Here is a 113,240-nt window from a genome sequence, read left to right as displayed (position 1 = left end):
GCAACATCTCCGACAAGGACTTGCGCGCCGCCCAATCCAAACTCGCCGACTGGCGCTTCGCCCCCAATGGCACCGAGGGCTATGCCAAGGCCGAAGTCACCGCAGGCGGCATCGCCACCGCCGAGCTTTCCAGCCGCACGATGGAGGCCGCCAAGGTCCCCGGCCTCTATGCCATTGGCGAGGCGGTCGATGTGACCGGCTGGCTCGGCGGCTATAACTTCCAATGGGCCTGGGCCAGCGCCCATGCCTGCGCCGAAGCGCTGGCCGAGGCCCATTGGGCGTAAGGAAATTGCGCGAAACCTTCCCCCGCGGCAATTCCTGCCGTTCGCGTCAGGTTGCTTTGCCGTTCCATTACGCTTAGCCCTAGCACCAGAGCCCGAACACGGGCCGAAGCCGCCCCGCTGGAGGGGCGGTCAGCGGGAGAGAACCTTGCGTCAGTTGCAAGGCATGGATTCCTCGTTCGTCGCGCTGGAATCGCCGAATTCGCCGATGCATATCGGCTCTGTCCTGATCTACAATCCGGCGACCGCCCCGGGCGGGTTCGTGCGGTTCAAGGACATTCTCCAGTTCATCGGATCGCGGATGCAATTGTCGCGCACCATGCGCCAGCGGCTGGTGCGGGTGCCGTTCGATCTCGATTATCCCTACTGGGTCGAGGATCCGGACTTCGATCTCGAATATCACGTCCGCCATGTCGCCCTGCCCAAGCCGGGGGACTGGCGGCAGCTGTGCATTCAGGCGGCGCGCATCCATGCCCGCCCGCTTGATCTCAATCGCCCGCCGTGGGAGTTCACCGTGGTCGAGGGGCTGGACGCGGTTGAAGGCTATCCGCCCGGCTGCTTCGCCTTCGTCACCAAGGTCCACCACGCCGCAATCGACGGGATGAGCGGGATCGACCTGATGGAGGCGCTCCACACCCTCACCCCCGACGCGCCGCCGCCATCGAAGCCCGATACGTGGAAGCCGGAGAAGATCCCCGGCCCGGTGGAACTGCTCGGCAAGTCCTATTTCAACGCGCTGCTCAATCCGCTGAAGCAGGCGCAGGTCGCGGCCAAGGCGGTGCCGGGGGTGGCAGGCGTGATCCGCGGGCTGATTTCGAAGGACTTCAAGCTCAGCACCGATCTCGTGCCGCCGCGCACCCGCTTCAACCGCACGATCTCGCCGCACCGGGTGGTCGAGGGGCGCACCTTCGATCTCAAGGAATTCAAGGCGATCCGCGCGCTGCTGCCGGAGGCCAAGGTCAATGACGTCGCCATCGCGGTGATCGGCGGGGGTTTGCACAAATACCTCAGCGCCAAGGGCGATCTGCCCAAGGCGACCATGACCGCGATGGCCCCGATCTCGGTGCGCGCGTCGGACGAGAAGGGCGACATGGGCAATCAGGTCGCCGCGATGATCGCCCCGCTCGGCACGCATATCGCCGACCCGGCGGAGCGGCTGGCCTATGTCTATGGTCAGACCAACAATTCCAAGGCGATGACCAATGCCCTGGGCGCACGGCGGATGACCGAGGTGAGCAAGGTCAACCCCTTGTTCTACATGGCCCTGGGCGCGCAGCTGTTCAGCCGGGTGAGCCTCGCGCACCGGCTGGCGATGCCGTTCAACACGGTCGTCACCAACGTCCCCGGCCCGCCGGTGCACATCTATTCGAGCGGCGCACGGCTGGAGAGCATGGCGCTGTCGCTGATCTGCCTTACCGACGGGCTGGGCCTTGCCCATGTCGTCCAGTCCTATGTCGGGGAGGCCTATATCAGCTTCACCGCCTGCCGCGACATCATGCCTGACCCTGAATTCTATTCGCAGTGCCTGCAGGACAGCTTCGACGAGTTGCTCGCCGCCGCGCGGGTGCTGGAGGCCGCACCTGCTGCCACGACCAAGCCTGAACCCAAAGCCAAACCCAAACCCAAACCCAAAGCAACCAAGCCCGCCGCCACCAAGCGCCGCGCCTCGAAGGAGAATGCATGATGGCCAGCCTTGCGATGAACCCGGCGGACACCGCCCCCCGTAAGGCCGAGCCGCCGCACCGGCTGTGGACGCTGATCGAAGGGCGGGCGATGCTGGAGCTGGGCCTGCTCTACGCCTCGCGCCCGCTGATGGCCTCGCTGCCCAAGGGGGATGGCCATGCGGTGATGGTGCTGCCGGGCTTCATGGCCTCGAATTCCTCGACCGTGCCGATGCGCAATATCCTGAAGCGGCTGGGATATGATGCCCACGGCTGGGATTCGGGGCGCAATATCCGGGTCGACAATGCCCTGATCGGGCGGCTGGAGGCGCAGCTCACGCGGCTGTTCGAGACAAGCGGGCGCACAGTCTCGCTGGTCGGCTGGAGCCTCGGCGGGGTGCTGGCGCGCGAATTGGCCAAGCTCCATCCCGAAAAGGTGCGGCTGGTGATCAGCCTCGGCAGCCCGATTTCGGATGATCGCGGCCACACCAGCGCGGCGCGGCTGTTCGAACTGCTCAACGGCAAGGAGCCCGAGCCGATGAAGGGCGGGCGGTTCCGGGGGCTGGATGAAGCCCCGCCCGTGCCCACCACCTCGATCTTCACCAAGACCGACGGGGTGGTCCACTGGCGCGGCAGCGTGCAGCACCCGGACAAGGCGGCTGCCGAGCAGCCGACCGAGAACATCCAGGTTCACGCCAGCCATTGCGGGCTTGGCGTCAACCCCAGCGTGATGATCGCCATCGCCGACCGGCTGGCGCAGGCCGAGGGGCAATGGACGCCCTTCACGCCCGCGCTGATCCACCAGTGGATGTTCCCGCGCACCAGCATCAGCTGACGCGCGGGACGCTGCGGCCTCAGAACAGCTTTCTGAGGTCGATCCCGAGATAGAGCCCGAGCGGGTCGATCACGAAGGGCTGGTAGTTGACCGGCGTGTCCCCGTTGCTGTCGCGCACGCGGCGCTGCGCGTCGAACAGGTTGTCGGCGACAAGGCTCACGCGGAAGTCCTTGAAGACGCCCTCGTTCTTGCCCGTCACTTCGCCCATGTTGGCAAAGATGCGCAGGTTGAAGGTCACCAGGTCGTCGAAGAACAGGTCGGTCGAACCGGGCAGGCCCGATCCGTCGAGCCGGGTTTCGCCGGTGTAGATGCCCGAGAGGCGGAAGCCCACGCCCTTGCCGAACAGGCCCGCTTCGAGCCGGCTCGAATGGCGCGGCTGGCCGAAGGCGCCGGTCGCCTGCCCGTCAAGCTGATCGAGCGGGGCAATACCGGGCGCGATCAGGATCTCGTTGTCGAGTTCGATCGTGTGGGTCAGGTTGAAGAAATAGCGCCAGCCCTGCATCTGCCGCCCGCCTGCGAGCGGGTTGAAGGCCGGGCCGCCAGCGGGCGCGCCGCCAGCCGCAGCGGGCGGGCCGCCTGCGCCTTGCGGTGCCGCCGCGCAGAAGCGCTGCTGGAACTGCGCCAGCGCCTCGGGCGGGATCGTGCCGTCGGGCAGGCGCGAGCGGTCGAGCGCCATCTTGATGAAGGCGGGATCGACGCCGGGAAGCTCGGCCGAGACGTCCTCGCCCCGGTCGATCTTGGCGACCAGCGCGGCGATGGCAGCCGTGCCATCGGGGCCGCAGGCCCGCGCGCGGAAGCCAGCGAATGGCGGGGGCGTGCTGCCAGCGCTGGCCGGAGCATTGGGATCAGGGGTGATGGGCACAATCGTGACGCGCTGCGTGCCGGAATCGGTCGCACCGCCGGGCGCGCCGCCCATCATCGCCGGGTCGATGCTGCAAATCCGGGTGCGGAATTGCGCCAGCCGGGCCGGATCGATTGTGCCGTCTGCCCCGCGGATCCGCGAGAGCATCGGGGCGAGCCGCGCCGGGTCGATCCCCGGAAACTCGGCCGAGATATCCGCGCCGCTGTCGATCGCGGCGACGAGCTTTTCGAGGAAGGCCTGCCCGTCATCGGCGCACAGCCGCGCGCGGAAGGCCATGAACTGTTCGCGCTGCTCAGGCGTGGGTGCCGCGCCGCCGGGGCCAAACCGGCCCCCGCCCGCACCGGCTCCCGCGCCTGCGCCTGCGCCCGCAGGCGGAGCGCCGGTGGTCGGCGGTGCAGGCTGGGCCGCCGCCGCTGCCGGAGCGCCGCCGCCCCCACCGCCGCCGCCGCCAAAACGGCCACCACCCGGCCCGCCCTGCCCTTCAGCCGGTGCGCCGATGCTGCCATTGGTCGAGAAGGTGAACTGCAACCGGTCTGCCCTGGTCGAGGCAAAGCTCACCGAGCGCCGGTCGACCCGGATCACCCGGCCCGATGCGTCGCGCGTGATCCGGCCCGGGAAGGCCGCTTCAATATCCGCGGTGATCTGCGGAAAGGCGCTGACCACGTTGTCGGAGCGGTTGCGGATGTAATCCACCGCCAGGCGCGAGCCTTCCCAGAAGGGCAGCTCCCAGTTGGCCGAGAACTTCCAGTCGCGCTGGGTTTCGGCCGGCAGGTCAGGATTGCCGCCGGTCAGCACTTCGGCCAGCACCGTCTCGCCGCGCACGAAATCGAACACGGGGACGTTGAAATTGGTCACCTGCGGATTGCCGAGCGCCGAGATCGACGGCGCGGATTCGCGCCAGATATAGGTCGCCGAGAGGTCGAGCCCATCGACCGGCTTCCAGGTGATGCCGGCGTTCCAATCCCCCAGCGTGCCCGCATCGCTCAGGTCTTCGAACCCGGCCTGAAGGTTGAGCGTGAAGTCGCCGAGCGCATCGAGAAACTCGTCGCGCGTGCTGGTCAGCGGCACCACCAGGTTGGTGCCGGTCGAAATGCGCCGACGGGTCAGCGCCGCGCCCGTGGCAGAGCGCGTGTCGCTGCTTTCGATGCGCTTCCAGTCAAAGCCGAGATCGAAGGTCGCCAGCACCTCGCCTGCAGGCAGTTCGGCGAGCGGGCCTTCGAGGGTCGTCTGAGTCTCGGTCGAGATGATTTTGCTGCGCGCCACATCGAAACCGTTGGCGGTGTCAGTCGGCAGCGGGCCATTAAGCGCGAGCGTGCCCGCCGCCGCCGCATCGCGGAACACCTGCAGCTGCGTGGACGAAAGCCGCCGGTCGATTTCGGTCTCGCTCTCGCTGTAGGAACCGTCGAAGGTGGTGGTGAGGCGGAAGGCATTGATCGGCTGATTGATCGATCCTGCCGCCGAGACCGTGTCGCTCGACGTGCGCCGGGCGAGCGGGGTGTCCGCCCCGAAGGTGCGCAGCGCGCTCGCGCCGCCGGGCGAAGTCAGCGTGACAGTATTGAGACCGTCGAGGCTGCGGCTTTCATTGCGGGCATAGTTGAGGTTGGCCGACAACGAGGTGCCGCTGTCGATGATCGCCTTGGCCCAGGAGACATTGGCGTCGAGCCCGAAGCTGTCGGCCAGCAGGCTGCGGAAATCGGCCTGATCGGGATCGCCTGCCACCAGCGACTGCGAACCATCCGTCTGCGGAATGTCGCGCTCGGCCTCGGTCAGCAGGGTCGTGTCCTCGATCTGCACGCTGGCGTTGATGCGCCCGCCATTGGCAATCTTGAGGACGCCGAGCCGCTCTTCGTTGCGGCTGTATCCCCCGCGAGAGGGTGCCTCGAATTCGAGGTCGGCCTGGCGGTTCGAATAATTGTCCTTGAGGATCAGGTTGATCACCCGGCGATCGGGCGGAAAGCCGAAACGCTGGGCGACTTCCTCGGGGAACACCTCGACCCGCGCGAGGGCTTCGGGCGGATAGTTGGCGAATTCGCGGAAATTGCCGATGCGGATGCCGTTCACCAGAATCACCGGCCCGCCGCCGCCACGCCCGCGTGCCGAGCCGGTGCGCGCGCTGATCTGCGCGATGAGATCGGTGATCGAGGTCACGCCCTCGGCCGCGATCGCTTCTTCATTGAGTTCGAGCAGCGGCGCCTGATCGACAAACAGCTGCCCGCGCAGCCGCCCCGACCGGACGATGATTTCGCCGCCAGTTGCCGTCGAGGTGTCGCTTGCGGAATCGGGTTCTTCTTCCTCCGGCTGCGCAGCAGGTTCAGGCTGCGGCTGAGCGATGGCCGTGGTCGCAGCGGCAATCGGCAGGGCCAGCCCCAGCGCGACAGCGCAGGTGCCAGCGCGCAACGCCGCGCGGGAAAGCGGGGAGAGGTTCATTGTGTCCCTTCGAATCAGTCTGGCGGCGACAGCCTGTGGCTGCCGGCCCGCGCATAATCATGTCTGCAAAGAATTGCGAATAAATCGCATTCTCAGCATTTTTTCTTGTCTTCCGGCCACTAACGCACGAGCCTTCCCTTTTGGTTCCCGCATCGCTAAAGCGCGGCCAGCAATCGACGGGCGTATTGTGCGCCGCAACCGACTTGAAGGAATTACATGGCCAAGGAAGAACTCCTCGAAATGCGCGGGCGCGTGGTTGAGTTGCTGCCCAATGCGATGTTCCGGGTGGAGCTTGAAAACGGCCATGAAGTGCTCGGCCACACGGCGGGCAAGATGCGCAAGAACCGCATTCGTGTGCTGGTCGGCGATGAAGTGCTGTGCGAACTCACGCCCTACGATCTCACCAAGGCGCGCATCACCTACCGCTTCATGCCGGGTCGCGGCGGCCCCGGCCCGCAGTAATTGTCTGCGGCCCAGATGGGCGCAGCGCACCTGACACTGGCATCGGCATCACCCCGGCGGCGCGAGCTGCTGGGGCGGCTCGGCCTTGCGCCCGATGCGGTGGTGCCGGCCGATATCGATGAGACGCCGCTCAAAAGCGAACTCCCCCGCGCCTATGCCCTGCGCATGGGGCGCGAGAAGGCGTTGGCGGTGGACGCCCCCGGCTTCTTGCTGGCGGGCGACACCGTGGTGGCGGTGGGACGGCGCATCCTGCCCAAGACCGAAACCGAAGCAGAAGCCCGCGCCTGTCTCGAATTGATGAGCGGACGGCGGCATCAGGTGCTCTCCAGCATCGTCCTGCGCGCGCCCGACGGCACCTTGCGCGAACGGCTGGATGAGACGGTAGTGTGCTTCAAGCGCCTCTCGTCCGAGGAGATCGCGGCCTACCTCGCAGGCGGCGAATGGCGCGGCAAGGCGGGCGGCTATGCCATCCAGGGCGCCGCAGAAGGCCTGATCGCATGGATAAGGGGCAGCCATTCGGGCGTGATGGGCCTGCCGCTCTATCACACGCGCGCGCTTCTCAAGGCGGCGGGTTTCCCCATTGGCTGAGTGGCTGATCGAGCAGGGGATCGCGGAAACCCGCGCCTTGCTGATCGAGGGCGAGTGGGTGCTGGCCGCCAAGGTCATGTGGCCGGGTGAGATTGCCGCAGGCACGCGCGCAACCGGCAGGCTCACCGCCAAGCTCAAGGGCACCCGCCGCGGGGTCGCGCTGCTGGAGGGCGGCACCGAGGCGCTGGTCGATCACCTGCCGCCGCAAGTGACCGAGGGCCAGAGCCTCGACCTCGTCATCACCCGCGCGGCGATTGCCGAGCGCGGGCGATTGAAGCGCGCGCAGGCGCGGGTTGCCGGTGCTGACACCGCGCCGCCTGCCGCCGCGCTGCCCGAAGGCCGCATCGTCCGGCGCTTCCCCGCAGGCTTGTGGGAAGAGGTGTGGCACGCGGCGTCCTCAGCAAGTCTCGACTTTTCCGGCGGGGAGATTCTCGTCAGCGTCACCCCCGCGATGACGGTGATCGACATCGACGGGGTCGGCGCGCCGCGCGACGTGGCGCTCGCTGCCGTCCCCGCGATTGCGCAGGCGCTGGCGTGGTTCGACCTTGGCGGCAATATCGGGATCGACTTCCCGACGCTCCCGACCAAGGAGGATCGCCGCGCGGTCGATGCGGCACTGGACGCCGCGCTGGCGGATTGGCCGCATGAACGCACCGCGATCAACGGTTTCGGCTTCGTGCAACTGGTCGCGCGGCTGACCGGCCCCTCGCTGCGGCACCGATTCGCCACCGCAAGGCTTGGCATGGCCGCGCGCATGGCGATGCGGCGCGCCGAACTGGCAGCGGATGACGGCATCGGCCGCGTGCTTGAACTGCGCGCTCACCCCGCGCTCAAGGCCAAGCTGAAACAGCCCTGGCTTGACGAACTGGCACGCCGAACGGGGCGCGAGGTGCGGATTGCCGCCGATCCCGGTCTTGCCATCGAAGCCGCCAATGCCCAGCTTCTGGACACATGACCCTCGCCTCCAAACCCTGCCCGATCTGTCGCAAGCCGCGCCACCCGGACCACCATCCGTTCTGCTCGGCGCGCTGCCGCGACCGCGATCTGGCGCGCTGGTTCTCCGATTCCTACGCCGTCCCCGGCCCGCCCGCCGACCCGGAGGAACTCGCACAGGACAGCTGGCGCGAGCAGGATTGAGACTGCGCGCAATAATCCTGCCGGGCTGCGACAAATCCCCTTGCCAACCCCCGCCGCCTTCGCCATAGGGCCGCTCTCATTTGCTCGCCGGGCCGCTTGGCCCGTCGCTCGCAGCGAATGCCCGAGTAGCTCAGGGGTAGAGCAGCGGATTGAAAATCCGCGTGTCGGTGGTTCAAATCCGCCCTCGGGCACCATTCGCTGAAAGGGCCAAACGCCCAAGGGGAAAGTGCCGATGTCCCGCCGCACCAAGCTTTACGAAGGCAAGGCCAAGATCCTTTACGAAGGGCCGGAGCCCGGCACGCTGATCCAGTATTTCAAGGATGATGCGACCGCCTTCAACGCCGAGAAGAAGGGCACGATCAACGGCAAGGGCGTGATCAACAATCGCATCAGCGAGCATGTCTTCACCCGCCTCGCCCACATCGGCATTCCGACCCACTTCATCCGCCGCCTCAATATGCGCGAGCAGCTGATCCGGCAGGTCGACATCATCCCTCTGGAAGTGGTGGTGCGCAATGTCGCGGCAGGGTCGATCTCCAAGCGCCTCGGCATCCCCGAAGGCGAGCCGCTTCCGCACACCCTGATCGAATATTACTTCAAGGACGATGCGCTCGGCGATCCGCTGGTTGCTGAAGAACACATTGCCTGTTTCAACTGGGCATCGAACGAGGAGATGCACGACATCTCCTCGATGGCGATCCGCATCAATGACTTCATGTGCGGGATGTTCGCCGCGATCGACATTCGTCTGGTCGACTTCAAGCTCGAATTCGGCCGGCTTTACGACGGCGATTACAGCCGCGTGATCCTCGCCGACGAGATCAGCCCCGATGGCTGCCGCCTGTGGGACATGGCAACCGGCGAGAAGCTCGACAAGGACCGGTTCCGCCGCGATCTGGGCGGCGAGGAAGAGGCTTACCGCGAAGTCGCCCGCCGCCTCGGCCTGCTGAACGGCGATGACACCGGCCCAGGCGAAGTGTTCGACCTGTCCCACGCGCGCTCGCGTCTGCGCGGGCCGCCGCCGCTCAAGAAGTAGGCCGCTCAAGAAATAGGCTGACAGGCCGGTTTTGCGCGCTAGTCTCTCAGGTGTCGCCAATGACCCGAGAGAGACGCCTGATTTCCATGCGGAATTTCCCCCTTGCCGCCGGCCTGCTGCTGGCGCTGTCACCGCTTGCCTTCAGCACCGCGCTTGCCGCGCAGGATGCCCCCGCCGCCGAAGCGCCCGCCACCACCACGACCACCACCCCCGCACCGGTCTGGGCCTTCGAGACGAGCGATGTGCCGGTCGATCCGGGATACACCTTCGGGCAGCTTCCGAACGGGATGCGCTATGTCATCCGCCAGAATGCCACCCCGGCGGGCACTGCGCTGGTGCGGATGCGGATCGATTCGGGCGCGCTGGAGGAAACCGAGACCGAACGCGGCCTCTCCCACTATCTCGAACACATGGCCTTCAACGGATCGAAGGGCATCCCCGAGGGCGAAATGGTCAAGCTGCTCGAACGCGAGGGGCTGGCCTTCGGCGCCGACACCAATGCTTCGACCGGGTTCGAGGCGATCACCTATATGCTCAACCTGCCCCGCAATGACGAGGCACTGCTGGGCACCGCGCTGATGCTGATGCGCGAGACCGCGAGCGAGCTTACCATCACGCAAGGTGCGGTCGATCGCGAGCGCGGCGTGATCCTGGCAGAGCGGCGCGACCGGGCGGGCTTTCAGCAGCGCAATTTCGAGGACAATGTCGAATTCCTCGCCCCCGACGCGCGCTATGGCGACCGCATCCCGATCGGCACGCTGGAGGTGCTGGAGAAGGCCACGGCAGAGCAGATCCGGGCGCTCTACCGCCGCACTTACACCCCCGCCAACACGGTGCTGGTGGTGGTCGGCGACTATCCGGTCGACGTGGTCGAGGCCGCCATCAAGGCGCGCTTTGCCGACTGGGCACCGGCCCCTGCCCCCGCCGAGCCCGAGGTCGGCCCGATCGATGTGACCGCCAAAGGCAAGACCGACATTCACCTCGATCCGGCACTTGCCGAAAGCGCATCGATCAGCCGCCTTGCGCCGTGGCGCGACGAGCCCGACACCATCGCCAATCGCCGCACCGATCTGCTGCGCAGCGTCGGCTATGGCATCATCAACCGGCGCCTTGCGCGCCTTGCCCTTGCAGGCGACGCGCCGTTTCGCGCCGCGAGCTACGGCACCGGCGACATCTTCGAGGAAGCGCGCATCACCAGCCTCGGCATCAGCAGCGCAGATGGCGAGTGGAAAAAGGGGATGCTGGCCGCCGTGCGCGAGGTCAATCAGGCGCTGACCTACGGCTTCACCCAGGCCGAGGTCGACGAACAACTCGCCAATATCCGCACATCGCTGGAGAACGCGGTGAAGTCGGCCGACACGCGCAGCAATGCCGTTTTCGTCGGCGGCGCGCTCGGGCTGGCAAGCGACGAGCGGGTGCCGACCACGCCCCAATGGCAGCTCGCAGAATTCGAGCGCCTCGCGCCGGAACTGACCCCGCAAGCGCTTTGGCAGGCCGTGAAAGCCGACGCTGCGCCACTTGAGGAGCCGCTGATCCGGTTCGAGGGTCGCTCTGCACCCGATGGCGGCGAGGCGGCCCTGCGCGCGGCCTTCGACGAAGGCATGGCGCTCGCCATCGCCGCGCCCGCTGACACCGGTCCGCTGGTGTTCGGCTACAGCGATTTCGGCACGCCCGGAACGATCGTGTCCGATACGCTCGAGGAACGCCTCGGCATCCGCCGCATCGTGTTTGCCAATGGCGTGCGGCTCAACCTCAAGCGCACCGATGTGCGCAAGGATCGGATTGCCTTTTCGCTCGCGCTCGACGGCGGCAACCTGCTGAACACCAAGGAAGCGCCGCTGGCGACCTATCTGGCGGGATCGCTGGAAGGCGGCGGGCTTGGCAAGCACAGCCGTGACGAGCTGGCGACGATGCTGGCAGGGCGCAGCGTCGGTTTCAGCTTCGGGCGCGATACCGACGCCTTCACCGCCTCGGCCATCACCACCCCGCGCGATCTGCTGTTGCAGATGCAGGTCATCGCCGCGCTGATCACCGATCCCGGCTACCGGCCCGAGGCGGTCGAGCGGTTCCGCAAGGGGATCGACAACTTCTTCAACACCCTCACCTCCACCCCTGCCCGCGCGCTGGCGGCGGCGCAGGGCGGGGTCATCCACGATGGCGACCCGCGTTTTGCCCTGCGTCCCAAGGAGGAGTTCTTCGCGCTCGATTTCAACCAGCTCAAGGGCGTGATCGGTGACCGCCTGCAATCGGGCGCGATCGAGATCGGGCTGGCGGGTGATCTCGACGAGGGCGAAGCGATCGCGGCGGTCGCATCGACCTTCGGCGCGCTGCCCCCGCGCGAGGCGGAGTTCCAGCCTCGCCCCGAAGCGCGGATCGTCAGCTTCACCAAGACCCGCGGGCAGAAAATGCTGACCCATCAGGGCGAGGCCGATCAGGCGCTGCTCAATTGGGTCTGGCCGACCACGGACGACAGCGATCAGGCGGAAGCCCTGCGGCTCAACCTGCTCGCCCGGATCGTGCGACTGGAATTGACCGACCGCTTGCGCGAGCAGTTGGGGCAGGCCTATTCGCCCTCGGCGGGCTCTGACACCAGCGAGCATTATCCCGGCTTCGGCACCTTCACGATCAGCACCTCGGTCGCGGTCGATCAGGTCGAACCGAGCCGCGCCGCGCTTGCGCAACTGATCGCCGACCTGCGTGCCGGGCCGCTCGATCCCGATATCATCGAACGGGCGCGCAAGCCCTATTTCGAAAGCTATAACAATTACCTGAAGGATCTGGGCGGGTGGATCACCCTCGCCTCGCGCGCGCAGAGCGAGCCGGAGAATATCGCCGAATATTTCGACGCGCCCGGCATCATGGCCGCGATCACGCCTGAGGATATTCACCGGATGGCGCTGAAATATCTGGTGCCCGATGGCGCGGTCGAATTCACCGTGCTGCCCGAAGGCGCCGCTGGCGCCGCGCCTGCAGCGGAGAAATGAAAAAGCCGGCAGGTCGCCCCCTGCCGGCTTTCCCCGTCTGGTGTTCCGCCCCGGATCGGGGCGGCCCTCCCTTTAGGTCTTAGTACTTCACGCTCACCATCGCGCCGATGATGCGCGGATCGTTCACGAAAGCGGTGTTGTTGTTGAAGTCGATCACGCCGAGCACGTTGTCCTCGTCGGTGATGTTGCGCGCAAAGGCGGCAACTTCCCACTGGCCGTTATCGCCCGCATAGCCGATCTTCAGACCGCCCTCGATCCGGCTGCCGGCGTTGAATTCGCGGCTTTCGTAGAGGAGGAAGTTGGTCTCGCCGAGATAGACCCAGTCGGTGAAGATGAAGAACTCACCCGAATTGCCCACCGGGATGCTATAACGCGCGGTGAAATCGCCGCTCCATTCGGGTGCGTTGGGGAAGGGATTGTTGTTCACCAGCGCGCGGGTCGCTCCGCCCAAGGTCACGGTGCGGTCGGTCACAGTGCACTGGAAGCAGGTGCCCACCGCAAGGGTCGAATCCTTGATCGCGGTGTTGTTGTAGGCGACCCCAAGCGTCACCAGAAACTCGGGCGAGATCTGGAACGCGCCGTCCATTTCCACGCCCCACGCTTCGCCCTTGTTGGCGTTGATCAGCTGCACGAGATTGCCCGCGCCGCCCACAGCCGTGAACTGCGGATCATCGACGGTGTAGTAATAGGCCGCGCCATTCAACCGCACGCGGCGGTCAGCCAGCTCGCTCTTGAAGCCGACTTCGTAGGAGGTGATGTTCTCCGACTGGGCGACCGAAGGCGCGCTGAAGAAGGCGACGTCGCGGCCCTGGATGGTCGGGCCGCGGAACGAATTGGCGACCTTGGCATAGACGCTGGCGTTGTCGGTGACGTCGCCGAACAGGCTGATGTCCCAGTCGATGTTTTCATCGCCCACGCTGCGCGGCTGCGGCGCAGCGCCCGAGAGGACAACGAAGTCCTTTTCGTCATCGGTGTAGCGCAGGCCGCCGGTGACGCGCAGCTTTTCGGTCAGCTGGTACGACACCTGCCCGAACAGCGCCCAAGCCTCGTTGGTGTGATTGACGGTGACCGGCGGCGGGAAGGTGAAGCCGACCGTCGAGACGTCGAAATCGCTGTCGAAATAGAAGCCGCCAACCTGCCAGCTGAGCGGGCCGTCGCCGTTGGAGGCGAGGCGCACTTCCTGCGTGGTCTGCTTGAGGTCGATCGAATCCTGCGTGTCCGAGGGGAACGGGATCAGGCCCGGCCCGCCGCCGCCCGGCAGGAACACCGCGCCAAAGCCGCCGTCGATGTCGCCGCGGCTGGAGCCTTCGGAGGTCCAGTGGCTGGTGATCGAGGTCAGGGTCGCGCCGTCGAATTCGTAGGACGCGGTCAGCGTCGCGCCGAACTGCTGGTAGTTCGCCTTGTTCCCGCCCCCGGCATCATAGAACACCGTGTCGCGATCATAATTGGCGTTGAGGTTGTTGTTGCCCGGCCCGAGGATGTTGGCGCGGAAGAAGGTCGAGGAACCGGCAAGGTCGCGGAAATTGACCGCGGCAAGGATGCTCGCCCGCTCAGTGGGGGTGAACAGCAACTGGCCGCGCACCGCGACGTCTTCATAGCCGCCGAGCGAATTTTCATCGCCGGTGAAGCCGTTGCTGATCCAGTCGCCGCGGCTCTGGAGCTGGGCCGAAACGCGGAAAGCGAGCACATCGGGCACGATCGAGCCGCCTACCGCGCCGCTCAGGGCGAAGGTATCAAGGCTGCCGAACGACAGGGCGGCATTGACGCTGGTGTCGTGGCTGGGCTTGACCGAGTCGATCTTGACGATCCCTGCCGGGGTGTTGCGCCCGAACAGCGTGCCCTGCGGCCCGCGCAGCACTTCGACGCGTTCGACATCGAAGATCGGGAAGCTCTTGAGGGTGACGTTTTCCATCACGACATCGTCGAGCAGCACCGAGACCGGCTGCGATGCGGCGAGATCGAAATCGGTGTTGCCGAGGCCGCGGATGTAGAAGCGCGGGGCGACGCGGCCGTTCGAGCTTTCGACGTTAAGGCCCGGCGCGGTGCCGGCCAGCGCGGTGATATCGGCCGTGGCGCTGAAGATCGCGGTGACGCGCTCGGCATCGAGGATGTCAGCCGAGACGGGCACATCCTGCAGGTTTTCCTCGCGCCGGTTGGCGGTCACGATGATGGTGGCAAGCTGTCCGTCAGCCTCGGTCGCGGCAGCCTCATCCTGCGCGGCGGCAGGTGCGGCAAGGCCGAAGGCGGCAGCGGCGAGCACGGTCGAACCGGCCCATACGGCACGAATGGCAGAAAAGCGGTGTGTCATCGAACAACCCCCTGGTTTGGACGAATGGAGAGTGGGTGGAGCGCGCGGTGACATTTTTGCGCGATTCGCGCGAGGCGACAGACCCATGTTGTTGCGTGGATGTCGCCACTGGACGGCGTTCTTGTGGCAGTTGTTGCAACAAGGTTACATTCGTGCAGGTCTCGCGACAGGAATGTGACACCATCGCGAACCAAGACCGCTACCCCTGCCGGTGCACAAGCCCCATCACCGCGATTGCGCCTGCCCGCCGGGACGCTATAGCGCTCCGCCAACAGGCCCGACCAATTTGGAGCATCCAGCCATGCAAGTGCGCGTCCTTGTCCGACTGAAGCCCGGCGTGCTCGACCCGCAGGGCCGCGCGGTTCACCATGCGCTCGAGGGGCTGGGCTTTGAAGGGGTCGAGGATGTCCGCATCGGCCGGTTGATCGAACTCGATCTGGCCGATGGCACCGATCACGACACGATCAAGGCGATGTGCGAAAAGCTGCTCGCCAACACCGTGATCGAAAGCTTCACCATTGAGGGTGCAGACTGATGGCGTTCCGGGCGGCGGTCATCACCTTCCCGGGATCGAACTGCGACCGGGACATGACAGCGGCGCTGGAGGCAGTGTCCGGCACGCCTGCGATCCGGGTCTGGCACGGCGATGCCGACCTGCCCGATGGGCTTGACCTGATCGCATTGCCCGGCGGCTTTTCCTATGGCGACTATCTGCGTTCCGGCGCGATGGCGGCGACCAGCCCGATCATGCGCGCGGTTGTCGCGGCAGCCGAGCGCGGCGTCCCGGTGCTGGGCGTGTGCAACGGCTTTCAGGTGCTGACCGAAGCCCGCCTCCTGCCCGGCGCGCTGCTGCGCAATGCCGGCCAGCGCTTTGTGTGCCGCACGGTCGGCCTGACGGTTGAGGGCACCGCTTCGCCCTTCATGGCGGGCTACCAGCCGGGCGAGACAATCCGCATTCCGGTGGCGCATCATGATGGCAACTATTTTGCCGATGCCGAAACGCTCGACCGGATCGAGGGCGAAGGCCGGATCGCCTTCCGCTATGCCGAGCCTGTCAACGGATCAGCGCGCGACATTGCCGGGGTGCTCTCCGCCAATGGCCGGGTGCTGGGCATGATGCCGCACCCCGAAAGGGCGATCGAACCGGCGGCTCATCCTTCGCTTGGTGGTGCGGACGGGCGGCGGCTGTTCGAGAGCATCCTCGCCGCGCTTTCGGCCGCAGCCTAGGCGCGGCGTTCGCGGAGCTGCCGGAACAGCCCGCTGGCGTCGGCGGAGGTCATCGGCCGGCCGAAATAGAAGCCCTGGATCTTGTCGCAGCCGAGGTTGCGGATCAGCTCGGCTTCCTCGCCGGTTTCCACCCCTTCGGCGGTCGTGGTCATGTTGAGGCTCTTGGCCATCGCCACCACCGCGTTGATGATTGCGAGGCTCTCCGCGCTCCCCTGCGCTGCCCCTTGCACGAAGGTGCGATCGACCTTGATGGTCGAGAATCTGAGCTTCCTCAGATAGCCCAGCGAGGAATAGCCCGTCCCGAAGTCGTCGAGCGCCACCGAGCAGCCCAGCGCCATCACCTGCTCGAGCGCATTGCGCGCCACACTGGCATCGCGCAGGAAGATGCTCTCGGTCACTTCGATTTCGAGCCGCTCGGGCTTCAGACCGGTCACGGCCAGCGCCTCGACCACCTCGGCATGGAAATCGGGTTCGAGCAGCTGCTCGGGCGAGACGTTGACGTTGACCTTGACGTCCTCGGGCCAGTTGCGCGCTTCCTCGCAGGCCTTGCGCATGACCCATTTGCCGATCGGCACAATCAGGCGGGTGTCTTCGGCAAGCGGGATGAACTTGCCGGGGCTGACGAAGCCGTGCTCGGTGCTGTTCCAGCGCACCAGCGCCTCGAAGCTGACCACCTTCTCGCTCCGCGCATCGACCACGGGCTGATAGTGCAGCACCATCTCGTCGCGCCCCAGTGCCTTGCGCAAGGCGACTTCGAGCTGGCGGCGCTCCTCGGCCGACGCGTGGAGTTCCGGCTCGAACCGGCAATGTTCGCCGCCGCCGCTGTCCTTGGCGCGGTAGAGCGCGAGGTCGGCGTTGCGCATCATTTCCTCAACGCTCGCCCCGTCACGCGGGCCTTCCGCCGAACCGACGCTGGCGCCGACATAGAGCGTGTGGTGATCGACCTGATAGGGCTCCGACAAGCGTTCAATCACGCGGGTAGCAAGGCTGCCGATCACGCCGGGCGTGCTCGCGTCACGGATCACGATGGCAAACTCATCGCCGCCCAGACGCCCGCACAGCTGGTTTTCACCCATGAGCGATTGCAGCCGCGCCGAAACCTGCGCCAGCAGCTTGTCACCGGTCATGTGGCCCAGCGAATCATTGATCGACTTGAAGCGGTCGAGGTCCACCATCAGCAGCGCGCAGCGCGTGCGCCACTGCACCGCATAGCGCAGCGCCTCGCCCAAAGCTTCGGTCAGCTGCAAGCGATTGGGCAGCTGGGTCAGCGTGTCGTAACGCGCCAGATAGGCGATCTTTTCCGAGGATTTGCGTTGCTCGGTGACATCCGATCCGACCCCGCGGAATCCGGTGAAGCGGCCCTGCTCGTCACGCATCGGGGTGCCCGACAGCTCCCACCAGCGCTCCTCGCCCAGGATCGAGACCTGCACCAGCATATTCGAGAAGTTCTCGCGGTTCTTCAGCCGCTCGGCGAGATCGTGAAGGCTGGGCGGGAATTGCCCGCTTGCCCAGCTTTGCCCTGCAATCATCTCAAGCAGGGGCTTGCCTTCGACGTCACTCTGCGCACGTCCGAGCGCAAAGGCAAAGCGCGGGGAGACAGAGCGAAGCCGCCGCGCAGGATCGACCTCCCACAGCCAGTCGGCCTCGTTCTCCTCGAACTCGCGCAGCAGCAACGAGACCACCGCTTCCTTCTCGGTCACCGCCGCCTCGGCCAGACGCGCCTTGAGGAAGATCGAGCGCACCTGGATCGTGGCGACCAGGCTCGAGATCGTGAACAGGATCGCCGCGCCCATCGCGTGCCATTCCCCCGCCACGGCAAGGCTAAGCGCCGCGCCCAGCCCCATGATGCCGATATAGAGGATCACGCTCAGCGGCGAGGTCGAGAACACGAAGGTCGACGAGACCATCAGCACCAGCACGATCAGCACCAGCATCGTCGCCTGAGCACCGCCAGCGAGCCAGGGAAAGGCGAGCAGCGCCCCCACCCAGCACAGCGCCCCGGCGATGGCATTGAGGTTCTGTCGCCGCTCCAGCTGGGCCGCGCCGGTGCGTGCCACAGGATCGACCAGCAAAAGGTCGGTCTGGCGCGACTTGTAGAGAATGAAGGCCTGAAGCGCGGCCCAGGGGCCAACGATCAGCAGCCCGATCAGCGGCGCAAATGCCGATGCGACAAAGGCGATGATCAGCGCATTGGCGAGCATCCGGTTGCGGCTGGCCTGCGCCAGTTCAGCAAATTCGTCACCCCGCAGCCGCGTCGGATCGAACGCCGGATTGCGCGACAGACCGAGCACGTCGGCAATCGGCAAATCGGCTGGAAGCGCCGGTGCAGGAGAGGCGGATTGGTGAACCACGGCGCACAGCTTAACGCCGAATGGTTAGGGCGCGGTAAAGCACGAGCGGGAATCTGGCGGCGCGCCCAAGGCAGCGCCGCCGTTCCCGCGCGCGGCTATTCTACGGTCACCGACTTGGCGAGATTGCGCGGCTGATCGACGTCCGTCCCCTTCACCACGGCGACATGATAGGCGAGCAACTGCACCGGCACGGCATAGACCAGCGGCACGATCAGCGGGTGGACGACCGGCATCTCGATGGTAGCGACGCAGCCCTCGCCCGCCTCGGCGATCCCTTCGGCATCGGAAATCAGCACCACCTGCCCCCCGCGCGCGCGCACTTCCTCCATGTTGGAGACGGTCTTTTCGAACAGCGGGCCCGATGGCGCGATCACCACGACCGGCACGGCATCGTCGATCAGCGCGATGGGGCCGTGCTTCATCTCGCCAGCGGCATAGCCCTCTGCATGAATGTAGCTGATCTCCTTCAGCTTCAGCGCCCCCTCCAGTGCCAGCGGATAATCCTGCCCGCGCCCGAGATAGAGGACATCGCGCGCCGGCGCGATCAGATGCGCCATCGCGGCAATGTCATCATCATGCGCGAGCGCGGCATTGAGCGCCGCCGGGGCTTCGAGCAGATGGCGAACGATCTCGGCCTCTTCCTCGCGCGTGAGGCGTCCCTTTTTCACCGCCATGTGGGCAGCCAGCGCCGCGAGCACGGCGAGCTGGCAGGTGAAGGCCTTGGTCGAGGCGACGCCGATTTCCGGCCCGGCATGGGTCGGCAGCAGCAAGTCCGCCTCGCGCGCCATGGTGCTGGTCGGCACGTTGACGACGACACCGATGGTCTGGCCGTTGGCCTTGCAATGCCTCAACGCCGCCAGCGTGTCTGCCGTCTCACCGCTTTGCGAGATGAACAGCGCAAGGCCGCCCTCCTCCAGCACCGGATTGCGATACCGGAACTCGGAGGCGACATCGATGTCGACCGGCACGCGGGCGAATTGCTCGAACCAGTATTTCGCGACCATGCCGGCATAGAAGCTGGTGCCGCACGCGACGATGGTGAGGCGGCGGATGGCCGAGAGGTCGAAATCGATCTGCGGCAGCGCCACGGAATTGTCCGAACGGCGCAGATAGGACGCGAGCGTCTGCGCCACCACGGTGGGCTGCTCGTAGATCTCCTTCTGCATGAAATGGCGGTAATTGCCCTTCTCCACCGCCGCCGCTGAAGCGCCCGAGGCGCGGATCTCGCGCGTGACAGGGTTGCCGTCGGCATCATAGACCTGCGCCGAATCGCGGCGCACCACCACCCAGTCGCCCTCTTCAAGATAGGCAACGCGCTGCGTCAGGGGAGCGAGCGCCAGCGCGTCGGAGCCGAGATACATTTCCGGCTCGTCGCCCTCAGGCCCGTAGCCCAGCACCAGCGGCGAGCCGAGGCGCGCGCCGATCAGCAGATCGGGATGTTGGCGGAACGCGATCGCCAGCGCAAAGGCACCGCGCAGGCGCGGCAGCACGTTGCGCACCGCCGAGACCGGATCTGCCCCCGCCTCGACTTCGGCGGAAATGAGGTGCGCGACCACTTCGCTGTCGGTCTCGCTCTCGAACACCCGGCCCTTGGCCGCCAGTTCGCTGCGCAAGTCCTTGAAGTTCTCGATGATGCCATTGTGGACGATGGCCACTTCGGCGGTCGCATGGGGGTGGGCATTGGCTGCGGTCGGCGCGCCGTGGGTTGCCCAGCGGGTATGCGCAATCCCGACATCGCCGGGCGCCGGATCGCCCGCCAGCACATTCACCAGATTGGCGAGCCGGCCTTCCGCTCGCCGCCGCACCAGCGCCCCGCCATGCAAGGTGCAGATCCCGGCACTGTCATAGCCGCGATATTCCATACGCTTGAGGCCGTCCACGAGGCGGTCGGCGACATTGCCCTGCCCCACGATCCCGATAATGCCGCACATCGTCCGGTATAATCCTTCGTTGTTGTTTATGCCGCTCTAACCGTGCGCCGGTTAACGGCAACCCCTCCGATCATGCAGCCTCTCCATCTTTGGCCCGTGCTTGGTGCCGGGCTTAGGAAAAAAACAACCTTTCCTTCCTATTCACCATTCTTCGAGACGCACCCTTCGCTTGTCTCAGGCGAGGTGCGCAAGGTTTTATGTGAGAGCCTCGGGGGCTGGGAATGAGCGCATTCGGCAAAAAGGGCAATGCAGGCGGGATGAAGCCGGGCGCACGGCCTGCTTTCGGTGTCGCACGCCCGATGAAGGGCGCAGGTGCAGGCCCGCGCGGGGGTGAGCAGTTCCCGCCGATCCCCGGAGAAGCCGCCCCGCCGCGCCCCGCGCCCGCGCCGACACCCTCGCTCGCCAAGCCTGCGACCACCTCTGAGGCGATCGACCGCCTCAATGAACGCATGGCGGCGGTCAACGAATCCAATTCCGAAGTCGGCGGCTTTGAAGCCAGCGTTCACAAGATCAAGGAACAGGTGCTCCCGCGCCTGCTCGAACGTGTCGACCCGGAAGCCGCCGCAACGCTCTCCAAGGAAGAGCTGTCGGAAGAGTTCCGCCCGATCATCATGGAAGTGCTGGCCGAGCTCAAGGTCACGCTCAACCGGCGCGAGCAGTTCGCGCTGGAAAAGGTGCTGATCGACGAATTGCTCGGCTTCGGCCCGCTCGAAGAGCTGCTGAACGATCCGGACGTGTCCGATATCATGGTCAACGGCCCGGACCAGACCTACATCGAAAAGAAGGGCAAGCTCCAGCTCGCCCCGATCCGCTTCCGCGACGAACAGCACCTGTTCCAGATCGCGCAGCGCATCGTGAACCAGGTCGGCCGCCGCGTTGACCAGACCACGCCGCTGGCGGACGCCCGCCTGAAAGACGGCTCGCGTGTGAACGTGATCGTCCCGCCGCTCAGCCTTCGTGGCACCGCGATCTCGATTCGTAAGTTTTCCGAAAAGCCGATCACGCTCGATATGCTGCGCGACTTCGGCTCGATGTCGGACAAGATGTGCACCGCGCTCAAGATCGCGGGCGCGTGCCGGATGAACATCGTCATCTCGGGCGGTACGGGTTCGGGTAAGACGACGATGCTCAACGCCCTGTCGAAGATGATCGACCCGGGCGAGCGCGTGCTGACCATCGAAGACGCGGCGGAACTCCGGCTGCAACAGCCGCACTGGCTGCCGCTCGAAACCCGCCCGCCGAACCTCGAAGGCCAGGGCGCGATCACCATCGGCGACCTCGTTAAGAACGCCCTGCGTATGCGTCCTGACCGCATCATCCTGGGGGAAATTCGCGGCGCGGAGTGTTTCGACCTGCTGGCCGCGATGAACACCGGTCACGACGGTTCGATGTGTACGCTCCACGCCAACAGCCCGCGCGAATGCCTTGGCCGTATGGAAAACATGATCCTGATGGGCGACATCAAGATCCCCAAGGAAGCCATCAGCCGCCAGATCGCCGAATCGGTCGACCTGATCGTGCAGGTGAAGCGTCTGCGCGACGGCTCGCGCCGCACCACCAACATCACCGAGGTGATCGGGATGGAAGGCGACGTGATCGTGACGCAGGAGCTGTTCAAGTTCGAATATCTCGACGAGAGCGACGACGGGAAGATCCTCGGTGAATTCCGCTCGTCGGGCCTGCGCCCCTACACGCTCGAAAAGGCGCGGCAATTCGGCTTCGATCAGGCGTATCTTGAGGCCTGCCTGTAAGGCAGGCGGTTCGGCCTAACCGGCCGGCGGCCGGTCGGCCTTGCGACGCCTTTGGCGTCGATTGATCGCGAGTATCAGCGCCCCGATACCGACAGCCCCGCCACCGATCGGCAGCAGGCTGACCTGCGCCGTGCGCCGGGCGGGGAGTTCACCGAGGTCGCCAAAGCCGCCATAGCTCAAGGCACTGCCATCGGCCTTGCCTGCCGCAATCCAGCGCTTGACCGTCGCGACATCCTCCGGCGCAACCGGAAGGATCGACGCGTCGCTGCATCCCGGCTGATGCACCTGCGGCAGGCCGGTGATCGCATTGCGCGAGGGGTAATGCAGCCAGCCCGTCCACGGCTCCTCAGCCGCCGCACCCTGATCCACCCCAACGAGGGTCGCGCGATGCAGGCTCATGCTTTCGGGCAATTCGAAGGTTGAATTGGGCCACCAAAGGCGGATCGTCTCCCCCGCTTTACCCTTGAGCACCGCATCGACGCGGTAGGTGAGGATAGCGAGGTCATAATCGACATAGCCATCCTTCGCGGTGACGATTTCATAATCCGTCAGATCGCCCACGAAGATCAGGTCGGCCTCAAGAAAATCAGCCTCGCCGCTCTCCCTATAGGTGATGCAGGCATTGGCGGCCGGCGCTGCCGCAGCAACCGAGACGGAAAGCAGGGCGCGAAAAAGCAGGCGGGCAGCGACCATGCCCTTCTCTATGCCTACAACCCTCCGATCACAACCGGCAGGCTCAGCGCCAGACACCCGCCGCCCAGCATCGCGGCAAGCATGAACAGGCCCGTCCACGGCACCCAACCGACCTGCTCCAGCCGGTCGAGATCGCGGCGCTTGGCGCGGCGGCGCTCCATCACGGCGGCAAAGCCTGCGAACAGCCACAGCAGCCCGCCCGTGACCGCAAGCTGCGCAGCATCGCTCAGCAGTTCGAATTGGGCGAGAGGGTTCAGCACGCAGCGCCATGTAGGTGCGGCGCGCGCTTGCGCAAGGCGCGATGGTGCGCCAAGCGGGATCGCGATGGATGGCTCGATCGCCCGCCCCCGCCCCTTGCTCGCGCTGTTCGTGCGGCTGCTCGCCGCTTTCGCGCTGGCGACGATGGCGATGCTGGTGAAACTGGCGGGGCAGCGCGGTGCGCATCTCATCGAGTTGATCTTCTGGCGGCAGGCGCTGACGATGGTGCTGCTTGGCGCGGGGATGGCCGTGACGGGCAAACTGGCGATGCTCAAGACGCAGCGATTGCCCGCCCATGCCCGGCGCGCGGCGAGCGGTTTGTTCGGGATGATCTTCACCTATGGCGCGGTGCTGCTGCTGCCGCTCGCCGAAGCCACCACATTGGGGTTCACAGCGCCGGTCTTTGCCGTGCTGATCGCGATGGTGCTGTTTGCCGAGCGCATCGGCCCCTATCGCTGGGCCGCCATCGCGATGGGATTTGCAGGCGTGGTCGTGGTGATGCAGCCTTTTGGGGCGTTGCACGAAGGCGTGACGCTGGCGGGTATCGCAGTGGGTCTCGTCGCGCCCTTCATGGTCGCGCTGATCAGCTTCCAGTTGCAGGACTTGAACACCACCGAGAACCCGTGGAGCATCGTTTTCTGGTTCGCGGCACTGACGACGCCGGTGGCGGCGCTGGCCCTGCCCTTTGTGATCGCCGCGCATGATTCAGTGACATGGTCGCTGATCCTCGGCATGGGTTTCATCGGTGCGATGGCCCAGATGCTGCTAACGACCTCGTTGCGGTTCGGATCGGCGGCGGTGATCCTGCTGATGGATTACACCGCGCTGCTGTGGGCGACCTATTACGGCGCCTATGTCTTCGACACCGCCGCACCTGCCAGCCTGTGGCTCGGCGCGCCGCTGATCATCGGCGCAGGGCTGCTCATCGCCTGGCGCGAACACCGTCTGGCCAAGGCGAAACGTGTCGCTTCAGCGGCGAGTCAGGAATAGATGTCCAGCCTCGCGCGTTGTGCTGCAAACCCGATGCAAAGGAGAACCCCCGTGATTCGCAACACTCTGATCGCTGTCGCTCTGGCCGCGCTGACGCTGACCACCACCGCCTGCAACACGGTCGAAGGCGTGGGCGACGACATCAAGTCGGTGGGCCGCGCCGGCAAGCGCGCGATCGATTGATCGCGCCGGCGCGGACACGCCGCGCCAGAACCTTCAACGATAGACCAGCATGATATTGTTGGCCGGAAGCGCATGGCGCGCGCTTCTGGCCATGCCGTGCTGTGCCGCAAGCGCATCGAGCGCCTCGGCTTCGCGCAAGCCCCAAAGCGGGTTGCGCGCCTTGAGGCTGGCGTCGAATTCGCGGTTCGAAGCCGTGGTTTCCACCCCGGCCTCGATATAGGGGCCGTAAAGGATGAGCGGGCCTCCGCCGCTGCTGCCCAATAAACGGGCAGCACCCCGGAAAAGCCCGCAGGTCGCCTCCCACGGGCTGATGTGAACCATGTTGATGCACACTAATGCATCAGCCTCGGCGACCGGCCAGTGTTCCGGTGCAGCGGCATCAAGCAGCAGCGGCGCGGCGAGGTTGGTGCCGCCGTAGTCCGCGCGGTACGCCGCGATCGAGGCCAGCGCCTCGGGCGAGGGATCGGTCGGCTGCCAAAGCAGCGCAGGAAAGCGGTCGGCGAAGAACACCGCGTGCTCCCCTGTCCCTGCCGCAATTTCGAGCACCCTGCCCCGCGCTGGCAATTCTTGCGCCAGCACCGCCGCAATCGGATCGCGGTTGCGCAGGGTAGCAGGGGCGTGCTGCTTCGCGCTCACGAAAGCTTCCTCACGAAACCTGGCGCTCCTGCCCCTCCCAATAGGGTGCGCGCAACTCGCGGCGCAGGATCTTGCCGCTGGCGTTGCGCGGCATCACCGGGATGACATCGACGCTCTTGGGCGCCTTGAAGGCGGCGATCCGCTCGCGTGTCCACGCGATCACGTCGGCCTCGTCCACTTCCATGCCCGGCTTGGCGACGACGCAGGCCTTCACCTCCTCGCCCCACTTGGCGGATGGCACACCAATCACCGCAACCTCGGCGATGGCAGGGTGGCCGTAGATCGCGCTTTCGACCTCCGCCGGATAGACGTTCTCGCCGCCCGAGATGATCATGTCCTTGATGCGATCCTGGATGTAGACATAGCCGTCTTCGTCCATCACGCCTGCATCACCGGTGTGGAGCCAGCCGTCAGGGTCGATGGTCTTGGCCGTCGCCTCGGGAAGCTTCCAGTAACCCGGCGTGTTGCTGGGAGAGAGGATGCAGACCTCGCCGATTGCGCCGCGCGGCACCTCGACATTGTCCGGCCCGCGCACTTCGATTTGCACCCCCGGACAGGCCTTGCCCGCCGAGCGCATACGCTGGTTGCCCTCAAGCGAGTGATCCTCGGGCGGCAGGATCGAGATCGTGCCTGACGTCTCGGTCATGCCATAGGCTTGCAGGAACTTCGTCGTCGGCATCGTCCGCACCGCTTCCTTGAGCAGTTCCAGCGGCATCGGCGCGGCACCATACATCAGGTACTTGAGATTGCTGAAGTCCGTGGTTGCGGCGCGCGGGTGCTGGACGACCATCTGGAGCGCGGCGGGCACGATGAACATATGCGTTGCCCCGGCCTCGATCGCTTCCAGCACGCCGACGGGGGTGAATTCCGCCTGCACAAGGCTGCGCACCCCGTTGGCGATGGCGATGTTCACAAGGCCGGTGCCACCGATATGCGCGCACGGCATGGCCACCAGCATACAATCGCCCGGCTCGTAATACTGCCAGTCGAGCCCAGCCTCGTTCCCGGCATTCCTCAAGCCCAGCAGGTTGGTGTTGGTCAGCTGCGCGCCCTTGGGATTGCCGGTGGTGCCGCTCGTATAAAGCTGGAGCACCGGATCATGCGGGCCGGGCGGAGTATAGTCGGCAGGCTCGAACCCTGCCGCTGCCGTGCGCGCGGCCTCGGCCTCGATCACTTCGGGGTTGGCCGGGACGTCGCCTGCCACCTGGTGCGCGACCGCGACGAACTCGGCATCGGCGAACAACAGCCTCGCCTCGGTATCGCCGAGGATATAGGCGATTTCGCGCGGGGCCAGCCGCCAGCCGATCGGCACCATCACCGCCCCCATGCGCGCCGCCGCGATGTAGAGCATGAAGTAGATATCGCGATTCTTGCCGAGCCACGCCACGCGGTCGCCCTTGCCGATCCCGCGCGCCTGCATCAGCGCAATCAGCTGGCGGGTGAGAAGGTCAGCCTCGGCATAGCTGGTCTTGCGCCCGTCCTGATCGAAGGCCGGGCCGTCAGGGCGCTCCTTCGCCCAGAAATGCAGGATTTCGTCGAAGGTCTGGAATGCGTGATAGGCATTGCGCGCCATGCTGTGCTCTCTCCCAAAAGCGTTTGGGGAAAGGTTAGGCAAATCCGCTCAGCCGTCCAGCATCCATTTAGCGAAACCGCCCCTGCCGCCGCGCGGCGGGTTCACGGATAAGAAGCCAGATCCCGAGCCCGAGCGGCCCGGCCATCAGGGTCGCAAACAAGATCGGCCCTTGCACCAGCCGCGAAATGCTCTTGGCATCGGCATCGCGCGCGATCCACAGCCCGGCGAACAGATCGAAGGCGAGGTAATGCGTCCAGCCGATCGTCACCCCCGCATCGTTGGCAAAGATCGCGCGGATGCCCGGAATGGTGGTGAAATCCGCCCCGCCCCCACCCGGATTGGGGATCAGCCCGCTCACCACCCCGACGAGGCAGGTGGCATAGACCGCGCAAAGCAGGCCGACGCCGAGATACAGGATCGCCGACAGCAGCGCAGGCCAGCGCGGCAACAGGATCAGCGCCGCCCAGGCGACCAGCGCCAGCAGATTGACCGCGCCGAACAGCGCCGCCCAGCTCATGCCGCCTCCCCGGCGCCTGCTGCCACCTTGCGCCATTCGCGCGCGGCGCGGCGCATCGCTTCGTTGTCGTGGGTGAAGCGCCCGCCCGCCCGGCGCAGCGCAAGGCCCAGCGCCGCTTCCGCTACCAGCTCGGCGTCGATCGAACGGAACCGTTCCCACGAACCCGACAGCAGCGGGTCGATCAGCGGTGCAGCGATGATCGCGGCGCGCTCGGCAAAGCGCAGGTCATCGACCCGCTCCCCGCGCAAGAGGCCAGGGTGCAGGATATCGAGCCGTTTGAACCCGATGCGGCTGAGCGCTTCCTCGGTCTCGCCCTTGACGCGCATATAGAGCGCCTTGGCGCGGCTGTTTGCCCCGGCCGCGCTGACCACCACCATGTTCGGCACACCTGCGCGCTTGGCCGCTTCGGCGGTGGCGAGCACGAGCTCCTGATCGACCGCGCGGAACGCCGCCTCATCGCGGCCCGCCTTCTTCCAGGTCGTGCCCAAAGCGCAGATCAGCGCGCGCGGACGCACCGCGTCGAGCACCTCGCCCCACTTGGACGGGTCGGAGACGAACATCTCCATCCGTGCACCGGGCGGAAGCGGTGCCTCGCGCCGGGCAATGCCGACGAGGCGCACATCATCGGTCTGGCTGGCGATTTCGATCACCCGGCGGCCGATCAGGCCGGTCGCGCCGACCAGCGCCACCCGGACGGGGCCAAAGGCACGCGGATCAGACATTGATCAACCCCACCGGCCGCTCGCCATAGATGCCCGCGACCGCCTGCATGGCGAAGCGATCGGACATCCCGGCGATGAAATCGGCAATCACCCGCGCGCGGCCCGGATCGTGCAGCGGCAGCCGCGCCTGCCAGTCATCCGGCATCAACGTCGCATCCTGCGCATAGGCGACATAGAGCCGCGCCACGACATCGCGCGCACGCTCGGCTGCCGAAATCTGTTCGGGGTGGTAGTAGAGCCGTTCGTACATGAAGGTCTTCAGCCGCCGTTCCTGCGCTGCCATCGCCGGCGAGAAGCCCGCCAGCTGCCGCCCGGCGGCGCGCACTTCTGCGACCGATCCCACATCCTTCACCTGCGCCGCGGTGTGCGCGATCACGTCATTCACCATCAATCCGATCTGGTCACGAACAAGCTCGCGCAGCAGACGCTCACGCGGGGCGTGAGGAAAGCGCTTTTCGACCACCCGCCACTGGTCTGCGAGGAAATCGAGGGTGAGAAGGTCATCAAGCAGCAGGAACCCGGCGCGCAGGCCGTCGTCGATGTCGTGATTGTCATAGGCGATGTCGTCCGCCACCGCCGCCACCTGCGCCTCAAGGCTGGGCCAGGTGCCCAGATCGAGCGGAAAGGCGGCATCCAGTTCCGCCAGCGCCCAATTGGGGGCGGCGACCGGGCCATTGTGCTTGGCCAGCCCTTCGAGCAGATCCCAGGTGAGATTGAGGCCGTCATGCGCCGGATAGGGGCACTCGATCCGCATCACCGTGCGCAGCGCCTGCGCATTGTGATCGAACCCGCCATGACGCTCCATCGCATCGGACAGCGCGGCCTCGCCCGCATGGCCGAACGGCGGGTGGCCAAGATCATGCGCCAGGCACAGCGCCTCGGTCAGATCCTCGTCGAGCCCCAGCGCACGGGCGATCACCCGGCCGATCTGCGCGACTTCGAGGCTGTGGGTGAGGCGGGTGCGGTAATGGTCGCCGTCTGGCGCGATGAACACCTGCGTCTTGGACTTCAGCCGCCGGAAGCTCATCGAATGGACGATCCGGTCGCGGTCGCGCTGGAACGGGCTGCGCGGCCCACGCCGCTCGCCGCTCGCCGCGCCGCCATGGTTGCGAGGGGCGAATTCGCGGGGGCCGGGGTTGGCAGGATCGGCGGCGTAGGGGGCACAGGTCATGCCGCGGCGATTAAGCCAGCCGCCGCTGCCGCTCAACCGGAACGAGGCGTGAACAGCGTATAATTGATGGAAAAACAGTCACTTCGATCAGTGACAAATTATGGGGCCGCCGTCCGGTGATTGGGGGGGAGGACAGCGGCCCCAAGGGCCAATCGGTGCGACCCGAAGACCCGGATGATGCCAGGAATGCTCCATGACAAAATCCGCGCGCCCCTTAGGCGGAAACGTTAACAAGTTGCACCCCCTGCAACCTTACGATGCGGCAAGCCGCCCCCGCGGGGGGGTGAGCCGAGGTCTAGTCCACCATTTCCTGATCCAGAATCCAGTCGGCCGCCGCCTCGCAGTGGATTCGCGTGGAGTCGAAGATCGGCAGGACATTGGCATCGACATCGACCACCAGATCAAGCTCGGTGCAGGCCAGCACCACGCCCGCGGCACCCTCCTGCGCGGTGTTGGTGATAATGGTCTTCATCGTCCGCTCAGCCTCGCGCGTGACCTTGCCGACCATCAGCTCGTCATAGATGATCCGGTCGAGCATCTCGACATAGTCGAGCTTAGGCGGGAGCAGGTCGATCCCGTGGGCGACGAGACGCTTGCGATAGAAGCTCTCGGTCATCACGTTGCGCGTGCCCAGCAGCGCTGCGCTCGAAATGCCGGCGCGCTTCATGGCAAGGCCGACATATTCGGCGATGTGCAGGATCGGGATATTCACGGCCGCTGCGACATCATCATACAGGCGGTGCATCGAATTGGCGCCGATGATCAGCCCCTCGGCCCCCGCGCCCTCCAGCCGCCGCGCACTCTCGGTCAGCACGCTTGCCGCGCGCTGCCAGTCGCGCTCTTCACGCAGGGCGTAGAGCTGGCAGAAATCGAGGCTTTCGATCAGCAGCGGCGCGCTCGCCATCGGCGCAGCGCGTTTCTGGACGATGCGGTTGATATGGTCGTAATAGGTCGCGGTCGACACCCAGCTCATGCCGCCGATGATCCCGAGTTTGCGCAAAGCCCGGTGCCCTTTCCTTCGTGTTCGCAGATGCGGAAACCTGTAGGGCGCAAATTTCCCCTGCGTCCAGTGGCCAAGGCCTGCGAAAGCGGCTTACTCGGATTTTGGCGGCGAGGCGTGTTCGGCAAGCCACGGGGTGAGATCGCCGAGCGTGGCTTCCGGCGCCTCCTCGTGCGGCAGGTGGCCGATCTTGGGGTAGATCACCAGCTGGTTGTTCGGCATCGTTTTCGCCAGCCACTGCCCCGCCTCGACCGGGATGATCCGGTCTTCCGCGCCCCACAGGATCAGCGTGGGTGTCGTCACCTTGGCGATATCGGCCGCCGCGAGCGGATCATAGGGCAGGCTGAAGCGCGCCAGCGTTGCGCGGCGGTTGCCGGGGTAGCGCAGCAGCTCCCAGTAACGGTCGACCGCGGCAGGGGTGACGACCGATTTGACCGACACCGATTGTTCGAGGCTCTGCTGGATCAGCTCACGCGGCGTAATCTGTTCGACCAGCAGATTGACCCCCGGCATCCGCGCGATGGTGAAGCCGATATTGCCGCTATCCTCGTCGTCCTTCCGGGCGAGCTTCAGCATCGGCCCGCCGCTGCCATCGACCAGCACGAGACCATCAAGGCGCTCCGGATGGGCGATGGCATAGGCAAGCGCGTGCTTGCCGCCCATAGAATTCCCGCCGAGGATGAAGCGCCCCAGGCCCAGCTTGTCCGCCACGGCGCCGATATCGGCAACGAAATTGGCGGTCGAGTAATCGCCCCTGGGATCGGGGCCGGTCAGGCCGTGGCCGACCTGATCGAAGCGGATCACCCGGTACTGGCCCTTCAGCGCCTCCACCCACGGCTCCCACGTATGCAGATCGGCGTTCGATCCGTGGAGCAGCATGATGACGGGCGCATCGCGCGGCCCCTCGTCGCGCAGGTGGATGGTCAGCCCATCGCCGACATCCACGAATTGCGAGGGCGGCGCACCATATTTGGCGCGCATTTCGGCAGCGTCGGTGTCCGGGGTGCGGAAGATGAGGAAGGCGGCGACCAGCACCGTCAGCAGCGCGAGAAACCCGCGCACAAGCCACTTTTTCATTTCATCTCCGCAATCCAGCGCCGCACCACCGCGACGCCTTCCTTGTCGACGCTCGATTTACCGAGTTCGGGCATGGCGATGCCGCCTTCGGCTGAGTCCATCCGGTAAAGCAGGATCGACGTGTCTGGCTGGCCCGGCACAATCGAGAAGTCATGCCCCCCCGCCCCGCGCCCCGCCGCGACCGGGCGCTTGAAGATGCCGATGGCGTGCGGATCGGACTGTTCCCAGCGCAGATCGAGGCCGGAGTTCGACGCGCCGCCGCCCGGCTGATGGCAATGGGCGCAGTTCACATCGAGATAGGCACGGGCAAGCGCCGGAGTATCGGGCAAAAGATCGCGGTTGTTCCAATCGGGCAGGAAGCGGGCAACCTCGGGCACGGCTTCGAGCATATCGGCAGAAAACATCGAGGTCAGCCACAACTGCCCCAGATTGCGCGCCTTGGGGCCGATGGGGATGACCTGCCCGTCCTTGCTGTGACAGGTCTTGCACTGGTTCTTGTTGGGGATGGCATAGGAAATCGCCTCGCCCGCAGGCGTGACGAGATCCAGCCGTCCGCCCGCAACCGCGAGGGTCGCATCGGTCTGCTCCTCGTTCCAGCGATAGGGCAGCGCGATCCAGCCATCCGCCCGGTGGAGGAGCACGCGGGTCTCGATCAACCGGCGATCTGCGCCTTCGCCGAAGGCAAAGGTCTTGATGATCGCCGCGCCCACCGGGAATTTGAGCAGCCCCTCCCCTTCGGCGGCGAGCTTGGTGCCTTCGGGCAGGTAGATGAAGCGCAGCTTCTCCGCCCCGTCCGACCACAGCGGGGTGGCGAGGGCATAGGGGATCACGCGCGCGCTGGGCTGCTGCTGCGCGGCATCGGCGAAGAAACCGAATTCACTGAGCGCGCGCGGCATCCCGGCCCCGGCAACAGCGGCATCATTGACGCGGGGCACCTCGGGCGCACCCGCGCGCGCGGCGATCCCGCCGCCCAGCACCAGCAGCGCACAGGCCAGCAGGGCACCGCCGCGCCTCACTTCAGCCGCGCCTCCAGCGCTGCAGGTGCGCCGACGACCGGGAATATCCACAATTCGGTCGGGGTCAGCGTAAGCGGCCCTGGCTGCGCCTCGGCTAGGCTCTGGCCGACCTTTGCCAGATTGAGCGTCCAGCCGCTTACCCCCGGCGCGATCTTGAGCGCAGTGTCGGGGCTTTCGGCAAGGCCATCCCACAGCACCGGCGGCAGCGCGCCGCCAAAGGCCGCGAGCAATTGCTCCTTGCCGTCGAGCTGCGGATCATCCCCCCCGCGCCCGAAGGCATTGCGGCCGATGATCACATTGCGGGCATGGGGGTTGTAGCGGGGGTCTTCGAAGGGCTGGACATAGGCGATCACCATCACATGGGCGGTGGCGTTGCCTTCAAAGGCGTTATCCTCGACCAAGACGCCGTCATTGGCCATCACCAGCACGCCCGTGCCGCGCCGCACGCTGGCAACGATATTGCCCGGCGGGGCGAAGTTGGGGGTATCGTTGTCCTTCACCACATTCTTGCGCAGGATCACATCGCCGCCGCCCATCACCGGCAGGCCCGGCAGATCGAACACCAGCAGCCCGCCGGTATTGTGGGTGGCGATGTTGTTCTCGACCAGCGCGCCGCGGCTGTTCTCGATCTCGATCCCGGCGACATTATATTCGACGATGTTGCCGCGCACGGTGATGTCGCGGCTCTGGCCCACGTAAATCCCGGCATCCGAAGCGCCGACCACCTTGGAACGCTGCACCAGCACCCCGGTGCTTTCGACCGGATAGATGCCATAGGCGCCGTTGGTCGCCTTCGGCCCGCCGGTCCACTCGACCCGGATGCTGTCATAGATGATCATGTCCGCGCCCTTGGACTTGATCCCGTCGCCCTTGGCGTTCTCGACCGCAAAGCCGCGCAAGGTGACATTGTCGCTGGTGACCAGCAGGCCTTCGCCTGCCCCCTTCTGGTCGGTGAAGTCGAGGATGGTTGTGTCCATCCCCTGCCCCACCACCGTCACCCCGTCGACATCGAGGCTAAGCCCGTCGGTGAGCGTGAAGCGCCCTTCGCCCAGTTCGATGGTATCGCCCGGCGCGGCGAGGATCAGCGCCTCCACCAACGCATTGGGGCCGTCAGCGGGGCTGACACGGTGCGTTTCAGCAGCGAGCGGCGCAGCGGTAGCGAGCAACGCGGCGGCAAAGGCGATGCGGTTCATGGTGTTCTCCCTCTCCGCTGTGCAATGTGGCGCATAGGGGGGAGGGAATGCAAGCGGGGAGCGCGGCGACCCTACCCCAGCCCGATGGCGCATAGCCCGGCAGAGGTCGAAAGCACCGCCACTGCCTCGCCATCACCCACCCGGTTGAGCCGCTTGACGAGTTCGCCGAGGCCATAGCCTTCCTCGGGCTCGCCATCCTGTGCGGCCATGCCCTGTCGCAATTTCCACAGCTGGCCGATGCTGAGACGGTCGACCATGCGTTCCGCCATGCACTGGGCGTTCTTTTCGCCGATGCCGGATTCGACCAGCGCGGATTTGACCTGCATTTCGACCAGCGGGTTGGCGAGGCCGGAGAACAAGGCTCCGGCCCCCAGGGCGATAATCAGCACAAGGCCAATCAGCAGTTTCTTCATCAGAATCTCAGTCTCTGTCTCACATCGCCGGGAAGCCGTAGGTAGGTCAGCCTCCCTTCAGGCGCGATGCTTAATCGAGCGACTTGACGATTTCCTCGACCATCTTCTTCGCATCCGCGAGCAGCATGACGGTCTGGTTCATGTAGAACACGTCGTTGTCGACCCCGGCATAGCCCACGCCCCCCATCGAGCGCTTGATGAAGAACACCTGCTTGGCCTTGTCGACGTCGAACACCGGCATCCCGTAGATGGGGCTGGACTTGTCGGTCTTGGCGGCGGGGTTCACCACGTCGTTCGCGCCGATGATGAAGGCGACGTCGCACTGGGCGAATTCGGAGTTGATGTCTTCGAGTTCGAAGACTTCATCGTAAGGAACGCTGGCTTCGGCCAGCAGCACGTTCATGTGCCCCGGCATACGGCCCGCGACGGGGTGGATGGCATACTTCACCTCCACGCCCTTTTCCTTGAGCTTGTCGCCCATTTCGCGCAGCGCGTGCTGGGCCTGGGCGACCGCCATCCCGTAGCCGGGGATGATGATGACCTTCTCGGCCTGTTCGAGCATATAGGCCGCGTCTTCGGCGCTGCCCTGCTTGTAAGGGCGCTGTTCGCGCGCACCGCCGGCCCCGCCGCCTGCGCCCGCATCGGCACCGAAGCCGCCCGCGATCACGGAAATAAAGCTGCGGTTCATCGCGCGGCACATGATGTAGCTGAGGATCGCGCCCGAAGAACCCACCAGCGCCCCGGTGATGATCATCGCGCTGTTGCCCAGCGTGAAGCCCATCGCCGCTGCCGCCCAGCCCGAGTAGGAGTTCAGCATCGAGACGACGACCGGCATATCCGCCCCGCCGATCGGGATGATCAGCAGGAAGCCGATGATGAAGGCGAGCACGGTGACTGCAATCACCATCCACCCCTCACCCGCCCCGCCGACCGGCGAGACGGTGTAGAGGCCGATCAGCACGAGGATTGCGGCGAGCGTGCCGAGGTTGATGACGTGCCGTCCCGGCAACATGATCGGCGAACCGCTCATGCGGCCCGAAAGCTTGAGGAACGCAATCACCGAACCCGAGAAGGTGATCGCCCCGATGGCGATGCCAAGGCCGAGTTCGACCCGGCTCACCGCCATGATCTGCCCCGCCGCATCGGTGATCCCGAAGGCGGCAGGATTGAGCCATGCGGCGAGGCCCACCACCACCGCGGCCAAACCGACCAGCGAGTGGAAGCCCGCGACCAGTTCGGGCATCGCGGTCATGGCGATGCGCCGCGCGATGGTCACGCCAAGGATCGCGCCAATGGCGATGGCAATGCCGATCTCGACAAGGTTGGTGCCGTGCATCACCAGCGTCGTGCCCACGGCAATCGCCATGCCGATCATGCCGTTGCGGTTGCCCGCGCGGCTGCTGGCGGGGCTCGAAAGCCCGCGCAGTGCGAGGATGAAGAACACGCCCGCGACCAGATAGGCAAGCATCGCCCAGGCCGGGGTGCCGCCGCCGTGCGCGGCCGCCGAAAGGATGGAGAAGGTCATGGGATTACTTCTCCTTCTTCTTGTACATCGCGAGCATTCGCTCGGTCACGGCAAAGCCGCCGAAGATGTTGATGCTGGCCATCACCACGCCCGCGAGCGCGAGATACTTCGCCACCGGGTTCTCGGCCTCGGCCGCAGCGATCAGCGCGCCGACGATGATCACCGACGAGATCGCATTGGTCACCGCCATCAGCGGGGTGTGCAGCGCCGGGGTCACCGACCAGACAACGTAATAGCCCACGAAGCAGGCCAGCACGAAGATGCTGAGAATTGAGATGAAGTCCATGAGATGCCCCTCTTTGCCGGTCTATTTTCCGGGCGCGAGATATTCGGTGAGCAGCGTGACCAGCCCCGGCACATCCGCGCCGCGGCTGACATTGAAGGCGATCGGCGCAGAGCCGGAAACGGTCAGCGTCACCTCGGTATCGAGGTCGAAGTGCCCGGCGCTTTCGAGCGTGAAGGTGGTGATCGCGCGGTAGGGGATCGTCACGAAGCGTTTCTTCGATCCGGTCAGCCCCTGAATGTCGATCATCAGGATGCGGCGATCGGTGAAGATGATCGAATCGCGCACCAGCTTGAAGGCCAGCCGCACGACCTCGCCCTTGCCCAGCGCATAGGCGAGGTCTTCAGCGGCGTCCGCGGCATCCCACGGCGAGGCGTTGATCAGGCCCATCGGCTCAGCCGAGCAACCGCTCGTTGACGACCTTGCCGCCCTGCGTCAGGCGGATGGCGTTGCCGATTTCCTCGTCGAGCACGGGCTTGCCGCTCTCCTTGTCCCAGAAGGCGCTGAGGAAATTGTAGTGGTTGCGCGCGAACAGCGCCGAGGCGTCGGCGGGAAGCGTTGCCGGGGTGTTCGAATAGCCGATGATTTTCACACCGTGCTTTTCCACCACCTGATCGGCAACCGAGCCTTCCACGTTGCCCCCTTGCGCGACCGCAAGGTCATAGATCACGCTGCCCGGCTTCATCGTTGCGATCTGTGCGTCGGTGATGAGGCGCGGGGCGGCGCGGCCCGGGATCAGCGCGGTGGTGATGACGATATCCTGCTTGGCGATGTGGCCGGAGACCAGTTCGGCCTGCGCCTTCTGGTATTCCTCGCTCATTTCGGTGGCATAGCCGCCCGAACCTTCGCCCTCGATCCCCGCGACATTCTCGACGAAGATCGCCTTGGCACCCAGCGACTGGATCTGCTCCTTGGTGGCCGAGCGCACGTCGGTCGCCGAGACCTGCGCGCCCAAACGGCGGGCTGTCGCAATAGCCTGAAGCCCCGCCACGCCCACACCCATGATGAAGACGCGCGCAGCCTGCACCGTGCCGGCTGCCGTCATCATCATCGGGAAAGCGCGGCCATAGGCATCCGCCGCTGCCAGCACCGCCTTGTACCCCGCAAGGTTGGACTGCGAGGACAAGACATCCATCGATTGCGCGCGGGTGATGCGCGGCATGAACTCCATGCTCAGCGCCTCGAACCCGGCCGCCGCATAGGCATCGACCACATCACGCTTGGTGAAGGGATCGAACAGTGCCGCCACCATCGCGCCCGGCTTCGCGCCCGCCAGCAGCGCCACATCGGGCGCCTGAATGCCGAGCACGATGTCGGCATCCTTCACGGTTGCCGCCGCATCGCCGACCTCGGCCCCCGCCTCTGCATAGGCGGCATCGGTGATCGAGGAGATCACCCCCGCCCCGGCCTCGAGAGCGACCGTGCAGCCCAGCGCGGCAAACTTCTTCGCCGTTTCCGGCGTGGCGGCAACGCGCGTCTCGCCCGAGGCGCGCTCTGTCAGGATGGCGATCTTCACGCGCGCGCCGACTTAGCTGGCAATCGCGGAGACGACGGCGAGCACGATCACCGCGATCACCGGGACGGCCCATTTCAGCGTGGCCATGAAGCCGCTGTAGGTGGCCGTGGCCTTTTCCATGTCGTGAACAGTCATGATCTGTAATTCCCCTTGGGCCTCCAAACGCTCGGGCGAGCATTTGGTTGCCGAATGGTTGGCGAAAAAGCGGGCCTCATGGCCCATGCCCGGTTCCGTATCGAAGCGCGCGCGCTATCTCAAGCCACCTTTAATGAGAGTCCGCCCTCTGCCGCCCCGCCGCGCGCCTGTCCCCCAACTGTCCCGACCCGGCACAGTCTTAATCACGTTTTTACCTCCCGGCCTTAGATGGGTCGCTTGCGTCGGATCGGGCTGGGTCGCCCGGCGAGACAAGGACAAGCGAGCGGCACCACCTATGGCGGACATTGATTGCCACCCCGAAGCGCAGGAAGACGCGCGAATCGTCATGCTGATCGATGACGAGCCTGCCCAGAGCCGGCTCATCACCGCGATTGCCGCGCGCGATGGCTGGCGCACCGTCGTCGCCCCGGATGCCGAAACCGCGATCGCGATGCTGGGCACGCGCGAGGGGATGCAGCTTTCCGCGATCCTGCTCGATCAATGGGTGCCCGGCGATGATGCCTGCGCGCTGATCGCCGAACTCAAGTCGCGCCGCCCCGCCCTGCCGATCCTGATGCTCACCACCAGCGCCTCGCCGCTGCTGGCGGTGGAAGCGATGCGGGCAGGCGCGAGCGACTATCTGGTCAAGCCTGTCTCGCCCGACCGGCTGATGGAGGCGCTGCGCACCGTCACCGCCCGGCAAGCCCCGCGCGACGAGCTTGCTCCGCTCACTGAAAAGATGTCGGCCACGCTCGATTTCGACGCGATGATCGGCACCGCGCCCAGCTTCCGCGCCGCGCTGGCGCAGGCTGCCAAGGCCGCGCGCGGGCATGGCCATGTGCTCATCGAAGGCGAAAGCGGCACCGGCAAGGAAATGCTGATGCGCGCCATGCATGGCGCATCCCCGCGCGCCAAGGATCCGCTGCGCACCATCAACCTTGCCTCGGTTCCGCCGGGTTCGATCGATTCGGTGCTGTTCGGCCACGAACCCGGCAGCTTCCCCGGCGCCTTCGACCGCCAGATCGGCGCGTTCCAGCATTGCGACGGCGGCACGCTGATCCTCGACGAGATCGACCGTCTCACCCCCGTCCTCCAGCAGCGCCTCGCCGAAGCGCTGGAGACCGGCATCATCCGCCCGGTCGGGGCCAGCTACGGTTTCCGCGTCGATGTGCGGCTGCTGGTCACCAGCAATGTCGGGCTCGACCGGATGGTGGACACCGGCCAGTTCGACGCAGGCCTTGCGGCCAAGCTGGGTGCGACCCGGATCGTGCTGCCACCCTTGCGCGATCGCACGGGGGACATTCCTGCGCTCACCCGCCACTTCCTCGCCCGCATCGGCGAGCAGCCGGGCCTCAATCACCTGTCGGTCAGCGATTCGGCGCTGGCGCTGCTTGCTGCCTATGACTGGCCGGGCAATGTTCGCCAGCTGCAATCGGTGCTGTTCCGCGCGGCGGTGTATTGCGAAGGCAATTCGCTGACCGCCGACAGCTTCCCGCAATTGTCCGAAATGCTCGGCGAGCAGGGCAGCGTGACCAGCGCCAGCACCCATGAGGGCGTGGGCATCATGCTCTACACCCCCGACGGCAACCTGCGCCCATTGGAAGAGATCGAGGCCGACGTGATCCGCCTTGCCATCGGGCACTACCGCGGGCGCATGACCGAAGTGGCGCGCAGGCTGGGGATCGGGCGCTCGACGCTCTATCGCAAGCTCAGCGACCTCGGGATTGATAACGCGGCCTGATGCCGCTAGTCGGGGCGCCTCGGCACGAGGAGTTGGTCAAGTGAACAAGCGTCACCGCTAAGGCGGCAACAGCACATTCGGCAGGGCACACTGCGCCCGCCCCTGTTCACTTCCCATACCCGAGGTTTCTCCTTGCCTAGATTGCAAGGCGCGTTCTGCGTCGTCACCGGGGCTGCGCGCGGCATTGGCCGCGCGATCTGCGCCGCTTTCATCGCCGAGGGCGCGCGCGTCCTCCTCACCGATATCGACACCCAAGGCGGCGCGGTGAGCGCGGCCGAACTCGGTGCCGAATTCCTGAAACTCGACGTCCGCAGCGAGGCCGATTGGGAGGCGCTCGCCGCGCTCCATCCGGTTGCCGACGTGGTGGTCAACAATGCCGGGATCACCGGGTTCGAAGGCGGCATGGTGCCCCACGATCCCGAACACGCCAGCCTGGCCGACTGGCGCGCGGTCCACGCGGTCAACACTGATGGCACCTTCCTCGGCTGCCGCTATGCCCTCAGGGCGATGCGGGAGCGCCGCAAGGGCTCGATCATCAACATCTCCTCGCGGTCGGGGCTGGTCGGGATACCCGGCGCGGCGGCCTATGCCGCGTCCAAGGCGGCGATCCGCAACCATTCGAAATCGGTCGCGCTCTATGCCGCGCAAGCGGGCTGGCAGGTGCGCTGCAATTCGATCCACCCGGCAGCGGTGCTCACCCCGATGTGGGAGCCGATGCTGGGCGAGGGGCCGGAGCGCGAGGCGAACATGACGGCCCTCGTCGCCGACACGCCGCTGAAGCGCTTCGGCACGCCGGAGGAGGTCGCCGCCCTCGCCGTCTATCTCGCCAGCGAGGAGAGCGGCTACATGACCGGCGCGGAACTGACGCTCGATGGCGGATTGCTGGCAGGCAGCGCCGCCTCGCCCGGATAGACGCCGCGCTTGATTGGCGGGGGCCGCGCGCCTAGCAGCCCCCGTCATGACCAACTTGCAGGATTTCAGCGGGCGCACGGCGCTTGTCACCGGGGCGGCTTCGGGGATCGGGGCGGCGTGCGCGCGGGCGCTGGCAGCGCGGGGGGCGGCGCGGCTGGTGCTGGTCGATGTCGACGCAGCCGGGCTGGACGCGCTCGACCTTGGCGGGTGCGAAGTCGAGCGTATCGCCGGCAGCGTGGCTGATGACGGTCTTTGGCAGGGCATTGTCGGGGCTTTGACGGGTCTTGACCATGCCATCGTCAACGCAGGCATCGGTTCGGGTGGGCCCATTGCATCGGTTTCGCTCGAAGAATGGCGCCGGGTGATGGCGGTCAACCTCGACGGCGCGTTCCTCACCCTCGCCCATTCGCTGCGGGCGATGGAGGGACGCAAGGGCAGCGTGGTTGTCGTATCATCGACCACCGGCATCAAGCCCGTTGCTGGGATCGGCCCCTATGGGGTGTCGAAGGCAGCCGTCGCGCACATGACCCGCATTGCGGCTCTCGAACACGCCAAGAACGGCATCCGTATCAATGCCATAGCCCCCGGCGGGGTCGATACCGCGATCTGGGAAAGCGGCGCGGACTTCAACGCCGCCGTCGCCGCCATCGGCCGCGAGGCGACCATCGCGCGCATGGCCAAGACCACGCCGATGGGCCGGTTTGCGACCTCGGAAGAGATGGCCGACAGCATCCTTTACCTGCTGTCAGACGCCGCTTCCAACATTACCGGCCATGTGATGGTTTCGGACGGCGGCTTTACCCTCTGAAATCGCGCCGATTATTAGCGCGATTCCAACAGGGCTGAAAATGTTTCACGTGAAACATTAGTAGAACATCACCAATTGTAGACCTGCTCGGCCAGGTTGCCGCTGGTGTTGTTCTTGAGCGTCAGGGTCAGCTTCTTCGCCTTCCAGTCGATATCGACTAGGCCGTAATTCTCCTCCGAGAAGAACTTGCCCACCCGCGCCGGATCAGGCTCGCGCGCGGTGCTGCGGTCGTTGTCGCTGCCGAAGGAGAGGTTCAATGACGAGCTGGTCAGCTCCCACAGGGTCTCGCCCTTGTACTGCGTGGTATAGACCCCGCCCGCATGACGATCACCCGACAGCAGCACCAGCCCGCTCGCCTCGCGGCCTTTGAGCGCTTCGAACAGGCGGTTGCGTTCGACCGGGAAATTGGTCCAGCCTTCGAACTGGTGGGCGGTGGTGATGATCTGGGTGGAGGACACCACGATACGCACATCGGCGGGCTTGGCCAGCTCCTGCTCCAGCCACGCCCACTGCGCCTCGCCCAGCACGGTCGCATCGAGGCTGTATTCCGGCACATAGCCGCCCAGCGGCGGGCGCTCCTTGCTCCACGGGGCACGCTTGAGGTTGGAGCGGAAATAGCGGGTGTCGAGCAGGATCACCTGCACGCGCTTGCCCTCGGGCCCGGTGATCGTGCTGTCATAGACCCCGGGCCGCGCCTTGACCGCGTCGGAGGAGGCCCAGAACGTCTCGAACAGGTCTTCTGCCCAGCGCCGGAAGGGGAAGTTGCCGCCGGCATCATTAAGGCCGAAATCATGGTCGTCCCAGGTCGCCATCATGGGCACCTTGGCGCGGAAACCGGTGAATTCCGGGTGCGAGGCCTGTAGCGCATAGGAGGCGCGCAGGCTCTCCAGCCCCGCGTCGGCGTCCCAGCCGTTGTCGCCATAGACATTGTCGCCAATCATCAGGAACAGCTGCGGATTTTGCGCGGCGATCTGCGCCCACATGTGCTGCGGGGCGTTCTGGTGGTTGCAGCTGCCAAAGGCGATGCGGGTCAGCGTGGTCGACGGGGACAGCGCCGGGTTCGCGCCCGCAACCGGCATCACCACCTGCTGGCGCAGCGCTTCGTAATAGGGTTCGAGCAGCTGGTCGGGCGTAACGCTGACCGCGACCGGAACGCCGCGCGCCGGGGCAGGCTCGTCATCATGCGCGGCCAGCGGGACAGTGAGGGCTGCAGTGGCAAGGACAGTGGCGGCAAGCAGGATGCGGCGCATGGGGAAGGCTCCTTCAAGGGGTCTGGCGCGGGGTATGTGGCGCGCCTGCGTGACAGAACTATGGCGCGAGGAAAAGCCCCTCAGAGCGGCGGCAGGGTGCTGTAATCGGTCAGCGCGGCATCCTTGAGCCCGCGCCAGACATTGCGCGCCTGCACCGTCTCGGCAACATCATGCACCCGCAATAGATGGACGCCCGCTTCCATGCCCTTGATCGCCAGCGCCAGCGATCCCGCAAGGCGCTGGTCGGCGGGTTCCTCGGCCGAGAGCGCCCCGATCAACCGCTTGCGGCTCACCCCCAGCAAGAGCGGGCTGCCAAGCGCATGGAACAGCGGCAGGGCATTGAGAAGCGCAAGGTTTTCCGCGAGCGACTTGCCGAAACCGATGCCGGGATCGAGCACGATCCGCTCTGCCGCGATGCCCGCCGCAATCGCCCGCCCGCGCGCGGCCTTGAGGAAGTCGAACACTTCGCTCACGACATCGGCATAACCTGCGCCCTTGTGCAGATCCTCGCCCGCGCCCGGCGCGTGCATCAGCACCACCGGGCAGCCCGCGCCCGCGACCACCTCGATGCTGCGCGGGTCATAGCGCAGGGCCGACACGTCGTTCGCCATATGCGCCCCCGCCGCCAGCCCCGCCGCCAGCACGCCTGCGCGCCGTGTGTCGAGGCTGATCGCAGCGCCCATCTGCGCGCAATATTCGACCGCCGGGACAACGCGGCGGATTTCCTCATCCTCGAAGGTCGCCGAAGCGCCGGGCCGGGTGCTTTCCCCGCCAATGTCGATGATCGCCGCGCCCGCCTCGAGCATGGCAGCGGCGTGCGCGCGGCCTGCCTCGGCTGCGTCATGCTGGCCGCCGTCGGAGAAACTGTCGGGCGTTACGTTGAGGATGCCCATGATTTGCGGCTGATCGAGCCGCACCGTGCGCGCGCCCAGCTGGAGCGGCGGGTGGCTCTTGGCGAGGTGGGCCCATTGCTCTGCCGCATCTGCCGCCAGATCGCCGGAGAGCCGTCCCAATGCCGCTTCGATCGCATCGCGGGTGCCGGTGACCCGCTCCTCCACCGCCCGCCCGTCGCGCAGCACCAGCGCGAATTCGCGGGCATAGGCCATGCTCCCGCCAAGCCGCACCGCGCCGCCCTCCACCGCCTGCGGGCCGGAGACCAGCGTGACGGGGTGGAGATAGACGGAATCGGCCATGCCGCGCCGATCAATCCTCGGCGGCGAGCAGGTAAAGCTGACGCGCGGCGTCGATCGGCTGGACGTCACCGCCCTGTTCGTAGTGCCAGAAGGCCCAGCCGTTGCAGCTTGGCGCGCCTTGCAGCTCCTTGCCGAGCCCGTGGATCGAGCCGGTCTTGCCTTGGCATTCCAGCGAGCCATCGGTGCGAACGGTGGCGATGAAGCGGCGCTTCTTGTCGAACACCTGGCTGCCGGGCGGGATCAGCCCCGCCTCCACCACCGCGCCAAACGCCACCTTGGGCGCGGTGCGAGGGGACTGCATCGTGGTGAGCGCGCTTTCATCGAGCGGCAGTTCGCGGTCGATGCGCTTGGTCGCGACCTCGCGGTAGAAATCCTCGCGCTCGCACCCGATCCACTCGCGCCCCAGCCGCTTGGCGACTGCGCCGGTGGTGCCGGTGCCGAAGAAGGGATCGAGCACCACGTCGCCCTTCTCGGTCGTCGCCAGCAGCACGCGATAAAGCAGCGCTTCGGGCTTCTGGGTGGGGTGGGCCTTCTTTCCGTTTTCCTTGAGCCGTTCGCCGCCCGAACAGATCGGCATGACCCAGTCAGAGCGCATCTGAAGTTCGTCGTTCAAGGTCTTCATTGCGCGGTAATTGAAGTGGTAACGCGCCTTCTCGCCCATGCTCGCCCAGATCAGGGTTTCATGCGCGTTGGTAAAGCGGGTGCCCTTGAAATTGGGCATGGGATTGGTCTTGCGCCAGACGATGTCGTTGAGGATCCAGAAGCCGAGATCCTGCAGGATGCTGCCGACGCGGAAGATGTTGTGATAGCTGCCGATCACCCACAGCGCGCCATCGGGCTTGAGCACGCGGCGCGCTTCGGTCAGCCATTCGCGGGTGAACTGATCATAGGCGGCCATGCTGTCGAACCGATCCCAGTGGTCAGTCACGGCATCGACATGGCTGCCATCGGGCCGCGCGAGATCGCCACCAAGCTGAAGATTATAGGGCGGATCGGCGAAGACCAGATCGACGCTGGCGGTGGGCAGCGAGCGCATCGCGGCGATGCAGTCACCCGGCAGGATGCGTCCCAGCGGAAGATCGGGCGCACGGGCAATTTCTGGCGTTTTTACAACGCTTTTTGCCCGGGACTTTACCTTTTCTATCACACTCACAGGACACGCCTCATCATTTGTCGCTGAAACTTATCCACAGGCATGAGTCTTTGAAGAGTCCGCGTCAAGCACCTAATTTTGCGTGGCTTGTCGCCGATTATGTGTCGCGTGTGCGGAACGAAACGAGTCCGGCACAAGATGTAGAGTCCGCGCCTGGCGGCGAGACTCCAGATGCAGGGGTGTGGCGGGGAGGACTCACCCGCGCCCGAAGGCGACGATCAGATCAAGACCGCCTGCGCGACCGGCGCGAAGCTGCGGCGGTGGAGCGGGCTCGGCCCGTGCAGGCGCAGCGCTTCCATGTGTTCGGCGGTGCCATAGCCCTTGTTGCGCTCCCACCCGTAATGCGGGAACGCCTCGGCGGCCTCCAGCATCAGCCGGTCACGCCATTCCTTGGCGATGATCGAGGCGGCGGAGATGCAGGGCTCGATCCCGTCCCCGCCCACGATCGCGCGGGCGGGCCAGCACCATTCGGCGCAGCGGCCAGCGGGGGTCATGTTGCCGTCGATCAGCACTTCACCGGGCGCTGCGTCCAGCGCGCCCGCAAGGCTCGCCACGGCGCGGGTCATCGCCAGCATCGTCGCCATGAAGATGTTGACCCGGTCGATCTCGTCCGGCTCGACCACCGCCACCGCCCAGCCGCAGCTGGCCCGGATCGCTTCGTCGAGCCCAGCGCGGCGTTTTGCGGAAAGCCGCTTGGAATCGTCGAGCCCTGCCGGTATCGCCGCGCCCAGAACCACGGCCGCAGCCACCACCGGCCCGGCGAGCGGCCCGCGCCCCGCCTCGTCGACGCCGATGACCAGCCGCCGGCCTGATGCCGTCAAACCCGGAGTGACCCCTCGCATGATCCGTTCTGCTCGCTTCCTCACCCTCCTTTCCGCCGCCGTCCTGCCGCTGGCAAGCTGTGCGAATGCCGAAACCGGGGAAAGCACCGCTGAGGCGACGGCGGCACAAACGCCTTTCGCCATCCGAGAAGTGGCCGAGTTTCAGGAGCCTTGGGCGATGGCCTTCGCCCCCGGCACCCCGGTGCTGTTCGTGACCGAGAAGGCAGGCACCCTCAAGTTCATCGACACCAAGACCGGCACCATCGGGACGGTCAGCGGCGTGCCTGCGGTCGATTACGGCGGTCAGGGCGGGCTGGGCGATGTCGCCTTCCTGCCCACCCAATCCAAGGCGATGGTGAGCGACCGCACGATCTATCTGAGCTTCGCCGAAGCGGGCGAGAACGACACCCGCGGCGCGGCGGTCGGCAAGGGAACGCTGGTGTGCGGATCGCCGACCTCGTGCGAGATCCGCGACTTTGCGGTGATCTGGCGGCAATCGCCCAAGGTGACGGGCCGTGGGCATTATTCGCACCGCCTGCTGTTCTCGCCCGATGGCCAATATCTCTATGTCGCCAGCGGAGAACGCCAGAAGGGCAAGCCCTCGCAGGACACCGGCGCGACGCTGGGCAAGGTGGTGCGCCTCAACATCGATGGCACCCCCGCTGCGGGCAATCCGATGGCCGACAAGGGCGGCGTGACGGCGGAAATCTGGTCTTATGGCCACCGCAACATCCTCGGGATCGACTGGGACTCGCAAGGGCGTCTGTGGGAAGTCGAACACGGCCCGGCCGGCGGGGACGAGCTGAACCTCGTCAAGCCGGGTGCCAATTATGGCTGGCCGGTACGCTCGAATGGCGACCACTACAATGGCGACAACATCCCCGATCACACTGCCGATGATGGCTTTGCCCAGCCTGCCCTGAGCTGGAGCCCGGTGATCGCGCCGGGCGATATGCTGTTCTATTCGGGCGCGATGTTCAAAGGCTGGCAGGGCCGCGCGCTGATCGCGGGCCTTGGCTCGCAGGCGCTGGTCGAGGTCGTGCTGGACGGCGAGTCCGCGCGCGAAGTCACCCGCTATGAGTTCGACAACCGCCTGCGCGCGCTGGCGCAGGGGCCGGACGGGACGTTGTGGGTGGCCGAGGACGGCAAGGACGCCAAGCTGCTCGCGCTGACCGCCCCATGACCACCGCCGCCACCGCGACCCTGATCCCGCTCGAGGCGGTCGATCCCGCCATGATCGAGGAAGTGCTCGACCGTGCCTTCGGGCCGGATCGCCATGCGCGCACCGCCTATCGTATCCGCGAGGGGATGGACTGGCTGCCTGGCCTGAGCCTCGCCGCGCTCGACGAGCATGAGATGCTGGTCGCGACGATCCAGTGCTGGCCCATCGGCCTCCAGACCAAGCAGGGGCAGGTGCCGCTGGTGATGGTCGGCCCCGTTGCGGTCGTGCCCGAACGGCAGGGCGAGGGCTTTGGCGTAGGCCTGATGAGCGCGATGATCGCCGAAGATGCGCGGCTTGCCGCGTCAGGCGGGCCAGCGCTTCCTCAGGTCTTGATCGGCGATGCCGAGTATTACGGGCGCTGGGGCTTTTCCGCGGCCATGACCGGCGGCTGGCGCTGCCCCGGCCCTTACGAGCCGCACCGCCTGCTCGCACGCGGGCACGGGCTGGCCGCGATGCCTGCCGAGGGTATGCTGGGGCCTTGGGAGAGCTAAGGCGCGAGGGATAGGGGAGAACCCCCTTCACCTTGCCTCGCGCATCTGCCATCCTATCCGCGCCATGCCTTACGAACCGCCGCCCTATCTCGCCAGCCTGACCCTTGCGGAAATCGCCGCGCTGGTGGCTGACCGCAAGCTGCCCCCCGTCGAAGGCTGGGCGCCGCAGGTGATTGGCGAAAGCAACATGGTGATCGCCGCCGATGGCACATGGTTCCATGAAGGTGGGCAGATCCGGCGCGAGGCGATGGTGCGGGCCTTTGCGGGCCTGCTGACCCGTGACGCGGCCGGGCACCACTGGCTGGTCACCCCGTTCGAGAAGCTCGCCATCGAGGTCGAGGATGCCGCCTTCATCGCCACCGATTGCGTGCGCGCCGATGATGCGCTGGTGTTCCGCCTCAACACCGATGACATCGTGATCGCCGGGCCGGATCACGCCCTGCGCGCCGCCGGCACGGCCGAGGAACCCGCGCTCTACCTCCACGTACGGCGTGGCTGCGAGGCGCGGGTCAACCGTTCGACCTGGGCGCAGCTTGCCGAGATCGCGCTGGCCGAGGGGGCGGAGGACAATGGCTGGCAGATCACCAGTCAGGGCGCGGCCTTCTCGCTCCTGCCATGAGCCTGTTCGATCCCCTCGCCCGCGCCTTTGCCGAAGGCCACGCGCGCGATGTGCCCGATCTCCTGAGCGATGCGCAATTCGCCCGCGATGGCCGCGCCACGCCTGCTGCGGTGCTGATCGCGATCACCGATGTGGCCCATGATCCGCAGGTGATCCTCACCCAGCGTCCCCGCGCGATGCGCGATCATCCGGGGCAGGTCGCCTTTCCCGGCGGGAAGATCGATCCGGGCGAGGACGCAGTGACCGCCGCCCTGCGCGAGGCGGAGGAGGAACTCGCCCTGCCGCGCGAAGCGGTGCGCGTAATCGGGACGAGCGATATCTACCACACCGGCACCGGCTTTGTGGTGACCCCGGTGGTGGGCGTGGTGCCGCCCGGCCTGCCGCTCACGCCCAACCCGCAGGAGGTCGAAGCGTGGTTCGAAGCGCCCCTCAGCCTGCTGCTTGATCCCGCCAGCTGGACGACCAGCGAGGTGTTCTGGCGCGGCGCGAACCGCCGTTATCTCGAACTCGACTGGCAGGGCTTCCGCATCTGGGGCGTGACGGCGGCGATCATCGCCAACCTGTCGCGGCGGATTAGCTGGGAGGCGGTGCGCGATGCTGCGTGATCTGGCCAAAGCGGAGTGGACGCAGCGCGCCGGACTTGCGGCGCTGACGGCGGCACTGGGCGCAGAGAACATCCGCTGGGTCGGCGGCGCGGTCAGAGACGGCTTGCTCGGCGTGGCGGTCGCCGATGTCGACTGCGCCACGAAGCTCATGCCCACAGAGGTGATTGCCGCCTGCGGCCGCGCGGGAATCCGCACCGTCCCGACCGGGATCGAGCACGGCACCGTCACCGCGATCCTCAAGGATGGCCCGGTCGAAGTCACCACCTTGCGGCGCGATGTCGCCACCGATGGCAGGCGCGCCACCATCGCCTTCGCGCAGGACTGGAGCGAGGATGCGGCGCGGCGCGATTTCACCATCAACGCGCTCTACGCCCATCCCGAAACGCTGGAGATTGCGGATTATTTCGGCGGCACGGCCGATCTGGCAGAGGGCCGGGTGCGCTTTATCGGCGACGCGCGCCAGCGGATCGCTGAGGATCACTTGCGGATCCTGCGTTACTACCGCTTCCAGACCCGCTTCGGCTCAGGCCTGGATAGCGAAGCCGAGGATGCTTGCGCTGACATGGCGCACACCCTGAAAGGCCTCAGCCGCGAGCGGATTGCAGCGGAACTGCTGAACCTCCTCGCCCTGCCCGATCCCCATGCCACGCTGGTGCGGATGCGGGCGCGTGGGCCTTTGGGGGTGATCCTGCCCGAGGCCTGTCCGGCGCATCTTGCCGTGCTGGAACGCCTGATCGCAGCCGAGAGCACACAGGGCTTTGCCCCCGATCCGGTGCGGCGGCTTGCGGCGCTGCTGCCGCCCTCGCCCGAGGTGGCCGAGACCGTCGCCGCGCGGCTGCGCCTCTCGAAAGCGCAGCGCGCACGCCTCGTCGCCGCCGCCGAGCGCCGGGCCGAGGATGCTGCCGATCCCAAGGCGCTCGCCTATCGCCTCACCCCACCGCTCGCGATCGACCGGCTGCTGCTGGCGGGCGTCGATGCGCGCGCTCTAGCCGGGTGGCAGGCGCCGGTCTTCCCGCTGAAGGGCGGTGCCATCGTCGCGCGCGGCGTCACCGCCGGGCCAGAGGTCGCCCGCCTGCTCCAGCTGATCGAGCGCCGCTGGGTGGCCGAAGGCTTCCCTTCTGCCGACCGCGTGAACCAGATGCTCGCCGAGGAACTCGGGACGAGCGCGTTCAAGTTCGACTAGTCGAACTTCCCCGATTTCGGGAAGCCCTGAGGCGGCATCCGTCCTGCGGCCCCGCGCGCGACCTTCCACATGCGGATTTCGGTTTCGGTGCGCGTGCGCTCGCCCGATCCGCCCATCGTCCAGCTGAGGCCATCCGCCAGCACGAAAGTCGTCGCATCCGACAACCCGCCGTCGCGGTAGCGTTGCAGCTGCACGCCCTGCCCGCGCGACATGACGGGGAGTTCTTCGAGGTTGAAGACCACCAGCTTGCGGTTGTCGCCGACCACCGCGACATGATCGTGGGTCTCGCCAATCTGCCGGATCACGGCGAGCTTCGCGCCGTCCTTCAGGTTCACCACCTGCCGGCCCTTGCGGGTCTCGGCCAGTAACTCGTTCATTTCGGCGACGAAGCCCTTGCCGAGGCTGGAGGCGAGCAGCAGCTTGCCGCCCGGCCTGTGCACCATCATCGCACTGACGCTCGCCTCGCTTTCAAGGTCGATCATCGTGCGCACCGGCTCGCCAAAGCCGCGCGCGCCGGGGAGCTTGTCGCAGCCCAGCGTGAAGAACCGCCCGTCGGAGGCGGCGAGCAGCAGCTTGTCGGTGGTCTGCGCGTGGCAGATGAAGGCGAGGCCATCGCCCTCCTTGTATTTGAACTCCTGATCGAGCGGCACGTGGCCACTCGCCGCCCTGATCCAGCCCTTCTGGCTGAGGATCACCGTGACGGGCGCCTTCTCAATCATCGCATCCATGCTGAATTCAACGGTCGCCGCAGCTTCGGCAATCAGCGTGCGGCGGCGGCCGATGGGGGTGTCCTCGGCGTAATTCTTGCGCAAGGCGCGAAGGTCGCGCTTCAACCGGGTGCGCTGCTTGGCCGGACTTTCGAGCAGGGCTTGCAGATCGGCCTCCTCGGCCAGCAGCTCGTCCTGCTCCTTGCGCAGCTGCATTTCCTCCAGCTTTCTCAGCGATCTGAGGCGCATGTTGAGGATTGCCTCGGCCTGCCGATCGGTCAGCTCGAATTCGGCGATCATCACCGGCTTGGGCTCGTCCTCGGTGCGGATGATCTCGATCACCCGGTCGAGGTTGAGGAAGGCGATGATATAGCCGCGCACCAGTTCCAGCCGGTTGGCGATCTGATCGAGCCGGTGCTTCGCGCGGCGCTGAAGGATGTCGATCTGGGCGAACGTCCAGCTTTCGAGCAGCTCCTTCAGCCCCATCACCATCGGCGTGCGCCCGAAGCCGGGCCGCGCGTCGAGCACGTTCAAATTGAGGCTGAAGCGCGTTTCGAGGTCTGTCAGCTTGAACAGGCTCTCTTTCAGCAGCTCCGGATCGACATTGCGGCTCTTGGGCACGAGCACGATGCGGATCGCCTCGTCGCTCTCGTCGCGCACGTCTTCGAGGATGGGCAGCTTGCGGTCGGCGATCAGTTGGGCGATCTGCTCGATCAGCTTGGACTTGGGCACCTGATAGGGGATTTCCGAGATGACCAGCTGCCACTGGCCCCCGCCCAGCCGCTCGATCCCCTGCGCAATGTCGGCCTCGTCCTTGGCCTCGGGCGCATGGAACCGCCCGCGCAGGCGAAAGGCGCCGCGCCCGGTGCGATAGGCCTCGGAGATGATCGCGGGGCTGTCGATCACCTGACCGCCCGTGGCGAAATCGGGGCCGCGGAAGGTCTGCATCAGCTCTTCGTGGGTGACCGAAGGATTGTCGATCAGCGCGAGAGTGGCGTCGATGATCTCGGCGACATTGTGGCTCGGGATGCTGGTCGCCATGCCGACCGCGATCCCGCTTGCGCCGTTGGCAAGGAGGTTGGGGAACAGGCCGGGGAAGATTTCCGGCTCGATCTCCTCGCCATTGTAAGTCGGGATGAAATCGACCGTGCCTTCATCCAGCCCCGCCATCAGTTCCAGCGCCGTGCGGGTCAGGCGCGCTTCGGTGTAGCGGTAGGCAGCGGCGTTATCGCCGTCGACATTGCCGAAGTTCCCCTGCCCCTCGACCAGCGGGTATCGGAGCGCGAAATCCTGCGCCAGGCGCACCATCGCGTCATAGACCGAGGCGTCGCCATGCGGGTGATACTTGCCGATCACATCGCCGACCACGCGGGCGGATTTCTTGAAGGCGGATGAGGGATCAAGCTTCAGCTGCCGCATCGCCCACAGCAGGCGGCGGTGCACCGGTTTCAGCCCGTCGCGCAGATCAGGCAGGCTGCGCGCGGTGATCGTCGAGAGCGCATAGACCAGATAGCGCTCGGACAGCGCGGCATCGAAAGGCGCATCGACGATGGCGTCGAACCCATCATCAGGTTCGGCAGGCAGGACGGGATCGGACATGGCCTTGCATCTAGCAGCCCCCCCGCCGCCGAGGGAGAGGGGTTTCCACAGGGTTGCAAATTTCCCGGTCGCCGGGGGCGCTGGAAGATTATGGCGAAATTGCGGTTGGATTATGGCGAAAATAAGGCATCATTGCGGCGAAACTGAGGCAGAGGCGCTGAGTCGCGGCTCGTCGTTCGGTTTCACGAGGAGAGAACCCATGCGTAAGACCCTGATTTGCGCCGTTTCCGCCACTGCCCTCACGCTCGCCGCCTGCAGCAAGCCCGACGACACAAGCGGCCCCGCCAGTGAAGCCGCCGCCGATGTGGCAGAGGCACCCGCTTCGCAGGCCGCCTCGAGCGAACCCGCCCCGCCCGCCGCTGCTGCCGAGCGCGCCGACAGCGCCGGCACCACCCTCCCCGCGCTCGACAAGCTCCCCGCCAGCCTGCCGCAGCTTGCCTATGAGTATGACTATCGCTGGCGGATGGAGGCGGACGCGATCGGCAGCCTCCAGCGCCGCCATGCCTCGCTTTGCGAACAGCAGGGGCCAGCGGTGTGCCAGATCATCGGCATGACCAAGACCGGCGCGGAAGAGGGCGCAGTCGAGGGGCAGTTGCAGATGGCGGTCGCCACCCGGCAGGCGCGGGCCTTTGGCGCATTGCTGGAGGACGAGGCACTGGATTCCGGCGCGCAGCAGGTATCGGCTGAAATCGCCTCGGAAGAACTCTCCAAGCAGATCGTCGACACCGAAGCGCGCGTCGCGGCCCGCACCGAATTGCGCGACCGGCTGCGCGAGGTTTTGCGCACCCGCAAGGGCAAGGTCGAGGAGTTGATCGAGGCCGAACGCTCGGTCGCGGCGGTCAATGAGGAAATCGACGCCGCCAAAAGCTGGCTCAAGGAGATGGAGGGCCGCGTCGCCTATTCGCGCGTCACCGTCCACTACGAGACCGGCAGCGCACCGGCGAGGGACTTCCTCGCGCCTGTCAGCGGCGCGCTGGGCTCGCTCGGCGCGATCTTCGGCTACCTTGTGGCCTTCCTGATCCTCGCCGGATCGGTCGCGCTTCCCGCTGGCGCGGCGTGGTGGGCTGTGCGGCGCTTCAGCCAGCCGCGCGCGCCCATGCCGCCCGCCAGCGAGACTACATCCGCCTGAGATCGTTGCTTTCTGCCGGGATCGAGACGGTCAGCCCGTCCATCCCGGCGGTCAGCTCGATCTGGCACGACAGGCGGCTGGTGCGCCGCGCGCCCGCCGCGAAATCGAGCATGTCCTCTTCTTCCTCGCTGGCGAGCGGGAGGCGCTCGAACCACTCAGCCGCGACGATCACATGGCAGGTCGAGCAGGCCATCTGCCCCTCGCAGGTGCCCTCGAGCGGCAAGCCCGCCGCTTGCCCCAGCCGCAGCAGATTGTCCCCCGGCTCGGCCTCGGCGACCACCGGCTTGCCGCGCGGATCGAGGAAGGTGACGGTAATGCTCACAGGCCTTGCTCCCTCGCGGCGGCATTGATCATGGCGGCAGCGGATTCGAGGTCCGCCGCCGTGGTATAGCGCCCGAAACCGAGGCGGATAGAGGACTTTGCTTGCTGGTCACTCAGCCCCAGCGCCCTCAGGACATGGCTGGGGCGACCCGATCCGCTGGCGCAGGCGCTCCCGGCCGAGAACATGACCTGGCGGCAATCGCTCATCAGACGGGCGACATCCAGCCCATCGCGGCGGATATTGAGATTGCCGTGCCAGCGATCCACCACGCTGCCGTTCACGTCCCATTGCGCGAACGCCGCCCGCGCCATGGTCCACAAATGTTCCACGTGAAACATTTGCTCCGACAGCCCCTCTGCCGCCACTTGCGCAGCAGCGCCGAAACCGGCGGCAAGCGCGGGTGAAAGCGTGCCGGAGCGCAGGCCGCCCTCTTGCCCGCCGCCATGCAGCAAGGGGGCAATCCCGGCCCCCTCAGCCACCCACAAGGCGCCGATGCCCTTGGGCCCATGCATCTTGTGCGCCGAGATGGCGATGTAATCCGCCGCGACCTCAACCGGCACGCGGCCATAGGCCTGCACCGCATCGACCAGCACCTTGGCCCCGACCCGGCGGGCGATGTCGACAACGGGGGCCAGCGGGTTCCTCACCCCGATCTCGTTATTGACCGCCATGATCGCGACAAGACCCGTCGATGGCGTGACATGAGCCGCCAAAGCCGCGAGATCGGCTCTGCCATCCGGTGCAACAGGGAGCACGGTGAACCGCCGCCCCTGCGCTTCGACCGCCGCGCGGCAATCGAGCACAGCAGCGTGTTCGGTGGCAAAGGTGACGACGTCGCCGGTGGAGCCGAGGATCACGGTGTTGATCGCCTCGGTCGCACCGGAGGTGAAGATGACCTTGCCGCCCGCAGGCAGCAGCGCCGCGACCCGCTCGCGCGCCGTCTCCACCGCAGCGGCGGCCATGCGGCCCATGCGGTGGGGGCTATGCGGGTTGCCGAAAGTCTCGCTCTCCGGCCCGCCGAGCCACCTGAGCATGGCGTCTCGCGCTTCGGGCGCGAGCGGGGTGGTGGCCTGATAGTCGAGGTAGATCATGGGCTTTCCCCCACCTCGTCATTGCGAGCGAAGCGAAGCAATCCATGGACCAAGTTTGCGACCTGACGATACGACAGGCCATGGATTGCCGCGTCGCCTTCGGCTCCTCGCAATGACGAAATCAGCATAGCGAAGCCCAAGCCTCGCTGAACCGCTCCAGATCCTCGGGCGTGGTCGACCAGCCGATGCTGACCCGGATCGTGCGCGCGGCCACATCATCCGGCACGCCGAAGGCATCGAGCACCCGGCTCTTCTTCAAGGTGCCCGACGAGCACGCGCTCCCCGCAGACACCGCGAAACCTTGTCCGTCGAGGCGGATCAGCAGGGCCTGCGCGCTCATGGTGGGGTGCGTCAGGGCGAAAATGTAATCGACCTGCTCGCCGATCGCGAGCCGCTCACCCGCAACGGCTTGCGCAAAGGCCGCACGCTGCACCCGCGTGGTGCCCCAATCGCCAGCCTCAAGCGCTGCGGCCATACCCAGTGCGCCGGGCAGGTTCTCGGTCCCTTGCCGATAGCCTCGCTCGTGCCCACCGATCGGCTCCAGCAGGTTGAAATCGCGCAGCAGCAGCGCACCGATGCCGATCGGGCCGCCGAATTTGTGCGCGCTCACCACGATCATGTCCGTCTCGGGCAGCGCCAGCTTGCCCGCGCTCTGCGCGCAATCGGACAGCAGCAGGGCCCCTGCATCGCCGATAGGCCCGGCCATATCGCTGACCGGATTGATGGTGCCGGTCTCGGAATTGACGTGCTGGATGGCGAGCAAGGTATCAGCGCCAATCGCCTCCTCGCCGGAGAAGACCGCCGCATCGGGCGCTGCCCGGAACACCGCGTCATGCTCCACCGCGCTGACGATCCTGCGGCTCGCCTTGCAGCGGTTGAGCGCAATCCACAGGGCCTCGCTCGCCCCGCTGGTGAAGATCAGCTCGCCATCCCAACCCAGCGCCCGCTTGATCCGCTCGCGCGCATCCTCCAGCGCGGCGCGGGCGCGGCGGCCCTCGGCGTGGGGCGACGAGGGGTTGGCCCACAGCGCAAAACCCTTCTCCATCGCCGCCCTCGCTTCGGGGCGCAGGGGCGAGGTGGCGGCGTGGTCGAGATAGATCCGCTCGGGGATGGCGGTTGTCCTCACAATAATTGCGGTTTTCGCGGGCGCCCCTATATAGGCCCGACAATTTCCCGCGCCACCCGGCGCTTGCGATCACTCAGTCAGGGTTCACCGATGCCGTCCGTCATCTTTCCCGGCCCCGAAGGCCGTCTCGAAGGCCGTTTCTCCCCGCCCCCGCGCCCGCGTGCGCCGGTGGCGATGATCCTCCATCCGCACCCTGAAGGCGGGGGGACGATGAACGACCGGATCGTGCAGCGGCTCTACAAGACCTTCGCGGATCGCGGGTTTGCAACGCTGCGCTTCAACTTCCGCGGCGTGGGCCGTTCGCAAGGGAGCTTCGACAGCGGGATCGGCGAGCTTTCCGACGCGGCGAGCGCCTTGGACTGGGTGCAGTCGATCCACCCCGAAGCGCAGAGCACCTGGATCGCGGGCTACAGCTTTGGCGCGCTGATCGGGATGCAATTGCTGATGCGCCGCCCGGAAGTGCGCGGCTTCATCTCGGTTTCGCCGCCGGCCAATATGTACGACTTCAGCTTCCTCGCCCCGTGTCCCGCGAGCGGCATCTTCGTGCAAGGCGCGGCTGATACGGTGGTGCAGCCCAATGCGGTGCAGAAGCTGGTCGACAAGCTGCGCACCCAGAAGCACATCACCATCCACCACGAGGAAATCCCGCGCGCCAACCACTTCTTCGAGAACGAACTCGAAGAGCTGATGCGGGCGGTCGACAACTATCTCGACTTCCGCCTCTCGCCGGATTGCCCGATTAAATAGCTATTGTGTGCGTGCCCGCCTCCGCGGGCACGTCCTCGGTGCTGTTCCCTCCCCCCGGCTCAAGGCCGGGGTCCGGGGCACCTGCGGCTCGCGCGCGTGCGCTCGCGGTCGCTGGCGCGACCGAGTCCAGCGCTTTCCATTAGACTTGCGCCAGCTCGGCACGCCCGGGACGGGGTGAAGTATTTCATTTCGCTCGCATTTCTCTACCAAATCAGTTGCAAAATATACAGTCCTGAAAAACAACGCGAAATCGCTTCGTCCCTAACAAAAAGCATAGTATTCTCATGCGTGAGCGGGGCCGGAGGCCAAGCTTGCGACAGGTGCTCCGGCGACCGCTCCCACACTGATGGAGAGAGGAGCCCCTGCATGAACTACGCTTCTGCCAATCGCCGTCTCAACCCTGCCGCGATGGCCGGCGCGCTCGGCATTCCCGGTGCCTTTGGCGCGCTGCTGGTGGTGGGTCTGGCGGTCACGGTGGTGACCGTGCCAGAGCCGCCCCGGCCCGAGGCGCGCGATGTCACCGATGTGCCGCTGCCCCCGCCCCCGCCGCCGACCCCGGATGCCAAGCGCGACAAGACCACGCCGACCACGACGCCAGCGAACCCCACCACCTCGCCGCCAGTGAGTGACTTGCGCCCGCTCGACCTTGGCGGCGACAATCCCATCGATACGCTGCCCGGCCTTGGCGACGCGATTGGCAGCGGGCCGATTGACACCGGTCTGCCCGTTATCTCGCCCAGCATCCCGGCCTTCGACGCGGTCGGTGCGCGGGCCAAGGGCGATCCGGGCCGCTGGGTCACCAATGACGATTACCGCCCGCGCTGGATCCGCGAGGACATGGCGGGCACGGCGCGCTTCACCCTTGCCATCGACGCGGCCGGGCGCGTGACCGGGTGCACCATCACCCGCTCGACCGGCCATGCCCCGCTCGATACGGCAACCTGCGAATTGGTGACCAAGCGCGCCCGGTTCGATGCCGCGCGCGATACCACCGGGCGGCCGGTGGCGGGCAGTTACAAGGGCTCGATCACCTGGGAGATCCCGTAAGCCTTGAGCGGCGCGCGCGCTCCTGGGCTGCGCGCCGTTCCCGCCGGGGGAAGCTCCCCCCTTAGCGTCCTCCGGCGGACTTGATCTGTTCGATGGGCGCCTGCCCTCCGGTCGAGGGCAGCGTCCAGATCAGCACATTGCCGACCGCAATCGCCGCCAGCAGCACCATCAGCAGCGGGTTCTTCGCCTCGCCGGTGCGCCGCCACAGCGCAAAGGCACCCACCAGCAGCGCGAAGGCGGCGAGCATCACGATGGAGAGCACGATATCGGTCATGGCCCGCGCCTTAGCCGCATGACCGCCGCCCGCGCAATTGACTTGGGGGCACCGCGCCGCCAAACCTTGCCGCCATGAGAGAGAGCACCATGACCATCACCCGCCGCCAGTCCATCGCCGGTCTGGCGGGCGTTTCCGCCCTTGCCATGATGCCCGCTGCCGTGCGGGCAACCACGCCCATGCCGCCGCCCGGTGGCCCGATTGCAGGCAAAGGGGCCGATGCCGCGCTCGATGCGATTGCCTACCGGATGCTCGCGCATGAACCGGGCCGTGCGACCGGTCTCGGGGTCGATACCGGGGACTTCGCCAGCTGGCGCAGCACTTTCGGGATGCCGGGCGAGGCGGGCCGCGCCTCCTATGCGACGGCGCTCAAGGAGATGGTCGCCGAGATCAAGGCCTACCCGAAAGACGGCCTCACCAGCGACCAGCAGATCGGGTTCGAAGTGGTCGAAACCGCCTTCACCCGCGCGACCGAGGGCATGGCCCTGCCCTATGGCGATGTCGCGGTCGGCAGCTGGCGCAATGCACCCTATGTCGTGATCCAGAACGTCGGCGGCTATATTGATATGCCGCGCTTCTTCTCCTCCACTCAGCCACTCGCCACGGCGGATGATGTCGGCTCCTATCTCGACCGGTTGATCGAAGTCCCCGCGATCCTCGATGGCGAGCGTGAACGCATTCGTGCGGCACGCGACATGGGCGTGGTGCCGCCGGCCTTCCTGCTCGACAAGGCCATCGCCCAGATGGAAGCGAGCATCGCCGAGGCCACGGCAAGCTATGCCGGGCCGCTCGAAGGATCGGCGCTGGCCGAAGCCAAGTCCGCCGCCCCGCAGGCCGCGCGCATCGCGCAGCGCGGGATTGTCCCCGCGCTCCAACGCCAGCTCGCCGAGCTGCGCACCCAGCGTGCCGCCGCCAAGGACAGCGCCGGGATCTGGGCGCAGCCGATGGGCGAGGAATATTACGCCTGGGCCTTGCGCGCGTCGACCACCACCAGCCTCAACCCCGATGAAGTCCACCGTCAGGGTCTTGCCGAACTCAAGGAACTGCACGGCAAGATGGACCCGATCCTCAGGAAGATCGGCTATACCAAGGGATCGGTGGGCGAGCGGATGCGCGGCCTTGCCGATGATCCGCGCTACAAGTTTGCGGACGGCGATCCGGGCCGCAAGGAGATCTTCGCCTTCATCGAAGAACGCCTCGCGTGGATCAAGGCGCAGATGCCGCGCGCCTTCACGCAAGTGGTCAACCCGCGCATGGAAGTGGTCCGCCTGCCGCTCTCCGAAGAGCCCGGCGCGCCCGGCGCATACGGCGGGGCGGGCAGCAAGGATGGCAGCATTCCGGGCCGCTTCTGGATCAACCTGCGCACCACCGATCTGCACCGCAAGTATGACCTTGCCGATCTCACCTTCCACGAAAGCATCCCCGGCCACGTGTGGGAGGGCGAGTTCAGCAACCGCCTGCCGCTGATCCGCTCGATCCTCGCCTTCAACGCCTTCTCCGAAGGCTGGGCGCTCTATGCCGAGCAGCTGGCGGACGAGTTGGGCGCTTACAAGGGGTTCGAGGTCGGGCGGCTGGGCTTCCTCCAGTCGCTCGCCTTCCGCGCCTGCCGTCTGGTGGTCGACACCGGCCTCCACTCCAAGCAATGGACGCGCGAACAGGGCCGCCAGTTCTTCGTCGAGGAAAATGGATCGAAGGTCGAGGAAGTCGCCTCCGAGGTCGATCGTTACTGTTCGTGGCCGGGTCAGGCCTGCGGCTACAAGATCGGCCACAGCGAAATCCTGCGCCAGCGCGAGCGCGCCAAGGCGGAACTGGGCCGCAAATACGATATGCGCGAATTCAACACCGCGCTGGTGCTGGGCGGCAATGCGCCGCTTTCGGTGATGGCCAACACGGTGAGCCGCTATATCGCCGGGGCGAAGGGGTGATCCGGGCGGGGGCCATCGCGGCGCTGGCGCTGGCCTCAGCCGCGCCTGCTGTCGCGGGCTTCCCGGTCGAAATCACGGAGACCTGCCCGGTCGGGGGTGAGACCTTCACCTACGTCACCACCGGCAGCTATTCGACCTTCGGCCAGCGGCCCGATGGCAAGCCCTATGGCAGCTGGACATTCCCGCTCGCCATGCCCGAATGTCCGTCCAACGCGCTGGTGGTCTACCGCGAATTCAAGCCGGAAGAGATCGCGGCGCTGACCGCGCTGGTGCAGTCGCCGGAGTATCAGGCGCTCCGGCAGGAAAGCCAGTATTTCCGCGCGGCCTGGCTGGCGCGGCGGATGGATGCCGCTAATCCGTTAGAGGCACTCTTCCTGCTGCTCAGCGCCACCTGGGAAGTGGACGATGCGCCCGAGACCAAGGCCCGTTATCAGCGCGCCTTTGCCGATGCGGCGCTGGTGGTGCCGATTGATGTCGCTCAGATCGAAACGCTGTTCCTGCACTATCGCCGCGCCAATGCCCTGCGCGAGTTGGGCGATTTCGAGGCTGCGCGCGCCGCGCTCGACCTGCTGCCCCGCGCTGCGCTTGATGTGAATGTGCCGACCGACCGCAAGGTGCCTTACAAGACCCGCGACGAAGCGCGCAGCCGCCGCTTTCTGTTCGATTCCATCCCGGTGATGCGCAAGGTGATCGATGCGGGCGATGCCTCGTCCTTCCCGATCGACCTGATGGATTCCGAAATGGCCGGATGGGCCTGCGCCGACCTCACCGATGCGGGCGATCCCCTCCACGCGCGCTGCGCCGAACCGGCGGTGCAGGCAAGGATGCAGAAGATCCTCGACATCCGCCTAAACAACCCGCCCGAGGGTGAAGCCCCCGCTGCCGAGGAAGACGAGGCCGCCTCAAGCCCCTGAAGCAAAGGGTGGTCACCCACCCCCTTCCCTTCGCGCGCGCCTGACCCCATCTTGCAAACTTCGCGGCGCAGGAGGGCAGCATGGAAACACTCGGACAAGACCTTGAAACCATGCGCCGGGTGCCGCTCGCGCCCGAACACGTCGATGCGATCTGCGCCATCGGGGGGGAGAAGACCTATCCTGCCGGCAGCATCGTGATGGACATTGGCGAGCCGATGGATCGGTTTGTCTATGTGCTGGAAGGCGACATCGAGATCGCCAATCCCTACACCGGCGAGCGGATGTTCGAATCCAGCCTCGGCCCGACGCAATTTCTCGGCGAGATCGGGTTTCTGAGCGGCTCGACCAATTACCTCAAGATGCGCGCGGCGGTGGATACCCGCGTGATCGAGGCGCCGCGCGAAGGGGTGCTGGAGCTGATGAGCCGCATCCCCGAATTGTCGGATCACCTCATCACGGTGTTCGCCGCGCGGCGGCGCAAGCAGTTCGAACTGCGGAACAGCGCGGTCAAGGTGATCGGCGCGGACCGCGATGCCAAGGTGCAGGCGGTCGAACGCTTCCTGTCGCGCAACCGCATCCCGTTCCAGTCCTATGACCTTGACGGGATCGATCCCGAGACGGTGCAGGTCTGCACCCTGATCCGCCACGAGCCTGCGGTGATCCTCGGCGTCGATACAAGGCTGGACGATCCGACCCCGCGCAAGGTGGCGCAATATCTCGGGCTCGATCTCGATATATGCGCGCGCCGCACCTATGATCTGGTGATTGTCGGCGGCGGGCCTGCCGGGGTGGCGGCGGCGGTCTATGCCGGCAGCGAGGGGATCGAGGCGCTGGTGGTGGAGGATACGGCTGTCGGCGGACAGGCGGGCACCTCCAGCCGGATCGAGAATTACATGGGCTTTCCCACCGGCATTTCCGGCACCGACCTGACCTGGCGCGGGCAGGTGCAGGCGATGAAGTTCGGCACGCGCTTTGTCATGCCGCGCCGGGTCGAGGCGATGGCGCGGCGCGAGGACGGTGCCTATTGCCTGACGCTCGACGACGCTGACGAAATCTGCGCCCGCGCGGTGCTGGTGGCGACGGGGGTGCAATATCGCCGCCTGCCGCTCGAAAATCTGGAAGAGCTTGAGGGCGCAGGGGTGTTCTACTCGGCGACCGAAATGGAAGCGCGCTTCTGTGCGCGGACCGAGGCGGTGGTGATCGGCGGAGGCAATTCAGCCGGGCAGGCGGCCATGTTTCTCAGCCGTGCGGCGGCCCATGTCCATCTGGTGGTCCGCTCAGGCAGCCTTGCCGCGTCGATGTCGAGCTATCTGATGCAGCGGCTGGAGGCTGATCCGCGCGTCACCATCCACTACCATTCCGAAGTCACCGCGCTGCACGGCGAGAGCTGGCTGGAGGGGCTGACGCTCAAGACTTCCGGGAAGACCGGCGACACAGAACAGCGCATCGACACCCGCGCGCTGTTCATCATGATCGGCGCCGCGCCGAATACCGAATGGCTCTCGGGCCTCGCGCAGGTCGACGACAAGGGCTTCGTGCTGACCGGCGCGGCCGCTGGGCAGGCGGACGATTACGCTACCACCGCGCCCGGCATCTTCGCCGTGGGCGATGTGCGCGCCGGTTCGGTCAAGCGCGTCGCGAGCGCCGTGGGCGAGGGATCGGTGGTCGTCAGCCGGATCTGGCAATATCTGGAAGATACGCGGCCCGATCCGGCCTGACCGGCCTCAGCTCTTGCCGCCGCCGAACAGCCCCTTGGCCATGTCCATGATGTCGTCGACCGGGTTGCCGTCCCCGTCGCGGTCAATCATCGAGGCGAAGTGCGTGAGCGAACCCTCGCCGCCGATCGCGCCGACGATCTGATTGAGGATGTCGGGGCTGATCCCGGTCTTCTCCGCCGCGAGCGTCACCGTGTCGCCGTCAAGCTGATGCGTCTTGCCGAGCGCGCCGATCGCCTGTTCGACCATCGCCGGGTCAAGCCCGACCTGCTTGGCGAGGTTCACCACATCATCCGGCGCGCCGCCGATGTTCTTCAGAATGCCGTCGAGAATGCTCATGGTGTCCCTCCTTCGATTCGTATCGGGGGGAGTGTGGCGCAAGCCTGCGACGTTTCAAAGTAAAAGGCCCCGCTCCGGTCTTGCGCCGGGCGGGGCCCCCCTCTCCAACTGGTGATACGATCCTGTATCAGGCCGCGATCGGCGCGGGCGCGGCCTGGAGCACGCCCTCGTCAACATGGGCTTCGAACTGGGCGAAGTTGTCGATGAACAGCTGCACCAGCTTCTTGGCGGTCGCGTCATACTCGGCCCCGTCCGCCCAGGTGCTGCGCGGGTCGAGGATGGTCTGATCGAGGCCCGCCTCGGCCAGCGCGGGCACGAAGACCGGCACGTCGAAGCCGAAATTCGGGTCCTTGCGGAACTCCACCTCGTCCATCTTGCCGTCGAGCACCGCGTTGAGCAGCGCGCGGGTCGCCTTGATCGGCATCCGGCTGCCGGTGCCGTACTTGCCACCAGTCCAGCCGGTGTTGACCAGCCAGCACTCCGCCCCGCCCTTGCCGATGCGCTCCTTCAGCAGGTTGCCATAGACGCTCGGGTGGCGCGGCATGAAGGCGGCGCCAAAGCAGGTGCTGAAGGTCGCTTCCGGCTCGGTCACGCCGATTTCGGTGCCCGCGACCTTGGCGGTGTAGCCGCTGAGGAAGTAGTACATCGCCTGATCCGGGGTCAGCCGCGCAATCGGCGGCAGGACGCCGAAAGCGTCGGCGGTCAGCATTATGACGTTGGACGGTGCCGGGCCGAGGTTCTTCTCCGAAGTGTTCGGGATGAACTCGATCGGATAGGCGCCGCGGGTGTTCTCGGTCTTGCTGCCGTCGGTGAAGTCGAGCTCGCGGGTCGCCTCATCCATGGTGACGTTTTCGAGGATCGTGCCGAACATCTGCGTGGTGGCGTAGATCTCGGGCTCGCCTTCGGCCGAGAGGTTGATCATCTTGGCGTAGCAGCCGCCCTCGAAGTTGAAGACCGCGGTGTCCGACCAGCCATGCTCGTCATCGCCGATCAGCGTGCGGCTGGCGTCGGCCGAGAGCGTGGTCTTGCCAGTGCCCGAGAGGCCGAAGAAGATCGCGCTCTTGCCGTCCGCGCCGATATTGGCCGAGCAATGCATCGGCATCACGCCCTGCGCGGGGAGCAGGTAGTTGAGGAGGCCGAACACGCCCTTCTTCATCTCGCCCGAATATTCGGTGTTGCCGATCAGGATCAGCTTCTCGGTGAAGCTCACCGCGATCACCGTGTCGCTGCGGCAGCCGTGGCGCTCCGGGTCGGCCTTGAAGCTCGGCAGGTTGATGATGGTATATTCGGGGACGAAGCTGGCGAGCTCTTCCGCCGTGGGGCGCACCAGCAGGGTGCGGATGAACAGGTTGTGCCACGCCATCTGGTTGATGACGCGCACGTTGACCCGGTATTCCGGCTGCGAGCCGCCGAACAGGTCAGCGACGTAGAGTTCGCTCTGCCCTTCGAGTTCGTTGAGGAAGTCCGCCTTCAGCGCGGCGAAGTGTTCTTCGCTCATCGGCTGGTTGATGGTGCCCCAGTTGATCGTGTTCTCGGTCTCGGCATCGCGGACGATATACTTGTCCTTGACGCTGCGGCCGGTGAAGCGGCCGGTATCCACCAGCAGCGCGCCATGCTTGGTCAGCTTGCCTTCGCCCTTCTTCAGCGCGTGTTCGACCAGCGCCGAGGTGCCGAGATTGGCGTGGATCGTGGCGCCCGTTGTGAGGTTCTGAGCGGCCAGCGGGGTTGCGAGCGAGTTCAACTTACGTCTCCTGAGCGAGGCAGCGGAAATAAGAGGTCTGGCCAGCGGCGCTTGTGCGAATCCCCCTGCCCTTTGGGTTGTCTCGTAGCATGACCGCATACGTATGCAACCTTAGGCAATTTGATACTCGCACCAGCCCTCCGGTCCCTTGCCACGGCCCCCTAGATGGCGATTGTGCCTGCGTCAAACCGGGTGCGGCAAAAGCATTTGTGCACACGGCACAATCCTGGCTTTTCCGCCCCGGCGTTGCCGCCAGCGCCATTGCCCTCAGGCGCGCATGGCGCTACCCAAAGGCCATGCACGCGCGGGGGCAAAGAGGATAAAGGCCATGTCCGAGGGCACCACCGATCCTGCCTTGACGACGCCGGAGGCCGCGCCGGGTGAGGCGCGCAAGCTCCAGATCGCTCTGGTCGATGATGATCGCAACATCCTCACCACAGTCTCGATCGCGCTTCAGGCCGAAGGCTTTGCCACGCGCCTCTATTCCGATGGCGAGACCGCGCTCAAGGCGCTGCTCGACAATCCGCCTGACCTCGCCGTCTTCGACATCAAGATGCCCAAGATGGACGGGATGGAGCTGCTGCGGCGGCTGCGCGAGAATTCCGCCCTCCCCGTCATTTTCCTCACCAGCAAGGACGATGAAAGCGACGAGGAAGCAGGGCTCGAACTGGGCGCGGATGACTACATCGCCAAGCCCTTCAGCCTGCGCCTCCTGATCGCCCGCATCCGCGCGATCCTGCGCCGCGCCGAGCCGCTTGCGGCAGGCAGTTCGCCTGCTGCCGTGCCCGAACCGGCGCCCGCCAACCTGGTGCGGGGCCGCCTGTTCATGGACCCGGCGCGCCACCAGGTGATGTGGGACGGGCAGGCGGTCAGCCTTACCGTCACCGAATTCCTCATCCTCGAAGCGCTCGCGATCCGCCCCGGCGTGATCAAGAGCCGCAACCAGCTGATGGACGCGGCCTATCCCGACGATGTCTTCGTCGATGATCGCACGGTCGATAGCCACATCAAGCGGATGCGCCGCAAGTTCCGGCTGGTCGATCCCGCCTTCGATGCGATCGATACGCTCTATGGCGCGGGCTACAGCTTCACCGATGGCTGATCCGGCCGGTGACGGAGGGCGCGGCGCGGGGCGTGGGACGTCCGGGGCCGAGAAAATGACCGCGACGGGCCGCTTCGCCCTGACCGGTCGCATCCTCGCGGTCAACATTCTGCCGCTGCTGCTGCTGGGCAGCGGGCTATTCTATCTCGACAGCTATCGCACCCAGCTGATCAACGAGCGCCTGAACTCCGCCCGCATCGAAGCCCAGATCACCGCCGAGGCGCTGGCCGGAGCCACGCGCGAACGGCAGGAGGCGCTGCTGGTGCAGATCGGCAAGGAACAGCGGATGCGCCTGCGGATGTTCGACGCCAAGGGCCGCCTTACCGCCGACAGCTTTGCCCTTGCCGCGCCCGCCTTCCGCTTCAACGACATTGCCGATGACGATTGGGAACAGCGCTTCTCGCGCTGGCTCGACCGGACGGTCGACACCATCGTCAGCGCCGAAGCGGTGCAGGACTATCAGGAACCCGAGGCGCAGGACGCCGATGCATGGCCCGAACTCGCCCGCGCGCGCGAATTGGGCCTGTCGCAGGTGCGGCTCTATGACTGGCGCGACGGTACGCCGGTGATCACCGCCGCCGTGCCGGTCGGTCTGCAAGGCGCGACCCTGCTGACCGTGCGCAACGCGGTCGACATCACCGAAAGCGTGCGCGCGGCACGCTCGATGCTGTTCCTGGCGATGCTGCTGGTGCTGGGTGCCTCGGCGGCGCTCTCGCTGTTCCTCGCGCGCACCATCGTCACCCCCTTGCGGCTGCTCGCCCGCGCGGCGGTCAGGGTGAAGCAGGGGCGCGACCGCGAGGTGGAAGTGCCGCGCCTGCCGCAGCGCAGCGACGAGATCGGCCTGCTCGCCCGCGCGGTTTCCGACATGACCGGGGCGCTGCGCCAGCGGATCGACGCGGTCGACAGCTTCGCTGCGGATGTCGCGCACGAGATCAAGAACCCGCTCGCGTCCTTGCGCAACGCGGTCGACACTCTGCCGCGGGTCGAGGATCCGGCCCTGCGCGCCGAATTGCTCCAGATCGCGGCGCATGATGTGCGCCGGATCGACCGCCTCGTCACCGAGATTGCCGCAGCCAGCCGGGTCGACGCCGAGATCAGCCGGGCAACGCTGGAGCACGTCGACCTTGCCGAGCTTTTTGCCAACCTGATCCGCAGCCGCGAGAACCGGGGGCTGAACGGCGGGCGGCGGCTCGAACTCGACGCAAGGGTGCCGCAGGGGGCACGCCTGCGCGTGATGGGGGTGCCGACCCAGCTCGAGCGTGTGGCGGAAAACCTCATCGACAATGCCGTCTCCTTCTCGCCCGAGGGCGGCACGGTGCGCGTCACCTTGCGTCCGGCGGGGCGCATGGTGGTCACCGAAGTCACCGACGAGGGCCCCGGCATCGCCCCCGACGCGCGCGAAGCCGTGTTTCGCCGGTTCCATTCCGACCGCCCCGAAGGCGAGAGCTTCGGCAATCATTCCGGGCTCGGCCTTGCGATTGGCCGCGCCATTGCCGAAGCGCATGACGGCACCCTCACCGCCGAGGCCCGCCCCGACGGGACAGCGGGCGCGTGCCTGCGCCTCACCCTGCCTGCCGCGCCATGAACGGCCGCGTCCTTCACGCCAGCGCGGTGGTGATCGAGGGCCGCGCCTTGCTGATCGAGGGGAGGCCGGGCAGCGGCAAGTCAAGCCTCGCGCTCGCTCTGATCGACCGCGGTGCGGGGTTGATCGGCGATGATGCCGTGACCGTGGTGGCGCAGTCCGGACGCCTGATCGCCGCCCCGCCGCCCAATATCGCCGGACTGCTGGAACTGCGCGGGGTGGGCCTGGTGTCGCTCCCTGTCGCCGTGCCCGCCCCGGTCGCGCTGATCCTCACGCTCGGTGGCCCGCCGCCTGAGCGTCTGCCCGAAACGCCGCTGCCCACCCGCGACATCGAAGGCATTGCCGTGCCGGTGCTGGCCTTCGATCCCGGCGCCCATGCCCCGGCCCTGCGCGCCGAATGGGCGCTGCGACTGCACGGGCAGGTATTCGATCCATCTTCCCTTTGCCCCGGCCCATCACCACATAGAGCAGCATGAGCGATCCTGCCGCCCCTTCTTCCCCAGAGCCCGCGCCGGCGACCCCGCCGTCCGCGCGGCGACAGCTGCTGCTTGTCACCGGCCTTGCGGGCGCAGGCAAATCGACCGCGCTCGACGTGCTCGAGGATCTGGGCTGGGAGACGATCGACAACTTTCCGGTGCGGATGCTCAAGCGGCTCGTCACCATGCCTGACGAGACCCGCGGGCCGCTCGCGATCGGCTTCGATTCGCGCACCCGCGGCTTCGTGCCGGCCGACATCATCGCCTTGGTGAAGGACTTGAGCGCCCGGCCCGACCTCGCGCTCACCTCGCTGTTCCTCGACTGCGCGGGCGGCGAGCTCGAACGGCGCTTCAACGAGACGCGCCGCCGCCACCCGATGGCCGATGGCCGCCCGGTGCAGGAAGGCATAACGGCCGAGCGCGAGCTGCTCGAACCGCTGCGCCGCTGGGCGGAGGTGATGATCGACACCTCGGCGATGACCAGCAACGACCTGCAAGGCCGGATTCGCGAACTCTTCGCCCCGGCTGACAAGAGCGCGGCGCTGACCGTCACCCTGTCGAGCTTCGGCTTTGCTCGCGGGATGCCACCGCTGGCTGACCTGGTGTTCGATATGCGCTTCCTCGACAATCCGCACTGGGTGCCGGGCCTCAGGGAACAGACAGGGCAGGACGCCGCCGTGGGCGATCACATCCGCCGCGACCCGGCCTTCGCCGAGGCCTTCGCCCGGATCCGTGACCTGCTGCTGCTGCTGCTCCCGCGCTATGCCGAGCAGGGCAAGCCCTATGTTCATGTCGCTTTCGGCTGTACCGGCGGGAAACACCGCTCGGTCTTCACCGCCGAAGCCATGGCACAGGCCTTGCGCGATGCGGGTTTTTCCCCCACTGTCCGCCACCGCAACCTCGGCTCGCGTGCGGCTGACGCTCTTGAAGGCGACAAGCGCTAGCCGGCGGACGGGCAATTTTCGCTGCAATGCAACCAATCGCATTGTCGGCCACGGTAGAAACGCGTAAGGCAGCCCCCTCGCCGGGCAGTTAACGGACCCCTATTCACACATGATCGGCTTGATCCTGGTAACCCATGGCCGCCTCGCGGACCAATTCGTCGAGGCGATGGAGCACGTGGTCGGCCCGCAAGAGGGCATCGTCACGGTCTGCATCGGCCCCAATGACGACATGGAGCAGCGCCGCGCCGACATCGCCGGAGCAATCGCTGCGGTCGACGCGGGCAAGGGCGTCATCATCCTCACCGATCTGTTCGGCGGCACTCCGTCGAACCTGGCCATTTCGCTGCTTGAAACAGGCCATGTCGAGGTGATCGCGGGGATCAACCTGCCGATGCTGATCCGCCTCGCAGGCGCGCGCAAGGCGATGGACGTCACCGCTGCGGTCCACGCCGCGCAGACCGCCGGACGCAACTACATCACCATCGCCAGCGAATTGCTGAGCGCCGACACCGCCCCGCCCGCACGGGCCAAGGCCTAGGAACGCCGCCGTGGGGGAGGCAAGGCAGCACGTCACCATCGTCAACCGGCGCGGCTTGCACGCGCGGGCGAGCGCGAAGTTCGTCGGCGCGGTCGCCGCGTTGCCCGATGGCGTCAAGGTGACCGTCTCCAAGGCGCCGCACAGCGCGGCGGGCGGATCGATCCTCGGGCTGATGATGCTCGGCGCGGCCAAGGGTGACACGGTCGAAGTGGCGGTCGAAGGTGACGGCGCGGACGCGGTGCTCGCCGATCTCGTCGCGCTGATCGCCGACGGCTTCGGCGAGGACTAGTGCGCCGCGGCCGGTTGGGCTAGGCGGCCTGCCATGCGCAAGCACATCACCGGCTTTTCCAACCCGACGGTCAAATACCTGCGCTCGCTGCGGGACAAGAAGCATCGCAAGCGCGCGGGCCAGTTTCTTGTCGAAGGCCTTCGCCTGCTCGAAGATGCCCGGGCTTGCGGACGCTTGCCCCGGACGCTGGTGATGGCCGAGGGGCGCGAACATCCGCTGCTTGAACGGCTTGAGGCTGACGTCATGGCAGCGGGCGGCGAGGTGATCGCGACCACGCCCGACATTCTCTCCAAGATCACCGGCAAGGAGAACGCCCAGGCCGTGGCCGGGGTGTTTGACGAGTGGGACACGGCGCTCGGCCAGCTCGACCGCAACGCTGCGCCGATCTGGCTTGCCGCGCAGGCTTTGCGCGATCCGGGCAATCTCGGCACGATGCTGCGCACCTGCGACGCGGTGGGCGCAGGCGGCCTCATCCTGATCGACGACTGCGCCGACCCCTTCAGCGCCGAGGCCGTGCGGGCGAGCATGGGCGCGGTGTTCACCGTGGGGCTGGCACAGGCGCGGTGGGAGGATTTTCTGCCGTGGCTGCGCGCGGGAGACGGCCAGCTGGTCGCGGCTTCCTTGCGCGATGCCGTGCCCTATCGTGGGGCGGCCTATACGGCGCCGTGCTTCATCCTCGTCGGCAACGAATCGCAAGGTCTGCCGGAGGATTACGAGGCGGCCTGCGATCTGCGCGTGACCATGCCGATGAAAGGCCGCGCGGATTCCCTGAATGCGGCTATGGCAGGCGCGGTGCTGGCCTATGAAGTGCTGGCAGTGCTTGAATAAGCGTTACAAAGGTGACACCGTGTCACCTTTCCTACTTGGATTTTTTCTAGACAATACAGATTGATAGAGCAAACTTGCGTCCGGACGGACAAGAAATCACGCGCGCGAAATAGTCCCTGATCGAGCCGTGAGCGGGCTTTGCCGCGAGTTCTGGGGCGGACGATGAGAAAGAGCGGCCCGCACCATGACCCTCCCGATGCCTGTAGGAAAGCGTCGCTTCACGTGTTGCCGACGCACCAGGGATCAGGCTGCATATCGAGCGGCGGATCGGCGAGGCCGGGCTGCGGGAAGCGCGCCTTGAAGGTGAAGCTCTGCGGGCACGGGCCGTAGCGGTCGAGCATCCACAGGCGCGAAAGCCCCTCGTCGATGCTGGGGCGGTGGCCTACAGGCACCCACCACAAGGCCTGATAGGCGCTTTCGAAGCGGTGAAAATACTCGCGCCGCCGCGCCATTTCCGGCGTGTGGCCCGAGCGATAGACGAACGCGAACAGGCTTTCCGCATCCTGCCATACCGACATATTGACCAGCAGCAGCGGATCGGAGGCGACGTCAAAATCGGTCGCGTTGCCGCTGTCCGATTGCAGCCGCCAGACAAAGCCGGGCGAGGCATCGGCGATGGCGTTCACCCGTTCGAGCGCGTCGAAAAAGGGCTGCACCCGCGGATCGCCTTCGGGCGCGAGCAACTTGCCGATGTTGATCTGCGCCAACTGCCAGCCACTGCCCTGCCCTCTCATCCGCCTTACTCCGCTGCGTCGCGCTTGTCGCTTTCGCTATCCTTATCAGAGGCTTCGAGCGCTGCAACATCGGTGGCATCACCATTGCCGTAACGCGGCGACACTTCGACCAGCGGAACCTCATCGCTGATTTCCCGCTTGCCAATCTGGATGTGCTTTTCGGTGAGACGGCGGGCACGGCTCATTACATTGCCCTCATAGGTCCGCGCGAAATCGTTGAAGGAATTGACCGCGCGGCCGAGGTGAACGCCGGTCTTCATCAGATCGTCTTGGGTCTTAGCGAGGCTGTCGTAGAGCGTCGCTGCGAGTTTGCCGATCTCGCGCGCCTCACGCGCCAACCCTTCCTGTTGCCAGACTTGCGCAATCGTCCGCGCGATCGCCACAAGATTGGTCGGACTTGCGAGCAGAACTTTGTTCTTGAAGGCGAAGTCCCACAGGGTTGAGTCATGTTCGAGCGCGGCGGCGATGAAATGCTCGCCCGGCACGAACATGATCACGTAGTCGGGCGCGTTCTCGAACTGCGACTGGTAGCTTTTGGTGCCGAGTGTCTGGATGTGGTTGCGCATCGAGGCGGCGTGGTTGTCCAAATGCGCCTTGCGGGCATCCTCCTCCTCGGCCTCGAAGGCATCCTGATAGGCGTTGAGTGAAACTTTCGCGTCGATCACCAGCTGCTTGTTGCCCGGCACCCGCACGATTGCATCGGGGCGCAGCCGACCTTCGTCGGTGTCGATCGATTGTTCGGTTACGAAATCGGTGTGTTCGGACAGCCCACATTGTTCGAGCACGTTGCGCAACTGCTGTTCGCCCCAGCGCCCGCGCGCCTTGGGGGCATTGCGGAGCGAGTTGCCGAGCCGGAGCGCCTCGGTGCGGACCGCTTCCTGACCGACCCGCAGCGCATCGATTTGCCCCATAAGCTGGCCGAAGGCATCAACGCGCTGCTTCTCAAGTGCCTGCACCTGTTCTTCGTAGCTCCTGAGCCGCTGATCGACCGGAGCGAGCAGGGACTTCAACCGCTCTGCACTGGTCTTCTCACTCTCTTCGAACCGCGCGTGCGCCCGTTCAAGGAACGCCTTCTGCGCCTGTTCGAGCACCCGGCTGCCTGCGTTCTCGAATTCCTTCTTGAGACTGTCCTGCGCGGCGAGCAGCGCGGCTTTCTGTTCGGCAAAGGCCTTCTCGCGTTCAGCCGATGCACTTTCCAGCGCGGCAAGCTTCTGCGCCAGAGCAGCGCGATCGGCCTCCACCGAATCGAGCCGCGCCATCAGTCCATCGGCTTGGCCAACGCGCTCCTTGAGCCCCGCCACCTCGATCCGTGCCTCGCCCAGTTCGGCAATGGCGCGGGCGAATTTCGCCTCCCCCTCAGCCCCGGCCGCCTCCGCCGCCGTCAGCCGCGCGCGCAGGTCAGCCAGCGGGCGCGAGGCGATGAACCAGCCGAGGGCAAGGCCAGCCAAAAGGGCAATGATCGAGAGAATCGCAGGGTCCATGCGGCAAGCCTACACGGAACGAATGGGGAACGCTAGGCCTGCGTCGCGCTTTCCAACACAAAAGCGGGGCCCCGGGTCAAGCCCGGGGAGACGAAGAGGAAAATGGGGAGCGCGACCACCGGCCCGTAGGGCCGCAAGGCCGACCGGCCGCCCGCAGGTGCCCGAGCCTGCAAGGCTCGGATCAGCGCCGAGGACGTGCCCGCGGAGGCGGGCACGCAAACAAATTACGCCGCGCGCCGGATCTTCTCGAGCTTCTTCAGCACCATTGCGCGCTTCAGGCGCGAGAGGTGGTCGATGAACAGGATGCCTTCGAGGTGGTCCATCTCGTGCTGCAGGCAGGTCGCCATCAGGCCTTCGAGGTGTTCCTCGTGGGTGTTGCCGTCCAAGTCCTGATAGCGCACCGTGCAGGTCGCCGGGCGGTCGACGTCGGCGTAGATCTCGGGCACCGAGAGGCAGCCTTCCTGATAGGTCGAAAGCTCTGCCGCCGGATCGAGGATCACCGGGTTGATGAAGACGCGCGGTTCCTTCTTGGTCGCCGGGTGCGTGTGCTTGTGGCCGCCGTGGCTGGTGCATTCGACCGGCTCGGCATCGGGATCGTCGGGCTGGAGATCGATCACCAGCACCCGCTTGGGCACGCCGACCTGGATTGCGGCAAGGCCGATGCCCGGGGCATCGTACATCGTCTCGAACATATCGTCGACGAGGGTGCGCAGGTCGTCATTGAACTCATGCGGTTCGACCGGGGTCGAGACGACCTTGAGCCGGGGGTCCGGCACTTCGAGGATTTCGCGGATAGCCATGCGCGCGAAGATAGGGCCGTGACCGCGGCTTATCAAGCTGTCAGGATGACGCGGATCTGATGGCAATGGAGGGGACGAGGATGCGCAAGGCGGGGATGATCGGCGTGCTGGGGCTGGGAGTGGCCGGCACGGCGCTGGTGGCGGCGGGCGAGCAGGCTGCGCCCAAGGCCTATGTCGTGGGCGAGATCGCGGTCACCAATCCCGATGGCTATGCGCAATATGTCGCCAAGGTCGGCCCGGTGATCGCCGCTTGCGGCGGGCGCTATCTGGTGCGCGGCGGGGCGAGCGAGGCCCGCGAGGGGGCGGCGCCCGAGGGTCGGATGGTGGTGATCGAATTCGCCTCGATGGCGGCGGCGCGGGCGTGCCTTGACGGGGCGGATTACAAGGCGGTGGCGGGGCTGCGCCATGCCAATGCGCGCTCGCGGATCCTGCTGGTCGAGGGCGCCGCGCCCTAACCCACCGGCCGCCGCGCGCGCAGGGCTTGGGCCAGCGTGCCCTCGTCGAGATAGTCGAGCTCGCCGCCGACCGGCAGGCCGTGGGCGAGCTGGGTGACGCGCACCGGGAAGGCATCCAGCCGCTCGGCAAGGTAGTGCGCGGTGGTCTGGCCTTCGAGGGTGGCGTTCATGGCCAGCACCACTTCGTCGATCCCGCCCGCTTCCACACGGGCGAGCAGGCTGGCGATGTTGAGGCTGTCAGGGCCGATCCCGTCGAGCGCGGAGAGCCTGCCGCCGAGCACATGATAGCGCCCGGGAAATAGCCGCGCGCGGTCGAGCGCCCAGACATCCGAGACCTCCTCCACCACGCACAGCGCGCGCCCGTCGCGGCGCGGATCGGCGCAGATGCCGCAGGGGTCGGAGGTGTCGACATTGCCGCAGATGTGACATTCGACCAGCGTCTCGGCCACGCCTGCAAGGGCTTCGAGCAGGGCGGGCAGTGCGCTCTCGCGGTGCTTGACGAGCCACAGCACCGCGCGCCGCGCGCTGCGGGGGCCAAGCCCCGGCAGACGCGCTAGCGCGGAACTCAGTGCCTCGATCTCTTGCGATGCCATGGGGTCAGAGATAGGGGCTGCGCTCGGTTACTCAAAGGCTCCGGGCACAGCTTATGCGCATCATCTTCATGGGGACGCCGGAATTCGCGGTTCCGGCCCTGCGCGCCTTGCACGCGGCGGGGCATGATGTGGTGTGCGCCTATACCCAGCCGCCGCGTCCGGCGGGGCGGGGGAAGAAGCTGATGCCCTCTCCGGTGCAGGTCGAGGCCGAGCGGTTGGGGGTGCCGGTGCGCTCGCCCGTGTCGCTGCGGGGGGCCGAGGCGCAGGCCGAATTTGCAGCGCTGGGGGCCGATGTCGCGGTCGTCGCGGCCTATGGCCTGATCCTGCCGCAGCCGGTGCTCGACGCGCCGCGCCACGGCTGCCTCAACATCCACGCCTCGCTGCTGCCGCGCTGGCGCGGGGCGGCACCGATCCACCGCGCGGTGATGGCGGGCGACGAAGAGACAGGCGTCACCATCATGCAGATGGAGGCGGGGCTCGATACCGGGCCGATGCTGCACAAGGTGCGCACGCCAGTCGGAACGAAGACAACCGGAGAGCTGTTCGAAGAGCTGGGCGCGATGGGCGCTACGGCGATGGTCGAGGTGCTGGCGGACCTCGCCGCCTTTCCGCCGGAGGTGCAGGACGAAGCCGCGGCAATCTACGCTCCCAAGATCGACAAGGCGGAAAGCAAGATCGACTGGTCACGTAGCGCAGAATCCGTGGTGCGGCATATCCATGGCCTCGCCCCCTTCCCAGGCGCATGGTTTGAACTTGGGGGGGAACGCATAAAATTGCTGCGCGCCGAAACCGCTCGCCTTCCCGGCCTCGCCTCCTACGGCGAGGGACACACCGTTGATCCCGAGCTTACCATTGCCTGCGGAACGGGTGCGATCCGCCCGATCACCATCCAGCGGGCGGGCAAGCCAGCCATGGCACGCGAAGAATTTCTGCGCGGACGGCCTGTCGCGGCTGGGACGGTGTTGAGGTGATCGCATCCCTTTCTCGTCATTCCGGCGAAGGCCGGAACCCAGCGAGGCACAAACTGCGCTTGGATCTCTGGGCGCCGGCCTGCGCCGGGGAGACGATTTGGGCATGACCCGCTTCGCCCTCACCCTCGAATTCGACGGCACGCCCTTCTTCGGCCTGCAACGCCAGTCGCATGGGCCGAGCGTGCAACAATCGGTGGAGGACGCGCTCGGGCGGATCACGGGTGAGCAGGTGGTGATGCACTCGGCAGGCCGGACCGATGCGGGGGTGCATGCGCTGGCGATGCGGAGCCACGTGGACGTAGAGAAACCCTTCGATCCCTTCCGGCTGATGGCGGCGCTGAATGCTCAACTGCGCCCCGATCCGGTCGCGGTGACGCAGTGCGAGGTGGTGCCGGACGATTGGCACGCGCGCTTTTCCTGCACCGGGCGGCGCTATCTTTATCGCATCGCCAACCGCCGCGCGCCGCTGACGCTGCTGCGCGACAAGGCATGGCACGTACCCCAGCCCTTGGACGCCGAGGCCATGCACCGCGCCGCGCAGGCGCTGGTCGGGCGGCACGACTTCACCACCTTCCGTAGCGTCCATTGCCAGGCCGCCGATCCAGTGAAGTCGCTCGACGAGCTGCGGGTCGAGAAAGTGGGCGAGGAAGTGCACATCCACGCCGCCGCGCGCTCCTTCCTGCACCATCAGGTGCGCAGCATGGTCGGCTGCCTCAAGCTGGTCGGCGCAGGCACATGGCCGGAGGCGCGCATCGCCGAGGCGCTGGCGGCGCGCGACCGCGGGGCGCTGGGCCTCAACGCACCGCCGCACGGGCTCTATTTCGTCGAAGCGACCTATCCCGATTGACCTTTCCCCTCGTCATTGCGAGGAGCCTCGCAGAGGCGACGCGGCAATCCATGTTCCGACCTTTCGGTTTTGATCGACGATCGGGCCATGGATTGCTTCCCCCGGCACAAGGCCGGGGTCGCAATGACGAGAAAAAGGGACAGGCAGGATGACCACCGGAAAGCAACTCTTCACCACCCTCACCGCCGACGGCAAGCTGACGCTGGAAGTCGCGGAAAGCCAGTTCCCCGAGCCCAAGGGCAATCAGGTGCTGGTGAAGATGGAGGCCGCCCCGATCAACCCCTCTGATCTGGCAATCCTGACCTCTGCGGCCGATTTCGAAACCGCCGAATACGCCCCCGGCAAGGTCGTCGCGACCATGCCCGAGCCGTTCCTGACCGGCAGCAAGGCGCGCCACGGCCAGCGCCTGCCTGCGGGCAACGAGGGCGCGGGCACGGTGATCGCCACGGGTGACAGCGACATGGCCAAGGCGCTGATGGGTCAGCGCGTCGCCTGCGTGCCGGGCAACGCCTTCAGCCAATATGCCATCGCCGACGCCATGATGTGCCTGCCCTTGGGCGAGCATTCCAGCGAAGTTGGCGCCTCCAGCTTCGTCAACCCGATGACCGCGCTGGGCTTTGTCGAGACCGCGAAGATGGAGGGGCATTCCGCCATCGTCCACCTCGCCGCCGCTTCGAACCTCGGCCAGATGCTCAACCGCATCTGCATCGAGGACGGGATGAAGCTGGTCAACATCGTGCGCAAGGACGAGCACGTCGAACTCCTGAAGTCGCAGGGCGCGCAGTATGTCGTGAACTCCTCGGCCCCCACCTACATGGCCGACCTGCGCGCCGCGATCGCGGAGACCGGCGCCTTCCTCGGCTTCGACCCGATCGGCGGCGGGCAGGCCTCGGACGGCGTGCTGAAGGCGATGGAGCAGGTTGCCGTCAGCCAGATGACCGAATTCTCGCGCTATGGTTCGAACCAGCAGAAGAAGATGTACATCTACGGCCGCCTCGATCTCCAGAATCCGACGATCCTGACCGCCTCCTATGGCCTCCAGTGGTGCGTGGCGGGCTGGCTGCTGACCCCCTTCCTCGCCCGCGCGGGCATGGAAACCGTGGTGCGGATGCGCCAGCGCGTGCAGGCAGGCCTCACCACCACCTTCGCCTCGCATTACAAGGCCAAGGTGACGCTGGAGGGGATGCTGGAGAAGGACGCGATCCTCGACTACCGCCAGATGAAGACGGGCGAGAAGTATCTGGTCACCCCCTGGGGCTAGGCCTTTCAAGGGGCGCGGTTCCGGCCGCGGGATGGCCCTCGGTGATCGCTGCCACCACGGCACCGGCCAGCGCGCTGCGCCCCACTACCTCCGTCGCGATGCCGGTCATGACGAGCGCGCCCAAGCCCCATGCCCAGGCGGGATGGGCCCGCCCGCTCCGGCGCTTGTCGCGGATCATTCCGGCCAGCGGAAACAGCAGGATGACGAGCGACGAGGCAAGGCTCATCACCGCGAACAGCACCGGCACCGGCATCCACCGGTTGACCGGCGTCACGAGCAGCGCCGCCATGCCGCAGATCATCAGGCGGCGGTGCCAGTCGGTGCGTCGCCGCATGGCGACCGCCGCGCCGGTCAGAATGACGAAGCCGACCAGCGCCATCATGTTCATCACCAGAAAATAGGCCGGTGTCCACATGGGCGGAGTGGTGCCCAGCTGCATCACCCGCACGATGGTGGCCGTTCCCGAAGCAAGGATCGCCGGCACATAGGCGAGCGCAATCCAGCCAAGACGGCGATGGAGAGCCTGCGAACCGCGGGTTGCCAGAACAACCTGCAGGGTGAAAAATCCGACCCACCCCATGAACACGAAAGCATGGAGGTGGACGGGCCAGGGTGCGGCGAAACTCGTGACACCCTGTAGCCAGAGATTGAGAAAGCCGCCGATCACCACAACGACCATCACCGCCGCGGTGCCGAGGAAGAATCCCTCGTCACCCGTCGCGACGCGCGCCTTGCCCACCGATTCCCCGCTCATAGTCCAGCCCCCCCCCGGTCCGCGACTGCCAATACTATCGCATGGGCGATCGGCCGCAAGCAGTCCGGTCCGGGGATTGGCAGGTCAGCCCGGTGCCCGGCAGGCGCGCGTCGAGCACCGCCGCTCGCCCTCACCCGTCAAACGCCGCCTGAACCGCCGCTGCTTCGGTAATCCCGGTCGCGATCAGCACCATCAGCAGCATCCGCGCGCGGGCCGGGCCGAGGGCGCGCGCGGCGACCAGCCCGAGGGCATCGTCGTCGACCTCGACATTGCGGTCGACCAGCCCCTCGTCGACGCGGCTGGCGCGGACCACTGGCACGCCGCTCGCAGCCGCGCGGGCGAGGGCTTCCAGCACTTGCGCAGGCGCATTGCCCTGCCCCATGCCCGCGAGCACGATACCCCGCGCGCCGATGCCGAGCAGCGCCTCGACCGGCTTGGCGTCCATCCCCGCCCCGGCCGTGAGGATCGCCACGCGCGGAAGCTCTGTCGGGAAGGGATAGCGCGCGCGCTCCCCGACCCGGTGCGCGGGGCCGAACCAGTCGAGGCTTGCCGGGGTGACGCGGGCGAGCGGCCCGCGCGGGAAGGTGCGGAAGGCGTCAATGGCGCTGGTCGCGGCTTTGCGCGCATCGCGCACGGCCAGCACCGCGTCGCCCATCACCAGCATCACACCCCGCCCCGCCGCTTGCACGTCGCTCGCCACCTTCACCGCATTGGCGAAGTTGCGCATCCCGTCTGCGCCCACGGCATCGGCGGGCCGCATCGCGCCGACGAGGATCACGGGCTTGGTGGTGGGGAGCGTGAGATCAAGCAGGAAGCCGGTCTCCTCCGCCGTATCGGTGCCGTGGGTGATGATGACGGCGTCGATCGCGGGATCGTCCATCGCCCCGATGCACGCCGCATGGAGCGCCTGCCACTCGGCAAAACCGATGTCCTGCGAGCCGATCCGGGCGATCTCCTGCGGCACCAGTTCCGCCGCCAGCCCGAGCGCCGCAAGGTGCCCGACCAGCACATCAAGCGGCAGCCCGCCCGGACGATACCCCGCCCCCGTTCCGCCGCTCCCCGCGCCTGCGATCGTGCCGCCAGTGCCAAGGACAAGGATGCGCGGGGCTTTGCTGGTGCTCATGCCCGCGCCCCTAGCCGCGGTCGGCCTGATCGCCTAGCGCTTCGTCGCCAAACTGGTCGAAGACGGCGGCGAGCCCCGGCACGTCGGCTTCGGCCCGCAGCGCGGCGAGCGCGGCCGCGATGTCGATCTCCATCACCGAGACCCCGCCGTCATAACCCACGCCTTCCGCCCCCAGCGAACGCGCCAGCGCCAGCGCCGGGCGGTTTTCGGGCAGGACATGAACCGTGAAGCGTTCAAACCCCTCGCGCGCGCAATCCATCAGCAGCACCGCTGTCAGCAGCCGGGCAAGGCCGCGCCCGTGATAATCGTCCACCACCGCAACCGAGAACTCCGCCGCATTCGGATCGTCCTTGTCCCGAAAGGCATGGACGACCCCCAGCGCGGGCGTATCGGGCAGATCGCTCCTGAGCGCGCCCCAGGCCAGATGATCGTGCCCGTCAGGGCTCGCCAGCACCCGCACCACCTGCGGCGGCGCCTCGCGCATCCCGGAAAAGAAGCGCAGGTAGCGTGATTGCGGGGAGAGGCGCGCGATCCCCTCCTTCAGCCGCGCCTCGTCCGCGCGCCGCACCCGGCGGATGCAGACCGGCGTGCCGTCGTTCAGATGCGTGTGTATGGTCATCGCGGAACCTGTTCTAGCAGCTTGACGCAAGCGCCGACACGGCTAAACCGCGCCCGGCCCACGACGCCGTGGGGCGGTTAGCTCAGTTGGTAGAGCATCTCGTTTACACCGAGAGGGTCAGCGGTTCGAGCCCGTTACCGCCCACGGCGCGCCTTTCCACCCGGAGCCTCCCATGTCCGCCCTGTTCATCGCGCTCCAGCACATCGTACCCCAGCACGCGCTCTCGCGGCTCGCCGGAAGCCTTGCCGCCAGCCAGACGCCGTGGCTGCGCGATGCGATGATCGCCCGCTTTGCGGCGGCCTATGGGGTGGATCTAACCGAGGCGGCGCGCGGGATCGGGGACTTCACCAGCTTCAACGACTTCTTCACCCGCGAGCTGAAGCCGGGGGCAAGGCCGCTGGCCGATGCGGCGCGGTTCATCCTCTCGCCCGCTGACGGCGCGGTGAGCCAGCTGGGACCGATCACCGGCGGGCGGATCATCCAGGCCAAGGGACGCGATTACAGCGTGGCCGAACTGCTCGGATGCAGCGCGGCGGAAGCAGCGCGGTTCGAGGGCGGGCGGTTCATCACGATCTACCTCTCCCCCAAGGATTACCACCGCGTCCACATGCCCGCCGCCGGCACGCTGGCGGCGACGCGCTACATCCCCGGCGACCTGTTCTCGGTCAACACCGCCACCGCCGATGGGGTTGACCGGCTGTTCGCCCGCAACGAGCGCCTGTCCTGCCGCTTCGACGGGCCGGACGGGCACTTTGCCAGCGTGATGGTGGGGGCGATGATCGTCGCCGGGATCGACACCGTCTGGCCCAACACCTTCCGCACCCATGTCAGCGCGCCGGTGGACGAGGACTTCGCCGGGCAAGCCCGCACCTTTGCTGCCGGGGACGAGATGGGACGCTTCTACCTCGGATCGACCGTGGTGCTGGTGTTCGAGCCGGGGAAAGCGGAATGGCGCGAAGGGCTGAAAGCAGGCGATCCGCTGCGCATGGGCGAGGCGATCGGACAGCGCCTCACCGTCTGATCGCGGGCTACCGAAGGGCTTTTGCACTAAATTCACTGGTGCCGCGCCAGTCCTGCGATAACAGGGCGTTGCAGGCCACGAAGGGGCATCGGATGGAGCCGCTCAGCATCGCGATCATCGGCTGCGGCCCGGCAGGGCTGGCCGCCGCGCTGCTGCTGGCGCGGCAGGGGCACGGCGTCCACATTTTCGACCAGTTCGTCTCACCTGGCCCGGTCGGCTCGGGGCTGATGATCCAGCCGAGCGGGCTGGCGGTGCTCGATGCGCTGGGACTTGCGGGCGAAGTGCTGCGGCGCGGCGCGCGGATCGATGCCTTGCAAGGTATCGAGGAACATGGCCGCACGGTGCTCGATGCGCCCTATGACGCGCTGGGACACAGGGGCGCGTTCGGCATCGGCATCCACCGCGCGAGCCTGTTTGCGGTGCTGCTGGAGGCAGCCGAGCGGCAGGAGGGGATCACGCTCCACGCCGATCACGCCGTCACGGGCAGCACCTTATCGCCCGAAGGTCGCCGCCTGGTCTTCGCCAAGGCTGACCCCTCGCCGCCTTTCGATCTGGTGGTCGATGCGAGCGGCTGGCGCACGCATTTCGACCCCGCGCCCAAGGGCATCCTCCCCTTCGGCGCACTGTGGGCGAGCCTGCCGCTGGAGCCGGGCGATCCTTTTGCGGGCAACCTGCTGGAACAGCGCTATCGCCGCGCCGCGCAGATGGCGGGCGTGCTGCCAATCGGCACGCGGGCGGCCGCGTCGGGGCCGGAGGTCGCCTTCTTCTGGTCGCTGAAGGCGGATGATTACGCCGCATGGGCCGACACGCCGCTGGAGGCATGGAAGTCCGAGGTGCTGCGCCTGTGGCCCGATCTGGCCGGCCTGCTCGCCCGGATTACCAGCCGCGGCCAGCTGACCTTCGCGCGCTATGCCCACCGCACCCACCCGGCCCCGGTCGGCGAGCGGATGATCGCGATTGGCGATGCATGGCATTCGGCCAGCCCGCAATTGGGGCAAGGCGCGAACATGGCGCTGCTCGATGCCTGGAGCCTTGCGCGCGGCCTCGCCGAGGGGCGCACGCTGGCCGAGAAGCTGCGGCTGGCGACCAGCTGGCGGCGCGATCATGTGTGGCTCTATCAGGGCGTGACGCGGCTGTTCACGCCGCTCTACCAGTCGGATTCGCGGGTGCTGCCTGCTGTGCGTGACAGGGTGCTGGCTCCACTCTCGCGCAATTGGCCCGCGCGCGGCATTCAGGCCCAGCTGATGAGCGGGCTGTTCGGCTTTCCGCTTGCCCCGCTGGGCCTTGCCCTGCCCGATTACGACGCCTTGAGCGCGTCTCTTATCAGCGCTTCGGCCTCAGGCGCGCCCCAGTCATAAGCGCCCGCCACCCGCAGCACTTCCTTGCCGGACGCATCGAACAGGATCGTCAGCGGCAGCACCCCCTCAGGCGTGAACTGCGCGGACAGCTGCGTGTCGGGATCGAGCCAGGGTTCAAGCCGAGTGTAACCGCCCTTGGCAAAGAACGGCACCACCACCTCGCCCCCGCGAATATCCTGACTGACGGTGATGACCCTGACCTCACCCTCCAACGCGCCCGCCAGCGCATCGAGCTGCGGCATCTCCGCCACGCAAGGCGCGCACCAGGTGGCCCACAGATTGAGCAGCACCGGCCCGTCCTGCGCCCCCAGATCGAGCACCTTGCCCGCCGGGTCAGCGAGTTGCAGCGCCGGGATCGCCGTGCCTGCAAAGCGCCGGTCGACTGTGTCGGTGGCGGGCGCGGCGGCCGCATCGCCCGCAACCGGTTGCGCCGGGGCTTCGGCGGCCCTATCGCAACCCGCCAGCATGAGGAGCGCAAGGGCAGGAATGAGCGGCGAGCGGGACATGACAGGCTCCGGTAACGGGGGCGCGGCGACCAACGCCATGTGGGGCGGTCGCTTCGCCGATGGCCCTAGCGCGATCATGCGCGAAATCAACGCCTCGATCCCTTTCGACAAGGCGCTGTGGCGGCAGGACATCGCCGCGTCCAAGGCCCATGTGGCGATGCTGGGTGCGCAAGCGATCATCGCTGCCGAGGATGCGGCGACGATCAGCGCGGGGCTGGATGCAGTCGCTGCCGAGTATGAAGCGCAAGGCGTGCCCGAAGACTGGGACCGCGAAGACATCCACATGACCACCGAGGCGCGGCTCGCCGAACTGATCGGGCCGGTCGCCGGAAGGCTCCACACCGCACGCAGCCGCAATGACCAGGTGGCGACCGATTTCCGCCTGTGGGTGCGCGATGCCTTTTCCCAGATGGACGATGGCCTCGCTGCCTTGCAGCGCGCCCTTGTCACCCGCGCGGGCGAACACGCGGACAGCATCATGCCGGGCTTCACCCACTTGCAGACCGCGCAGCCGGTGACCCTGGGCCACCATCTGATGGCCTATTACGAGATGTTCCGGCGGGATCGCGCGCGCATTGCCGACGCGCAGAGCCGGATGAACGAATGTCCCCTCGGCAGCGCGGCCCTCGCTGGCACGGGCTTCCCCATCGACCGCGCGGCGACCGCGCAAGCGCTCGGCTTTGACCGGCCCACCGCCAATTCCCTCGACGCCGTGTCCGACCGCGATTTCGCGCTCGATTTCCTGTGGTCCTGCTCGGCCACCGCGCTGCACTTGTCGCGCCTTGCGGAAGAGCTGATCCTGTGGGCAAGCCAGCCCTTCGGCTTCATCCGCCTGCCCGATAGCCTCTCGACCGGCAGCTCGATCATGCCGCAGAAGAAGAACCCCGACGCGGCCGAACTGGTGCGCGGCCATTCGGGCCGCGTGATCGGTAGCCTCACCAGTCTGATGATCACCATGAAAGGCCTGCCGCTCGCCTATTCCAAGGATATGCAGGACGACAAGCCGCCGGTGTTCGAGGCCGCGAGCCTTATGGGCCTCAGCATCGCCGCGATGACCGGCATGATCGCAGGCGCGACCTTCAACACCGCCCGGATGCGCGCCGCAGCGGAGCTGGGCTATGCCACCGCGACCGACCTTGCCGACTGGCTGGTGCGCGTCCGCGGCATCCCGTTCCGCGAGGCGCACCATATCACCGGCGCTGCCGTCAAGCTGGCAGAAAGCCGCGGCATTGCGCTCGACCAGCTGCCGCTCGAAGACCTCAAGGCGATTGATGCGCGGATCGACGAAAGCGTCTATGCTGCGCTGTCAGTCGATGCCTCGGTTGCCGCGCGCGCGAGCCTTGGGGGAACCGCTCCCGATCAGGTGCGCTTTCAGGTCACTGCCGCGCGCCGCACGCTGGGAATGGAGGAATGATGCGCCGCTCTGTCGCTCTTGCGCTTGCCCTGTCGCTGGGTGCCTGCGGCTCGCAAGCGCCGCTCACCCCGCCCGAAGGCGCAAGCCTGCCCGACACACCGTACGGCGCGAACGTCACCCCCACTGCCGAAGAACTGCTGCGCCGCGAGGCGCTGGCGGCCCCCGAACGCAGTGTCGAGCTGCGCCGTCGCTCGGAAGAACGGCAGGACGACCCCTTCGATCTCCCTCCCGAATAGAGACCCCCGCCTCCGATGGATCACTTTTCGCTTCGTGACGGCGTGATGCACGCCGAGGATGTCCCACTGCCGCTGATCGCGGACGCGGTCGGCACGCCCGTCTATGTCTATTCGCGCGCGACGCTGGAACGCCATGCGCGGGTGTTCCGGGAGGCTTTGGACGACGTGCCGGACAAGCTGATCGCCTTTGCGGTCAAGTCGAACCCCAACCTCGCCGTCCTCAAGGTGCTGGGCGCACAGGGCATGGGGGCAGATGTCGTCTCGGTCGGCGAGATGCGCCGCGCGCTTGCAGCCGGGATCGCGCCCGAAAAGATCGTCTTTTCAGGCGTAGGCAAGACCGCTGCCGAGATGATCGCCGCGCTCGATGCGGGGATCGGCCAGTTCAATATCGAGAGCGAGGAAGAAGGCGTCGAGCTTGCCGCGATCGCCGCCGCGCGGGGCATGACGGCGCAGTGCACGCTGCGGATCAACCCCGATGTCGATGCGGGCACGCATGACAAGATCTCGACCGGCAAGGCTGACAACAAGTTCGGCGTGCCGATCAGCGAGGCGGGGCAGATTTTCGGGACGCTGGCGGGCCTGCCGGGCATAACCTTGCGCGGTGTTGCGGTGCATATCGGCAGCCAGCTCGCCGATCTCGCACCGCTCGAGACCGCGTTCGAAAAGCTCGGCGCGCTGGTGACGGCCTTGCGCGGGGCGGGACATACCATCACCCATGTCGACCTCGGCGGCGGTCTCGGCGTGCCCTACAAGGTGGGCGAAGTGCTGCCCGCCCCTGCCGAATATGGCGCGATGGTGGCCCGGGTCACGAAGGACTGGGGCGTGACCCTGATCTTCGAGCCCGGCCGCGTGATCGCGGGCAATGCCGGGGTGCTGCTGACCCGGGTGGTGCGGGTGAAGCGCGGGATCAACGATCCCTTCGTGATCGTCGATGCGGCCATGAACGATCTCGCCCGACCGGCGCTCTACGGTGCCTACCATCACTTCGAAGCGGTCGAGCCCAAGGGCGCTCAGATGACGGCCAATATCGTCGGCCCGATCTGCGAGACCGGCGATACCTTCGCCATGGGCCGCGAGTGCGACGCGTTGCAAGCCGGCGACCTCGCGGTGTTCCGCACCGCCGGGGCTTACGGCGCGACCATGGCCTCGTCCTATAACTCGCGCGGGTTTGTGGCCGAGGTGCTGGTCGATGGCGAGAAGTTCGCCGTCGTCGCCGACCGGATCGAGGCCGGTGCGATCATGGATGCCGAGCGCGTGCCGGAATGGCTCGCCTGAGGGACAGATGAGCCGTATCGCCAGCCTGCCGCTCTTCCATCAGATTGCAGGCCAGCAGATTCTGGTTCTGGGCGATGGCCCGGCAGCTGAACCCAAGCGGCGGCTGGTCGAGCGCGCCGGCGGCGTGATCGTCGACGACCTGCCTCGCGCGATCGACGAGGGCGTGCGCCTCGCCTTCATCGCTTATGAAGACGCGCAGGCCTGCGAGGTGGCGGCGATCAATGCACGCTGCGCAGGGATGCTGGTCAATGTCGTCGACCGGCCCGAGCTTTGCGACTTCACCACCCCGTCGATCCTCGACCGCGATCCGCTGCTGGTCGCCATCGGCACGGGCGGCGCTTCGGCGGGCCTCGCCAAACACGTAAGGCTGCGGCTGGAACGGGTGCTGCCCCAGAGCTTGGGCGCGCTGGCGCGGGCGCTGGAAGCGGCGCGGCCACTCCTGCGAAAACGCTTTCCCGAAGGAGCCGACCGGCGGCGCGCGATCGATGCCGCGCTGCGGGAAGGCGGCCCGCTCGATCCGCTCGATCCTGGGGCGCACGAGCGTGTTGCAGACTGGGCGCAAGGCGTGACCGGGGCCGCTGCGGCGATCACCCAGCTCATCACCGTTACCAGTCCCGACCCGGAAGACCTGACCTTGCGGCAGGCCCGGTTGCTGGGTGAGGCAGATGTGCTGCTGATTTCCGGCGATGTGCCCCCGGCCATCATCGCCCGCGCGCGCGCGGATGCCGAGCGACGGGTATTCCGCATCGACGGAGGCGGGTTCGAACGGCAGGAACCGCTTACAGCGGCGGATCGGGGGGAAGCACCTCCGCCCAGCGCCCAACCGCCCAGCGCACCCTCACCCGGCCCTGTCCGAACCGGACTGACTGTCGTGCTGCACTGGCAGCCGGAATACTAGCCGTGCGTCAGGCCGCTTGCAGCATCGGCGTTCGCAGGCTCGCGAAATAGCCCGACATTGCCGCAATGGCCCTGTCGCTCAGCGCGATAAAGGCGCGGCGACGGTCAGCGGGATCGGGCACACGCACGAAGATGCCGCTCTCCACCATCTGCGTCAGCCAGCGCAGCGCCGTGGTCGCAGGCACACCGGCCGCGATGCACAGCGAGGTAACCGAGACCTGCGCACCTTCGCCATGGGCCGCGGTGAGATCGAGCAGCATATCCCACGCCGGATCGCCGAACAGCGCCGGATCGAAGAACCGCGCCCGCGCCTGGCGGTTGGCGATAATCTGGCGCACCACCTGCGGATCGGGCAGGGCCGGCTGAACCGCCCTTGCCGCACCGAAGCCCACAGGCTGGCTGCCTTCTGCAACGTGATAATCACGCTTGAGCTCGCCCAGCATACCGGCGCTGCCGCCCGGCGTTGGCGCGGCATGGCCGATACGATCGAGCGAATGGGCAATGGCTTCGACCTGCTGCGACAGGCGGAGCAACGCAACGCGATCCTCCTCTCCCATTTCACGCAGCCGCGCAGCGCCCGCTTCGCCCATGACACGGCCGACCGCGATCACCCGTTCCGCCCGGCTGGGCGACACCAGAAGCTGGGGATTGGACTGGTCGAGCACCGCGAACACATCATCGAGCCCTGCAAGGTTGGTCGCCACGATCAGCTTCGCGCCCGAGCGCGCCACCCGCATATCGAGCCGCGCAAGACCAGCGAGCATCATCGCGTCGATCCCGCGCGAGCCCGTGATCGCACAATCGACCACCACCACATCGCCCAAGAGCGCAATCGGCCCCTCAAGCAACGACCGGAGCGAGCCACCGTCGATGCTGCGGAATCCGGCCCCGCCAAGGTCGGCGCCGATCTGTCGCCGCAGCCCTTCATCCTCGGCGAAGATCGCCACGCGGGCGGGGAGCCCGGCGCCGTCGTCAGCGCAGCCATAGGAAAAATCGGCTTGTTCGGAAGCAGTGACCAGCATCGACTCGACTCCAACAATGTTGGAACGAGACTAGAACAAAAGCGGATCAAGTCAAGTATATATGCGAAGATAGCGAGACTTGCAGGCCATCAAGCCTGTTCCCACCGACTGCCACGGCGGGATGTCAGGGACGGATTTCGATCACGGTTCCGTCCGGCACGATCCGCCACAACTCCTCGATTTCCGCATTGGAAAAGGCGATGCATCCGTCCGTCCAGTCGCCCGGCACGCGCCCGAATGGCAGGCTGTTGGGCTGGCCGTGAAGGAATATCTGGCCGCCCGGCGACCGGCCATATTGCGCGGCAAAGGCGCGGTCATCGGCGTTGGGATAGGAGATCTTGAGGCTGAGGTGATAGGCGCTGCCGGGGTTGCGCCCCTCGATCACATAGCGACCCTCAGGGGTGCGCTCGTCACCTTCGAACTGCTTGTGGCCTTCAGGCGCGTCGCCCAGCTGCAGGCCGCGCCACGCCTTGACCGGCTGGCCGCCTGCATAAGCGACCATCAGCCGCTCGGACTTGTCGACGATGAGGTAATCGACGCTGGTAAACCGCTGCTGAGGCACGATCCGCGCCGCCTCGCGCGCCAGCGGCGGCTGGGCCGGGGGAGCTTCTGCCTGCTTGGCCGGGGGCGCGGTACAGGCCGCCACGACGAGGCAGATGAGGGGGCAGACGAGGGGGGCGAGACGCTTCATCCGGGCAAGGATAACCTGCCCTGCCCAGCCCGATCAATCCACGACAGGCTTAGTCTACAAACGGATCGCGCATCAGGATCGTGTCGTCGCGCTCGGGGCTGGTCGAAACCAGCGCGACCGGGCACTCGATCAGCTCCTGGATACGCTGGATATACTTGATCGCCGCAGCCGGCAGATCGGCATAGCTGCGCGCGCCTGCCGTGCTTTCGTGCCAGCCGGGCATTTCCTCGTAGATCGGCTCACATTCGGCCTGATCGGCGGCGTGGCTGGGGAGGTAGTCATAGACCTTCCCGCGCAGCCGGTAGCCGGTGCAGATCTTCACGCGCTCCATCCCGTCGAGGACGTCGATCTTGGTGAGCGCGATGCCGGTCACCCCGCTGATCGCGCAGGACTGGCGCACCAGCACCGCATCGAACCAGCCGACGCGGCGCTTGCGGCCGGTGACGGTGCCGAATTCATGGCCGCGCTCGCCCAGCCCCTGGCCGATCTCGTCCTCCAGTTCCGTCGGGAACGGGCCGGAGCCAACGCGCGTGGTGTAGGCCTTGACGATGCCGAGCACGAAGCCGGTCGAATTGGGGCCGAGGCCGCTGCCGCTCGCCGCGGTGCCGCTTACCGTGTTCGACGAGGTCACGAAGGGATAGGTGCCGTGATCGACATCGAGCAGCACGCCCTGCGCGCCCTCGAACAGGATCTTGGCGCCCGCGCGGCGCACCTTCTTGAGGCGCTTCCAGACCGGCTGAGCGAACTTGAGCACGAAGGGCGCGATTTCGCGCAGCTCCTCCAGCAAGGCGGCACGATCAACCGGAGGCTGGCCAAAACCCGCCCTCAAAGCGTCATGGTGCGCGCAAAGCCGGTCAAGCTGCGGCTCGAGCGTATCAAGATGGGCAAGATCGCACACACGGATCGCGCGGCGGCCGACCTTGTCCTCGTAAGCCGGGCCGATCCCGCGCCCGGTGGTGCCGATCTTGCCCTTGCCCGCTGCGGTTTCACGCAGGGCGTCGAGATCGCGGTGGAGCGGCAGGATCAGCGGGCAGTTATCGGCAATCGCGAGGTTCTCGTCGGTGATCGACACGCCCTGCCCTTCGACCTTGGCGACCTCGTCGCGCAAGGCCCAGGGATCGAGCACCACGCCATTGCCGATCACCGACAGCGTGCCCGACACGATCCCGGAGGGCAGAAGACTCAATTTGTAGGTCTTGCCGCCAACCACCAGCGTGTGGCCGGCATTGTGCCCGCCCTGAAAGCGCACCACGGCGTCAGCCCGGCTCGCGAGCCAATCGACGATCTTGCCCTTGCCCTCATCGCCCCATTGGGCGCCGATCACGGTGACGTTGGCCATTTCAATCCTTATCCGTACGGCGTCAAAACCGCGCGGGGCCTAGGCGGTTGTCGGGGCAAGAGCAAGGCGTGCGTGCCGCTGTGCGAAGGGTTTTGCCGGCGCGCACGTTGGAGTGCAAAGCCAAGCCGAGGATACCGCCGATGACCAAGACTGCCAAAGTGCTCACCGCCCTTGCCGCCGCTGCCGTGCTGGCGAGCCCGATCCTTGCCCAGCAGCGCCGCGGCGGGGGCGGCGAGCGGGTGGCGCCGGAGTGCCGGCAGGAGATCATTGAACTGTGCGGGCGCGGTCGGGGGGAACTGCGCACCTGCCTGCGCGACAAGTATGCCGAGCTATCCGAGGGTTGCCAGTCCGCGCTGCGCCAGCGTATCGAAGCCCGCACCGGGGCCGGCGCTCGGGGCGAAGGCGCTGCGCGCAGCGGTGCGCTCGCCCCGCAGCAGACGCTCGCCTATGGCAGCGATCCCTTGCAAGGCCTCGACCTGTGGGTGCCCGAGGGCAAGCCCGCCCCGCTGGTGCTGTTCGTCCATGGCGGTGGGTGGAAGCGCGGAAGCAAGAGCAACGCGATGGGCCGCGCCCTGCCCGGCCACATGGTCGAACAGGGCTATGCCTTCGCCTCGATCGACTATCGCCTGGTTCCGAAGAACACCGTCGAAGAGCAGGCCGCCGATGTTGCCGCGGCGCTCGCCTACCTGCTCAAGCAGGCCGAAGCGCTCGGGATCGATCGCAGCCGCGTGGTCTTGACCGGGCACTCGGCGGGCGCGCATCTGGTGGCGCTGGTGGGCACGGATGAGCGCTACCTCAAGGCGGTCGGCCTCAGCTTTGCCGATATCGACGGGGTGCTCCCCAATGACGGCGCGGCCTATGATGTGCCTGCGCAGATCGAGGGCGCTGGCCCGATGATGAAGGAAACCTACGCCCAGGCCTTCGGCACCGATCCGGCGCGCCAGAAGGCGCTGTCCCCCATCGCGCACGCTGCCGGGCCGAACGCGCCCGCCTTCCTCCTGATCCATGTCCAGCGCGAGGACGGGGTGGCGCAGAACGCAGCCTTGGCCGAAGCGCTGAAGCGCGCGGGCACCAAGGTCGAGGTCGGCAGCTTTGCTGGCGAAGGCCTGCAAGGCCATGCCGAAATCAACCGCAGGCTGGGCGAAGCGGATTACCCCGCAACCCCGGTGGTTGATGCCTGGCTGAAGAAGGTGTTCGGCGCGTAGGCGATCCGACGGGCAGGGAGACATCAGGCCGCAGGCGCGATATGGGCCTCAAAATGGCCCGTCTGCTGCTCTTCAACAAACCCTTCGCGGTGCTCTCGCAATTCACCGATCGCGGTTCGCCCACGACGCGCGCGACCTTGTCGGATTTCATTGCGGTCAAGGGGGTCTATCCCGCCGGGCGGCTCGACCGGGACAGCGAGGGGCTGCTGCTGCTCACCGATGACGGGCGGTTGCAGGCGCGCATCGCCGAGCCGCGCTTCAAGCTGCCCAAGACCTATCTGGTGCAGGTGGAGGGCGAACCGGAAGATGCGGCGCTGGCGGCCCTGCGCCGCGGCGTGCAACTCAAGGACGGGATGACCCTGCCGGCCGAGGTCGCTGCCATCGACCCACCCGACCTGTGGCCGCGCAATCCCCCGATCCGCGTGCGCAAGTCGGTTCCCGATTGCTGGCTGACAATCACGATCCGCGAGGGGCGCAACCGCCAGGTGCGGCGCATGACGGCGGCGGTCGGCCTGCCCACCTTGCGCCTCGTGCGCTGGTCGATCGGTGACTGGACGCTCGCAGGGATTGCGCCCGGCCAGTATCGCGAGCTGTCCGCATGAACTATCGCCACGCCTTTCATGCCGGCAACAGCGCCGATGTCGTCAAGCACGCCCTGCTGATCGCGTTGGTGCGCGCCTTGCAGATCAAGGCTTCGCCGCTGACCCTCATCGATACGCACGCCGGCTGCGGCATTTACGATCTGCACGGCGATCAGGCGCAGCGCACGGGCGAGGCAATGGCGGGCGTGATGCGCGCCTTTGCCGATACCAACCCCCTGCTGGACGATTACCGCGCCGCGGTGCGCGCCGTGAACGACGCGGCGAGCGCGGGGTCCGAACCGCGGCTTTATCCCGGCTCACCGCATATTCTGGCGCAATTGCTGCGCGCGCAGGATGGCCTGATCCTCAACGAACGGCACCCGGAGGACGCGCAGGCCTTGCGCAGCGCCATGCGCGGCACGCCCGCCGCCGTGCATCAGCGCGATGCCTACGAGCTGTGGCTGGCGCTGTTGCCGACGCGCACCCCGCGCGGTGTGGTGGTGGTCGATCCGCCCTTCGAGCAGACCGACGAACGCGCCCGCATCACCGCCACCCTTGCCGCCGCGCATCGCAAATGGGCGCACGGCGTGACGGTCATCTGGTATCCGCTGAAAGACCGCGCCGCCCATCAGCGCTGGAAGGACAAGCTGCGCCAGACCGGAATCCCGAAATTCCTGAATGTCGAGCACTGGCTCTACGACAGCGACCAGCCCGGTCTTTTCAACGGCGCGGGACTGTTCATCGTCAATCCGCCTTACGCCTTCACCGAAGCCCTGCCGCCGCTGCTTGAAGCGCTGCGGGCCGCACTGGCACCCGAGGGGCACAGCGGTTCGATTGCGGCGGATTGGCTGAACCGCTGAGCCTGCTAGACGGCGGCGATCACGTCGATCTCGACCATCAGCTCGGGCAGCGCGAGGCTTGTGACCGCGACCGTGGTGTCAGCCGGATAGGGCGGCGTGAACCAGCGCTTGCGGGCGTCGAGGATCTTGGGGAAGTGTCCCATGTCGGTCAGGTAGATCGTCACCTTGACCACCTTGCTGAGATCACTGCCGGCCGCCGCCAGCACGCGCTCGATATTGGCAAAGGTCTGGGCGATCTGCGCGTCGATGTCGCCTGCGCCGACAATGCTGCCATCTGCGCCGATACTCGCCTGGCCAGAGAGGAACAGCAGGTTTCCGACCTGCCAGGCGGGCGCGATCATGTAGGGGGCGAGCGGATCGTCGGCGAGCGTGATCGGCCTCGGGTTGTCTGTCATGCGCGCGGCCCGAGATCGGTCAGCACGGTGCCATCGAGCACATGGGTGCAACCCAGCATCGCCGGATCCTCGCCCTCGGACAGCTGCCGCAAGGTGCGCGCACCGCCCGCGCGAAGGGCTGCCGCCGCATCAGGGTCATGGCCAAGCGGCAGCCACACCAGCCCCTTCGCCTCAGGCTGGGGCGCAATATCGGCAAGGCGATCGAGGTAGAGCGTGAAGCCCGTCGCCGCCTCGTCGCTGCCCGCGATCCGATAGGTGCCGCCCCGCCCCGCCGCGCGGCGCAGGCCATCGGCGTAGAGCGTGAAACCGAACCACGACTGATATTCGAACCCGTGCCGCTCGGTCGGGTCGAGGGTGATGCGCGCTGCATCGCCGATGGCGGCAGCAATCGCCTCCAGCCCGTCGAGCCGCGATTTGAGCGCCCCGCCCGCATCGACGTCGCGCAGCGCAGCGAGCGCCCCCGCGAACGGCCCGGTGGCATAGAGCAGCGGCAGATAGGCCTCGCCGCCCGCCGCGCGCAGCCCGCCAGCATCCTTGGTGTCAAGCTCGCGCCGCACCCCTTCGATCTGATCGGGGGCGAGCGGAAAAGCCCTTTCGGCCAGCGTGTCGACCAGATCGGGGAGCGTGAAATCGACCGAAATGCCGGTCAGCCCGGCGGCCTTGAGCGCCTCGATGGCGAGCATCACCACCTCGCTCGCCGCCGCCACGCTGTCCGCGCCGATCAGTTCGGCGCCCAGTTGCAGGCGTTCGCGCGCGGGGTCGAGCTGGCTCGCCTTGATCACCACCGTATCGCCGCAATAGGCGAGCCTGAGCGGGCGCGGTGCGGCGGCAAGGCTGGTGGCGGCGATGCGCCCGACCTGCGGGGTCATGTCGCTGCGCAGCGCGAGGGTGCGCAAGCTGGCGGGATCGACAAAGCGGAACATGGCGCTCGTCTCGCCCACGGTAACGCCCGCCATGCGGCCCGCCAGCGAGGCCTCGAATTCAAGCAGCGGCGGACGCACCCGGTCATAGCCATGCGCGTCCAGCACATCGAGACAGGCGCGCATCATCGCGGTGATCCGCGCAGCCTCGGCGGGCAGGCGGTCTTCGAGGCCTTCGGGCAGGAGATCGTTGGGTTTGGTCATCGGCTAAGGCGCTTAGCGGGGTATGGGCGCGGGGTGAAGGGGGCTAGCACCGCGCAGGCCCACCCCCAGCCCCGATACCCGCCCCGGCCCCCGAGCCGGGGGGAAGCGGGAGGGGAGTATCAGCGCGACCCAGTCCCCCTCCCGCTTGCGGGAGGGGTTAGGGGTGGGCCTTCGCCGACCTCAGAACACCAGTGCCTTGACCATCTTCACGCCTTCGAGCGTCTCGGCCTCGGCCACCACATCGGCGGGCAGCGCTTCGTCGAGGCTCAGCAGCAGCACCGCTTCCCCGCCCGCTTCGCGGCGGCCGAGGTTGAAGGTGCCGATGTTGATCCCGCGCGCGCCCAGCAGCGTCCCGATGCGGCCGATGAAGCCCGGCTTATCGTCATTGACGATGTAGAGCATATGGCCCGACAGTTCGGCCTCGATCCCGATGCCGAAGATTTCGACCAGCCGCGGGGCTTCGGTGCCGAACAGCGTTCCGGCGACCGAGCGCGGGCCGGTGGCGGTTTCGACGGTGACGCGAACGAGGGTGTTGAACGCCCCGTCACGGTCATGGCGGATTTCGCTCACATCCAGACCGCGCTCCTTGGCGAGGAACGGCGCGTTGACCATGTTCACCGTGTCGGAATAGCGGCGCATGAAGCCCGCCAGCACCGCCGCGGTGATCGGCTTGCCGTTGAGTTCGGCCGCCGCGCCCTCGCGCTCGATGCTGATGTGGGTGAGGTTCCCGTGCGCCAGCTGGCCAACAAGGCTGCCGAGCTTTTCGGCGAGTGCCATGTAGGGCTTGAGCTTGGGGGCTTCCTCTGCCGACAGGCTGGGGACGTTGAGCGCATTGGTGACGCCGCCGTTGACGAGGTAATCGGCCATCTGCTCGGCGACCTGAAGCGCGACGTTGACCTGCGCTTCGGTGGTCGATGCGCCAAGGTGCGGGGTGCAGATGAAGTTGGGGGTGCCGAACAGCGGGTGATCGGCGGCGGGCGGCTCGGTCTCGAACACGTCGAGCGCTGCGCCTGCGACCTGACCGCTTTCGAGGCAGTCCTTCAAGGCCGCCTCGTCAATCAGGCCCCCTCGGGCGCAGTTGATGATGCGGATGCCCTTCTTGGCGTTCTCCAGCCGCTCGCGGCTGAGGATGTTGCGGGTTTCCTCGGTCAGCGGGGTGTGGAGCGTGACGAAATCGGCGCGCGAGAGCAGCGTGTCGAGATCGACCTTCTCGATGCCGAGTTCGATCGCGCGGTCTTCGGTGAGGAAGGGGTCATAGGCGATCACCTTCATCCGCAGGCCGAGCGCGCGGCTGGCGACGATCGAGCCGATATTGCCAGCACCGACGAGGCCGAGCGTCTTGCCGGTGACTTCGACGCCCATGAACCCGCTCTTGGGCCACTTGCCCGCCTGCGTCTGCGCGTTCGCCTCGGGCAGCTGGCGCGCGAGCGCGAACATCAGCGCGATGGCGTGTTCGGCGGTGGTGATCGAGTTGCCGAACGGGGTGTTCATCACCACCACGCCCTTGCCGCTGGCATAGGGAATGTCGACGTTATCGACCCCGATCCCGGCGCGGCCAATCACCTTCAGATTGGTCGCCGCATCAAGGATCGCCTTGGTCACCTTGGTCGAAGAGCGGATGGCAAGGCCATCATACTCGCCGATGCGGGCGATCAGCTGTTCGGGGGTTTCGCCGGTGATGACGTCGACATCGCAGCCGCGCTCTTCGAAGATGCGCGCGGCGTTGGGGTCCATCTTGTCGGAAATGAGAACTTTGGGACGGGTCATTTTGAATACCTTCCACTCGTCTCCCCGGATGTGATCCGGGGTCCCGCTTCACTTGCGGGCATGGGATAAGGAAAGCGGGGCCACGGCTCGGGAGCCGGGGAGACGCTGAGACTTGGCTAGGGCTGAATAATCAGCCGTTCTTGACCTTTTCGAAGGCCCACTCGATCCACGGCAGCAGACGCTTGATGTCCTCCTGCTCGACCGTGGCGCCGCACCAGATGCGCAGGGACGGCGGCGCGTCGCGGTAGCCGTTGAAGTCGTAGCCGACGGCCCGTTCTTCGAGCAGCTTGACGATCTTCTTGGGCACCGCGGCCTGATCTTCGGCCGAGAGGCTCTCGTACCAGTCGCCCTGAAACACCATGCACACGCCGGTGTTGGTCTGGAGCGCCGGATCGGACGCCATGTTGCGCAGCCACGGGGTCGCCTCGATCCAGTCCTTGACCAGCGCCGCGTTGGCATTGGCCCGCTCGATCAGCGCCTTGCGCCCGCCGATCGCCTTGCCCCATTCGAGCGCGGCGATGTAATCCTCGGTCGCCAGCATGGACGGCGTGTTGATCGTCTCGCCCTCGAAGATGCCGCGGTTGAGCTTGGCGCCCTTCTTCATGCGGAACAGCTTAGGCAGCGGCCAGGCCGGATCATAGCTTTCGATCCGCTCGACCGCCTTGGGGCTGAGGATCAGCATCCCGTGCTGAGCTTCCGAGCCCATCACCTTCTGCCACGAATAGGTCGTGGCATCGAGCTTGGCCCAGTCCATCTCCATCGCGAAGATCGCGCTGGTGGCATCGTTGATCGTCACGCCCTCGCGCCCGGCTTCGAGCCAGTCGGTGTTGGGGATCTTCGCGCCCGAGGTCGTGCCGTTCCAGGTGAACACCACGTCATTGCGCTGGGGGATGGTGGTGAGATCGGGGATCTGGCCGTAGTCGGCGGTCAGGACTTGCAGGTTGGGAAGCTTGAGCTGCTTGACCGCATCCTGAATCCAGACGTTGCCGAAGCTTTCCCACGCCGCGACCGTCACCGGGCGCGCGGGATCGAGCATCGACCACATCGCCGCTTCGATTGCGCCGGTGTCCGATGCGGGCATGATGCCGATCAGGTAATCATCAGGAATGCCGAGCAGTTCGCGCGACAGGTCGAGCGCATATTTCAGCCGCGCCTTGCCAAGGCTCGAACGGTGCGAGCGGCCAAGCGATTCGGTCTTGAGCTTGTCCAGCGACCAGCCGGGGAATTTCGCCGTGGGGCCCGAGGAAAAGAAGGGGCGCTCAGGCTTAAGCGTCGGCTCGTGCGCGAGCCCGCGAGTGTACTCAGTCATGTATTCTCTCCTTGCAGAGAGCACGCGCGGCGTTGGGACCGCGTGGCCCGCTGGCCGCTCTAGTGGCGTGCGGCGCGGAGTCAATGAAGAAAGGGGCCGCAACGGATTTACCCTGAGCCCTGCCCACAAGCTGCCTCTCGCAATATTCGCAGACCTCGCCTAGAGGCGAAGGCTCCATGGACATTTCCGATCTTCGCATTGCCCTGTTCAGCGGCAACTACAACTACACCCGTGACGGGGCGAATCAGGCGCTGAACCGCCTGGTCGGCTCGCTGCTCGCGCGCGGGGCCAAGGTGCGCGTCTATTCGCCCAAGGTTGCCAATCCCGATTTCCCCCCGACCGGAGACCTTGTCGGCATCCCCAATGTGCCGATGCCGGTGAAGGGGCGCGGCGAATATCGCTTCCCCACCCACCTCGGCCGCGCGGTAAAGCGCGATCTGGCCGCGTTTGCGCCCAATATCGTCCACCTCTCCTCGCCCGATCCTGCCGCGCACGCCGCGCTGCGCTGGGCGCGGGCGCATGACATTCCGGTGCTCGCCAGCGTCCACACCCGGTTCGAGACCTATCCGCGCTATTACAACATGGCCTTCCTCGAACCGCTGATCGTCAAGGGGCTGCGGCGCTTCTACAACCGCTGCGACGCGCTGGTGGCGCCCTCGCAGTCGATGATCGACGAATTGCTGGCGATGGGGATGCACACCCGCATCGGGCTGTGGAGCCGGGGGGTCGACCGCACGATCTTCTCCGCCGCGCGCCGCGATCCCGAATGGCGCCGCAGCCTTGGCCTTTCCGACGAGGACGTGGCGATCGTCTTCCTCGGGCGGCTGGTGATGGAAAAGGGGCTCGATGTGTTCGCCGAGGCCATCGTCCGCCTGCGCGAGCGCGGCGCGCCCCACAAGGTGCTGGTCATCGGCGACGGGCCTGCTCGCGGGTGGTTCGAGGCGAACCTGCCGGGCGGGATCTTTGCCGGCTTCAAGACCGGCGAGGGGCTGGGACAAGCGCTCGCCAGCGGCGATGTGTTCTTCAATCCGAGCGTCACCGAAACCTTCGGCAATGTCACCTTGGAAGCCATGGCGAGCGGCCTGCCGGTGGTCGCCGCTGGCGCAACCGGCAGCGCGAGCCTTGTCGCTGACGGCGTGACCGGACGGCTGGTCGCACCCTCGGGCGACATGAAGAAAGATGCCGCTGCCTTCGCCGCAGCGCTCGCGCCCTATTGCACCGATCCTGCCTTGCGCGCCGCTCACGGCGCAGCGGGCGAGACGCGCGCGTGCGATTACAGCTGGGAGGCCATCAACGCCGTCGTTGCCGAGACCTATGTGCAGCTGGTCGAGGAACGCGCAGCCTGAGCGCCATCAACTAGCGCAATACCCCTGCGGCCACCATGCGGCGCGAATAGAACAGCAGGAACAGCGTCACCACCCAGATCGCGACATCGAGGCCGGGCGACTGCATATCGGCGGGCACATCGATCAGGATGTAGTGATAGACTGTCACCACAATCAGCCCGACCAGCGCAGCGACCATTGCCGTCACCGTCCACTTCGATCGCAGCAGCAGCAGCACCGATCCGGCAAAGGCGCCCCACACCCCCAAGGCCCAGAATGCGCTGACCCATGCCGGGTAGCTTTCCATGAAGGCGATCTGGCTGGGCGTGAGGCCCATTTCGGCGAGCATCCCGAGCTTGGTCGTCATGTAGCTGATGATGCCCATGGCATTGAACAGCAGCGTCACCGCGCCGACGATCCACAGATGTGCAGGCGTGTGCATCCGCCCTGCGGTTGTTGTCGTCATGGGTTTCCCCTCCCCCATCCGATGCGACCCGGACGGAGGAGAGAATATGCCCTTATTGCGCGTCCGGCAACCTTTGCTGCCGCAGCGTCACAGCCGCTCGATGCGCTTGGCCATTTCGTCGATCATGTCGACGATCTCGTTGATGGTCGCCTCGTCGAGCTTGCCGGCGCGCGCGCGGTTCTTGAGCACCGAGCCCAGGTTGCCCATCGCCCGGAACACATCGTGCGAGCGTACCGTGGTGGTGCGTTCGCCGTGGCGGCCAAGGCGGCGCAGCAGCTCGGCCACCTCGTCGCTGCGATCCGCGAGTTCGGCCTCGCCCTGTTCGGTCACGCGGAACGGCTTTTTCGATCCTTCGGCATCGGCCTCGGTGATCGAGCCTTCATCTTCGAGCAGCTGAAGCGTCGGATAGACCGCGCCAGGGCTGGGGGCATAGCCGCCGCCGGTCATCTCCTCGATCGCCTTGATGAGTTCGTAGCCGTGCGAGGGATTCTCCGCGATCAGCGCCAGCAGCGCGAGGCGCAGCTCGCCCTGACCGAACATCCGTCCGCGGCGTCCACCACGGCGGCCGCGGAAGCCCTCGCCGCCATCTTCGCCATCAGCCTCTCGGCCGCGCGGAAAATCATCGTCGAAGCGCGCGCGCATCTTGAAGCCCGGGCCGCCGAAATTGACGTTCCCATTCATCGCCATCGTCGCCATTGCCTCGGCGAGCTTTTCCCAGCCGCCACCGCGGCCATACCGGTTCCATGTCATGTTCATTCCTCCTCGCCTATATCAGCGATACACCCAAGATATATCTTAGACCTATCGTTTCAAGCGGACGAGCGCGCGAAGGTTCCCTTTTCCGCTGGGCGCCTTATCTCGACCGACGAATGACTGATCTGTTCGGACAAGACGCCCCAGAGGCTTCCCGCGACGGCTCCGCGCCGTCCGCTGACGCACCCCTCGCCGACCGGCTGCGTCCCACGACGCTTGCCGAGGTGGTGGGGCAGGAGCACCTTACCGGCCCCGAGGGCGCGATCGGGCGGATGGTCGCTGCGGGCCGTTTATCGAGCATGATCCTGTGGGGGCCGCCCGGCACCGGCAAAACCAGCATCGCGCGCCTGCTCGCAGACAGTGTGGGGATGCGTTACGCCGCGATCAGCGCGGTGTTCTCGGGCGTGGGCGACCTCAAGCAGGCCTTTGCCGAGGCCGAAAAGATGGCGAAGGCAGGTCGCAAGACGCTGCTCTTCGTGGACGAGATCCACCGTTTCAACCGCGCCCAGCAGGACGGCTTCCTCCCCTTCGTCGAGCGCGGCGTGGTGACGCTGGTGGGCGCGACCACCGAGAACCCGAGCTTTGCGCTCAATGCCGCGCTCCTCAGCCGCGCGCAGGTGCTGGTGCTGAACCGGCTCGACGATGCCGCATTGGCAGCGCTGCTGGCGAGGGCCGAAGCTCTCGAAGGCTCCCTCCCCCTCACCCCCGAGGCGCGCGCGGCGCTGATCGCGCAGGCCGATGGCGATGGGCGGTTCCTGCTGGGGCAGGCCGAGACGCTCTATGCCGCCAAGCTTGATGGCGCGCTTGATCCCGCTGCACTGGGCCAGTTCCTCCAGCGCCGCGTTGCCGTCTATGACAAGGACCGCGACGGGCATTACAACCTCATCAGCGCGCTCCACAAATCCGTGCGCGGCAGCGATCCGCAGGCGGCGCTCTACTGGCTGGCCCGGATGCTGACGGCGGGCGAGGAGCCGCTGTTCCTTGCCCGGCGACTGGTGCGCATGGCGGTCGAAGACATCGGCCTGGCCGACCCGCAGGCGCTCCCGCAATGCATGGCGGCGATGGAGGCCTACCGCTTCCTTGGCAGCCCCGAGGGGGAGCTGGCGCTGGTGCAGGCCTGCCTCTACCTCGCCACTGCGCCCAAATCGAACGCGGCCTACATGGCGCAGAAGGCGGCATGGAAGGCGGCCAAGGACACAGGCAGCCTCGCCCCGCCCGCCAACATCCTCAACGCCCCGACCAAGCTGATGAAGGACATCGGCTACGGCGCGGGCTACACCTATGATCACGACGCCGCGGACGGCTTTTCGGGCGACAATTACTGGCCCGAAGGCATGGAACCGGAACAATTCTACCAGCCGGTCGAGCGCGGGTTCGAACGCGAGGTGAGAAAGCGGCTCGATTACTGGGACAAGCTGCGAAAGGAGCGCGGATGACCGCCCCGCTCGACAGCTGGGAGGCCGCGCGCGACTTTGCGCTGGGCTTGCCGGGGACCGAACTGTCGACCAGCTACGGCAAGCCCGCCGTGAAGGTGGCTGCCAACGGCCGCGCTTTCCTCGGCACGGGACGCGAGAGCGACACCGCCTTCGTGCTCCATATCGATGTCGCCACCGCCGAAATGCTGATGGCGACCGGACCGGAGACCTTCTGGCAGACCCCGCATTACGAAGGCTACGGCGCGGTGCTGGTGCGCTATGCCAGCCCCGATCCGCAGCGCGTGAGGGATATGATCCGCCAAGCGCATGAGCAGGCCGCGGCGATGCCTCCCGTGGCCCGGCGCAAGCGATGACAGGGCCGTTTGCGCAATTCCTCGCGGTCGACTGGTCGGGGGCGAAAGGCGCGCGCCAGAAGGGGATCGCACTGGCCCTGGCGCTGGCCGAGGGCGGGCCGCCGGTGCTGCTCGCCCCGCCCGATCCCAAGGGTTGGGCGCGTGTCGAGGTACTGACGTTGCTTGCGGGATTGCAAGTGCCGACACTGGTCGGGCTCGACCTTGGCATTTCATTGCCATTTGTCGATGCCGGGGCGTTCTTTCCGGGATGGGATGCCTCGCCCGGCGATGCACGCGGGCTATGGGCGCTTATCGACGCCCTGTGTGAAGGCGACCCGCACCTTGAGCCGGGAGGCATCCTCGCCCATCCGCAAGCCGCGCGCTATTTCCGGCACGGCGCGGGGGCAGAGGGCGACCGCTTCCTCCTGCCCGGAGCGCCCACCCGCGAAGGTCGCTTTCGCCGCGCCGAGCACGCGCAGCGCGGCCAGGGGGTCAGGCCAGTGAGCAATTTCAACCTTGTCGGCGCAGCGCAGGTCGGCAAGTCCAGCCTGACAGGGATGCGGATGCTCCACCGCCTGCGCGGGCGCGTGCCGGTGTGGCCGGTCGATCCGCTGCCGGAGCAGGGATCGGTGGTGACCGAAATCTACACCTCGGTCGCCGCCCGGCTCGGAGGCGTGACGGGGGCAGCAACCAAGATCCGCAGCTTTGCCGCACTGAACGATGCGCTTGATCGCCTCGGCTCTGCCCCCGTCGCAGGCGAAGGCGCAATCGACGATCACTCCGCCGACGCTCTGCTGACCGCCGCCTGGCTGCGCCGGGTGCATCAGGAGCGCGACTTGTGGCACCCCCCCGCGCTCACCCCCGAGGTAGCGCGCACCGAAGGCTGGACTTTCGGCGCGCTCTAGGCTTATGGCGCAGCCACGGTCAGCCGGCTTAGCTCAGATGGTAGAGCACCTGATTTGTAATCAGGGGGTCGCGGGTTCGATCCCTGCAGCCGGCACCACGTCTCTCTCCCGACTTAGCCAAGCCTGAGAAAGAACTCCTCCCGCTCGCGGCGCAGGTCTGCGGGGGAGAGCGCGCACAGCGCATCGAGCTCCGCGCGCAGGGCCAGCGTCAGACGCTTCACCGTCTCGGCAGGATCGCGGTGCGCCCCGCCGCGCGGTTCGTAGACAATGCGGTGGATCACCCCGAGCTTGAGGAGGTCGCCTGCGGTCACCCGCATCGCCTCGGCGGCATTCGCGGCCTGCGACGCGCTCCTCCACAGGATCGAGGCGCAACCCTCCGGCGAGATCACCGAATAGACCGCGTGTTCGAACATCAGCACCCGGTTGGCAGCGGCCAGCGCCACCGCCCCGCCCGAACCGCCCTCGCCGATGATCACCGCGACCAGCGGGACGCCCAGCGCGAGGCAGGCCTCGGTCGAGCGGGCGATGGCCTCGGCCTGCCCGCGCGCCTCGGCATCGACGCCGGGGAAGGCGCCGGGGGTGTCGACCAGCGTCACCACTGGGAGGCCGAAGCGGTCGGCCAGTTCCATCAGCCGGATCGCCTTGCGATAGCCCTCGGGCCGGGCCATGCCGAAATTGTGCTTGAGCCGCCCCGGCGTGTCCTCACCCTTCACATGGCCAATCACCACCACCTTGCGCCCCTCGAAGCGCGCAAAGCCGCCGATGATCGCCTGATCGTCGCCAAAGGTGCGGTCGCCCGCGATCGGCAGGAACTCGCTGAATAGCCCCGCCACCAGCTTCTCGAAGCGCGGGCGCTGAGGGTGGCGCGCGACCAGCGTGCGCTCCCACGGGGAGAGGCGCGCATAGGTGTCCGCGAGCAGCTTGTCCGCCCGCTCGCGGAGCATCCGCGCCTCCTCGGTGCCCTCGGCATGGGCGGAAAGCTCCGCCACGTGGCGGTCGAGCGCCTCGATCGGCTTTTCGAAGGGCAGGTACTGGATCACGGCTGATCCTGAATCACACCGTCATCGACATGCCGCGATAGATCCGCGCACGATACCGCGAGTCCTCCGCGTCCGGCAGCGGCGCGCCGACCAGCAGGACAGCGCGGGCAAAGCGGCGGACTTCCTCGAGATGCTCGTCGAGATCGCGCGGTTCCTCGGACTGCACCCGGCGGGTGAGGTTGATCTGGTTAACCGGCACATCATGCACCAGCCGCTCGTTCTCCACGGCAAGCGTCGCGGTGAAGGCGTGGAGCGTGGTCTTGATGAAGTTCGCCAGCGCGAAGGCCGGGGACTTGTCGCCCATCGGCACATCGGGGCTGGTCAGCACCAACTGGCAATCATCATAGAGCGAGGCGCGGCGCGAGACGCGGAAGTGGTGGGTGAGATTGTCGGCCACCACGGCACGGAATTCCTCCGGCGTCAGCGGGTCGTCGGTCGCGAACAGCTTGCCCGGCAGCGCCGACATCGGGGTCGAGAGGATCGTGGTCGGCTTGCCCCAGGCGAGCAGCGCCTCGTCCATCGCGGCTTCGATGTCGGTGGTCTTGACCAGCGAGGTCAGCGCCTCGGCGGTCTCGGGCTCGAGCTGCGCCTTGATCGCCTCAAAGGCTTCTGCGGTGCGGGTGATGACCACGACGTTGGCCGCATGGCAATCCTCGATGAAGGCGCGCGCGGTCTCGGCGAGGTAATCGGCGAGGTGTTCGCCGATGATCCACACGGTCTTGCCGCGCATCTGGTCGAGCCGCTCCTGCTTGGGCGAGCCGAAAAGCTCGCGCTCGGTGGTCGAGCGCTCCACGCTGAGGCCGCCCGAGGGCATGAAGGTCTCGCCCGAGACCGCGCGGTCGGCGAGGAAGAACACGGTCGCCTGCGCCACGTCATGCTCGGTCGGCATCTTGCCGAGATAGAGCTTGGAGAGCACGCCGCTGCCGACCTTCTTGGCCTCGACCGCGATCTTGTCGGCGGGGAGATAGGGCGTGTCCTCAGGCGGCACGCGCAGCAGCCAGTTGCCGTCTTCGGATGCCGGACGGTCGTTCCACTCCGGCGCGTCAAGGAACAGGCCCGCCTGCCGCAGCCGCCCGATCAGCGCGGCGGCGATCTGCGGGGTGAGGAGATACTGGTCCCAGGTGCAGGTGCCGTCCCCCTCGCGCGCGCAGGCCAATGCCAGCTCACGCAGCTCGCGCGGGTTGTTGGTGTCGTGGCTCATCTTGGTGGTGTCGTTGCGCGCAAGCCGCGCCAGCACCGCCTCGACCCGCACCCCGCGCCGGATCGCCTTGATCGCGGCGGCGTGGACGGCGTTCAGACGCTTGTTCTCGAGGATCAGCTTGCCGCGCCGTTCGAACAGTCCGGGCTTGCCGCCCGTGCCCGAGAGGCGGTCACCATCGACGGGGCCGGGCGCGATCGCGTTGAACTGCACCTCCGGCCCGAGATAGCGCGCCATGCTCTCGACCATCGCGCGCTGACCTGCCTTGGACACGGCGTAATCGGCGCGGTTGGGATAGGCGACCGCGAGGTATTTCTCGCCGCCGAAGTAGCTCGAAACATTGAGGATGTAGCCCGAACCTTGCGCCTTCATCAGCGGGGCTACGTGGTGCATCAGGAAGTAGTTCGACACGAGGTTGGCATCGAGCGTGTAGTTCCAGGCATCGACCCCCATGTCGACCACCATGTCCTCAGCGCCCGCAACCCCGGCGTTGTTGATGAGGTAGTCGATCCGCCCGAAGGCCTTGAGCGTCGCATCGACCGCGCCCTTGAGGCTCTCGAAATTGCTGACATCGACATTGGCGAGCGTCTGCACCCGGCGCTCGACACCGGCGAAACCGATGTCTTCCAATTCGCTGACGATCTTCGCCCGCGCGACCGCGAGTTCGCTCTCGCGGCGCGCGACCATCATCACCTTGCCGCCTGCCAGCGCCAGCAACCGCGCGACCTGTCCGCCGATCCCGGCAGACCCGCCGGTGATCAGCGCGACCTTCCCGAGATGCAGCCCGGTGATGTTCTCCGAGAACCCCGGCATCGCCTTGCGCGCGCCCGTCGCCTCGCCGATGTTCGCGGGCACATAGAGCGTGATTTCACCCAGCTTGCTTTCCTTCAGCAGGATGCGCGCCGCGTGGCCGGCGGTGAAGCGGATGTTCTCGGCCTCAGTGTTGGTGAAGCGGACGATCTGGTTGCCCCACTCGGCCTGACGGCGGCGGCCGTGGGCGGTGTCGATTGCGCTCTCGTCGCGCCAAATGCGGATCAGCTGTTCCGTCGCGGCGCGCAGGATGTGGCCGTAGATGTCGCCCTTGCCGTCGCTGGCATGGCTGACGAACACGAAGCGCGGCGGCTGCAAGAGGTTGTCGTGGCGCTTCCAGTAGCGGCTCATGGTGCGTGCCAGCGCCATGTTGCCCGCCAGTTCGGCATCCATCAGCGCTTCGACCACGCCATCATCCGCCGCGGTGATTGCGCCGCTCAGCTCCCCTGCGCCGAGCGCCGGCAGGAACAGCGCGCCGCTGATGGGGGTGCCTTTCTTGGTGTGCTCTTCGAGCGCGGCTTCCATCGCCGCGGGGTCTTTCCGGCTGAAGCGGATGATCGACAGCTTGTCGGACAGGCCCAGCGCCGCACAGCGCTTCTCGGCAATGGCAACGTCGGCAGCGCGCGGCAGGCCGAGCACGACCTCGGCCCCGCAGGCGAGCTGCACCTGCGCGATTTCGAGCGCCTCTTCCCAGTCGTCTCCCGCGGCGATCAGCACCGCAAGCCCCGTGCCGTCCATCGAGCGCATCGTGGGCCGCGCGAGGTAGGTCGAGCGCTGCTCCTTCCGCACGCTCATACCGTGGGTGACCTCGAAATCGTGGCCGTTGTAGGCCGCGCTCTCGTCCGAGCCGAGGAAGACGCAGGTGGTGGCGATGTCGGTCGGGGTGGGGAAGGTCTTGGCCTTGTCGTTCCCGCCCGTGGCCCGCTCGAGGCTCATCATGTCGAAGAACTGGTTGGCCGTCGTTCCCGCCGCATCGCCGCGCGCGGCATCCATTGCAGCGAAGACATTGCGGATGCGCTCGCTCTCGATCGGGCCGGGGTAGACGAGGTTGACGCGGATGCCCTTCGGCCCGAGCTCGAGCGAGAGTTCGCGGCTCCACGCATTCATCGCCGCCTTGGGCACGACATAGGCCGCGCGCGCGTAGTAAGGCGTGCGGCTGAAGATGGTCGAGACGTTGATGATCGAGCCGCCCTCGGGGATGTGCTCCGCCGCGACGCGCGCGACATTCCACGCGACGCCGAAGATGTTTCGCAGCGCCTGGCCGACAGTCTCGCTGTCGGTCGAGCCGGTCTTCTGGAGCGCGGCCAGCTCTTCCGCCGACAAGGGCAGGTTCTCGATCGGCTGCTTGGGCCCGGCGCTCCCGGCGTTGTTCACCAGAATGTCGATCCGCCCGAACTGCTTCACCACCTCGGCGATGGCGGCACGCACCGAGGCAATGTCGCCCCCGTCGAGCGCCACGGTCGCGAGCCGCGCCGGGTCCGCACCGGTCGCCTTGAGCAGCGCCTCGGCCGCCGCCTTGGTGCGGTCGGGCGTGCGGCCCGTCATCACCACGGTTGCACCCTCTGCAAGGTAGTGGGTGACGATATGCCCGCCCAGATTGCCCGCGGCCCCCGTGACGACCGCGATCTTGCCGGCGAGGCGGCCCGGAATATCGCCTTGCAGAGCAGGCGCAGCGGCAACGGCTTTCAACTTGGCCATGACTCTCTCCTCACAGAATTACCGCGAAGGCGCGCTTCGCTTTGCGTTTCGTTCATTCTCTGGGGAGGAGAGGGAAGAACGTTTCAAAAAGTGCAATGCACGAGCTAGCCGTCCGGTTCCCCGGCACTTGCAGCTGCCCACGCCTCCAGCAGCGCATCGCGGCTTCTGAGGCCCATTTCGGGGAGCGCGTGGTTGACGACGTAGGTGGAGCCCGTGTGCCGGTTGTCCCACATCGCCTGATGCGCTTCGGGGAGGCCATCCCATGGCACGACCTCGGGCTCGGTCACTTCGAGCAGGCCCGCCGCGATCATGTCGTTCATCCGCGCGACTTCGTAGGCGTTGCACAGGTGCGTGCCGAAGATCTGCGCGGTGGGCATGAAGATGCGCCGCTGACGGGTCCAGACCTGCGGGGCGTAGAAGGTGAAGCGGCACCCGGTAAGGTCTTCCGCAAAGATCACGCGGCCCGTGAAGGGCTTGACCAGCGAGGTCGAGATGCCGAGCGTGTCCTGCCCCGCGCGCTCGAACACCAGATCGGGGCTGCCGCGCGGATTGTCGGGCGAGCGCAGGATCTTGCCCACCGCCGAGCCGAAGGGCTTCATCACCCGGTCCTGATAGTCACGCACCGCCGCCTTGAAGACCTCGATATCGGCCTTGGCATCGGGCAGGCGCGGCATGGTGTCGGGCCAGTGAAAATTCGCGCCCTCCCGGCGGCGGATGCTCTCGAGGCTGACGATCCCCTCGATCGCGTCCTCCAGCCCCAGCGATTGCAGGAACTCGCGCTGGCCATCGGTGGTGGTGGCGATGACGGACTTGGCATTGAAGCGCCGCGCGGCTTCGATCATTTCGAGGCCGGTCTCGTCGAGCAGCTCGCTCGATCCCGGCCCGTAGAAGATCAGCACCGCTTCCCCGCCGCGGAGGCTGGCGCGGCGGAGCATCTCTTCGGGGCTGGCCGTCCCCGGCTTGCCCATGAAGCTGAAGTGATAGCCCGACGAGGCACCGTAGAAGGCCAGCGTGCCGCCTTCTGCCAGCAATTGGAACGAGCGCGGGAAGGCGGTCTCGCCCGCGTGGCTGACCACGTAGTCGGCCAGCTTGCCGCCGTTCAGTGCCTTGTATTCCTCGACCAGCGGCGCGCCTGCGGCTTCCCACGCCTGCGCTTCGGCCTTGTCCTCTGGCACCACGGTGTAGAGGTCGGCGAAACGCGCATCCTTGCGGTTGATCGCGCCCACCGCGCCCTGCACCCCGGTGATGAACTGCGCGCGTTCCTCGGACGAGACCAGCCCCGTCACCTGCAAACCCGTGCGCACCGACGAGCGCAGCGCATCCAGCCCCGTCCCCGTCGCCGCGCCCTCGACGAACAGCGTCCGTCCCGGCGCGATTTCCAGCGTCGTGAACAGGCAGCGCGCGATGGTGCCGAGGTTCAGCACATAGCTCCCCGCCTGCTCCAGCGTCAGATCGGGCGGCACCTTGTGCATCTGCGGAGCCTGCACGGTCAGGAACTGCGCGTGGCTGCCCGTCTCGGTCTCGTAGCCCTGAATGGAGAAGTCCGCATACATCGGGTCATTGCCGACCAGCGGCGAGAGGAGGTCATTGGTGCCGGAATAGACCGTCACCAGATCGCCGACCTTGATCCGCCCCTGCGCCCGCGTTTCTGAGCCGAGCGCGGCGACCAGCGCGATGCCGCCCGATCCGGTGATCTGCACGTCTTCCTCATGCGCATCGAAGGGTGAGACGGGGATGCCGGTCAGCGCCCAGATGTCGTTGAAGTTGACCTCGCTCGTCAGCATGTAGAGCAGCGCCTCGTTGGGCGCAGGCTCGGGGACAGTGACGATCAGCTCCTTCTCGTGGCTCGCCGGCGGGCCGAAGCGCGGCTGGCCGGTGTCGGGATCGCGGGCGATGCCGAAGGCGTATTGGTGACGCGGGATCGGGGTCACGCCGGGATAGAACGGCGCTCCTACGGGAAGCAGATCGCCTGCCGCTTCCAACGCCTGCGCACGCATCTCGTGCTCGGCGTCGATCCACACGCCATCGCGCCGCACCGGAAGTGGGGGCGCAACCTTGTCCATGAATTGCCGGATGCCGGTCTTGCCGCCTTCGGGGTCGACGATGGCTTCAGAGAACAGCCGCGCCTCGCGCTGCGTTCCTTGGGTGATACCGTGTTCGAGGCCGGTGCGCACCGCATCCAGCGCCCGCGCACCCGCGACATCGCGGCCTGCCCATTCCAGCTGGCGCAGGATCCGCTGGAGGAAATCATCCTCCAGCACTTTGTCGAGGTCGACCTCGGCCGCGCCTTCCCAGCGCACCGTCGCCGCCTGGCGTTCCGCAAAGGCGAAACCGAGCGCACTGCCCGGGCCGTGCTTCACGAAATCGCGCACTGCCGCATGGGCGGCGGAGAGCGCATCCTCTGCACCGTCAACCAGCTGATCGACCACGCCGATGGCTGCCGCCTGCTCGGCGGTGATGCTGCGCCCGCCGAGGATCAGATCGAGCGCATCGCGCACGCCTTCAGCCCCGCGCCGGTCTGCCAGCAGGCGCGGCAGGCGCTGGGTGCCACCGTAGCCGGGCAGCAGCCGCAGCCGGATTTCGGGCTGGCCGAAACGCGCCACCGGCTCGGCGATGCGGTAATGGCAGGCGAGCGCGAATTCCATGCCCCCGCCCAGCGCCACGCCCTGCACCGCCGCGACGCAGGGCTTGCCCATGCTCTCGATGGTGCGGAAAGCGAGGTGCGCATTGTTGGGCAACACCATCGCTTCATCGACCGTGTGGATTTCCTCGAGCATCTGGCGGATGTCGGCCCCGGCCACGAAGGACGAAGTGCCCTCGCCGGTGAACACCACCGCGACGACGCTGTCATCGCGCGCGAGGGTCGAGGTGACCAGCACCAGCTCGTCGATCGCGCGCTCGTTCAAGGCATTGACCGGCGGGTTGGTGACGGTGACCGTCGCCACCTGCTTGCCCGGCGCGACGGTGTTGTATTGCACGAGGAAATAGCGGTGCCGGTCGAACAGCGCCTGTTCGTCGCTCATGCGCTGCTTGCGCTGCCAATCGTCGATCACGCGCTTGAGTTCGTCGAGCGCCTCGGGGTTGCGCAGCGTCGTGACGTCGCCGACATCCTCGCCCACCACCAGCGCGCGGACCATGCGGCGCATGTATTTTCCCGAGCGGGTTTCGGGGAACTGCGATACCTCGATGAAGTCCGCCGGGACTGCGACCGCACCTTTCTCGGTGCGCACCAAATCGAACAGCCGCCGCTTGTCCTCGTGCGTCAGCTTGCGCCCTGCGACCGGCACCACGAAGGCGAGCGGGGTCAGCCCCTTCTCGCGGTGCGGCGCGCCGACCACCAGCACATTGCCGACCGGCGAGTCCGGTGCGAGCGCCTTGTCGCGCAGCACCGCGCCCTCGATCTCCTCGGTGCCCATGCGGTGGCCCGAGACGTTGATGACATCGTCCGAACGGCCATGCAGCGAGAACGAGCCGTCGGCATGCTGGATCGCAAAGTCGCCCTGGGTGTAGGCCCATGCGCCTTTCCAGCGCCGCCAGTAGCCTTCTTCCCAGCGCTTGGCATCGCCGCGCCACTCCGGCGCAACGCGGCCATCGGCAACCTTGAAGCCCGCAATGTCGCCCCAGATGGTGCGCGCGAGGTAGGGATAGGGCGCGGCGATCACGATCTCGCCCTTCTCGCCGATCTCGGCCTTGCGCCACGGCACGCCGCCCTCGTCAGCGCGGGCGAAGGGGGCATTCGCGCCCTTGCCCGCTTCATCCTCGACCCACACGTCGCCGACGATCCACGGCAGCGGATAGGCGTGGGCATCGGGGCGCAGCGGGAAATCGTCGTTGGCGAACATATGCGTCCACGCGATCCCGCCGTGCTCGGTCGCCCAGTAGCTATTGATGTAGCGCGGCGTCACGTGCTCCATCCCGAAGGCCTGCACCGACGGCGAGACCGGTTCGGCGCAGAAGGTCGCCACGCGCAAGCCGCTCATGTCATAGCGTTCGACCTCGGCGAGGTTCGCCGGATCGGACATGATCGACTTGAGGAAGGTCACCCCCGCCTTGAAGATGCGCACCTTGTGCCGCTCGATCATCGAGGCGAAGCGGCCCGCATGGGGGAACACCGGCGAGCCTTCGCTCACCAGCGAGGTCACCCGCGTCATCAGCGGCGCGCAGATCAGGTAGCTCTGGCCGGTGATCCAACCCGGATCGGCGACCACAAACAGCGTGTCGCCGGGGCGCGCGTCGAAGCTCGCCGCCATCGTCTCGGCGACACCGGCCGCATAGCCGTGCGAGTGGACGATCCCCTTGGGCTTGCCCGTCGAGCCCGAGGTGTAAATGAAGAACATCGGATAGTCGGCATCGACCGGCATCGGCTTGGACGACGCCCAGATCGCGCGGACGAAATCGGCATCGGCGAGCGCCAGCAGATCAGCCTCGGACTGCACCGCAAAGCCCGCAGCCCGCGCTTTTTCGAGCACCGTCACCAGCGCGCTATCGGTCAGCTCGTGGCTCCAGCGGTCGCGTTCCTCGCGCCAGATCATGTCGGGCTGGTGTGTGTGGCGGCACACGATCACCGCTTCCACGCGCGGTGGCAGGGTGACGAGGCTGGAGGCAATCGCGATCCGCACGCGGGCGGCATCGGCTGACGTTATACGCCCTTCTGCCCCAAGATTGATCAGCGCCCGGCCCACACCGCGCATCACGTCCGACCGGTCGACCGTGATCTCGCCGGCAAGCGCCTCGCGCACCGTATCGAGGATGGTGTCATGCCCGCCCTCGGGCAGTTCGAGATCAAGCCCGCCGAGGATGTCGAGCGCCGTCGTCACCGGCACGAAATTGTCGAGTGCCGGATCGGTATAGGCGTTCTTGAAGGCGGCGACCTGCGCATTGCGGTAGCTGCCATCGGAGGTCACGATCACCCGCGCCCCGGTGTCGGCGATGCGGTCGCTGAGGGTCTTGTCGGAAAAGCCCCCGAACACCGCCGTGTAGACCACGCCCATCCGCTTGGCGGCCTCGGTCCAGTAGATCTGCGGCACGATGCTCGGCATATTCAGCGCCATGCGTTCGCCGGGCTTCAGGCCCAGCGCTTCGAGCGCCACCGCGCACTTCGCAACCTCAAGCAGCAATTGCTTGCGGCTGACGGTGAAGCAGTCGATCGGCGCGCCCTTGCCGCCGTTGGCGCTCATGTCCCAGCGATCGCCTTCGAAGATCAGCGCAGCCTCGTCGCCGTGGCCGGCGAGCACATGGCGGTCGAGCTCGGAGAAGGCGGCATTGGTGCGCCCACCCACGAACCAGCGCCAGTGGGGCGGATTGCTCCCGTCGAAACCGGTGTGCCAGGGGGTAAACCCGTCAGGCAACGCGGGGCTGACAGGCGCGCCCGTTGCCGCGTCCCAGCCGTGCCAGCCGCCGTCGGCCCCGCGCGCGAGCCACGCGCCCGCAGGCCCGGCCTCGGCCACGAACCAGTGCATATTGCGGCCCGCGATCTCGCCATGGAACGCGCCGGGATCGGCAAGCGCAGCGGCGCGCATCGCGTCCCAGTCGGCGCGGGTGCGCACGGGGTTGGTCTCTGCGGCAGGCGCACGGTCGAGCAGAACAGTTTCAGGAATGACACCACCCCCCATCAAGGCAAAACTCGCAAGGCGTGATCCCTGACGCGCGGCGGCTGTGCAGCAAAATTTCATGACGCAGCCGCCATCGGCAAGAAAATGCCATCACGAATGCTTGTCGCGATAACGCCGTGACCGGCAAACAGTTCCGCACCCATCGCAACGAATGCACGCTCCGCCCCCCGGTTTGTCACCGACGGTCGGCGTGTAACCCTTTTTCAATCGTGTTGCGGCTAACAGGAGCACCGGGCGCGGTTTGGCGTAATCGCGCCTGGAACAAGGATGAGGCATGCCATTGGGTTTTCTCAAATCCGCGCGCGAATCGAACCGCCCGGTGCCTCAACCGGAGGGGCCAGCCCCGCTTGTCCGCAGCGACCGGTCCGAGGTGCTCGGCGAAGTCGAGGAACTGGGCATCGGAATGTTCTGGGCGACCGACGCCGAGGGCCGCCTCACTTTCCTGTCCAAGCGCGCGCTGGTCGAACTTGGTTCTGAGGCCGAAAGCCTGATCGGCAATGCGATCACCCAGGTGTTCCAGGATGTCGAGGCCGAAGACGGCGCGCCGACCCAGCGCAGCCTCGCCTTCAAGCTCAAGGCCCGTTCCAAGCTCGAGGAACAGATCGTCGCGGTTCCCACGGCGCGCGGCAGCACCCGCTGGTGGCGGCTCAACGGCCGCCCGCTGCTCGATGCGCAGGACAATTTCCGCGGCTATCGCGGCAGCGCGGTCGATATCTCGGCGCAATATGCCTATGAAACGCAGGTCGCGCGGCAATCGCAGGTCGATGAACTGACCGGGCTCGCCAACCGCCGCAAGCTGGGCGAGCGGCTGAAGGCGATGCTCTCCGCCTTCCGCGTCAGCCAGCGTTCGTGCGCGCTGATGATGCTCGACCTCGACCGCTTCAAGCAGGTCAACGACACGATGGGGCACCCGGCGGGTGACGAGCTGCTCAAGCAGGTCGCACAGCGGCTGTCCTCGATCGTCAAGGATTATGGTGAGGTCGGGCGACTGGGCGGTGACGAGTTCCAGGTCTTGCTGCCCGACATGGACGACCGCGGCACGCTGGGCGAGCTGGCCAACCGCATCGTCCAGTCGCTTTCGCAGCCCTATCAGATCAACGGCCGGCGGGCGATCATCGGCACGTCGGTCGGGATTGCCATTGCCCCCTATGACGGCCTCGAAGCGGACGAGCTGACCCGCTCTGCCGACATGGCGCTCTATTCCGCCAAGGAAACCCGCGGCGGCACCTTCTGCTTCTTCACCAGCGAGCTGCGCGATGCCGCCTCGAAGACCGCGATGCTGGGCGACCGGCTGCGTGATGCCGTCGACCGCGATGAGCTGAAGCTCGCCTATCAGCCGCTGGTCGATCCCGCGACCAACGAGGTCAAGTGCTTCGAGGCCTTGCTGCGCTGGCATGACGAGGAAGAGGGCGACATCAGCCCTGCCCTGTTCATTCCGGTCGCCGAAAACGACGATCTGATCATCCGCATCGGCGAGATGGCGCTGCGTCAGGCCTGCATCGATGCGCTGTCCTGGCCCGAAACGATCAAGGTCGCGGTCAATGTCTCGGCCAAGCAGTTCATCCGCCCCGGTTATCGCAAGGCGGTGGCTGCCGCGCTTCAGGCCTCGGGCCTGCCGCCGGGCCGGCTCGAGCTGGAGATTACCGAGAGCGTCTTCGTCGGCGATCTCGAAACGGTCGATGCCATCTTCCGCGATCTCAAGAAGCTGGGCGTGCGCCTCGCGCTTGACGATTTCGGTACCGGCTATTCCTCGCTCGGCTACCTGAAGCACGGGCATTTCAACAAGATCAAGATCGACCAGAGCTTCGTGCGCGGCTGCACCGAGAACGGCGACATCAACCCGGCGATCATC

The 113,240-nt window shown here is 66.8% G+C and carries 105 protein-coding genes and 3 tRNA genes (2 of these 108 cut by a window edge); 56 read left to right on the top strand and 52 right to left on the bottom strand.

Features of this window, described 5'->3' with window-relative positions; genetic code table 11:
* From PS060_RS10990 to PS060_RS10980, 3 genes are all read left to right on the top strand, one after another.
* Positions 1–284, top strand: the 3' end of a protein-coding gene (locus tag PS060_RS10990) for an NAD(P)/FAD-dependent oxidoreductase (protein ID WP_273983163.1). Its footprint begins 913 nt before the window's first position; only the last 284 of its 1,197 coding nucleotides appear in the window; its start codon lies off the left edge, out of view; its stop codon occupies positions 282–284.
* A gap of 163 nt (positions 285–447) precedes the next feature.
* Positions 448–1,965, top strand: a complete 1,518-nt coding sequence (locus tag PS060_RS10985; RefSeq protein WP_273983161.1) for a WS/DGAT/MGAT family O-acyltransferase — start codon at positions 448–450, stop codon at positions 1,963–1,965.
* Complete coding sequence (locus tag PS060_RS10980; protein WP_273983160.1) at positions 1,962–2,777, top strand: esterase/lipase family protein; 816 nt, start codon at positions 1,962–1,964, stop codon at positions 2,775–2,777. The genes PS060_RS10985 and PS060_RS10980 overlap by 4 nt, the downstream gene beginning before the upstream one ends.
* A gap of 19 nt (positions 2,778–2,796) precedes the next feature.
* Here PS060_RS10980 and PS060_RS10975 read toward each other — a convergent pair whose 3' ends face one another.
* The gene (locus PS060_RS10975; protein WP_273983159.1) at positions 2,797–6,066 is read right to left on the bottom strand and encodes a hypothetical protein; all 3,270 of its coding nucleotides are present in this window, start codon (positions 6,064–6,066) and stop codon (positions 2,797–2,799) included.
* Between the two features lie 216 nt (positions 6,067–6,282).
* On the opposite strand from PS060_RS10975, the gene infA reads away from it, so the two are divergent.
* From infA to PS060_RS10940, 7 genes are all read left to right on the top strand, one after another.
* A complete protein-coding gene (gene infA / locus PS060_RS10970; RefSeq protein ID WP_007163491.1) occupies positions 6,283–6,528 on the top strand; it encodes a translation initiation factor IF-1 in 246 nt (81 codons plus the stop codon).
* A 15-nt stretch (positions 6,529–6,543) separates the two neighbouring features.
* Complete coding sequence (locus tag PS060_RS10965) at positions 6,544–7,116, top strand: Maf family protein (protein WP_273983155.1); 573 nt, start codon at positions 6,544–6,546, stop codon at positions 7,114–7,116.
* Positions 7,109–8,071 (top strand): ribonuclease, encoded by a 963-nt coding sequence (locus PS060_RS10960; protein WP_273983154.1) that lies wholly within the window; start codon positions 7,109–7,111, stop codon positions 8,069–8,071. The genes PS060_RS10965 and PS060_RS10960 overlap by 8 nt, the downstream gene beginning before the upstream one ends.
* A complete protein-coding gene (locus PS060_RS10955; protein ID WP_273983152.1) occupies positions 8,068–8,253 on the top strand; it encodes a DNA gyrase inhibitor YacG in 186 nt (61 codons plus the stop codon). The genes PS060_RS10960 and PS060_RS10955 overlap by 4 nt, the downstream gene beginning before the upstream one ends.
* Positions 8,254–8,372: 119 nt before the next feature.
* Positions 8,373–8,447: transfer RNA gene (locus PS060_RS10950), tRNA-Phe, on the top strand.
* Positions 8,448–8,485: 38 nt separating this feature from the next.
* Complete coding sequence (purC, locus tag PS060_RS10945; protein ID WP_273983151.1) at positions 8,486–9,289, top strand: phosphoribosylaminoimidazolesuccinocarboxamide synthase; 804 nt, start codon at positions 8,486–8,488, stop codon at positions 9,287–9,289.
* 86 nt (positions 9,290–9,375) lie between these two features.
* The gene (locus PS060_RS10940) at positions 9,376–12,273 is read left to right on the top strand and encodes a M16 family metallopeptidase (protein WP_273983149.1); all 2,898 of its coding nucleotides are present in this window, start codon (positions 9,376–9,378) and stop codon (positions 12,271–12,273) included.
* 79 nt (positions 12,274–12,352) lie between these two features.
* Here PS060_RS10940 and PS060_RS10935 read toward each other — a convergent pair whose 3' ends face one another.
* Positions 12,353–14,581, bottom strand: a complete 2,229-nt coding sequence (locus PS060_RS10935; protein ID WP_273983147.1) for a TonB-dependent receptor — start codon at positions 14,579–14,581, stop codon at positions 12,353–12,355.
* Between the two features lie 301 nt (positions 14,582–14,882).
* On the opposite strand from PS060_RS10935, the gene purS reads away from it, so the two are divergent.
* Positions 14,883–15,116 (top strand): phosphoribosylformylglycinamidine synthase subunit PurS, encoded by a 234-nt coding sequence (gene purS, locus PS060_RS10930; RefSeq protein ID WP_273983146.1) that lies wholly within the window; start codon positions 14,883–14,885, stop codon positions 15,114–15,116.
* The gene (gene purQ / locus PS060_RS10925) at positions 15,116–15,808 is read left to right on the top strand and encodes a phosphoribosylformylglycinamidine synthase subunit PurQ (RefSeq protein WP_273983144.1); all 693 of its coding nucleotides are present in this window, start codon (positions 15,116–15,118) and stop codon (positions 15,806–15,808) included. The genes purS and purQ overlap by 1 nt, the downstream gene beginning before the upstream one ends.
* On the opposite strand, the gene PS060_RS10920 is transcribed toward purQ, so the two are convergent.
* Both PS060_RS10920 and glmS read right to left on the bottom strand, forming a co-directional pair.
* The gene (locus PS060_RS10920; protein WP_273983142.1) at positions 15,805–18,159 is read right to left on the bottom strand and encodes a putative bifunctional diguanylate cyclase/phosphodiesterase; all 2,355 of its coding nucleotides are present in this window, start codon (positions 18,157–18,159) and stop codon (positions 15,805–15,807) included. The two genes, purQ and PS060_RS10920, sit on opposite strands and share 4 nt — an antisense overlap.
* Positions 18,160–18,254: 95 nt before the next feature.
* Positions 18,255–20,090, bottom strand: a complete 1,836-nt coding sequence (gene glmS / locus PS060_RS10915) for a glutamine--fructose-6-phosphate transaminase (isomerizing) (RefSeq protein WP_273983140.1) — start codon at positions 20,088–20,090, stop codon at positions 18,255–18,257.
* 221 nt (positions 20,091–20,311) lie between these two features.
* Here glmS and PS060_RS10910 point away from each other — a divergent pair, with 221 nt between their 5' ends.
* Positions 20,312–21,841, top strand: coding sequence for a CpaF family protein (locus PS060_RS10910; protein WP_273983139.1), 1,530 nt, complete (start codon positions 20,312–20,314; stop codon positions 21,839–21,841).
* A gap of 15 nt (positions 21,842–21,856) precedes the next feature.
* Here PS060_RS10910 and PS060_RS10905 read toward each other — a convergent pair whose 3' ends face one another.
* Both PS060_RS10905 and PS060_RS10900 read right to left on the bottom strand, forming a co-directional pair.
* Complete coding sequence (locus PS060_RS10905) at positions 21,857–22,534, bottom strand: hypothetical protein (RefSeq protein WP_273983138.1); 678 nt, start codon at positions 22,532–22,534, stop codon at positions 21,857–21,859.
* 14 nt (positions 22,535–22,548) lie between these two features.
* Positions 22,549–22,794: a hypothetical protein gene (locus PS060_RS10900; protein WP_273983137.1), complete on the bottom strand. Its 246-nt coding sequence runs from the start codon at positions 22,792–22,794 to the stop codon at positions 22,549–22,551.
* 64 nt (positions 22,795–22,858) lie between these two features.
* Here PS060_RS10900 and PS060_RS10895 point away from each other — a divergent pair, with 64 nt between their 5' ends.
* Together PS060_RS10895 and PS060_RS10890 are read left to right on the top strand one after the other, a co-directional pair.
* The gene (locus tag PS060_RS10895; RefSeq protein WP_273983135.1) at positions 22,859–23,782 is read left to right on the top strand and encodes a DMT family transporter; all 924 of its coding nucleotides are present in this window, start codon (positions 22,859–22,861) and stop codon (positions 23,780–23,782) included.
* 51 nt (positions 23,783–23,833) lie between these two features.
* Positions 23,834–23,965 carry an Entericidin EcnA/B family protein gene (locus PS060_RS10890; RefSeq protein ID WP_273983133.1) on the top strand — a complete coding sequence of 44 codons (132 nt, stop codon included), beginning with the start codon at positions 23,834–23,836 and terminating at the stop codon, positions 23,963–23,965.
* Between the two features lie 33 nt (positions 23,966–23,998).
* Here the strand turns inward: PS060_RS10890 and PS060_RS10885 are convergent, their stop codons facing one another.
* From PS060_RS10885 to PS060_RS10815, 15 genes are all read right to left on the bottom strand, one after another.
* Positions 23,999–24,601, bottom strand: a complete 603-nt coding sequence (locus tag PS060_RS10885; protein ID WP_273983131.1) for a DUF938 domain-containing protein — start codon at positions 24,599–24,601, stop codon at positions 23,999–24,001.
* 10 nt (positions 24,602–24,611) lie between these two features.
* On the bottom strand, positions 24,612–26,174 hold the full coding sequence (locus PS060_RS10880; RefSeq protein ID WP_273983130.1) for a long-chain-fatty-acid--CoA ligase: 1,563 nt from the start codon (positions 26,172–26,174) through the stop codon (positions 24,612–24,614).
* A 67-nt stretch (positions 26,175–26,241) separates the two neighbouring features.
* Positions 26,242–26,691, bottom strand: coding sequence for an ABA4-like family protein (locus PS060_RS10875; protein ID WP_273983128.1), 450 nt, complete (start codon positions 26,689–26,691; stop codon positions 26,242–26,244).
* On the bottom strand, positions 26,688–27,413 hold the full coding sequence (locus tag PS060_RS10870) for an NAD(P)H-binding protein (protein ID WP_273983126.1): 726 nt from the start codon (positions 27,411–27,413) through the stop codon (positions 26,688–26,690). The genes PS060_RS10875 and PS060_RS10870 overlap by 4 nt, the downstream gene beginning before the upstream one ends.
* On the bottom strand, positions 27,406–28,584 hold the full coding sequence (locus PS060_RS10865) for a deoxyguanosinetriphosphate triphosphohydrolase (RefSeq protein ID WP_273983125.1): 1,179 nt from the start codon (positions 28,582–28,584) through the stop codon (positions 27,406–27,408). Before PS060_RS10865 ends, PS060_RS10870 begins: the two co-directional genes overlap by 8 nt.
* A 295-nt stretch (positions 28,585–28,879) precedes the next feature.
* Positions 28,880–29,584: an aspartate/glutamate racemase family protein gene (locus PS060_RS10860; RefSeq protein ID WP_273983124.1), complete on the bottom strand. Its 705-nt coding sequence runs from the start codon at positions 29,582–29,584 to the stop codon at positions 28,880–28,882.
* A gap of 93 nt (positions 29,585–29,677) precedes the next feature.
* Complete coding sequence (locus PS060_RS10855; RefSeq protein ID WP_273983123.1) at positions 29,678–30,661, bottom strand: alpha/beta fold hydrolase; 984 nt, start codon at positions 30,659–30,661, stop codon at positions 29,678–29,680.
* Positions 30,658–31,677: an SO2930 family diheme c-type cytochrome gene (locus tag PS060_RS10850; protein WP_273983121.1), complete on the bottom strand. Its 1,020-nt coding sequence runs from the start codon at positions 31,675–31,677 to the stop codon at positions 30,658–30,660. Before PS060_RS10850 ends, PS060_RS10855 begins: the two co-directional genes overlap by 4 nt.
* Positions 31,674–32,870 carry a parallel beta-helix domain-containing protein gene (locus PS060_RS10845; protein WP_273983120.1) on the bottom strand — a complete coding sequence of 399 codons (1,197 nt, stop codon included), beginning with the start codon at positions 32,868–32,870 and terminating at the stop codon, positions 31,674–31,676. The genes PS060_RS10850 and PS060_RS10845 overlap by 4 nt, the downstream gene beginning before the upstream one ends.
* A 71-nt stretch (positions 32,871–32,941) precedes the next feature.
* Positions 32,942–33,283, bottom strand: coding sequence for a hypothetical protein (locus tag PS060_RS10840; protein ID WP_273983118.1), 342 nt, complete (start codon positions 33,281–33,283; stop codon positions 32,942–32,944).
* A gap of 70 nt (positions 33,284–33,353) precedes the next feature.
* Positions 33,354–34,808, bottom strand: coding sequence for an NAD(P)(+) transhydrogenase (Re/Si-specific) subunit beta (locus PS060_RS10835; RefSeq protein WP_273983117.1), 1,455 nt, complete (start codon positions 34,806–34,808; stop codon positions 33,354–33,356).
* Between the two features lie 4 nt (positions 34,809–34,812).
* The gene (locus PS060_RS10830) at positions 34,813–35,094 is read right to left on the bottom strand and encodes an NAD(P) transhydrogenase subunit alpha (RefSeq protein WP_054117330.1); all 282 of its coding nucleotides are present in this window, start codon (positions 35,092–35,094) and stop codon (positions 34,813–34,815) included.
* Positions 35,095–35,115: 21 nt separating this feature from the next.
* Positions 35,116–35,481, bottom strand: coding sequence for a PH domain-containing protein (locus tag PS060_RS10825; RefSeq protein WP_273983114.1), 366 nt, complete (start codon positions 35,479–35,481; stop codon positions 35,116–35,118).
* Positions 35,482–35,485: 4 nt separating this feature from the next.
* Positions 35,486–36,607, bottom strand: coding sequence for an NAD(P) transhydrogenase subunit alpha (locus PS060_RS10820; RefSeq protein ID WP_273983113.1), 1,122 nt, complete (start codon positions 36,605–36,607; stop codon positions 35,486–35,488).
* A 12-nt stretch (positions 36,608–36,619) separates the two neighbouring features.
* Positions 36,620–36,742, bottom strand: a complete 123-nt coding sequence (locus tag PS060_RS10815; protein ID WP_273983111.1) for a hypothetical protein — start codon at positions 36,740–36,742, stop codon at positions 36,620–36,622.
* A 295-nt stretch (positions 36,743–37,037) separates the two neighbouring features.
* On the opposite strand from PS060_RS10815, the gene PS060_RS10810 reads away from it, so the two are divergent.
* The 3 genes from PS060_RS10810 to PS060_RS10800 all read left to right on the top strand — a co-directional run bounded on the left by PS060_RS10810 (position 37,038) and on the right by PS060_RS10800 (position 40,203).
* Positions 37,038–38,483 (top strand): sigma-54-dependent transcriptional regulator, encoded by a 1,446-nt coding sequence (locus PS060_RS10810; protein ID WP_273983110.1) that lies wholly within the window; start codon positions 37,038–37,040, stop codon positions 38,481–38,483.
* Between the two features lie 132 nt (positions 38,484–38,615).
* A complete protein-coding gene (locus PS060_RS10805; protein ID WP_273983108.1) occupies positions 38,616–39,395 on the top strand; it encodes an SDR family oxidoreductase in 780 nt (259 codons plus the stop codon).
* Between the two features lie 46 nt (positions 39,396–39,441).
* Complete coding sequence (locus PS060_RS10800) at positions 39,442–40,203, top strand: SDR family NAD(P)-dependent oxidoreductase (protein WP_273983106.1); 762 nt, start codon at positions 39,442–39,444, stop codon at positions 40,201–40,203.
* A 68-nt stretch (positions 40,204–40,271) separates the two neighbouring features.
* Here PS060_RS10800 and PS060_RS10795 read toward each other — a convergent pair whose 3' ends face one another.
* From PS060_RS10795 to PS060_RS10780, 4 genes are all read right to left on the bottom strand, one after another.
* Complete coding sequence (locus PS060_RS10795) at positions 40,272–41,453, bottom strand: alkaline phosphatase D family protein (RefSeq protein WP_273983105.1); 1,182 nt, start codon at positions 41,451–41,453, stop codon at positions 40,272–40,274.
* Positions 41,454–41,533: 80 nt separating this feature from the next.
* Positions 41,534–42,646, bottom strand: a complete 1,113-nt coding sequence (gene folP, locus PS060_RS10790; RefSeq protein WP_273983104.1) for a dihydropteroate synthase — start codon at positions 42,644–42,646, stop codon at positions 41,534–41,536.
* A gap of 10 nt (positions 42,647–42,656) precedes the next feature.
* Positions 42,657–43,799, bottom strand: a complete 1,143-nt coding sequence (locus PS060_RS10785; protein ID WP_443112380.1) for a site-specific DNA-methyltransferase — start codon at positions 43,797–43,799, stop codon at positions 42,657–42,659.
* A gap of 218 nt (positions 43,800–44,017) precedes the next feature.
* Positions 44,018–44,641 (bottom strand): ribonuclease HII, encoded by a 624-nt coding sequence (locus PS060_RS10780; RefSeq protein ID WP_273983102.1) that lies wholly within the window; start codon positions 44,639–44,641, stop codon positions 44,018–44,020.
* On the opposite strand from PS060_RS10780, the gene PS060_RS10775 reads away from it, so the two are divergent.
* The 5 genes from PS060_RS10775 (at position 44,640) to PS060_RS10755 (ending at position 48,740) form a co-directional block, all read left to right on the top strand.
* Complete coding sequence (locus tag PS060_RS10775) at positions 44,640–45,803, top strand: PQQ-dependent sugar dehydrogenase (RefSeq protein WP_273983100.1); 1,164 nt, start codon at positions 44,640–44,642, stop codon at positions 45,801–45,803. The two genes, PS060_RS10780 and PS060_RS10775, sit on opposite strands and share 2 nt — an antisense overlap.
* The gene (locus PS060_RS10770; RefSeq protein ID WP_273983098.1) at positions 45,800–46,333 is read left to right on the top strand and encodes a GNAT family N-acetyltransferase; all 534 of its coding nucleotides are present in this window, start codon (positions 45,800–45,802) and stop codon (positions 46,331–46,333) included. Before PS060_RS10775 ends, PS060_RS10770 begins: the two co-directional genes overlap by 4 nt.
* 64 nt (positions 46,334–46,397) lie before the next feature.
* On the top strand, positions 46,398–46,952 hold the full coding sequence (locus PS060_RS10765) for a DUF1285 domain-containing protein (protein ID WP_273983096.1): 555 nt from the start codon (positions 46,398–46,400) through the stop codon (positions 46,950–46,952).
* On the top strand, positions 46,949–47,557 hold the full coding sequence (locus PS060_RS10760; protein WP_273983094.1) for a CoA pyrophosphatase: 609 nt from the start codon (positions 46,949–46,951) through the stop codon (positions 47,555–47,557). The genes PS060_RS10765 and PS060_RS10760 overlap by 4 nt, the downstream gene beginning before the upstream one ends.
* A complete protein-coding gene (locus PS060_RS10755; RefSeq protein WP_273983092.1) occupies positions 47,547–48,740 on the top strand; it encodes a CCA tRNA nucleotidyltransferase in 1,194 nt (397 codons plus the stop codon). Before PS060_RS10760 ends, PS060_RS10755 begins: the two co-directional genes overlap by 11 nt.
* Here PS060_RS10755 and parC read toward each other — a convergent pair.
* Positions 48,737–51,046: a DNA topoisomerase IV subunit A gene (parC, locus tag PS060_RS10750; protein ID WP_273983090.1), complete on the bottom strand. Its 2,310-nt coding sequence runs from the start codon at positions 51,044–51,046 to the stop codon at positions 48,737–48,739. The genes PS060_RS10755 and parC overlap by 4 nt on opposite strands.
* A 199-nt stretch (positions 51,047–51,245) precedes the next feature.
* Between parC and PS060_RS10745 the strand changes: the two genes are divergently transcribed.
* The gene (locus PS060_RS10745; RefSeq protein WP_273983089.1) at positions 51,246–52,175 is read left to right on the top strand and encodes a DUF4349 domain-containing protein; all 930 of its coding nucleotides are present in this window, start codon (positions 51,246–51,248) and stop codon (positions 52,173–52,175) included.
* On the opposite strand, the gene PS060_RS10740 is transcribed toward PS060_RS10745, so the two are convergent.
* From PS060_RS10740 to PS060_RS10730, 3 genes are all read right to left on the bottom strand, one after another.
* Positions 52,162–52,497 carry a 2Fe-2S iron-sulfur cluster-binding protein gene (locus PS060_RS10740; RefSeq protein WP_273983088.1) on the bottom strand — a complete coding sequence of 112 codons (336 nt, stop codon included), beginning with the start codon at positions 52,495–52,497 and terminating at the stop codon, positions 52,162–52,164. The genes PS060_RS10745 and PS060_RS10740 overlap by 14 nt on opposite strands.
* On the bottom strand, positions 52,494–53,588 hold the full coding sequence (locus tag PS060_RS10735; protein WP_273983086.1) for a cysteine desulfurase family protein: 1,095 nt from the start codon (positions 53,586–53,588) through the stop codon (positions 52,494–52,496). The genes PS060_RS10740 and PS060_RS10735 overlap by 4 nt, the downstream gene beginning before the upstream one ends.
* A 121-nt stretch (positions 53,589–53,709) precedes the next feature.
* Positions 53,710–54,714 carry a cysteine desulfurase family protein gene (locus tag PS060_RS10730; protein WP_273983085.1) on the bottom strand — a complete coding sequence of 335 codons (1,005 nt, stop codon included), beginning with the start codon at positions 54,712–54,714 and terminating at the stop codon, positions 53,710–53,712.
* Between the two features lie 90 nt (positions 54,715–54,804).
* Here PS060_RS10730 and PS060_RS10725 point away from each other — a divergent pair, with 90 nt between their 5' ends.
* Together PS060_RS10725 and PS060_RS10720 are read left to right on the top strand one after the other, a co-directional pair.
* Positions 54,805–55,461 carry an alpha/beta hydrolase gene (locus PS060_RS10725; protein WP_273983084.1) on the top strand — a complete coding sequence of 219 codons (657 nt, stop codon included), beginning with the start codon at positions 54,805–54,807 and terminating at the stop codon, positions 55,459–55,461.
* 366 nt (positions 55,462–55,827) lie between these two features.
* Positions 55,828–56,508, top strand: a complete 681-nt coding sequence (locus PS060_RS10720; protein ID WP_273983083.1) for a TonB family protein — start codon at positions 55,828–55,830, stop codon at positions 56,506–56,508.
* Between the two features lie 61 nt (positions 56,509–56,569).
* Here PS060_RS10720 and PS060_RS10715 read toward each other — a convergent pair whose 3' ends face one another.
* Complete coding sequence (locus PS060_RS10715; RefSeq protein WP_273983082.1) at positions 56,570–56,782, bottom strand: hypothetical protein; 213 nt, start codon at positions 56,780–56,782, stop codon at positions 56,570–56,572.
* A gap of 74 nt (positions 56,783–56,856) precedes the next feature.
* Between PS060_RS10715 and PS060_RS10710 the strand changes: the two genes are divergently transcribed.
* The 3 genes from PS060_RS10710 to PS060_RS10700 all read left to right on the top strand — a co-directional run bounded on the left by PS060_RS10710 (position 56,857) and on the right by PS060_RS10700 (position 61,339).
* A complete protein-coding gene (locus tag PS060_RS10710) occupies positions 56,857–58,707 on the top strand; it encodes a DUF885 domain-containing protein (RefSeq protein ID WP_273983080.1) in 1,851 nt (616 codons plus the stop codon).
* The gene (locus tag PS060_RS10705) at positions 58,704–59,621 is read left to right on the top strand and encodes a hypothetical protein (RefSeq protein WP_273983079.1); all 918 of its coding nucleotides are present in this window, start codon (positions 58,704–58,706) and stop codon (positions 59,619–59,621) included. Before PS060_RS10710 ends, PS060_RS10705 begins: the two co-directional genes overlap by 4 nt.
* A gap of 80 nt (positions 59,622–59,701) precedes the next feature.
* Complete coding sequence (locus PS060_RS10700; protein ID WP_273983078.1) at positions 59,702–61,339, top strand: FAD-dependent oxidoreductase; 1,638 nt, start codon at positions 59,702–59,704, stop codon at positions 61,337–61,339.
* A 6-nt stretch (positions 61,340–61,345) separates the two neighbouring features.
* Here PS060_RS10700 and PS060_RS10695 read toward each other — a convergent pair whose 3' ends face one another.
* Both PS060_RS10695 and PS060_RS10690 read right to left on the bottom strand, forming a co-directional pair.
* Positions 61,346–61,675 (bottom strand): hypothetical protein, encoded by a 330-nt coding sequence (locus tag PS060_RS10695; protein ID WP_273983076.1) that lies wholly within the window; start codon positions 61,673–61,675, stop codon positions 61,346–61,348.
* A 127-nt stretch (positions 61,676–61,802) separates the two neighbouring features.
* Positions 61,803–63,416, bottom strand: coding sequence for a phosphoenolpyruvate carboxykinase (locus PS060_RS10690; RefSeq protein WP_273983074.1), 1,614 nt, complete (start codon positions 63,414–63,416; stop codon positions 61,803–61,805).
* A gap of 328 nt (positions 63,417–63,744) precedes the next feature.
* Between PS060_RS10690 and PS060_RS10685 the strand changes: the two genes are divergently transcribed.
* The 7 genes from PS060_RS10685 to PS060_RS10655 all read left to right on the top strand — a co-directional run bounded on the left by PS060_RS10685 (position 63,745) and on the right by PS060_RS10655 (position 69,175).
* A complete protein-coding gene (locus PS060_RS10685; RefSeq protein ID WP_273983072.1) occupies positions 63,745–64,518 on the top strand; it encodes a response regulator transcription factor in 774 nt (257 codons plus the stop codon).
* Complete coding sequence (locus PS060_RS10680) at positions 64,511–66,103, top strand: stimulus-sensing domain-containing protein (protein ID WP_443112379.1); 1,593 nt, start codon at positions 64,511–64,513, stop codon at positions 66,101–66,103. Before PS060_RS10685 ends, PS060_RS10680 begins: the two co-directional genes overlap by 8 nt.
* The gene (locus PS060_RS10675; RefSeq protein WP_273983069.1) at positions 66,100–66,576 is read left to right on the top strand and encodes an HPr kinase/phosphorylase; all 477 of its coding nucleotides are present in this window, start codon (positions 66,100–66,102) and stop codon (positions 66,574–66,576) included. Before PS060_RS10680 ends, PS060_RS10675 begins: the two co-directional genes overlap by 4 nt.
* Positions 66,573–67,520, top strand: a complete 948-nt coding sequence (rapZ, locus tag PS060_RS10670) for an RNase adapter RapZ (RefSeq protein WP_273983068.1) — start codon at positions 66,573–66,575, stop codon at positions 67,518–67,520. Before PS060_RS10675 ends, rapZ begins: the two co-directional genes overlap by 4 nt.
* 109 nt (positions 67,521–67,629) lie before the next feature.
* Entirely contained in the window at positions 67,630–68,058 is a 429-nt protein-coding gene (locus PS060_RS10665; protein WP_273983067.1) for a PTS sugar transporter subunit IIA, read from the top strand.
* A 10-nt stretch (positions 68,059–68,068) separates the two neighbouring features.
* Entirely contained in the window at positions 68,069–68,347 is a 279-nt protein-coding gene (locus PS060_RS10660; protein ID WP_273983065.1) for an HPr family phosphocarrier protein, read from the top strand.
* 33 nt (positions 68,348–68,380) lie between these two features.
* A complete protein-coding gene (locus PS060_RS10655; RefSeq protein ID WP_273983064.1) occupies positions 68,381–69,175 on the top strand; it encodes a TrmH family RNA methyltransferase in 795 nt (264 codons plus the stop codon).
* Between the two features lie 218 nt (positions 69,176–69,393).
* On the opposite strand, the gene PS060_RS10650 is transcribed toward PS060_RS10655, so the two are convergent.
* The 3 genes from PS060_RS10650 to PS060_RS10640 all read right to left on the bottom strand — a co-directional run bounded on the left by PS060_RS10650 (position 69,394) and on the right by PS060_RS10640 (position 72,190).
* Positions 69,394–69,909 carry a DUF3291 domain-containing protein gene (locus PS060_RS10650; RefSeq protein WP_273983063.1) on the bottom strand — a complete coding sequence of 172 codons (516 nt, stop codon included), beginning with the start codon at positions 69,907–69,909 and terminating at the stop codon, positions 69,394–69,396.
* 5 nt (positions 69,910–69,914) lie between these two features.
* Complete coding sequence (locus PS060_RS10645) at positions 69,915–71,390, bottom strand: DNA recombination protein RmuC (RefSeq protein WP_273983062.1); 1,476 nt, start codon at positions 71,388–71,390, stop codon at positions 69,915–69,917.
* Positions 71,391–71,614: 224 nt separating this feature from the next.
* On the bottom strand, positions 71,615–72,190 hold the full coding sequence (locus tag PS060_RS10640; protein WP_273983060.1) for a peptide deformylase: 576 nt from the start codon (positions 72,188–72,190) through the stop codon (positions 71,615–71,617).
* An 80-nt stretch (positions 72,191–72,270) separates the two neighbouring features.
* On the opposite strand from PS060_RS10640, the gene PS060_RS10635 reads away from it, so the two are divergent.
* A complete protein-coding gene (locus PS060_RS10635; protein ID WP_273983058.1) occupies positions 72,271–72,645 on the top strand; it encodes a DUF1330 domain-containing protein in 375 nt (124 codons plus the stop codon).
* Here PS060_RS10635 and recR read toward each other — a convergent pair.
* Entirely contained in the window at positions 72,642–73,238 is a 597-nt protein-coding gene (recR, locus tag PS060_RS10630) for a recombination mediator RecR (RefSeq protein ID WP_273983056.1), read from the bottom strand. The two genes, PS060_RS10635 and recR, sit on opposite strands and share 4 nt — an antisense overlap.
* Before the next feature lie 53 nt (positions 73,239–73,291).
* Between recR and fmt the strand changes: the two genes are divergently transcribed.
* From fmt to PS060_RS10615, 3 genes are all read left to right on the top strand, one after another.
* A complete protein-coding gene (gene fmt / locus PS060_RS10625; RefSeq protein ID WP_273983054.1) occupies positions 73,292–74,209 on the top strand; it encodes a methionyl-tRNA formyltransferase in 918 nt (305 codons plus the stop codon).
* 103 nt (positions 74,210–74,312) lie between these two features.
* Entirely contained in the window at positions 74,313–75,056 is a 744-nt protein-coding gene (truA, locus tag PS060_RS10620; RefSeq protein ID WP_273983053.1) for a tRNA pseudouridine(38-40) synthase TruA, read from the top strand.
* A gap of 148 nt (positions 75,057–75,204) precedes the next feature.
* Entirely contained in the window at positions 75,205–76,317 is a 1,113-nt protein-coding gene (locus PS060_RS10615) for a zinc-binding dehydrogenase (protein WP_273983052.1), read from the top strand.
* Here PS060_RS10615 and PS060_RS10610 read toward each other — a convergent pair.
* From PS060_RS10610 to PS060_RS10600, 3 genes are all read right to left on the bottom strand, one after another.
* Positions 76,301–77,071, bottom strand: coding sequence for a hypothetical protein (locus PS060_RS10610; RefSeq protein WP_273983051.1), 771 nt, complete (start codon positions 77,069–77,071; stop codon positions 76,301–76,303). The genes PS060_RS10615 and PS060_RS10610 overlap by 17 nt on opposite strands.
* Before the next feature lie 130 nt (positions 77,072–77,201).
* Entirely contained in the window at positions 77,202–78,194 is a 993-nt protein-coding gene (locus PS060_RS10605; RefSeq protein ID WP_273983050.1) for an asparaginase, read from the bottom strand.
* A 10-nt stretch (positions 78,195–78,204) separates the two neighbouring features.
* A complete protein-coding gene (locus tag PS060_RS10600) occupies positions 78,205–78,813 on the bottom strand; it encodes a GNAT family N-acetyltransferase (RefSeq protein WP_273983049.1) in 609 nt (202 codons plus the stop codon).
* Positions 78,814–78,884: 71 nt separating this feature from the next.
* Here PS060_RS10600 and PS060_RS10595 point away from each other — a divergent pair.
* The 3 genes from PS060_RS10595 (at position 78,885) to PS060_RS10585 (ending at position 81,192) form a co-directional block, all read left to right on the top strand.
* Positions 78,885–78,957: transfer RNA gene (locus tag PS060_RS10595), tRNA-Val, on the top strand.
* 28 nt (positions 78,958–78,985) lie between these two features.
* Positions 78,986–79,834, top strand: coding sequence for an archaetidylserine decarboxylase (asd, locus tag PS060_RS10590; RefSeq protein WP_273983048.1), 849 nt, complete (start codon positions 78,986–78,988; stop codon positions 79,832–79,834).
* A gap of 92 nt (positions 79,835–79,926) precedes the next feature.
* Entirely contained in the window at positions 79,927–81,192 is a 1,266-nt protein-coding gene (locus PS060_RS10585; protein WP_273983045.1) for an FAD-dependent oxidoreductase, read from the top strand.
* Here the strand turns inward: PS060_RS10585 and PS060_RS10580 are convergent.
* Positions 81,132–81,698 carry a TlpA family protein disulfide reductase gene (locus PS060_RS10580; protein WP_273983044.1) on the bottom strand — a complete coding sequence of 189 codons (567 nt, stop codon included), beginning with the start codon at positions 81,696–81,698 and terminating at the stop codon, positions 81,132–81,134. The two genes, PS060_RS10585 and PS060_RS10580, sit on opposite strands and share 61 nt — an antisense overlap.
* Positions 81,699–81,735: 37 nt before the next feature.
* Here PS060_RS10580 and argH point away from each other — a divergent pair, with 37 nt between their 5' ends.
* Genes argH through PS060_RS10560 form a run of 4 tightly spaced genes read left to right on the top strand, consistent with a single transcriptional unit; the run spans position 81,736 to position 85,521 of the window.
* On the top strand, positions 81,736–83,112 hold the full coding sequence (gene argH / locus PS060_RS10575) for an argininosuccinate lyase (protein ID WP_273986906.1): 1,377 nt from the start codon (positions 81,736–81,738) through the stop codon (positions 83,110–83,112).
* The gene (locus PS060_RS10570; protein WP_273983042.1) at positions 83,109–83,348 is read left to right on the top strand and encodes a hypothetical protein; all 240 of its coding nucleotides are present in this window, start codon (positions 83,109–83,111) and stop codon (positions 83,346–83,348) included. Before argH ends, PS060_RS10570 begins: the two co-directional genes overlap by 4 nt.
* A 15-nt stretch (positions 83,349–83,363) precedes the next feature.
* Positions 83,364–84,623 carry a diaminopimelate decarboxylase gene (gene lysA, locus PS060_RS10565; RefSeq protein ID WP_273983040.1) on the top strand — a complete coding sequence of 420 codons (1,260 nt, stop codon included), beginning with the start codon at positions 83,364–83,366 and terminating at the stop codon, positions 84,621–84,623.
* A 7-nt stretch (positions 84,624–84,630) separates the two neighbouring features.
* Complete coding sequence (locus PS060_RS10560) at positions 84,631–85,521, top strand: precorrin-2 dehydrogenase/sirohydrochlorin ferrochelatase family protein (RefSeq protein WP_273983038.1); 891 nt, start codon at positions 84,631–84,633, stop codon at positions 85,519–85,521.
* 7 nt (positions 85,522–85,528) lie between these two features.
* On the opposite strand, the gene PS060_RS10555 is transcribed toward PS060_RS10560, so the two are convergent.
* The 3 genes from PS060_RS10555 to PS060_RS10545 all read right to left on the bottom strand — a co-directional run bounded on the left by PS060_RS10555 (position 85,529) and on the right by PS060_RS10545 (position 88,572).
* Positions 85,529–86,542, bottom strand: coding sequence for a MarR family transcriptional regulator (locus tag PS060_RS10555; protein WP_273983037.1), 1,014 nt, complete (start codon positions 86,540–86,542; stop codon positions 85,529–85,531).
* 124 nt (positions 86,543–86,666) lie between these two features.
* Positions 86,667–87,233 carry a L,D-transpeptidase family protein gene (locus tag PS060_RS10550; RefSeq protein ID WP_273983035.1) on the bottom strand — a complete coding sequence of 189 codons (567 nt, stop codon included), beginning with the start codon at positions 87,231–87,233 and terminating at the stop codon, positions 86,667–86,669.
* Between the two features lie 49 nt (positions 87,234–87,282).
* Positions 87,283–88,572 carry an adenylosuccinate synthase gene (locus PS060_RS10545; RefSeq protein WP_273983034.1) on the bottom strand — a complete coding sequence of 430 codons (1,290 nt, stop codon included), beginning with the start codon at positions 88,570–88,572 and terminating at the stop codon, positions 87,283–87,285.
* 140 nt (positions 88,573–88,712) lie between these two features.
* Here PS060_RS10545 and PS060_RS10540 point away from each other — a divergent pair, with 140 nt between their 5' ends.
* From PS060_RS10540 to PS060_RS10530, 3 genes are read left to right on the top strand one after another with little or no spacing between them, the layout of a single operon-like run.
* Entirely contained in the window at positions 88,713–89,777 is a 1,065-nt protein-coding gene (locus PS060_RS10540; RefSeq protein WP_273983033.1) for an alpha/beta hydrolase, read from the top strand.
* Positions 89,778–89,830: 53 nt separating this feature from the next.
* Entirely contained in the window at positions 89,831–90,379 is a 549-nt protein-coding gene (locus PS060_RS10535) for a pseudouridine synthase (RefSeq protein WP_273983031.1), read from the top strand.
* The gene (locus PS060_RS10530) at positions 90,376–91,218 is read left to right on the top strand and encodes a 23S rRNA (adenine(2030)-N(6))-methyltransferase RlmJ (RefSeq protein WP_273983029.1); all 843 of its coding nucleotides are present in this window, start codon (positions 90,376–90,378) and stop codon (positions 91,216–91,218) included. Before PS060_RS10535 ends, PS060_RS10530 begins: the two co-directional genes overlap by 4 nt.
* 5 nt (positions 91,219–91,223) lie before the next feature.
* Here PS060_RS10530 and PS060_RS10525 read toward each other — a convergent pair whose 3' ends face one another.
* The 4 genes from PS060_RS10525 to PS060_RS10510 form a co-directional block, all read right to left on the bottom strand.
* Complete coding sequence (locus tag PS060_RS10525) at positions 91,224–91,613, bottom strand: RidA family protein (RefSeq protein WP_273983027.1); 390 nt, start codon at positions 91,611–91,613, stop codon at positions 91,224–91,226.
* The gene (locus PS060_RS10520) at positions 91,610–92,737 is read right to left on the bottom strand and encodes an ATP phosphoribosyltransferase regulatory subunit (RefSeq protein WP_273983025.1); all 1,128 of its coding nucleotides are present in this window, start codon (positions 92,735–92,737) and stop codon (positions 91,610–91,612) included. Before PS060_RS10520 ends, PS060_RS10525 begins: the two co-directional genes overlap by 4 nt.
* A gap of 180 nt (positions 92,738–92,917) precedes the next feature.
* Complete coding sequence (gene serA / locus PS060_RS10515; protein WP_273983023.1) at positions 92,918–94,504, bottom strand: phosphoglycerate dehydrogenase; 1,587 nt, start codon at positions 94,502–94,504, stop codon at positions 92,918–92,920.
* A gap of 130 nt (positions 94,505–94,634) precedes the next feature.
* Positions 94,635–95,813 (bottom strand): phosphoserine transaminase, encoded by a 1,179-nt coding sequence (locus PS060_RS10510; protein ID WP_273983022.1) that lies wholly within the window; start codon positions 95,811–95,813, stop codon positions 94,635–94,637.
* A gap of 176 nt (positions 95,814–95,989) precedes the next feature.
* On the opposite strand from PS060_RS10510, the gene PS060_RS10505 reads away from it, so the two are divergent.
* Entirely contained in the window at positions 95,990–97,159 is a 1,170-nt protein-coding gene (locus tag PS060_RS10505; RefSeq protein ID WP_273983020.1) for a glycosyltransferase family 4 protein, read from the top strand.
* 10 nt (positions 97,160–97,169) lie between these two features.
* On the opposite strand, the gene PS060_RS10500 is transcribed toward PS060_RS10505, so the two are convergent.
* Entirely contained in the window at positions 97,170–97,604 is a 435-nt protein-coding gene (locus tag PS060_RS10500) for a hypothetical protein (RefSeq protein WP_273983018.1), read from the bottom strand.
* Between the two features lie 87 nt (positions 97,605–97,691).
* Positions 97,692–98,354: a PadR family transcriptional regulator gene (locus tag PS060_RS10495; protein ID WP_273983017.1), complete on the bottom strand. Its 663-nt coding sequence runs from the start codon at positions 98,352–98,354 to the stop codon at positions 97,692–97,694.
* A gap of 119 nt (positions 98,355–98,473) precedes the next feature.
* Here PS060_RS10495 and PS060_RS10490 point away from each other — a divergent pair, with 119 nt between their 5' ends.
* From PS060_RS10490 to PS060_RS10475, 4 genes are all read left to right on the top strand, one after another.
* Positions 98,474–99,793 (top strand): replication-associated recombination protein A, encoded by a 1,320-nt coding sequence (locus tag PS060_RS10490; RefSeq protein WP_273983015.1) that lies wholly within the window; start codon positions 98,474–98,476, stop codon positions 99,791–99,793.
* A complete protein-coding gene (locus PS060_RS10485) occupies positions 99,790–100,146 on the top strand; it encodes an MmcQ/YjbR family DNA-binding protein (protein WP_273983013.1) in 357 nt (118 codons plus the stop codon). Before PS060_RS10490 ends, PS060_RS10485 begins: the two co-directional genes overlap by 4 nt.
* On the top strand, positions 100,143–101,030 hold the full coding sequence (locus PS060_RS10480) for a hypothetical protein (RefSeq protein ID WP_273983011.1): 888 nt from the start codon (positions 100,143–100,145) through the stop codon (positions 101,028–101,030). Before PS060_RS10485 ends, PS060_RS10480 begins: the two co-directional genes overlap by 4 nt.
* Positions 101,031–101,052: 22 nt before the next feature.
* Positions 101,053–101,128: transfer RNA gene (locus PS060_RS10475), tRNA-Thr, on the top strand.
* A 15-nt stretch (positions 101,129–101,143) separates the two neighbouring features.
* Here the strand turns inward: PS060_RS10475 and PS060_RS10470 are convergent.
* From PS060_RS10470 to PS060_RS10460, 3 genes are all read right to left on the bottom strand, one after another.
* Positions 101,144–102,070, bottom strand: a complete 927-nt coding sequence (locus tag PS060_RS10470) for an acetyl-CoA carboxylase carboxyltransferase subunit alpha (protein ID WP_273983010.1) — start codon at positions 102,068–102,070, stop codon at positions 101,144–101,146.
* A 13-nt stretch (positions 102,071–102,083) separates the two neighbouring features.
* On the bottom strand, positions 102,084–105,776 hold the full coding sequence (locus tag PS060_RS10465) for an SDR family NAD(P)-dependent oxidoreductase (RefSeq protein WP_273983009.1): 3,693 nt from the start codon (positions 105,774–105,776) through the stop codon (positions 102,084–102,086).
* A 104-nt stretch (positions 105,777–105,880) separates the two neighbouring features.
* A complete protein-coding gene (locus PS060_RS10460; RefSeq protein WP_273986904.1) occupies positions 105,881–111,388 on the bottom strand; it encodes an AMP-binding protein in 5,508 nt (1,835 codons plus the stop codon).
* Positions 111,389–111,662: 274 nt separating this feature from the next.
* Between PS060_RS10460 and PS060_RS10455 the strand changes: the two genes are divergently transcribed.
* Positions 111,663–113,240, top strand: partial view of a putative bifunctional diguanylate cyclase/phosphodiesterase gene (locus PS060_RS10455; RefSeq protein WP_273983008.1) — the 5' portion only. Its footprint extends 606 nt past the window's final position; 1,578 of the gene's 2,184 nt are visible here — the first part of the coding sequence; its start codon is at positions 111,663–111,665; its stop codon lies off the right edge, out of view.

It is taken from the genome of Erythrobacter sp. BLCC-B19, from assembly GCF_028621955.1.
In the GTDB taxonomy this organism is placed as follows: domain Bacteria; phylum Pseudomonadota; class Alphaproteobacteria; order Sphingomonadales; family Sphingomonadaceae; genus Erythrobacter.
The sequence above is the reverse complement of the archived record's forward strand: the minus strand, read 5'-3'. Positions and strand labels throughout refer to the sequence as shown.

Coding starts and splice junctions, on each gene's coding strand:
- PS060_RS10985 (WP_273983161.1), top strand. CDS start 448: ATGGATTCCTCGTTCGTCGCGCTGGAATCGCCGAATTCGCCGATGCAT.
- PS060_RS10980 (WP_273983160.1), top strand. CDS start 1,962: ATGATGGCCAGCCTTGCGATGAACCCGGCGGACACCGCCCCCCGTAAG.
- PS060_RS10975 (WP_273983159.1), bottom strand. CDS start 6,066: ATGAACCTCTCCCCGCTTTCCCGCGCGGCGTTGCGCGCTGGCACCTGC.
- infA (WP_007163491.1), top strand. CDS start 6,283: ATGGCCAAGGAAGAACTCCTCGAAATGCGCGGGCGCGTGGTTGAGTTG.
- PS060_RS10965 (WP_273983155.1), top strand. CDS start 6,544: ATGGGCGCAGCGCACCTGACACTGGCATCGGCATCACCCCGGCGGCGC.
- PS060_RS10955 (WP_273983152.1), top strand. CDS start 8,068: ATGACCCTCGCCTCCAAACCCTGCCCGATCTGTCGCAAGCCGCGCCAC.
- purC (WP_273983151.1), top strand. CDS start 8,486: ATGTCCCGCCGCACCAAGCTTTACGAAGGCAAGGCCAAGATCCTTTAC.
- PS060_RS10940 (WP_273983149.1), top strand. CDS start 9,376: ATGCGGAATTTCCCCCTTGCCGCCGGCCTGCTGCTGGCGCTGTCACCG.
- PS060_RS10935 (WP_273983147.1), bottom strand. CDS start 14,581: ATGACACACCGCTTTTCTGCCATTCGTGCCGTATGGGCCGGTTCGACC.
- purS (WP_273983146.1), top strand. CDS start 14,883: ATGCAAGTGCGCGTCCTTGTCCGACTGAAGCCCGGCGTGCTCGACCCG.
- purQ (WP_273983144.1), top strand. CDS start 15,116: ATGGCGTTCCGGGCGGCGGTCATCACCTTCCCGGGATCGAACTGCGAC.
- glmS (WP_273983140.1), bottom strand. CDS start 20,090: ATGTGCGGCATTATCGGGATCGTGGGGCAGGGCAATGTCGCCGACCGC.
- PS060_RS10910 (WP_273983139.1), top strand. CDS start 20,312: ATGAGCGCATTCGGCAAAAAGGGCAATGCAGGCGGGATGAAGCCGGGC.
- PS060_RS10905 (WP_273983138.1), bottom strand. CDS start 22,534: ATGGTCGCTGCCCGCCTGCTTTTTCGCGCCCTGCTTTCCGTCTCGGTT.
- PS060_RS10895 (WP_273983135.1), top strand. CDS start 22,859: ATGGATGGCTCGATCGCCCGCCCCCGCCCCTTGCTCGCGCTGTTCGTG.
- PS060_RS10880 (WP_273983130.1), bottom strand. CDS start 26,174: ATGGCGCGCAATGCCTATCACGCATTCCAGACCTTCGACGAAATCCTG.
- PS060_RS10875 (WP_273983128.1), bottom strand. CDS start 26,691: ATGAGCTGGGCGGCGCTGTTCGGCGCGGTCAATCTGCTGGCGCTGGTC.
- PS060_RS10870 (WP_273983126.1), bottom strand. CDS start 27,413: ATGTCTGATCCGCGTGCCTTTGGCCCCGTCCGGGTGGCGCTGGTCGGC.
- PS060_RS10865 (WP_273983125.1), bottom strand. CDS start 28,584: ATGACCTGTGCCCCCTACGCCGCCGATCCTGCCAACCCCGGCCCCCGC.
- PS060_RS10855 (WP_273983123.1), bottom strand. CDS start 30,661: ATGAAAAAGTGGCTTGTGCGCGGGTTTCTCGCGCTGCTGACGGTGCTG.
- PS060_RS10845 (WP_273983120.1), bottom strand. CDS start 32,870: ATGAACCGCATCGCCTTTGCCGCCGCGTTGCTCGCTACCGCTGCGCCG.
- PS060_RS10840 (WP_273983118.1), bottom strand. CDS start 33,283: ATGAAGAAACTGCTGATTGGCCTTGTGCTGATTATCGCCCTGGGGGCC.
- PS060_RS10835 (WP_273983117.1), bottom strand. CDS start 34,808: ATGACCTTCTCCATCCTTTCGGCGGCCGCGCACGGCGGCGGCACCCCG.
- PS060_RS10830 (WP_054117330.1), bottom strand. CDS start 35,094: ATGGACTTCATCTCAATTCTCAGCATCTTCGTGCTGGCCTGCTTCGTG.
- PS060_RS10825 (WP_273983114.1), bottom strand. CDS start 35,481: ATGGGCCTGATCAACGCCTCGCCGTGGGATGCCGCGGACGCCGCTGAA.
- PS060_RS10815 (WP_273983111.1), bottom strand. CDS start 36,742: ATGACTGTTCACGACATGGAAAAGGCCACGGCCACCTACAGCGGCTTC.
- PS060_RS10810 (WP_273983110.1), top strand. CDS start 37,038: ATGGCGGACATTGATTGCCACCCCGAAGCGCAGGAAGACGCGCGAATC.
- PS060_RS10800 (WP_273983106.1), top strand. CDS start 39,442: ATGACCAACTTGCAGGATTTCAGCGGGCGCACGGCGCTTGTCACCGGG.
- PS060_RS10795 (WP_273983105.1), bottom strand. CDS start 41,453: ATGCGCCGCATCCTGCTTGCCGCCACTGTCCTTGCCACTGCAGCCCTC.
- folP (WP_273983104.1), bottom strand. CDS start 42,646: ATGGCCGATTCCGTCTATCTCCACCCCGTCACGCTGGTCTCCGGCCCG.
- PS060_RS10775 (WP_273983100.1), top strand. CDS start 44,640: ATGATCCGTTCTGCTCGCTTCCTCACCCTCCTTTCCGCCGCCGTCCTG.
- PS060_RS10780 (WP_273983102.1), bottom strand. CDS start 44,641: ATGCGAGGGGTCACTCCGGGTTTGACGGCATCAGGCCGGCGGCTGGTC.
- PS060_RS10770 (WP_273983098.1), top strand. CDS start 45,800: ATGACCACCGCCGCCACCGCGACCCTGATCCCGCTCGAGGCGGTCGAT.
- PS060_RS10765 (WP_273983096.1), top strand. CDS start 46,398: ATGCCTTACGAACCGCCGCCCTATCTCGCCAGCCTGACCCTTGCGGAA.
- PS060_RS10760 (WP_273983094.1), top strand. CDS start 46,949: ATGAGCCTGTTCGATCCCCTCGCCCGCGCCTTTGCCGAAGGCCACGCG.
- PS060_RS10755 (WP_273983092.1), top strand. CDS start 47,547: ATGCTGCGTGATCTGGCCAAAGCGGAGTGGACGCAGCGCGCCGGACTT.
- parC (WP_273983090.1), bottom strand. CDS start 51,046: ATGTCCGATCCCGTCCTGCCTGCCGAACCTGATGATGGGTTCGACGCC.
- PS060_RS10745 (WP_273983089.1), top strand. CDS start 51,246: ATGCGTAAGACCCTGATTTGCGCCGTTTCCGCCACTGCCCTCACGCTC.
- PS060_RS10735 (WP_273983086.1), bottom strand. CDS start 53,588: ATGATCTACCTCGACTATCAGGCCACCACCCCGCTCGCGCCCGAAGCG.
- PS060_RS10725 (WP_273983084.1), top strand. CDS start 54,805: ATGCCGTCCGTCATCTTTCCCGGCCCCGAAGGCCGTCTCGAAGGCCGT.
- PS060_RS10720 (WP_273983083.1), top strand. CDS start 55,828: ATGAACTACGCTTCTGCCAATCGCCGTCTCAACCCTGCCGCGATGGCC.
- PS060_RS10715 (WP_273983082.1), bottom strand. CDS start 56,782: ATGACCGATATCGTGCTCTCCATCGTGATGCTCGCCGCCTTCGCGCTG.
- PS060_RS10710 (WP_273983080.1), top strand. CDS start 56,857: ATGAGAGAGAGCACCATGACCATCACCCGCCGCCAGTCCATCGCCGGT.
- PS060_RS10700 (WP_273983078.1), top strand. CDS start 59,702: ATGGAAACACTCGGACAAGACCTTGAAACCATGCGCCGGGTGCCGCTC.
- PS060_RS10695 (WP_273983076.1), bottom strand. CDS start 61,675: ATGAGCATTCTCGACGGCATTCTGAAGAACATCGGCGGCGCGCCGGAT.
- PS060_RS10685 (WP_273983072.1), top strand. CDS start 63,745: ATGTCCGAGGGCACCACCGATCCTGCCTTGACGACGCCGGAGGCCGCG.
- PS060_RS10680 (WP_443112379.1), top strand. CDS start 64,511: ATGGCTGATCCGGCCGGTGACGGAGGGCGCGGCGCGGGGCGTGGGACG.
- PS060_RS10675 (WP_273983069.1), top strand. CDS start 66,100: ATGAACGGCCGCGTCCTTCACGCCAGCGCGGTGGTGATCGAGGGCCGC.
- rapZ (WP_273983068.1), top strand. CDS start 66,573: ATGAGCGATCCTGCCGCCCCTTCTTCCCCAGAGCCCGCGCCGGCGACC.
- PS060_RS10665 (WP_273983067.1), top strand. CDS start 67,630: ATGATCGGCTTGATCCTGGTAACCCATGGCCGCCTCGCGGACCAATTC.
- PS060_RS10655 (WP_273983064.1), top strand. CDS start 68,381: ATGCGCAAGCACATCACCGGCTTTTCCAACCCGACGGTCAAATACCTG.
- PS060_RS10650 (WP_273983063.1), bottom strand. CDS start 69,909: ATGAGAGGGCAGGGCAGTGGCTGGCAGTTGGCGCAGATCAACATCGGC.
- PS060_RS10645 (WP_273983062.1), bottom strand. CDS start 71,390: ATGGACCCTGCGATTCTCTCGATCATTGCCCTTTTGGCTGGCCTTGCC.
- PS060_RS10640 (WP_273983060.1), bottom strand. CDS start 72,190: ATGGCTATCCGCGAAATCCTCGAAGTGCCGGACCCCCGGCTCAAGGTC.
- PS060_RS10635 (WP_273983058.1), top strand. CDS start 72,271: ATGCGCAAGGCGGGGATGATCGGCGTGCTGGGGCTGGGAGTGGCCGGC.
- recR (WP_273983056.1), bottom strand. CDS start 73,238: ATGGCATCGCAAGAGATCGAGGCACTGAGTTCCGCGCTAGCGCGTCTG.
- fmt (WP_273983054.1), top strand. CDS start 73,292: ATGCGCATCATCTTCATGGGGACGCCGGAATTCGCGGTTCCGGCCCTG.
- truA (WP_273983053.1), top strand. CDS start 74,313: ATGACCCGCTTCGCCCTCACCCTCGAATTCGACGGCACGCCCTTCTTC.
- PS060_RS10615 (WP_273983052.1), top strand. CDS start 75,205: ATGACCACCGGAAAGCAACTCTTCACCACCCTCACCGCCGACGGCAAG.
- PS060_RS10610 (WP_273983051.1), bottom strand. CDS start 77,071: ATGAGCGGGGAATCGGTGGGCAAGGCGCGCGTCGCGACGGGTGACGAG.
- PS060_RS10605 (WP_273983050.1), bottom strand. CDS start 78,194: ATGAGCACCAGCAAAGCCCCGCGCATCCTTGTCCTTGGCACTGGCGGC.
- PS060_RS10600 (WP_273983049.1), bottom strand. CDS start 78,813: ATGACCATACACACGCATCTGAACGACGGCACGCCGGTCTGCATCCGC.
- asd (WP_273983048.1), top strand. CDS start 78,986: ATGTCCGCCCTGTTCATCGCGCTCCAGCACATCGTACCCCAGCACGCG.
- PS060_RS10585 (WP_273983045.1), top strand. CDS start 79,927: ATGGAGCCGCTCAGCATCGCGATCATCGGCTGCGGCCCGGCAGGGCTG.
- PS060_RS10580 (WP_273983044.1), bottom strand. CDS start 81,698: ATGTCCCGCTCGCCGCTCATTCCTGCCCTTGCGCTCCTCATGCTGGCG.
- argH (WP_273986906.1), top strand. CDS start 81,736: ATGTGGGGCGGTCGCTTCGCCGATGGCCCTAGCGCGATCATGCGCGAA.
- PS060_RS10570 (WP_273983042.1), top strand. CDS start 83,109: ATGATGCGCCGCTCTGTCGCTCTTGCGCTTGCCCTGTCGCTGGGTGCC.
- lysA (WP_273983040.1), top strand. CDS start 83,364: ATGGATCACTTTTCGCTTCGTGACGGCGTGATGCACGCCGAGGATGTC.
- PS060_RS10560 (WP_273983038.1), top strand. CDS start 84,631: ATGAGCCGTATCGCCAGCCTGCCGCTCTTCCATCAGATTGCAGGCCAG.
- PS060_RS10555 (WP_273983037.1), bottom strand. CDS start 86,542: ATGCTGGTCACTGCTTCCGAACAAGCCGATTTTTCCTATGGCTGCGCT.
- PS060_RS10550 (WP_273983035.1), bottom strand. CDS start 87,233: ATGAAGCGTCTCGCCCCCCTCGTCTGCCCCCTCATCTGCCTCGTCGTG.
- PS060_RS10545 (WP_273983034.1), bottom strand. CDS start 88,572: ATGGCCAACGTCACCGTGATCGGCGCCCAATGGGGCGATGAGGGCAAG.
- PS060_RS10540 (WP_273983033.1), top strand. CDS start 88,713: ATGACCAAGACTGCCAAAGTGCTCACCGCCCTTGCCGCCGCTGCCGTG.
- PS060_RS10535 (WP_273983031.1), top strand. CDS start 89,831: ATGGCCCGTCTGCTGCTCTTCAACAAACCCTTCGCGGTGCTCTCGCAA.
- PS060_RS10530 (WP_273983029.1), top strand. CDS start 90,376: ATGAACTATCGCCACGCCTTTCATGCCGGCAACAGCGCCGATGTCGTC.
- PS060_RS10525 (WP_273983027.1), bottom strand. CDS start 91,613: ATGACAGACAACCCGAGGCCGATCACGCTCGCCGACGATCCGCTCGCC.
- PS060_RS10520 (WP_273983025.1), bottom strand. CDS start 92,737: ATGACCAAACCCAACGATCTCCTGCCCGAAGGCCTCGAAGACCGCCTG.
- serA (WP_273983023.1), bottom strand. CDS start 94,504: ATGACCCGTCCCAAAGTTCTCATTTCCGACAAGATGGACCCCAACGCC.
- PS060_RS10510 (WP_273983022.1), bottom strand. CDS start 95,813: ATGACTGAGTACACTCGCGGGCTCGCGCACGAGCCGACGCTTAAGCCT.
- PS060_RS10505 (WP_273983020.1), top strand. CDS start 95,990: ATGGACATTTCCGATCTTCGCATTGCCCTGTTCAGCGGCAACTACAAC.
- PS060_RS10500 (WP_273983018.1), bottom strand. CDS start 97,604: ATGACGACAACAACCGCAGGGCGGATGCACACGCCTGCACATCTGTGG.
- PS060_RS10495 (WP_273983017.1), bottom strand. CDS start 98,354: ATGACATGGAACCGGTATGGCCGCGGTGGCGGCTGGGAAAAGCTCGCC.
- PS060_RS10490 (WP_273983015.1), top strand. CDS start 98,474: ATGACTGATCTGTTCGGACAAGACGCCCCAGAGGCTTCCCGCGACGGC.
- PS060_RS10485 (WP_273983013.1), top strand. CDS start 99,790: ATGACCGCCCCGCTCGACAGCTGGGAGGCCGCGCGCGACTTTGCGCTG.
- PS060_RS10480 (WP_273983011.1), top strand. CDS start 100,143: ATGACAGGGCCGTTTGCGCAATTCCTCGCGGTCGACTGGTCGGGGGCG.
- PS060_RS10465 (WP_273983009.1), bottom strand. CDS start 105,776: ATGGCCAAGTTGAAAGCCGTTGCCGCTGCGCCTGCTCTGCAAGGCGAT.
- PS060_RS10460 (WP_273986904.1), bottom strand. CDS start 111,388: ATGGGGGGTGGTGTCATTCCTGAAACTGTTCTGCTCGACCGTGCGCCT.